Raw genomic sequence first — 100,049 nt, 5'->3', positions numbered from 1 at the left:
GGGCTGATGCTAAAATTGCCCCATACTGCGTTACAAATCTCGCTAAGGCATCTGCATTATCGTCGCTTTGTGCCTTGTCTGGAACAATTTTAGCGATCAGCAGTGCCTATTTGCGAATGTTCAACACGCCCTAGTTATATCGTCGAATCTTGATCGCTTATTTATAGCTTTATAGCGATTTGTCGATAGGACTATTTTTAATACTTCATTTAATATAGACAGCATATAACCATAACACAAGCGATAGCAATGACTCGAATGGCGCGATAATAGATAAAAGTTGACCTCATTTGTGATAAGTGCAACTATGATTCAGACTGGATAGGGTACAGAGGGTTTTATGGAGTTTTGGCATGGGTTTTTGCTAATCACGAGCGTTCACTTGCTGGCAGCCGCCTCACCAGGGCCTGATTTTGTGTTGGTCTCGCAGCAGACATTAGCCAAAGGTCGGCGTACTGGTTTGATTTGTAGTTTGGGTATTACCTTAGGATTATCGGTACACATTATCTATTCAGTGCTAGGATTGGCAACGGTGATTGCCCACTCGCAGCCGCTATTGACCGCGATCAAATGGCTGGGCGGCGGCTATTTGATCTATCTAGGGTGGCAAGGCATTCAGGCCAAACCTAAAAAGCCAGTAGAACTAACAGCGTCAGTAACGCAAGAGAACGCACCTATTGATCATTTACAAGCAAAGCAAGACGCCTCTACTCATACCAAATTTACAACGCCTAACGATACTTTTACCACATTGCGTCGCGGGTTTTTCTGCAATGTCTTCAACCCAAAAGCGCCTGTCTATTTTGTGGCGATTTTTACCCTTGTCCTATCGCCAGACATCCCACTTTGGCAATTGGCGATTTATGGCGTCTGGATGATGGTCTTGCAGATGGCCTGGTTTAGCACCGTGGTGATGCTACTCTCTATCCCTGCGATTCATCGACGATTTCAGCGTTTTGAGCATTGGATCGACCGTATGTTGGGGTCTGCGATGATCGTATTGGGGCTCAACCTGATCTTGCGTCATCGATAGGCCATCGATAACTCATTTGCGAGCGGTGAAATCTGCTACACTGCTGACTTATATCCATATATCGTAGCCTGACATTATGACAAGTAAGCCCATGACCCGTAATCCTGCCAATAGTAAACACAGAAACCGATCGCCTGCGACCGCCAAAAAACTCGGTCAATTGCATCCGCGCAATCCACATCAAGGTCGTTACGACTTTGCCGTATTGACTCGCGCATTGCCTGAGCTTGCTGAGCATACCATCACCAATCCCAAAGGCGAGCCCACGATTAATTTCTCGGATCATCAGTCGGTTCGTGTGCTGAACAAAGCATTACTGGCAAACTATTACGGCGTTAAGTTTTGGGATATTCCTGACGGCTATCTGTGTCCGCCAATTCCTGGGCGTGCCGATTATATTCACTATATTGCGGATTTACTCGCGCAAACCACGCACGTGAATGCCGACAACACACCGCCAACGGGTAAAGACATTCACGCCCTTGATATCGGTACTGGTGCCAGTGCGATCTATCCGATTGTCGGTAGCCAAAGCTACGGCTGGCGATTTACCGCAAGCGATATTGATCCGATTTCGGTCAATACTGCCGCCCTCATTTGTGACGCCAATCCCAAGCTAAAAAGCGCGGTCAAAGTAAAGCTACAGCCTGAGCCTAAGTTTATCTTTAAAAACATCATTGGTCGTCAAGATTACTTTGACGTCGTGGTGTGTAACCCGCCGTTTCATGCGTCATTAGAAGAAGCGATGGAAGCCAACAGCCGTAAGCAGCATAACCTGCAACGTCATCGTGGCAAAAATGAAAGCGAGCAAATCAGCCGTCATTCAACCAAGTCAGGTAACGCGGCGCAAAACCTAAACTTCGGTGGTCAGCATAAAGAATTGTGGAGTGAAGGTGGCGAGATTGCGTTTTTGACCAAGATGGCAAAAGAAAGCCAAAGCTTTGCAGAGCATGTTGGCTGGTTCACGACGTTAGTATCAAAATCTGAAAATGTGAAACCTTTACAACTACTATTAAAGCAGCTGGATGTCGCGCAGATGCGTATCATTGAGATGAGCCAAGGTCAAAAGAGCACTCGTATACTCGCGTGGCGCTTTGATACCGACGAAGAGTAGTCGTTGAATACATAATACGCCTAAGTTTCACGTGAAACAAAAAAAAGCACCACTTTGATATTCAAGGCGGTGCTTTTTGCATAAAGGCTAAGTGAAACTCTAAATAGATTAGACAAAGAACATGACTTTGATACCAATCGCAATCAGTACCACACCGCCCAATACTTCGGCTTTATCCTCTAACCATGTGCCTGAGCGACGTCCCAAATAGACCCCGAGCCAGCCAAACACAGCCGTTACGACCGCGATAATCAAGCAAGCTAACCACGCGTTCAAGGCCAATAAATTTAGCGTAAATCCAGCTGCCATGGCATCGATACTAGTGGCAATAGCAAGGGTAAACATGGTGCGATGATTAATGACACTACTACCCACGTCAATATCGTCTTCGTCATCCTCACCACTGAGCACTTCGTACAGCATCTTGCCACCCAGCGCAATTAAGATGATACCGCCGATCCAAGGCGCGGCCGCCGCCAACCATCCCAACAGCGCTGCACCCAATAAATACCCAATGAGCGGCATCACACCCTGCGCGATACCGAAATATAATGCGGCATAAATAGCGAGATGACGTACATATTGCTGGCTTTGTTTCTGTGATTTTGCGCCCAGTCCTATCGATACGGCAAACGCATCCATCGCGAGTGCAATCGCGAGCAGCACTACTTCAATCATGGTATTTTCTCTTAACTCGAATAGCAGGTATGATTAACTTTATAAAAAAGGTTTCATGTGAAACAAAAATACCGCTTCGATAGACGAAGCGGTATTTTTATACATTGTTACTGATTAGTTTCAAAATTAGATATCTAGATTTGAGACGGTTAACGCATTTTCTTCGATGAAGACACGACGCGGCTCGACATGATCACCCATCAAGCAGGTAAACATATGATCAGCGGCAATCGCATCTTCGATAGTGACACGTAGCATACGACGGTTTTCTGGATCCATCGTGGTATCCCATAGCTGGTCGGCGTTCATCTCACCTAGACCTTTGTAGCGCTGGATAGCCAGACCACGACGCGCGTCGAGCATCATTTGCTGCCAGAGATAATCGAAGTCACGTACTGGGATATCTTTAGTCGTGCCCGCACTTGCTTCACGGCGGATAAAGGCGTCTTCCTCAAGCAGGGTATTCCACTCGCTTGATAGACGTAACAATTTGCCATACTCACCTGAGTTGATGAAGCTAGCATCTAACAGATAATGGTGCGCCAGTTGATGCACATATACCGTGACGCGTGGTAGCCATTGCGCCTTAGTAGATATAGCCTCATTGTCTGATGCTTCGCCTTCTGCCGTGCTTGCGGCCTCAGTGCCAATTGCAGGTGTCATACCCAATAGATCGGCAGCAGCCGCATCCATATCTTGTGACTGCGGTGCATGAATATTGACCAACTCAATCTCAGGATTTAACTCACTACCAAAGACGTCAAGCTGAGCCTGCATGGCTTTTTGCCAGTCTTGCATCGCAGACTCATCATAAGTCATATCAACGGATAGCTTTGGCGTGTGCGTCAACGCATCCAAGATGACCGCTGGGAAGCGAATCTGCAAACGCGCTTTGATTAGCTGAGTTTGGTTATAATCATTAAGCAATGATTCAAGCGCTTGCCCAGTAATAGCGGGCGTATCAGCACTGATGTGTAGCTTGGTGTTGTCAATCGTTGACGACAATAGATACGCTTTTAGCGCCTCATCATCTTTGAGATACAGCTCTTGACGACCTTTTTTGACTTTATATAGCGGTGGCTGGGCGATATATACATAGCCACGCTCGATCAGCTCAGGCGTTTGACGGAAGAAGAAAGTCAGCAGCAGGGTACGAATGTGTGAGCCATCCACATCGGCATCGGTCATGATGATGATTTTATGGTAGCGTACTTTATCTGGATTATACTCATCAGGGCCAATACCACAGCCGAGTGCGGTAATCAGGTTACCCACTTCAGCAGATGACAGCATTTTGTCAAAGCGCGCACGCTCAACGTTCAAAATCTTACCTTTTAGTGGCAAAATCGCTTGAGTCTTACGGCTACGGCCTTGCTTTGCTGAGCCACCTGCAGAGTCACCCTCCACAATATATAGCTCAGATAATACAGGATCTTTTTCTTGGCAGTCAGCCAACTTACCCGGCAGACCTGCAATATCCAGAGTCGTCTTGCGGCGGGTCATCTCTCGCGCTTTACGGGCCGCATCACGCGCACGAGCAGCTTCCATGATTTTATTAGCAATGGCTTTACCGGCGCTTGGGTTTTCTAGCAGGTAGTCATTGAACTTATCATGCATCGCTGATTCGACAGCAGATTTCACTTCACTTGAGACCAGCTTGTCTTTGGTCTGGCTTGAGAATTTTGGATCAGGCACTTTCACCGAGACAATAGCCGTTAGACCTTCACGAGCATCATCACCAGTCGCCGCGACCTTTTCTTTTTTGAATAAATTCTCACGATCCATATAGCTGTTTAAGCCGCGTGTAAGTGCTGAGCGGAAACCCGATAGATGCGTACCGCCATCTTTTTGCGGAATATTATTGGTAAAGCACAGCACTTTTTCGTTATACGTATCGGTCCACTGGAGCGCAACTTCGACACTGATACCATCGTCTTGCTGACTGGTAAAATGGAATACTTCATTGATACCGTCTTTGCCTGCATTGATATAGCTGACAAACTCTAGTAAGCCGCCTTTGTGCTCAAACTCATGACGCTTATCAATACGCTCATCGGTAAGAACGATACGCACACCAGAGTTCAAAAATGACAGCTCACGTAGGCGTTTTGCCAAAATATCATATTCAAAGACTGTGCCGGTGAATACGTCGCTACTTGGATAAAAGCGGATTTGCGTACCGGTTTGATCGGTCGCTTCCATCTGCTGAATATCAGCGTCAGGTACGCCATCAGTATAGGTCTGATGGTAATGATAGCCTTCACGCCAGATATTCATCTCAAGCTTTTTAGACAACGCATTGACGACCGATACCCCAACACCATGCAGACCGCCTGAGACTTTATAGCTATTATCATCGAACTTACCGCCTGCATGCAGGACTGTCATGATGACCTGAGCTGCTGATACGCCTTCTTCTGGATGAATATCGACTGGTACACCGCGGCCATTATCCATCACACTGACAGACTCGTCTTCGTGAATGATGATATCAATCTGATCACAGTGACCGGCCAGCGCCTCATCGATAGAGTTATCCACGACCTCAAAGACCATGTGATGCAAGCCTGTGCCATCGTCAGTGTCACCAATATACATACCAGGGCGTACGCGTACAGCCTCTAGCCCACGTAGTACACGGATATCCTTAGAACTATAATCAGAAGGTAATACTTCTGAAACTACAGTAGACACAGCGGCTTCAGTAGCACTGTCGTCTATCAATTGCTCGTGGTCAATAGGTAATGAATCACTCATGTACATTCCTTAATCTAGCCATAATCAGCCGTTTTTATCAGCGCACTTATAAAAATGCACCTCATGATGGCATCTTAAAACCAACTTCTATTATTCATCACTTAGAGTACATATGAGCGGCTAAACCACTAACCACTGCTAACCTCAAAAAGGCTGCATAGAGATAAAATTGGCAAATTACTTATTAGTAATAGTCTTTGTTTTTCTAGCCATTGTTAAAACTATTGAAATAAATAAAATATTTAATTATCAATTACTTATAAAGAAATAAAAAATAGAAGTCTGTTATATGATGCTATCGAATAAATTGCTGAGAACAGGACAAAAATAAAGGGTTATTTTAGCATTTTTTTGTCTGTAAGTCACTGTTTACTGGGAGTTTTACGACTTATGAGTCGGTGTCTCTACCTAATAGCTAGTATAAGTAATAGTCGTGACTGTGATACTCAGTAAAGGACGCATAAAAGGCGTTATAAGTAGGCAGGAAAAGGCTTAAAGGGATGATAAGCGACTAAGAATTAATCAACAGGAATTAATCAACAGACAATATCTGGCCTTGTTTCACGTGAAACAATCTAGGTTTTGACCACAACTCATTAACCAGAGGTACGATATCATCCGTCAAGCTGGTCATGAACACCTGACAAGGCAGCTGCGCTAATGTTGATAAAAGAATACCTATCGCCCTATCGTCTAGCTCTGCGGTGATGTCATCTAGTAGCACGACAGGGGTCGCTCTCGATGTTGAGTTATTATCGAACGAAGCGCTATATTTATTATCATTGAGCAGTAATGGTAGTTGTGATAAGCGTAGCGCAGTAATAAGCAGCTTCTTTTCACCGCGGGACAATACATTTGCTGCCTGCTCTTTTAGAGTTGGTAATTTAGCATTTACCTCATGGTTTGAGGACGCTGTATTTGTATTTGTCGCCTGACTATCTATAACATCATCAGACCGTACAGTATTATCAGAGCGCCAATGTACGTGAATATCAGCCCGATGATTGCCTATACGGGTATATCCTAACTGTAAATCCTGCTCTAATCGCTCATTAAGCTGTACATCAAGCGCGACATTAGTGTCATAGCCAGCGTTATAACTTAGGCTCAATTGCTCAGCATAAGACGGCAACAATTGCAGAACACTTTTGGCAAAATAAGGCTGCCATTCAGTAAATACTTGCTCACGATAATGATGTATCAATGCCGCATGATTACTTAGTCCTTTATCCCAAGACTTTAGCTCAGCTAACTGGACTTGGGTCAATTGACGAGTCTTTTTTAGTAAACTATTGCGCTGTTTTAGAAGGCGTTGATAAGCGACCCATTGTGGATGAAAACCTTGTTTCATGTGAAACACTAACCAATCCAACAGCTGGCGCCGACTGGCACTACCCTGCTCTAACATATCCATCGTTGAGGGATCTATCAATAGCGTGGGTAGCTGCTCAGTCAATATACTTTGGTTGTAGACAGTAGCTTGATTAAGACGCAGAATGGTTGTCGCATCTGCTTGTTTTTGAATGGCTAGCGTACGACTATCATTGAGCCTAGCATATACGGTTGTATTATTCTGATGGTGCTGTATATAACGTTTTGGCTGGTGATGGCGAAAGCTCTTGCCTCTCGATAATAAGAATATCGCTTCAAGTAATGAGGTCTTGCCGCTACCATTTGCACCGATGACAACGTTGCAAACGGTCGACTGCAAATTAACTTGTGTGAGGTTGCGCAGATTTAATACTTTTAGACGTTCAATCATATTATCGATAGCCGCTCATGATTTTTAGCCTATTTAACAAGCAAAAGTTTATTTAAATTTAAGCTGTCCGCGTAAATACTTAAAAGATGCTAGCGCGGTTCAATGCTGTATGATGTGCAAAAAATCAGACTATATACGCATCGGCATGATGACGTATTGATGGAACTCATCATTAAGCTGATTGACCAACACTGAAGCATTCGATTGGCTCATATGCATCTGCAAATCACCTTGTATCACTCCAAGCACGTCTTGTAGATACGCAGCATTGAACGATAACTCCATTGGCTCGCCCTGATATTTAGCTTGTATCATCTCCACGGCTTCATCTTGTTCAGCATTGTTGGCACGTACTTCTACCATACCATCACTGGCAAAATTAAAGACCACACCGCGCGACTTCTCATTACTCAAAATCGCAACCCGGCGTAATACGTCAGTCATTTTTTCTTGACTAAATAACGCGAGCTTATCTGTATTGCTTGGCATGACGCGGCGATAATCAGGGAATTTGCCATCAATCAAACGGGCAGTAAACGTCACCATTAGGTTTTGGCTGACTTGCCCTGCACTATCTACATCGCCAAATGGTAAGCTCACTTGCAAAAACTCACGCCCAAAACTCAGCGTAACTGCATTGTCCTTATCCCCTAGCATTTTGCCAAGCTCAGTCGCCAAACGCTCAAGCTCGATCACGGCCTTACGTGGCAAGATAGCCTGCATACTCAGATCAGCACTCACATCTATAACGCTACGTGCCAAGGCCAATCTATGTCCGTCAGTCGCAACGGTCGTCAGCTGCTGCTGTGAAACATCAAACAGCATACCCGTCAAATAATAACGTACATCTTGAATTGCCATCGCAAACTGAGTTTTGTGAATCAAATCTGTCAATCGACTACGGCTGATGTTCAACGGCGTGATATTTTCAGGGTTGCCCAAGCTTGGATAGTCTTCACTTGGTAAGGTGCCTAGCGTGAAACGGCTCTTGCCACTGGTAAGCAAACAACGCTCATTCGCTTGAGTCGCTAGGTTAACTTGGGCTTGTGCAGGTAAAGACTTACAAATATCTTTTAGTTTTGTTGCAGGTAGCGTCGTTGTTCCTGCTTCAACACAAGCACCAGCAGGCAATTTCAAGGTCGATGTCAGCTCCACTTCTAAATCTGAGGCTGTCAAGATAAGCTCGGACTCTGATAACTGCAGCTTAATATTACCCAATATCACCATATTATGGCGTTTATCAGCGGCTTTGGCGATCAAGTTGATAGCTTTTAGTAACGATTCTCGATTGATCGATAATTGCATGCTTAGTTACTCTTATTTGAATGATTTTTTATAAAAATTTGACGTAATCGTCTAATAATACCTTGTCTACCGACTATAATCTACAGAGCATCTATCTGCTTATATTTTCAATATTATAAACGATATTTTCTCCCTAAAATACAGTGAAGACTTACTCTACTAACCTGCCTGTAACATCAACGCTAGCGTCTTATAATCCTTGTCAAACGCTGGATCTGCTGCTCGTAATTCATTTACTTTATCGCAAGCGTGCATCACTGTAGTATGGTCACGTCCACCAAATGATTGACCAATTTCAGGAAAACTATCACCTGTTAACTCACGCGATAAGGCCATCGCTATTTGGCGAGGTCTGGCGATGCTACGCGTACGTTTACGCCCCATAATGTCTTTCACCGTTACATCATAGTATTCAGCGACTATTTTTCGGATATTATCCATATTTACGGCTTGTACACGCATAGCGACGATGTCTTTGAGCGCGTATTGCACCATCTCAAGAGTAATCTGTGCACCTGTCAAATTAGCATTTGCAAAAACTTGATTGAGAGCACCCTCCAAACGTCTGACATTGGATACCACGTTTTGAGCGATAAACAATGCACACTCTTTAGGCAGCACCATGCTATAAGAAGCGGCTTTTTTCTGCAAAATTTGCACGCGAGTATCAATCTCAGGAGGATCAACCGCAACCGTCAATCCCCAAGAGAAACGCGATCTAAAGCGTTCATCAAACTCTGTCATTTGCGATGGATGACGATCAGAAGCCAAAATCAGTTGTTTGTCACCACTGGTAAAGTCTGCAAATAACGTCAAAAACTCATTACTGCTTTTGGTCTTTCCGGCTAGTACATGGATATCATCCACAATCAATAAATCTACTTTTTTTATTTTCTTTTTAAAATCTTCTATTTTATTATTTCTTAATGAATAAACTAATTGGTTTATAAATTTTTCAGAAGTAAAATAATAAAAACTTTGATTATTTTTTAGATATCGATGTGCTACAGAATGCATTAAATGCGTTTTTCCTAATCCAGAAGGTCCATATATAAATAAAGGATTGTGTCGATTTTTTGATTGTTTTTTACCAAGCTCGTAACAAGCTTTGTAGGCCAGATTGTTCGACTTACCAGTGACAAATGTCTCAAAAGTAAAGTCAGGGTTGAGATAGCTCAGTGATTTAGCATCAGCCGAGTCGTTTAGTTCTCCCTGACGCATATTAGCGTCGATATCTGCTTTTGAATTATTATGATGGATAGATTCAAATTTATGCTCAGATGGAGTAGGGGAGGGCTTATCCTCCAAAAATAATGAGCCTGATTTTGACTGCTGACTATCGTCTACCTCACGTCCAGCATTATCAACACGGACAACAACCTCCTCAATGCTACCTTGACTGTGCTTAGCAACCAATTGCTGAATATCTTGAAGATGGTTCTTTTTGATATACGTGACAAAATAATCATTAGGCGCAAGAATGATCAGAGTTTGTGCTTCTTGATAAGCTGACAGAGGCCTCAGCCACATGGTGAAAACGTTGTCTTTAACGTTATAGCGCAAATCGTTCAGACATTTATCCCAAATATTTGCTGTGTCTATCATGAAAAATACTAACCCTATAATTTGCCATAATAATTAACTTTAATAGCCTGACCTTCTACAGAAATACTTGGTATCAACAGTGATTAACTGTATTAAAAGTCACACTGGAAAGTTATGAGAAGCCACACACGAAGTAGGGGCTAATCTAACATAAATACCCTGTGGATAAAACCTTGTTTTTTGGGGATAAGACTGTGGATAGTTTTGTGGATAACTCAACAAGATAAGTTATCCATATTTAGCCCACAGGTTATCCACAACCTTACCCATAGCCTAGTGTTTTGATAAATAAGGATAAAGTGGAGTTAGCCACAGATAAGTAAGGTCCCAATAACAACAATACTATATATATTAATCAATTATTATTATAGATTTCATGCAAAACTGTGGATAACTTCAAAAATTATTTACTGTCAACTAAAAACACTGGTTAAACAAAACGGAAGTATTGAACAAATAATATCTAGCAATCTGATAGCAGAAACTAAATCTCTGAAAACAGGCTAAATTAGTTTATTGACCAAAACTATACTGGATGGTATAATCCTCCGTTATTACGAATTTAGTCCATTATTTTGATAGGTGAGTTATGAAACGTACATTCCAACCAAGCGTGATCAAGCGTAAACGTACTCACGGTTTCCGTGCTCGTATGGCAACTAAAAAAGGCCGTCAGGTCTTAGCTCGTCGCCGTGCTAAAGGACGTCATCGTCTAACTGTATAATCAGTAGATAGCGATAAGCATGGCTAATATTGCTTGTTGTGCTCCTATTGTTTATAGATTGCAATAGTCAATCATCACAACTGACACTTAGCCATATATTAAAAGCGCCCGCATCGGCGCTTTTTTTGTTTCTATATTTTGCTATTATCTTTAATATCGCCATTCCCTATCATATTAGGTCATACCATGCCCAAATCTCTTTTAGCTACACCTACAGCCAATTTTACTAAAGAGCAGCGCCTACTGACACCAGCAGCGTTTCGTGAAGTGTTTGACGCACCTGAGCGTAAGATACATCAGAGTCACTTGATGGCGTTTGTGAGACCCAGTGCCTGTGACAAGCCACGTATCGGTATGGCGATTACTAAGCGTAAAGTACCTACTGCTGTCGTTCGAAATTTGATTAAACGACATATCCGTGAGCAGTTCCGTACAAAAGCTTTTAAATTAGAAAATAAAGATATTGTTTTTATAGTAAAAAAATCGATAAAGGATATTGATAATAAAGAATTGAAAAATGAAATAAATAATATTTTTAAAAAAATAGAAAAAAAATAAAATGAAAAAATTATTAGTTTTAATAAATAAAAAAATTTTTAGTTTTATATTAAATATAATAAAGTTTTATCAAAAAGTAATTAGCCCTATCATACCTGCTCGCTGCCGTTACTATCCCACCTGTTCAAACTATGGTAAACAAGCTTTGGCGTGGCATGGCACTCGTGTAGGTAGTTGGTTGCTGTTAAAACGTCTTAGTAAATGTCATCCGCTTGGTGGACACGGCATTGATTTTGTCCCGCTCCCTTTATCTTCTTATCGGTATCAATACTTGTCCTTTACTGATATATCTAATAGTACCGCTCAAGGACTGGGCGTTTACCGAGATCGTCAGGGGTATGTGCCACGTCTTAACTACTTAATGAAGACAACATAAAAGTCATAACTTCGGGCTTTAGATATCATCTTCAATGACTTACCCACAAGTTATCCACACTCTTGGTATCATTTGAAGCAGATTTTTAGTAAAATGATGCACATTTTATGTAAATGACTCTCAACGCAGTTATCGATCATGAAGATAACTATGCAGTACAGTCATGACACGTGCCCTAAGCAGTACAGTCATGACACGTGCCCTAATTTTTCATTCCCTAATTTTTAATCTAGGAAAGGTTTATGCAAAAGATATTTCGGGTGATGATCATCATTGCGATGCTAATTACCGCTTATCTGCTGATTTTGGCATGGCGAGATGATTATGCCGATGCACCAGCTGTAGAAGCAGTGCCAGAAACTACAAGTTCAGTAGGTGCTGACATTCCTTCTACCACTGGTGCCGCAGGTGATATTCCGGTTCAGACCCTACCTGTGGATAACGCAGCTGTGACAGCGACCCCTGCAAAGGATACAGGATTAATCACGGTAACAACCGATCGCTATGAAATCAAAATCAACCCAGAAGGCGGTGATATTGTCTATGCTGCGCTCAAGCAGTATGACGCAACGCTCGATAGCGATAAGCCTTTCGTATTGCTAGAAAACAACAGCAACCGTGTATACGTGGCTCAGTCTGGCTTGATTGGTCAAAATGGTATTGATACGGCAGAAGGCCGTGCGATTTATAGCCACACCGCCAACAATTATGTAATGGAAGCAGGGCAACAGACATTGTCAGTACCGCTTACTTACAAAAAAGATGGCGTGACAATTACCAAGACATTCACCTTTACTGAAAACAAATATCCGATCGATATTAGCTACAAAATTCAAAACGCCTCTACCAATGCGTGGCAAGGTCAGATGTTTGCGCAGCTAAAACGCGACGATAGTAAAGATCCTGGTATGTCTGATAAAGGCGCGCTGAGCATGGCGACTTATCTAGGTGGTGCATGGGGTACGCCAGATGATCCATATAATAAACTGAAGTTTAAAGACTTCAGCGATGGCGAGTTGACGACGACCAGTGATAAAGGCTGGGTTGGCATCGTACAGCATTATTTTGTCTCTGCATGGACGCCTGAAAACTTCACGGGTAAATTCTTTACCCGCGAGACTGGTAACGACTACTTTATTGGCTTTAACAGTCAGCCAGTAAATGTCGCACCGAATAAGCAAGTGACGTTGGATGCCACACTATATGCAGGTCCAAAAGTACAGTCTGAGCTAAAAGATGTTGCAGTTGGTCTGAATAAGACGGTTGATTACGGTTTACTGTGGCCAATATCGAAAGTCTTGTTTGCTATCTTGGAAGGTGTGCATAAAGTTGTGGGTAACTGGGGTTGGTCAATCATTATCCTCACCATTCTAGTCAAAATTGCTTTGATGTGGTTCTCTAATAAGAGCTACTATTCAATGGCAAAAATGCGCGCTATTGCACCGAGACTAAAAACGCTAAAAGAAGAGCATGGCGACGATCGTATGAAAATGTCGCAAGAAATGATGGCCATCTACAAGGAAGAGAAAGTCAATCCGATGGCGGGTTGTCTACCTATCTTGATGCAGATGCCAATTTTCTTAGCTTTGTATTGGGTGCTCGTAGAGAGTGTCGAGCTGCGTCATGCGCCTTGGATTTTGTGGATTCGCGACCTTTCTGCAATGGATCCGTGGTTTATTTTGCCGCTATTGATGGGTGCATCAATGTTCATACAGCAGCAGTTGAATCCGCAGCCAGCAGATCCAATGCAAGCAAAAGTGATGAAGTTCCTGCCAATTATCTTTACCGCATTCATGCTGTTCTTCCCAGCAGGTTTGGTATTGTATTGGACAGTGAACAACTTGTTCAGTATGACTCAGCAATATATTGTAAATAAGAAAGTCGAAGAAGAGCAGAAACGTCGCACGGTAAAAATAGTTGACTAATTGACGCTCTATCAGAAGGATAAAAACAAAAACCATCGCGCAAGCGGTGGTTTTTTTATAAGTGTTAAAATGTTATCCACAGCTTATCAACATCAAAGAGAAAATATCAACGATTAGGACGCGTTTCAAAGTTTACTTTGTCACTATGAGCACAGACGTCTATAATGGGATTTTTAGTTATTGAGAGTTATTGTGGATTCCTTAGAGATGGCATTAGCCACACCTAATTCTTCTGAAAAATCTAATACATCGGGACTCGCCACGATTGCTGCGATTGCAACGCCACTCGGGCGAGGGGGTGTGGGAGTTATACGTCTGTCAGGTAGCCGTGCTTATGCCATGACCTGCGCGCTGACGGGTAAATCTGCTTTTACGCCGCGTATGGCTAGCTTCTGCCGCTTTTATCAGGCGGATGGCACCGTTATTGATGAAGGGCTCGTACTGTTCTTTAAAAGTCCGCACTCATTCACGGGTGAAGATGTGATTGAGCTGCAAGGGCATGGCGGCGTTATTTTGCAGAACCAGTTGCTTGCACGTGTATTTGAACTAGGCGCCAAACAAGCGAGTGCCGGAGAGTTTTCTTATCGCGCTTTTGATAACGATAAGTTGGATTTGGTGCAGGCAGAGGCGATCGCTGATGCGATTGATGCGACCAGTGCGGCGGCCGCGAGTAGTGCGATTCGTTCACTAAGTGGTGAGTTCTCCCAAAAAATAAACCAGCTATTAGAACAGTTGATTCATTTGCGCTTGCACGTTGAAGCTGCCATTGATTTCCCTGATGAAGAAGATGTCGATTTTTTATCTGACGGCGTGATACAGAGCAAACTTGAGCAAACGCAAGATAAGATACAGCAAGTCTTAGCCACAGCAAAGCAAGGTCAGCTCTTACGTGATGGTATCCATGTTGTCCTAGCAGGTAGGCCAAATGCTGGTAAATCAAGCCTGCTAAATCGTCTAGCAGGGCAAGAACGTGCTATCGTTACCGATGTCGCTGGCACCACGCGTGATACATTACAAGAGACGGTCGTGCTCAATGGTTTGACACTTCACCTTACCGATACGGCAGGCCTACGTGATACAGAGGATACCGTAGAGCGTATCGGCATTGAACGTGCCCGTACCGCCATTACTCAAGCTGATATGCTGCTGATGGTTTACGATGTGACTCGCGATGTTGAAGAAGAAAGCACACCGTTGCAATTGGCTGAGCAGTTATTCGGCGAGCTGCCAGATGCCAAACGATTACTCATCATTGCCAATAAAAGTGATCTACTGAGCGATGATAGTAGCGAAAAATCTGCCTCTACGATGCAAGCCGAAATCAAAGATAGAGGCTACGAACAAGTTAATGTTTCATGTGAAACAGGCGCTGGTATCGATAATTTAGTCGAAGCACTATGCGCTAAGGTAGGTTTTCATCCACCAGAAAATAGCTTAATCGCTCGTACTCGTCATATAGATGCTCTCAGACGGACAGCCAACTATTTAACAGAGGCGCATGAGCAGTTAACGGTATTCCAAGCAGGTGAGTTGGTTGCTGAAAGCTTGCGTCAGGCCCAGCAGAGTTTGGGTGAGATTACAGGTGAATTTAATGCTGATGATTTGCTTGGCAAGATATTTGGTAGTTTTTGTATTGGTAAATAACGGTTGAATAACTCTATCTATTACTCAATACATTTGTCTATCTCATAAGTTTTGCTTTTATTCTTAGTCGTAAAATAAGGAATTGCTATGCACTGCCCGTATTGTAATGCATCAGAGACAAAAGTGATTGACTCACGTCTTGCTGCAGAAGGTGCGCAAGTGCGTCGCCGCCGTTCATGCAATAGTTGCCAAGAGCGTTTTACAACGTTTGAGATGGTAGAAGTGGTGATGCCAAGGATTATCAAATCCAGCAACAAGATTGAACCTTACGACAATGAGAAGCTGCGTCGGTCTATCTTGTTGCCGCTGCAAAAGCGCCCCATCACTATCGATGAGCAAGAAGCAATGATCAGCCGAGTTGAAAAACGCGTCAGACAGATGGGTGAGCGTGAAATCAGTAGTAAAGTCTTGGGCGAAATCATCATGAGTGAGCTAAAAACTTTAGATGATGTTGCCTATGTGCGCTTTGCTAGCGTCTATCGCGACTTTCAAGACATTGATGCTTTTCATCAGGAAATTGCCAATATCCGTCCAAATGAAAAATAAGCTTATAAATCAATAAACGCATCTAACCATTGAACTGATTTTGAGTTCAAAACGCTTAAATTATTAAATAAAATTCTCCGTAATTATTACCAATCATTCATAAGCCTACTGTTATGCCAACTATAAATCACTCTCAAGATGCGCAAGATCGCTACTTTATGATGCTTGCTATCGAACAAGCTAAGCTCGGTTTATATACTACTAGGCCAAATCCAGTAGTAGGTTGTGTCATCGTCCAAGCTGAAGAAGTGGTCGGTCAAGGGTTCCATCCGAAAGCTGGTGAGCCACATGCAGAGGTATTTGCATTAAAAGAAGCAGGCGATCGAGCAGTGGGCGCAACGACTTATGTGACTCTAGAGCCATGCAGCCATATAGGGCGTACACCGCCGTGTGCGTTGGCACTTATTAAAGCTAATGTAAAGCGTGTTGTGATTGCCGGTCTAGACCCCAATCCACAAGTGGCAGGTCGCGGGGTAAAGCTACTTAAACAAGCTGGTATTGAGGTGACGGTTGGCATACTGACGGAGCAGGCAGAAGCATTAAATCGCGGGTTTTTAAAAGCCATGCGGACTCAGATGCCATATGTCAGATTAAAAATAGCGACTAGCCTAGACGGTCGCACAGCGATGGCATCTGGTGAGTCAAAATGGATTACATCAAACGCAGCCCGCGAAGATGTGCAAAAGATACGCGCACGAAGTGGGGCAATCATAACCGGTAGTGAGACAGTGATAGCTGATGATCCGCAGCTCAACGTGCGTTCAAATCAACTAGGCGTATTACCCGAAAAAATACCATCACCTCAGATTATAGTGCTTGATAGACGTCAGCGTTTAGAGCGCAGTGCTCAGTCTGATTATCAATTGTGCCGCCGTACAGATACGATTTATTGGCGCACAGATGATCTCACTGATTTACTAGCAACATTAGTCAGAGACCATCAGTGTTATGATGTCTTGGTAGAGGCGGGTGCTAGCGTTGCGGGAAGTTTTTTGAGTCAGCAGCTCGTCGATGAATTGATTGTTTATCAGGCGCCTTGTCTACTTGGTGATCAAGCGCGACCAATGGTCAATTTCAACCCTATCTCACTGGCTCAACAGTTGCGCTTCGATATTTATAATTATGAGAAACTTGGTTCTGACCTTAAATTAACGCTATTGCCTTTGTAGGTTTCTTATTTGTGATTTTGTTATCCGCAAAATGCTTATAATGTGAACTATATGTGGATAAGTACGTTACTATTTTAAATGTTCCACATGAAACTGTGTATAACTTTGTTCCACATGAAACATGAAAAGCTGATTATTTTTGAGTTTTTATGACAAATTATATATTAATCAATAACTTATGTTTTTTAAATCTTGCGTTGCGAGCGCTAAACTAAATTTAGCATCATTGTGGATAACTCTATAATTAATAAAGACTTTAAGAATATTCTATTGACTTATACTTACTTATCCACAATCTATCCTATGACCGCCTGCATTTCCCGTGTGTTTCACTGCGAAGTGTACTCAGAAAGACAGTACTAAGAAATTTGGTTAAGTATTTGATAAATAAAGTGATGTGTTTATAGCAGCATTATAATAACGAGATGAGGATGATATGTTTACTGGAATTATAGAAAGCGTTGGAACCGTAAAATCGATGCAACCAACGGGCGGTGATATACGCTTAACAATAGAGTCTAACGACCTAGATTTTAGCGACGTAAAGCTCGGTGATTCTATTGCATCGAACGGTATCTGTTTGACTGTTGTAGAGCTCGGTAATAACCATTACTCTGTTGATGTTTCACGTGAAACTATTGCTCGAACAGCGCTAGAAGCATTAAAAGCAGGTCATACGGTCAATTTAGAAAAAGCGATGCTACCAACGACTCGTTTTGGTGGCCATATTGTTGCCGGTCACGTGGATGGGGTAGGCGTCGTCAGTAAACTACAGCAAGACGCACGTTCTATTTATATTGAGATTGAGATACCACAAGAGTTGGCGCATTATACAGCGACCAAAGGTTCTATCACGGTAGATGGGATTAGTTTGACTACCAATCTGGTACGTGACAATATCGTTTCTTTAAATATTATCCCGCATACCGCTCAAGTGACCAATATCGCTAAGCATTGGTTGGTGGGTAACAAAGTCAATATCGAGGTGGATATCGTTGCACGCTATTTGGAGCGTTTGCTAAATAAATCACAATCTGGTGGTATGAATACGGCAAATCCTCAAAGCCAAATTACAGAAGCTTTTTTAGCAGATAATGGCTTTATGAAATAACGTTTGAGGCTGTACCTGCCTTGTCTATATATTTCACCCTGTCAGTATTATGAAATCAAAGTAATATCGACAGGGTGATTTTTTTTATTCTTTTATTGACGTTTAGGGTATAAAGCTTTGTAGAACGGTTTCTAGATCCTTTTTACGGATAGGCTTGGATAAAAACTCATCCATTCCCACTCGCATGCACGCCTTGCGATCCTCTTCTGTATTATTCGCCGTTAGCGCGACAATAGGTATATCGTCGCCTTGTGCGCGTATTGCCTGAGTAGCTTGTAGACCGTCCATGATTGGCATCCGGCAGTCCATCAAAATCAGGGAGATCTCCTCACGCTGGCTGGCTAATATATCAAGCGCTTGCTGACCATCTTCTGCAACGACACTGAGATAGCCAAGTTTGCTTAGCATTTTACACGCTATTTTTTGATTGGTTGGACTATCTTCCACCACTAAAACAAGGGGTGATAATGGCTGTGAACTTTCTTCTTGAGCAGTTGTCTCGCTAATGTTCTCTTTAATATCTTGTGTTTGTGTTAGCTTTTTTCTAGCTGGCATTGTCAAGCGCAGGATTTCAGACAGTAATAGCGCACTATCTAAAGGTTTGGCCAAAAAGCCATCACATTGATCGAGTAACATAGAGGGTATACGGCGCTCAGATTTCATACTAAATAGTATTTTAGGTAAGGATGTATTAGCGAGTAGGCTATTTAATACCTGCCGTCTATCGACGCTAGTGACTATGTGATTGCTGTGCGTTAAATGGGGTTTTGTGAGGTCAGCCTGCTCTTGTGATAATGAGTTTTGATATTTCGCTGAGCTGTCAGTATCGGGCTTATTACCAACTAAGATCGCGCTGGTATCATAGTACTCATAATCTAGTAGAAGTATGGGTGCCAAGCTTTGCTGATCTTGACTTAGGCGTTCTGTTAATTGCTCTATAGTCGCTAGATCTACAGCAGTATAAATAGTGCTAGATATCGCTAAGTGCTCACAAAGCCGCTGTAAATGTTGCGCGACAAGCGGCTGGTGGACGACCGCGATTAGGCAAATATGATTTAGGTGCTGACTAGGATGATATACTGGCTGATAGTTTGGGCATCGACAAGGCAGATACAGGTTGAACACGCTACCTTCATTAACGGTACTGGTTAGCTCTATAAACCCACCTAGCAATCGCGCAAAGCTATTGACGTTTTTTAGTCCCAACCCTGCATCGATAGCATTTTGCGCTACTGGGTTGATATCTTGGCTATGGGGTTTATTTAAGTACGACAAGAGCTGATGCTGTTTGGCAGATGTGATACCGATACCAGTGTCCTGCACACTAAAGCGCACCCAGCAACTCACTGCATCTGCGGTAAGGTTTTTATTGATAGACTGTAAGGTCTCTTTGTTAGCCTCTGACATTTGCTCGTAGTCAGTTTGTTCTATAATAAGTGCGACATGTCCGGAGGGGGTGAATTTTACGGCATTATGCAGTAGATTCAGCAAAATCTGCCGGAGACGCACGTCATCAGTACCAATAGAGCGTGGACAGTCTGGGGCAAAAAAGTAAATCAGCTCAAGCCCTCTTTGCCTCGTATCATTTATGATTAGCTCATTAACTTCCTGACCAAGCTTATAAATATCGACGGGCTCAATATTAAGGCGGGTTTTTCTAACCTCGATATTTCCTATATGTAGCGTCTCGTTGAGTGCGGTGAGCATGTTCTGACTGGTGGTAATCAAAGTATCTAATGTTTTGTTTTGTCTTGCATTCAATGTGTTCGGATCGATTGGCTCAAGGATATCGATCATAGCTTCTAGCGGTATGCGCAACTTATGACCGATGACAAACCTAAGTTTATTGAACTCATCAACCTTTTGCTGTAGCTGTTTATTTTGCTGTTGCAACTGCTCGTTCTGATTAACCAGCTCATTGATATCATTAAGCATTACCGTAAAACCATGAACTTGTCCATGCTCACCGAACCATGGAGTGGCATGCAACTGGTAGTTTTGTTTGTTTTGTATTCCATAGACGGTCAATGTACGCGAGACTTGTAAACCAGCTAGCGTTTGAAGTATGTGCTGAGTAGCCTCGTCTTTGCCCATGACGAAATCAGTGATTATATGCCGGTGTCCGTTTTTGGTAGAAGGTGTAAATATTGTTTCAAAGCGTTGATTATAGAAACTAATCTGACCATGACGTAAGCTCATCAGCATTGGCAGTGGTGCCTGATCAACCAAGCGCTCCAAACGATGATTTAATGTTTTGATACGTCGATAGTCGTTGTGTAGCTGATAACTGACACGGCTCAGTGCATGACCTAGCAGCAAAAACTCAGTGGTGGACTTTTCTTGTAAAAAGGGCGGCGGCGTATAAGACTCTTTTGCATGAACACTCAAATTATCAGTGTAAGCTATTAGCTGCTCCCAGTTGGTTCGACGGTGGAGCATGTAAAATAAAGCAATAAAAAATAGTATCAGAGCCACCGTTAATGGTAGCCAATAACGGTACGAGGTCCATTCGACAGTCAAAGGCTCATAGCGCAACACAATATAAACCTGATGACCACTTTCGAGCTTTATCGTTCCTGTTAAAGCACTACTACTGACTGTATAAGCACTTTGATTGTCCTTAGAAAAAGTGGCGGCATTGACTGTTGGAAACGTTACTGTCGTAAAAGCTGATTCATTAGGTCGAGTCTTACGATGGATATAGGTTTGCCCAGATGGCATCATCAAAATAAGCTGATAACTGATATGGTCAAAAGCAGGCTGTTTTAGGATTTTTTCTATTTCTACATCGATAGGCGCGGCATGCTCAGTAATACTGTACTGTAATGCATGAAAAGTATCTATACTGTGTTGTTCGCTATGGTGTCTCAACCCATCAAAAAACGTGACATAGTACAGCAATAGCATGACCAGCAAGGTCGATGCATAGAAGACCAATAATCGCTGTAAGGACTTAAACTGTTGCATGAGAGCATGGCCCTATATCGACACAAAAACATATAGTGAAATCATCATCGTTTCTTATAGTAATTGATTTATTCAAAACCTTGGTACTGATACCTTTTTATTATCTATAGCAGAATAATAGTGTGTTATTTATAAAGTATTGCTGAAGAAGTATTTTTATTCTATAAGAAGGTCGATAACTAGAGCAATGACACTTTTTATATTATAAAGGCAAAAAGCGTCATTAGTCATACTGGATTGAGACTACCACAATTATGGCACAACGTCGTAAACTCACCTATAATGGACAAATTAACCTTATATAATGCAAGACTATGACTACTGCCACTTTTGATCTGTCTAATACATCTATAAACAATAATAAACTATCTACCGAGCGACTAAGGGTGGTATTTGCAGGCACGCCTGAGTTTGCTGCCATTAGTCTAGAAGCGCTCATTCGCCAGCAAGACGCCCTTAATATCGATATTGTCGCGGTATATACCCAGCCAGATCGCAAAGCAGGACGCGGCCAAAAGCTATCAGCCTCTGCTGTCAAAGAAGTGGCATTAGCGAATGATATTGCGGTAGAGCAGCCAGTTACTTTTAAAAAATCCAGCACAGAGGGCATGGCAGCACGACAGACGTTGCGTACGTATCAGCCAGATCTTATGATTGTCGCCGCTTATGGTCTGATTTTGCCTATCGGTGTATTGACCACACCCACGCATGGTTGTCTAAATATTCATGCCTCATTGTTGCCACGTTGGCGCGGTGCCGCACCTATTCATCGTGCATTATTAGCAGGTGATGATGAGACAGGTATCACCATCATGCAGATGGATAAAGGGCTTGATACTGGTGATATGCTCTATAAGGTGAGCGCTAGTATAGAGCCTGATGAGACGACAGAGAGCCTACATGATAAGATGGCAGCGCTTGGTGCGACGGCTATCGCTACAGTATTAAAAGAGTTATCACATTACCAAGAACAGGCAATCATCCAAGATGACAGTCAGGCAAATTATGCCGAAAAGCTCGTAAAAACTGAAGGTGAGGTTGATTGGACGCAGCCCGCTGCTACCATCGAGCGTCAAATTCGTGGATTGACCCCGTGGCCAGGCGCTTATACCTTTCTAAATGGGCAACGCGTCAAAATACTCGCTGCACTACCCATCAATACCACACAAAAAACAGATAAGCCTGCGGGTACAGTCGTGAGTGTCGGGCGCAAGGCAATTTTGGTGGCTTGTGGTCAAGAGGCTGAACAACCAAATGATAATGCCGCTCATGACGTACAACTCAGCAACACATTGGCGATAACTAAATTACAGTTTGCTGGTGGTAAGCCAATGACGGCGGAACAGCTTTGTCATGGTAATCAGCTAAACGACGGTGATCAATTCAAAGCAGAATCAAAATAGTCATCTACATAGCTTTAACGACATTTAACCCTACTAGCACAAGACGCGATCAATCATACGTCAAGGAACTACAACTTCATGAGACAAACCAATAGCGCGTCTAAAAACAATGCACCTAGAAACAATGCACCTAGAAACAATGCACCTAGAAACAATGCACCTAGAAACAACAAGCTCAAGCCATCAAGCAATCTAATCATGAATGGTAGCGTTCGCGTTCGCGTGATTCGTACCTTGCTTGCTATTCAAAATGGTCAGTCGCTCTCAAGCGTGCTTGACCCATTATTAAACAGTCTGCACGATGGTGATAAAGGCTTTGCGCATGCGTTATTGCTCACGACACTGCGCCAATGGCATGCCCTTGCACGATTGCTCGACACGCTAGCGGACAACCCTATTGACGAAGTAGAAGTTCGTACCACAATTCAAGTGGGTTTGGTGCAGTTACTGTATTTGGAAGTGGCAGATCATGCCGCGATTCATGAAACGGTTGAAGCGGCAAAAGAGATTGAGTTTGCCCATGCAACTGGTTTAATCAATGCTATTTTGCGCAAAGTCGCCAAAAACCCGAGTAAATTCCGTAAGAAGTGTGATAAAAAACACAGCTTACCGAATTGGCTTGCCTATCAGCTTAAGCAAGATTGGAGTGAGCAGTACGATGCGCTGACCCAAGGCTTACGCCAGGTGGCACCGATGTTTTTGCGAGTCAACTCTGCAGTTACTTCAGTAGAGGATTATCAACAGTCGCTGTATGGCGCAGAAATTGATGCAGATATCGTTGAGCTAACGACTGGTTTTAACGTAGCAAACTCGTCAGAGACTACTACAATATTATCGACCAAAGGCTTAAGACTGCATCAGACTACCGCTGTCAATGCTTTGCCTCATTTTTCCGAAGGCATTGCCAGCGTGCAAGATATGCATGCTCAGCTTGCGGCACCTATCATCAATAAAGCGTTAATGGCAAAGCTCAACGCTGAAAAATCTGATACGGAAAATACCAATAACGAGATACATATTTTAGATGCTTGCGCGGCGCCTGGTGGCAAGCTTGCCCACTGGTTGGAGTTACTCAGCTCAAATGACTCTTCATCGTTGTTTCACGTGAAACAAGATGATGCGGAAGCAAAGCCTTTAGCTTCTAAACTCAAGCTGACGGCTATCGATCATGAAGCACCGCGCATCGAACGCATCTATGACAATCTACAGCGTCTTAATCTAAAGCAGCAAGATCTGGAGCAGACCGACAAAAATATTGCCCTTAATATTGTCTGTGCTGATGCCACCAGATGGCAGCTTAGCAAAAACAAAAAGGCGGCAACCAACGAGCCGGTATTTGATGCGATATTATTGGACTCACCCTGTACCGCGACGGGTGTGATTCGTCGTCATCCTGATATCAGTATCTTGCGTACCGAAGAAGACATCGAGCAAACGACACTGCTACAAGCAGATATCTTGCATAACTTATGGCCACAATTGAAAGCTGGTGGTTATTTGCTGTATGTCACGTGCTCTATCTTAAAGCAAGAAAACGTCGAGCAAATGCAGGACTTTATCGCTCATCATAATGATGCGGCAGTGATTGAGTTTACCGAGGCTTGCAATTGGGGTATCGCGCAAACGATTGGTCGCCAATGCTTGCCAATCGATAACGAGAGTGGCGATGGTTTTTATTATGCGTTATTGCAAAAGACTGCTGAATAAACCGTTTTTAACTATTGAATAACATTATTGTAGACAGGACAATCTAATGAAATATATTAGTACTCGTGGTCAGACAGCACCGATGGACTTTAGTGATGTGTTATTGATGGGACTTGCGCCAGATGGTGGCTTGATGCTGCCTGAGCATTACCCGACCGTTGACGGCGCTGTCCTTGATGAGTGGCGTACGCTGAGCTATCCAGAGCTGGCACTTGCGATTATGCAGCGCTTTGCTACAGACATTCCTTATGCGGATCTAAAAGACATTATTGATCGCACTTATACGGCTGATATATTTGGCTCTGATGACATTGTTCCTGTCCGCAAGCTCGAAGACAACTTATACATTTTAGGATTATCAAACGGCCCAACGCTGGCGTTTAAAGACGTGGCCATGCAGTTCTTAGGCAATGCCTTTGAATATGTGCTCAAGCAAAAAGGGGCGCGTATTACCATTATCGGCGCGACCAGTGGCGACACGGGTAGTGCAGCGGAATATGCATTGCGCGGTAAAGAAAACGTCGAAGTCTTTATGCTATCACCGCATGGCAAAATGAGTGAGTTTCAGCGCGCACAAATGTACAGCTTGACCGACGATAATATTCATAATATCGCGATCGATGGCATGTTCGATGATTGTCAGGATATCGTCAAAGCGCTGCAACAAAATGCTGATTTCAAAGCTCAGTATGACTTGGGCACGGTCAACTCTATCAACTGGGGACGCATCCTCGCGCAGATCGTTTATTACTTTAAAGCCTATTTTGCGGTGACGACAAGCAATGATGAAAAAGTCAGCTTTAGCGTGCCTTCAGGTAACTTTGGTAATATTTGTGCCGGTCACATCGCTCGTGAAATGGGTCTGCCCGTTGAGCGTTTGATCGTCGCCACCAACGAAAACGACGTACTCAATGACTTTTTCAATCAAGGAGCGTATCAGCCACGTCCCACTGAAAAAACCTATGTCACTTCAAGTCCATCAATGGATATCTCAAAAGCCTCAAACTTTGAACGTTTTGTTTACTTGTTGCTGGACAAAGACAGCGCACGCGTTCATGAGTTATTTGACGGTGTAAAATCAGGTCAAGGGTTTGACTTGTCTGATTTGATGGAGGCGGTCAATACGCGTTATGGCTTTGCTGCTGGCAAATCAACCCATAGCGATCGCTTAAACACGATCAAGGCATTGTATGAACAGCATGGCGAACTTGTCGATCCACATACGGCTGATGGGATAAAGGTTGCCAAAGAGCTACAGCGTGAAGGCGAAGTCATTATCTGTGCAGAGACGGCCTTGCCTGTTAAATTTGCTGACACTATTGTTGAAGCAGTAGGGCAAATCGACATCGAGCGTCCGGCTCACACTGAAGGTTTAGAAAGCCTGCCACAACATGTGACTGTACTAGAGAACAAAGCTGAATTGGTTGCTGAGCAAATTCGTCAACATGTTGAACCAAATCCAGCATAAGCGATAAACGTTTTGAGTTCATCTTCTATAGATAGAAGCGTTTGTATAAAAGTTACACCATTGTAATAAAGTGTTTATGATTGTGTTATGGTATAGATAATTGTAGTATTAGAAACAGCGTCGGCGAGTCATTATGTTGCTAGACGCTTTTTTTAGAATATTTCTAGCCAATTATACTGAACAGCTGCCCTATCGTTGTTATGATAAAATCACCTATAAACTACTGATAATCTAAGTTATTTTTATAAAATAAAATATAGATTTGGTAAAAAACGTGTGTGGTTTATTGTGACCGAAACAGTGGTACCTATTGTGGATATAACGATGAAGATGAGCTTAAAAAAGACAGCAAAAGCACTGGCAAAAGGATTATTAGTTACGACATTTAGCAGTGCCATGTTGATGACCACAGCCCACGCCAATAATCCACCACCTACCATAAAAGCAGATGCCCCCAATCGCTATATCGTCAAAAAAGGCGATACGCTATGGGACATCTCAGGGCGCTATCTGGACAGTCCATGGCGCTGGAAAGAGATCTGGGCCACTAATAAGCAAATCAAAAATCCAAACCTTATTTATCCTGATGATATTCTTATTCTGTGTGTCATTCAGGGCAAGACTTTGGTGGGGGTTGATACTGGTGAGGGCTGTGCAGGTATCGAAAAGCAGCTAACAGGTAATGTGGTTGCCAGCACCGTCGCGATCACCTCGACTGCTAATAGTATCCCGCCTGTACCATGGTCTGCTATTCAGCATTGGCTGGATAAAACCCTCATTGTAGATCCAGAAGATTTCAATACCACACCGTATATTTTGGCATCCAAAAACCGCAATCTAATCACCGCAAGCGGGGATAAAGTCTATGCCAAAGGTGTCCCGCTTATCGTGGGTCAGCGCTACGGGGTATACCGTGAGGGTGACCTATATGTGGATCCCAAAACTCAAGAGGTTATCGGCCTAGAAGTCACACAAGTCGCGACTGGCCTAGTAACATCCACAGAAACCAATGGCGTCACTAGCCTGCAGCTGACGGACAGCTACGACAAAGAAGTACGTGAAGGTGATCGCGTGTTTGTAGAGTTGGACAACGCTATTCCACCTGTCTTTTATCCAACGCCTGCCAGCGTCAGTCGTGGTGGTATGATTGTGCGGGTGATGGACTCAATCAGCTCTGCCGCTAAAGGCAGCGTGGTAGCGATCAATTTAGGCAGCTTGCATGGTGCCAAATCAGGTGATGTACTGACCGTTTATCAAAAAGGCCCGCTGGTCAGGGACGTAAGAGACAATGACATGCCGGTACGTTTGCCAAATGAGCCAAGCGGTATGGTGATGGTGTTTAATACCTTTGACAACATCAGCTATGCTTACGTACTTGACTCTGAACTACCACTCAATGTTGGCGATCAGCTATTGCCACCCCCTTATCTATAAGCACATAAGGCTTTGTGAAGCGATTTTACTAAGTTTGCCCAAACGAGACAGATGACAATGACCGCAGTCACCTCTTCTTTATCCGATGATCAGCGTGCGATATTGGCGCTGTGGTATGAGGTGAATGCATCATTGTCTGCTTATCATAAGCTCATAACGACTTATGGTGATGCGCAGCTTGCTTGGCAGGCTACAGTAGGCGCTTGGAAGCAGTTAGGACTTCATCATACCCATCTCAAACGCCATGAACAGCCAGAGCAAACACGTGCTGCTATTGATAAGATCCAGCAAGCACTTACAGACGGTCGCTATGGTTTATTGTTTGCCGGTCAGCCCGACTATCCTGCTCAGCTTCTTCATATTTATGATCCACCGCCATTATTGTTCTTTCGAGGAAATAGCGCGCGTCTGCATCAAGCTCAAATTGCTATCGTGGGCAGCCGAAAACCAACAGCCCATGCTCAAAAAATCACGTTCGATATGGCGCAATATCTGGCACAGGCAGGGTATGTCATCACCAGTGGTCTGGCGATAGGCGTGGACAAACGGGCTCATCTAGGAGCTTTGGCGCAGACTGAACTTGACTATCAAGGTCGTACTATCGGCGTGATGGGGACAGGGATTGATGTGAATTATCCCAATCATCGTGACCAGTTATTTGCTCAAATCATCGAGCAAGGTGGCTGCATTATTAGTGAGCTATTACCGCATACTCAGCCGCACAAACATACCTTTCCGCGCCGTAACCGTCTGGTTGCTGGGCTGAGTCTGGCCACTATTGTGACCGAAGCGACGATCAAAAGTGGCTCGCTCATTACCGCCCGTTTAACCTCTGAGCAAGGCAAACAAGTCTTTGCCATTCCAAGTCATATTGATAATAGCAATGCCGAGGGTTGTCATCATCTGATACGTGAAGGCGCAACGCTGATTTATCATCCTCAGCAGGTGTTAGAGGACGTCAATGGTCAGCTTGATTATGGCAAGCGCTCGTATAGACCAACAGATATTATAAGCGCTGATAGCCACCAAGTGGAGGTCACTCAGTCATCTGTCGCATCAAATGTAAAGAGAAACTCTGTCACAATGGTCAGTCAGCCAGAACCTTCTCATATAAAATCCCCTCGTAGCGCGATCGTTGTTCCTGATCACTTAACACAGATTTATGAGCAGCTCGATTGGCATGGACAGGATTTAGATGCGCTTGTTATTGCTACTCAGCTTGCGCCGTCACAACTGATTGGACAGCTGATGGAACTTGAACTAATGGGCGTCATCAGTGTGCAAGGCGGACGCTATTTACGTGTATAGCGTATCGATACTCCTAACTGCCACATAAGAATAAGTAGAATGGATTCTAAATATCGCTACCTTAGTCAGACTGTCTCTTGTGCTATTATTAGTGTCTCTATTCCAGCATGAAACATGTAAGCTATGAGCCAATCTATACCTTTTATCACTGACTCTGCCACACAAGCTGCAAACTGGCTTAAAGAAGCAAAGCTACTTGCATACCCAACAGAAAGCGTTTGGGGTATTGGTTGCGACCCTTATAACAAAGCCGCTGTGCAGCGTATCTTGGATATTAAACAACGTCCGCAAGCCAAAGGCATGATCGTCATTACCGATAGCGTAGAGCGTTTGTCACCTCTACTAGCGTCTTTAAATAATGCCCAGCGCCAGCAAATTATCGATAGCTGGCAGTCAGATGTTAATGACGGCGAGTTACAAAATCGCCAAGCGCACACTTGGTTATTACCTATTCCTCAGACATTCTCGACCATGATGCCCTCATGGATAATGGGTGAGCATCAGACTATTGCAGTCAGGGTCATCGCCCATCCTATCATACGAGAACTGTGCCAACAGATGGTCAGCGCAAATAATCCATTTGGCTTCATTGTTTCGACTAGTTGCAACCCATCAGGTCAATCGCCTGCCAGCACCTTTGATACTGCCTATGGTTACTTTGGTGAGCAGGTTGGCTATTTTCAGGCTGATACTCTAGGCTATACCTTACCCAGCCAAATCCGTGATGCAACGACAGGCTCAATCATTCGTTAGTAGCCAATAAACGATCTTTCATACCATTATAGCCTAGTATCTTGTACTGCCTTCTTTGTGCTGTCGCCATCGATGAACCATATTTCACTAGCTGAAGATTGCTATGGTGATCGTTCTGTAGCCATAATAAAAATATACCGTCTCAGCACTAGCTATCGAAGCCCGTTTCCTTTGTTCCCCTTGCTTTACTAAAAGTATGTAAAAGTTATTTTGATAAAAACGACAAAAAAGTAGACGATAGTTAAAAGGGGCTGATTTTTATTGAACGATGAGTCTTTCAACGATAGGTCATCGTTACGATATTTGATACACATAGGGAGTAGGGTATGAAGGTTTTAATTAGTGGCGGTTCAGGGTTTTTGGGTAGTGCATTTAGCCAAGAGTTAATCGAACGGTATCGCACACAAGGTAAAGAGGTAATGATTACTTGGCTGACCAGAAATAGCAATCAAGCTCATCCTGATGACATCAATATGATGACTTATGACGAGCTTGAAAAGTCTGACATGAGCTTTGATGTCATAATGAACTTAGCTGGCGCAGGTATTGCTGACGCGCGTTGGAGTGATGAGCGCAAAGAGCAATTAATAGCCAGTCGTATTAAGCCTACTCAATCGATATTAAGCTTCATCGAACGTACTGCAACAAAGCCAAAACTACTAGTAAGCGGCTCAGCAATCGGTTGGTACGGCACGCAAGGTGATAAGCCATTGACTGAACACAGCAGTTTTGAGACAGACTTTGCCCATCGCTTATGTGAGGAGTGGGAGAGCTTGGCGCTCAAAGCGACTGATTACGATGTCCCTGTCGCTATTGTACGAACAGGCGTTGTGATACATCCTGAAGGTGGTATGGTGGCAAAATTACTATTGCCATTTAAGTTTGGCGTTGGCGGGCAGTTGGGTGATGGTCAGCAAATCATGAGCTGGATTAGCCGTGACGATTGGGTGGGGGCGGTGATTTTTATTATTGAGCAGCATCTTGCTAGTCAATTTGGCCATAAACAAAGAGTTTCACATAGTGATAATGTCATAGAGACAAGAAGTGATACGCCAGCCTTTGTCTATAATCTCACGGCATCCAATCCTGTGAGTAACCATACTTTTACTAAAACGCTTGGCTCATGGTTACATCGGCCGACACTTTTTACCTTGCCAGAATTTTTGCTGAAGCTGATGTTTGGTGAGATGTCGACGCTACTAATAGATGGTCAAAAGGTGCTGCCACAAGCGCTATCAGATGCAGGTTACACATTCAAGCACGTGACACTCAAACAAGCATTAGAGGATCAGAAGTAGTTACATCATGATTGTTTCATGTGAAACATAAGAAGGTCGGCTTATATTAAATATTCACTAGATTGTATTTCTGTCTAAGGGCAATCCATGCGTTACGCATTTTTCATCACCATTTTTTTGCTCTTGCAGCTGTTTAGTGCGGGCGCTGCTCTAAGCTTACAGTGGTGGTTACAGCCTTGGATCACGCCAACGCTTCAGATCGCTATATGGTCTGCTATATTTATTATTACTAATGGATTGTTGATATTAAGTGTCAAAAGAGTATTTGCCAATAGCTACCGCTGGGTTAGCGGTTGGATGTTGGTTATGCATTTTATGCTGCTCACGGCATTGCTGATAAGCCTATTCTATGGTGGATACTGGCTAGTAACATCACTCTTAGGCGCCTCGTCATATGAATTTAATATGATTTTTATTGGCCTACGAGCGCTTGCATTGGTGATATTCTTAGGGTTGTTCGGTTTCGCATTATATAGTGCTTATGTGCCAGTCGTACGTAAGCTTTCCATTAGTATCAACAAACCGCTCGCTAAACCACTGCGCATTGCGGTCGCGAGTGACCTGCATCTAGGACGACTATTTGGCGTAGCAGCGATAGATAGGTTGAACCGTCTAATGATTGACTCGCAGGCTGATATGCTGCTTATGCCAGGCGATATCATGGATGACAATACAGACGCATTTAATAGCTATAATATGGCAAAAAACTTAGCTGAGCTATGCAGCAGCCTGCCATACGGCGTCTATGCAACATTGGGTAATCATGATTTGTATGGGCACGAACAGCCAATCAGCCAAGCGTTAGTCGATGCAGGCGTACATTTATTAAATGATGACGTGTTTGGTATCGAACATGAGGGTCAGCCTATATGGCTGGTTGGACGCTTTGATAATCATAAACGCCAGCGTGTCGCGACAACTGACCTGCTCGCGAACGTTGATACTTCACAGCCAGTGATACTGCTGGATCATAGACCAAGCGATATTGATGAGCACAGCCAGTTACCAATCGATCTACAGGTATCAGGACACACTCACAATGGACAAGTATTCCCCGCCAACTTTATCGTGAGCGCCATCAACCGATTAGGCTATGGGTATGAGGCCATTGGCAGAGGACATTTTGTGGTGTCCTCGGGTTATGGCTTTTGGGGTATTCCGTTTCGATTGGGCTCACGCTCAGAGATTTGGTTAATTACCGTTTCTGGTCATACTAATAAATAGCTAGTTCCAGCTAACCGCTATGCCGCGAGCCGCGATTTTGTACTAATGACCTCACGGACGAAGCCGCCAAAACCATGAATAATATTTTTTGTTTCCTGCCCAAGTCCTTGATGCACGCTCATAAAATGAATAAAGCCATGTGGTGCGCCCAACACAGTATGGGTTTCAACAGGGACTTTATAACTCTCTAGCTGTTTGGCATAAGCAAATGCCTCATCGCGCAATACATCGAGTTCAGCGGCGACGATATAGGTGGGACATACTTTGCTATTATCACCAAGCATTGGCGAATTTAGTATATGTATGCGTGGCAACGGACTATTCTCAAGACAAGCAGCGTCAAATACTGCCACATCAGCATGATCCAATAGCAGGCCTTCACCATACAGCTCCCAACTCGGATAATCTGTCTCGATATCAGTCACAGGATACAGCGGCATCTGTGCTAGCGGCGCAGGTAGCTTCTTTAATAGATCAAACATTTTCTGACCATCTGCACCCAAATCTAACCAAGCGTTTTCGTTTGGTGCGGTGAGTTGCTGTGCAATCAAGGTAGAAAGGCCACCACCTGCGCTATCGCCTGCAAGAACGATGCGTGACGGTAAGGCACCTAAGGTATGGCAATGCTCAGCCAACCAAGCATAAGCGGTGATACAGTCTTTTAACGCTGCAGGTGCAGGACACTCAGGAGCCAAGCGATAATCCACACTGACCACAGGCCAACCAGTCTGCTCACAGACTGCGTGACAGAACTCGTGATGTGTATCGACATTACCGATACAAAACCCACCACCATGAAAAAACAACATGGCTGTTTGGTCAGTGTTATGAGCACGTCTTTTTTTAGCGCCAATACTCTTGGTACCTGCCTGATAGCAGCGAATGGTCATATCGCCATCATCCGCGTTGGCTATGGTTTTATCTTCCCAATTGACAGGTGTTTCACCCTTTTTGATAAAAGGTTTGATGTTACTTAGCATACTGTCACCTGCTTGGTGCCATACGCTTGGTGCTTGCATCGCCACCGCATCCGCAGCAAACCTTTCACGGAGCTCATGCATGGGCGTCAGCTCTAATGGCGTCTTAAGATGACTATTCACCGCGAGGATCAGGCGCAAATGAGCATTGGCGTGCAGATATTGTTTTGAGTGAGGCCCTTTTAAGTAACCAATCAAACCTTCTAATACTGGTGTTGGTAGATAGCCAAGACCTTTCATCGCATAGTGCAGAGTGTGTGGTTGGCAATGTGCCATTGGGTTATAACTGAGCATTTTTTCTTTCACGCTCAAACGCTTTTTTTGTACACCGTTGTCTTTCACTTCACTAACCATCTCATCGTTCGACGCCAAATGCAGCGCCATCAATGTTTTGTTCAGTAAGGTATTGATTGATGATACTGTTGAATTAGACATAATATCTCTCATAACTGTTTTTGAGTGTTTACTGTTACATTAGCGTACACTTTAAGATAAGGAATAATATTTGTAGCAATAATAAGGCAGTAGTACGTAAAACAGGGTGTTATTTAGTAATAGCGTGGGTAGCAACGGTAACCTATTTAGAGTAATTGACGGTTTTTTGTACGTTTTGTTAACGTATATTGAGAGCAGTTGACACAGTGGAGAAATGCTGAGTACTTGTTTTAAAGAAAGATCTAACCATATTTGTCGTAAATGCGAAAAATTCCTTTACTTTAGGCTTGAAATTTATACTTACTACCTTTATCAAGCAGCTATTAGAGCGTATTAATAAAAAAATGAATGATAACCGTTAAGTATCTGATAAAGGCATGATACAGCCAGCGATTGGCTGATTTATTGTGTCTTATCTCAATTATTATTGACATTCCAAGGAGCTATCATGAGCGAGCAAAATACCAACCAAGAAAAGTTTGATCAAACAGTGGCACATGACAATGTTGATCACAAAGATAGTATCTTAGAAGAAACCATGAACGAGTTTGATCCACAGAACAACTCAGGTGAAGAAGCCACCATCGAAAACGAGATCGATCTTGATACGTTCAAAGCGCGTATCGCTGAGTTAGAAGGTGAAGTGAAGCAAGCCAAAGAAAGCACTGCTCGCGCCAACGCTGAAGCTTACAATGCACAAAAGCGCGCTGAGCAAGAAGCGGATAAGAGCAAAAAATTCGCTCTTCAAAAATTTGCAAAAGAGCTACTCGATATCGTTGATAACTTAGAGCGTGCTATCGAAAACGCAGACGCAAATGATCCAGTCGCTGAAGGGGTTCAACTAACTCACAAAGCATTGGTCTCTGTACTCACACGTCATGGCGTAGAAGTGGTCGATCCAGAAGGTGAGAAATTCAACGCGGACTTCCATGAAGCAGTGGGTATCGATCCAGAAGCAGAAGCTGACACCGTCGGTACAGTCCTACAAAAAGGCTATAGCTTAAACGGTCGTCTACTACGTCCAGCCATGGTACGTGTTGGTCAATAATATTTTTTGGGGTTAAACCCTACTAATATGAAGGTTTTTCACAAAAAATCACATGAAAGACTGTTTTTGCTTGATTATCGCCTTGAAAAATACAACAAGCAAACCGATATATAGCAACAAGTGACCGACTACGGTCTGGATAAATAAGTATTTATAGTTAAAAATAAATTAGGAGCAATTGATTATGGGTAAAGTAATTGGTATTGATTTAGGTACGACTAACTCGTGTGTAGCAGTAATGGAAGGTGACAAGGTTAAAGTCATCGAAAATGCTGAAGGTACGCGTACTACACCATCAATCGTCGCTTATAAAGATGACGAAACATTGGTTGGTCAGTCAGCTAAGCGTCAAGCGGTCACCAATCCAAGCAACACTTTGTTTGCGATTAAGCGTTTGATCGGTCGTCGTTTTGATGACAAAGTCGTGCAAAAAGACATCGGTATGGTACCTTACAAAATCGCTAAAGCAGACAACGGCGATGCGTGGGTAGAAATCAACGGTAAAAAGCTTGCACCACCACAGGTTTCTGCTGAAATCTTGAAAAAAATGAAAAAAACAGCAGAAGACTATCTTGGTGAGAGCGTGACTGAGGCAGTTGTAACCGTACCTGCTTACTTCAATGACTCACAGCGTCAAGCAACCAAAGATGCGGGTAAAATCGCTGGTCTTGATGTAAAACGTATCATTAATGAGCCAACTGCTGCTGCACTTGCTTATGGTATGGACAAAAAGCAAGGCGATAGCACTGTTGCTGTATATGACTTGGGCGGTGGTACTTTCGATATCTCAATCATCGAAATCGCAGACGTAGACGGTGAGCAACAGTTCGAAGTACTAGCGACCAACGGTGATACTTTCCTAGGTGGTGAAGACTTTGACTCAGCATTGATTGATTTCTTAGTGGCTGAATTCAAAAAAGAGCAAGACGTTAACCTAAAAGGTGACTCTCTTGCGATGCAGCGTCTAAAAGAAGCGGCAGAAAAAGCGAAGATTGAGCTATCAAGTGCCCAAAGCACTGAAGTGAACTTGCCATATATCACTGCTGATAGCAGTGGTCCTAAGCATTTGGTTGTAACTATCAGCCGCTCAAAACTAGAGAGCTTAACGGAAGAATTAGTACAGCGCACCATGGGCCCTTGTAAGATCGCCCTTGAAGATGCTGGCCTAAAAATCGGCGATATCAACGATGTAATCTTGGTTGGTGGTCAGACGCGTATGCCACTAGTACAACAAAAAGTACAAGAGTTCTTTGGTCAAGAGCCACGCAAAGATGTGAACCCTGACGAAGCTGTAGCAGCTGGTGCAGCCATCCAAGGCGCGGTATTGTCTGGTGATAAAACTGACGTATTGCTACTTGATGTAACGCCATTGACGTTAGGTATCGAAACGATGGGCGGTGTCATGACGCCAGTTATCGAGAAAAACACCATGATTCCTACCAAGAAATCACAGGTATTCTCAACTGCTGAAGACAACCAGCCAGCAGTAACGATTCAGGTATATCAAGGTGAGCGTAAAATCGCTAACCAAAACAAACTGCTTGGTCGTTTTGACTTGACGGATATCCCACCAGCACCACGTGGCTTACCACAAATCGAAGTGTCTTTTGACATCAACGCTGATGGTATCATGAACATCTCAGCAACTGATAAAGGTACTGGTAAAGCACAAAGCATCCAGATTAAAGCGGATTCTGGCTTGTCGGACGAAGAAGTCGAACAAATGGTTCGTGATGCAGAGGCTAATGCTGCTGAAGATGAGAAATTCGCTAATCTAGCGCAAGTTCGTAATGAAGCAGATGGTCGTATCCATGCCGTACAAAAAGCGCTGAAAGAAGCAGAAGATAAAGTCACTGATGAAGAAAAATCAACAGTAGAGTCTGCGATCACTGAGCTTGAAGCGGCGGCGAAAGAAGATGACCATGACGAAATCAAAGCCAAGCTTGAAGCGCTAGACAATGCATTCTTGCCAGTTAGCCAGAAGATTTATGCTGACAGCGGCGCAGGTAGCGAGGGTATGGATCCAAGCCAGTTCCAACAAGGTGCTGACGCTACTGGTAGCAATCAAGCAGATGACGATGTCGTTGATGCTGAGTTTACTGAAGTAGACGAAGACAAAAAGTAAGCAATTACTTGATGTTCAAGGCTGATTTAATCGTTAATTAGATTAAATTAGCTAGATCAAAAAAACGCATCTTTCGAGATGCGTTTTTTTATGCCTGATATTTAAGTATATATTTTCAAGCGTGCCATTATGGCAAACGCGCATCAATCATTAGTACGTCATAAGTCAGATACACGCAAGGTTGCCCATGCTCATCTACTCCCGCAAACTGCTGCCAATAGTCGCGCTCGAATGCTTGCAAGCGGGTTTTGGTCCAGACAAAAGGCTGTGTGTTAGATGTTTGTTCACCAATCGTTTGCTTGCCACAGGTTTGATTGCTATGTGTTTGATTGGTAGACACACCAGTCATCTTCATATGTTTAAGCACATCATAAGGCTGGGCAAATGGCACATTGAAACGCTGTGTTGATAGCTTTATGTGTTGAAATCCCGCTTGATCTAGCGCTGATTGCCATTCACTAATATCTGGATAATGCAGTCCTTGTCCCGTTAGGGTTTTTATTTGCAAGAAATTATCTGGGGTAAAGGTGCTTAGTAATAATTGTCCATTAGGTTTTAGCCGTGAGGCTGACTGTGCAATGAAATGCAGTGGGTTATCGAACCACTGAATCGCATTAGCGCTAATAATTAAGCTATGCTCACCGCCTAAATCCATGGTTTCCGCATCGCCAATAAGGATTTGTGCTTGTGGCAACAAGTCTTGTAAATGCGTTGCTTGCTGCTCACATAACTCGTTGATAGACCATCGCTCACTTTGTACATATGTTGCCAGTAGCTGCGTTAGTTGTCCCGTGCCTGCACCGACCTCAAGCACACTGTCTTGATTGGTATTATCGATAGCCATTAATAAGTGCTGACAAACCTGCTGCTGAATGTGAGCATGTTTATCGTACTGACTGGCTTGAGAAAAATGCCGCGCAATAGTCTGCTTGCGGGCACTTAGCTCGGAAGTAGTGAGGGGATGTTCCATAATCGTTCTTTCGTATAAAAGTTTATAATGAGCATCAAAAACTGCTGTCGTCATATGGATAATTGCATGATTAGGCGCTCGCACTCAGCATGGGTAATGGCTGCGTTGAGTACCAAGCGAATACGTGACGTATTGGCAGGGACGGTCGGTGGCCTGATAGGCAGGGCATAAAATCCAGCGGCTTGGAGCTGTTTTGCCTTTGTCATCGTACGAGCATTATCACCCAAAATATAAGGCACAATGGGTGATTCGTAAATAGGATCTTTTGCTGCTGATGCTACACGATATTCAGGGCTAATGGCTTGGTTCAGTCGTAATGAAATCTGCGCCAAATGCTGTCGCCGCGTCTGTAGCTGCGGCATTTTTGCCAAAATAAGTCGTGTCCAAGCATGGTTTATCGGTGGCAACGCGGTACTAAAAATCAGCGGACGCATCTGATTAATCAGCCATGATTTGACCACCTCATCACACAGTATATAAGCGCCAAACGAAGCAAACGCTTTACCAAACGTACCCACTAGGTAGTCAATCTCAGTGAGCGTATCTGTTTCTTCGGCTAACCCTAATCCTTGCGTTCCCAGAACACCGACGGCATGGGCTTCGTCGACATATAGCTCGATACGACTGTCAGTGGCTTTTAGCTTAACTAAAGCGGGTAGATCAGCACGATCCCCGTCCATGCTAAAAATACTTTCGGTGACGATGATGATACGCTCCACGTCCTCTTCAACCTGTGCGAGTAGCGCTGCCAGATGCTCATAATCATTGTGCCGATAACGGCGATACAGGCAGCGCTTGCTTTCGCTGAGTCTAATACCATCAATCATACTGGCGTGTACCAATTTGTCTGCCAAAATAACCGTCTTCACTGGTAGTGCAGTCAATGCAGGTAAGATCCCGATATTGGCGTGGTAGCCACTATTTAATACCAACGCAGATTTCGTCGCGGTTTGATTTATTCCAGCTGCGGTTTCATACCACGCTTGTAGCTCATCCTCTAACGCCTGTAGCTGTGTATCATTGCCAGTTAATAGACGCGATGATGTTGCGCTCATTTTGGGCAAACAGTCCATTGATTGCTGAATAAATTCAAAAAACTCACGCTGCAACTCAGCATCACTGCCCAAACCTAGATAATCGTTGCTAGCAATATTTAATAGGGTATTGTCATCAGCGATTACATACCGTCCGTGGTGTTCGATATCTGGTAATTTGCGATACTGCTGTTTATCTTTGAGTTGTAAGAGCGCAGTTTGTAGCTGCGCGTCGATAAAAGCTGACATGCAGAGCCGTCCTTTTTCTTTATTCGTCAGTATATGCGGAACACAATGAGTAGGGATTATTGCACAAAAACGGGATGTGTAACAAAAAGTTTCATATATCAGCCTTTGTAACCCGAGCACTGACAAATGCTTTCAAATCTTAACTCTCATACCATTAAACACTGACAGAGTGTCTGAAATAGTTTGTTACTATGTACCCATCGTTAGCAAACAAGGCGATACGGCCAAATGGTCAATACAACTAAATAACTTGTTTGTCCAAATTTACTTAAAGGAGCTAATAATGAAAACTCTACAAAAAACTATACTTGCACTAGCAACTGGTTCTTTACTTACTGTAGGTGCAAACGCCGCTGTTAACTATGGTAACGGCTATACAGGCCAACCTTATGTTGGTGCTAAGATTGGTCAATTTGACAATGATGTAAGCGGTGACGATCCAACTGCATACGGTGTATATGCTGGTTATAACTTCGATCCTAACTTTGGTATGGAAGTTGAATATGTTGGTTCAGATGATGCTGACCTAGATAACAATGCTGGCGACTATGATACCAAAACTTATGGCGCGTACGGTACTTACCGTTATATGTTCCCAAATACTGCACTATATGCCAAAGGTAAACTTGGTATCGCTAAGACAGAGTTAGAAGCTGATTTTGATAATGGCAGCAGCGATTCAGTGAGTGATACTGGTATTGCTGGTGGTATCGGTCTTGGTTACGCAGTGAATCCTAACTTCAATGTCGAAACAGAATATGCCATGATGGATAGTGATGCAGATACTAAGCTGCTTACTGTAGGCGCTAACTTAAAGTTCTAAGATAATATAGCGTACTTGTACCTATAGTCAAAAACAAAGAAACGACCATTTTATATGGTCGTTTTTTTATGCTTGTAAAATATTTTTGCAACACATGTTTACTTTGACAAATAATTTGGTATGATACCGCCACTACTAATAACAAGTAGAAAATAGTTGAGTAGTATTTGATATTAAACAAATTATTTGTTTATTTAATCCAAGGTTGAAAATACTTTATGAAAAATCTACAAAAAGCGTTGCTTGCAGTAATCGCAGGCTCAGTAATGACCATGAGCGCACAAGCAGCCATTTCTTATGGTGCTGGCCAATCATACGTTGGTATTAAAGCTGGTCAATTCATGGTAGATGCTGATGATTTAGATGATCCAACCGCATATGGCGTTTATGCTGGTTATAACTTCGATCCTAACTTTGGTGCTGAGATTGAGTATGTAGGTTCTAATGACGCTGATGTTGATACAGGTAACAGTGGCATTGACGCTGAATTTGATCTAAAAACTTATGGTGCTTATGGTACTTACCGTTATGCATTCCCAAATACTGGCTTATATGCAAAAGGTAAACTAGGCTTTGCTAAAGCTGAGATTGAAGTTTCTGCTGAGGACTTTCTTGGAAACTCTGGAAGTGACAGCGATAGCGACAGTGGTGTAGCTGGCGGTATTGGCTTGGGTTATAACTTCAATCCTAATATGAGTGTTGAAGCTGAATATGACTATGTTGCTGAAGACCTTACGCTATTAACTCTTGGTGCATATTACAAATTCTAAGCTTTGATTTGTGTGGATGACTAAAAGCGATCACTCTAAGTGGTCGTTTTTTTTGTGCTAGTTTTAATATTCGTTATGCTTGTTTTATCAAAATACCACACCATAAATAATAATAGGTAATTGATTTTTAAGATAATATTATCTACAAAACTGTGCTACATTGGAAGGTAGGCAGATACAGGAGTAGACAGCGATGATTGAGACTATCTGGATGATTGAACCTTGGCATTGGTTGGTGTTAGGCTTCTCTTTGATGATTGCTGAGATATTTATTCCAACTTTTGCAAGTCTTTGGTTTGGCGCGGCGGCTGTGATCATTGCCGCTTTAGCGTGGTTGCTCCCCATTCCATTATTATTTCAGGTACTGATCTGGCTTACGCTATCGGTTTTGTTTATGTTTGCTTGGGTCAAATACATCAAGCCGCTGTCAATGAGCCGTAAAAAGATGGGGCAAAGTAGCGATCTGATTATTGGTGAGACGGGCATGATCGTGGTCAAACCGCAAAAAGGCATTTCAGGTATAGTGCGCTTTAACGTGCCTATTTGGGGTGCAGATGAGTGGCCATGTCGCACAGCAGGCGTGAATGTCGAGACAGGTGATCGTGTGGTGGTCATAAAGGTGGTCGGCGATGAGATGGTGGTTGCACCCACGCAGCGCCTCCAAGCACCCAAAACCATACGGCCAAACATTACTCCGACGATTAACAGTCAAGTGCCTGCCAAACAATCTAAAGCGGGTAGACTGAGTTTGCACAAACCCGATCTCAAAGAGACAGGTACTAGCAAATAAACGTTATCAGGTACTAAAGATTTTTAAATTAAGAAAAAAAGGACATAAATCACGTCGCTGGCAAATAAAGCAAGGATCAAGGAGAATCACATGGGTAGTATCTTGAGTAGTTTAAATGGCGTCGGTATCGTGATGCTGGTGTTGGCAGCATTGGTGATTTTTACCGTTTTTAAAGGCGTTTGTATTGTCCCGCAAGGGTACAAGTGGGTCGTGCAACGGCTGGGTAAATATCAGCAAACTCTAGAGCCTGGCTTTAGTATCATCATTCCTTTTGTGGATAGAGTCGCTTATAAAGTCACCACAAAGGACATCGTACTAGATATCCCATCTCAAGAAGTCATCACCCGTGATAACGTGGTCATCATCGCTAATGCTGTGGCTTATATCAACATCTTGCGTCCAGACAAAGCGGTCTACGGTATTGAAGATTATGAACATGGTATCCGCAATTTGGTACAAACATCCTTGCGCTCTATTATTGGTGAGATGGATTTGGATAATGCCTTATCGAGTCGTGATGAGATTAAAGCCTTGCTCAAACATGCGATCTCAGAAGACATCGCCGATTGGGGTATTACGCTTAAAACCGTAGAGATTCAAGACATTAATCCCTCGCAAACCATGCAAGCCTCTATGGAAGAGCAGGCAGCGGCAGAGCGTCTACGCCGAGCGACCGTTACTCGTGCCGATGGTCAAAAACAAGCTGCTATTTTGGAAGCAGATGGACGTCTGGAAGCCTCACGCCGCGATGCCGAAGCGCAAGTGGTACTGGCTAAAGGCTCAGAGGAATCAATTCGTCTTATCACAGCGGCGATGGGTGATGAAGAGATGCCGATTGTCTACTTACTTGGCGAGCAGTACATCAAGTCTATTCGCCAACTAGCGGAGTCTGACAATTCAAAAATGGTGGTGTTGCCCGCAGATATTTTGAGCACTGTTAAAGGCATGGTTGGTGATAAATTAAAACTGTAAGCACTTCAAAAAATATCGAAAAAAGACCTCAAGCGAGGTCTTTTTAATGGCTAATAGTTGGCTGCCAAATCGTTATATCAGATAACTTTTGAGAAACGGTTTTTATGTTTTTTTTCTAAATATTCATCAAATACCATGGCGACATTGCGACCAAGCAAGCGGCCCCTAGGTAAGACACGAATGCCTGCTGCATCCATATCAATCAGTCTATCTGCTTGCATCTCGCCCAGCTGTTGAATCCCATCAATAAAATAGGTAATCGCATCGATACCGAATTTTTGATTCACATCTTTAAAATCAAGATAGTCGTGGCAGAGCAGGTTCATGATGACATATTCACGTAAGCGATCTTTGATGGACGTTTTAATATATTTCACCGCAGGCATGACCATAGGATTGATTTTCGCCATATCAATCTTAGCTTGGTAGTTCTGTAGATTAGTGTCATTTTGCAAGATGTAGCGCGTATTGCTATTGGCAATTTGACTGATGGATGAGACACCAAAGCCCAATAAATCACAATCGCCCATGATGGTGTAGCCCTGAAAATTACGATGTAATTTTCCTTCGCGCTGTGCAATCGCTAGCTCATCGTCAGGCTTAGCAAAGTGATCGATACCGATATATTGATAGCCCGCTTCGGTTAGCGTGTTGACGGTGTTGCCGAGCATAGCGAGCTTAGCTGCTGGGCTAGGTAGGTCTTCATCTTTGATCTGACGTTGGGCTTTGAAACGCTCAGGTAGATGCGCATAGTTAAAGACAGACAGACGATCTGGTGACATCTCAATGATACGTTGTACCGTTTTGTCTAACGTGTCAGGCGTTTGATGCGGCAAACCATAAATCAGATCGATATTGATAGAATGAAAACCAAGCCCTCGCGCCTCTGTTAATACATTCTCAATAAGCTCTACTGAGTGCACACGATTGACCGCGATTTGTACCGTTTCATCTAAGTCTTGCACGCCTAAGCTGATACGATTAAAACCAAGGTTGCGTAATATCTTTAGCGTATTATCACTCAGCTCACGCGGGTCGATTTCGATAGAGTAGTCGCCTTCATCATCACTCAAAAACTCAAACTGAGTCTGTAAAAACTCCCACAGTTGTACCATTTCTTCATCACGCAAAAACGTTGGCGTACCACCGCCCAAATGCAGCTGCTTGACTAAAGGTTTATCGCGGCCTTCTTGTACAGAGAGCAAGCGGCGCTTAAGGGCAATCTCAGCCATCAAATACTGCAGATAATCACCAGAGTCACTATTTTTTTTGGTAATAATCTTATTGCAGGCGCAGTAATAGCAAAGGTGACGGCAAAACGGAATGTGAAAGTATAAAGACAACGGCGCGCGTGACTCACGATTCTGCAAGATTTTCGTCTCAAGACTAACTGCCTCAAAACCATTTACTCCAATATTCTCAGGTATCGGCGTGAACTCTAGAGCAGTTGGATAAGAGGTATAACGTGGTCCTGAACGATTGTACTTATTGATGATGGCCTCATCAAATGCTGGTAGCTGCTTATTGGTGATACTGCCGCGGGTACTGGCATAAGGGTTGTCTGGTCGCATAACAGGACGTACAGTGGTTGGCGGCTCGTCCGCACGATTGTAAGGCTGCTGAGTGTTCTGTTCTGAATAGTCTGTCATGCGGTATTCCTCGTTTTGACCCATAGTGGCTATAGCATCGCTTTTTTGTGCTGCCAGATGATAACGTTTGCAGTAACAGCTTGGCTATTATAGCAACTGTCTTAAAATATGGTCATTATTATACCAAATCCCTACTTTTAGTATGGTATATCGTGATGGTTTTTAGCATTAATATTGACGGCTTTGGTTTGAGATGATTGTTTTAATGTCCTACCTATATTTTTTATAAAACACGACATTTGCACGCTGATAAATAATACTTTATCATCGATTAATCTCTAATATTAGGAAACGCTGATGTCGTTTGCCCAAGTCTATACCCGCTCAGTCGTCGGCCTGCACGCCCCCAAGGTCATCATTGAGGTACATCTATCACAAGGACTACCTGCATTGACCATTGTTGGTCTACCTGAAGCCGCTGTACGCGAGAGTAAAGACAGGGTACGCTCTGCCATTCTTAATTCAGGTTTTCAGTTTCCTAATCGGCGTCTAACGATTAATTTAGCACCCGCTGATTTACCCAAAGATGGCGCGCGTCTGGACTTGCCGATAGCCATTGGTATATTGGCGGCAAGCGGACAACTTGAGCCAGAAGTATTATCGGGATTTGAATTCATTGGCGAGTTGGCACTCAACGGTGAGCTGCGGCAGGTAACTGGTAGCTTGGCTGTCGCTCGCGCGATTAAGGCAGAAGGATTGGCATCAACGTTGTCGAAAACGTTGTCAAAGGCGAGTGACTCTGCAAAAAATGAGCAACGTGTTACCTTACAGAGCGCACCACAATTAATTGTACCGATTGACAATGGTCGTGAGGCCAGTCGCGTTGATGGTGTGACGATATTGGCAGCGAAGAGTCTAAAAGCAGTATGTAACCACTTGCAGTCACTGGCGGATCCAAGCGGATCTTATGACTGCTTGGAGGTGGTAACGCCCAGTCCAGCACCGCAGCATGTAGGCTATCAAGTGGATTTAGCCGATGTCAAAGGACAGCACCATGCCCGCCGCGCGCTAGAGATAGCAGCAGCTGGCGGTCATTCGTTATTGTTTACAGGGCCACCGGGTTCTGGCAAAACGCTCATGGCCTCACGTTTGCCGACGATATTGCCTGATCTCAGTGATGAGGATGCGCTCGAGGTAGCTAGTACGTATTCAGTGGCAGACAGTGATTACGATTACGGCACACGTCCCTTTAGGCAAGTGCATCACACCATATCAGCAGTGGCGTTGGTTGGCGGCGGTTCACGGCCCAAACCGGGCGAGATTACGCTTGCTAATAAAGGGGTGTTATTCCTTGATGAGTTACCAGAATTTGATCGGAGCGTGCTTGAAGTATTACGCCAGCCGTTAGAAGCCAAACAAATCACTATTAGCCGTGCTAACTCTCAAATGACCTTTCCAGCCAACTTTCAATTAGTCGCTGCTATGAATCCGTGCCCGTGTTGTAATGATGCGAAATTGATGGCAAAAGTGCGAAATTGATGGCAAGCTATAACATAGCTATGAAAATAGGAAAACAGCGTGAATCAATTTTTCAAAATAAATAATCCTAGAGAAAAACATAAGAATTTTTTTAGACTCAACTATTACATCGAACGTTCTCGCAACTCAACGATACAGCATTTTAAAAACAATTTTGAGTATGTTGTCGTATGGTATGAAAAAGAATTTATTACACTCTCTAACGCTGATGATGCCATAATTTATGTTAACGTAATATTTGCTAATTTAACTCAACCAACCTATCTAAAAGAAACAAAAGGTGGAACTAAAGAGTCCACTAGCTATCTGACTGTAAGCATTCCTGTCAACTACATTCACAAACTACCTTTTGGAAGTATATGGAAAAATGGCAAATCAAAAGAGCGTTTTTCTTTAGATACTTATGAAGTTCTAGTAGATAACAACTACGAAATTTATTCCTATTCTAAAGCAAATCGCGATATGAAATATAGCCACGAAGAAGATAGAATTCGTGAGCTACCATTTGATACTGAACAGTATTTCGATAAAATTATTTCGTACGATAAAAGTCAATTGATAAATATTAAAGGGACTGATCAAGATTTTGTTATTCATCCTCTATCGCTGTTCATAATACATTACGGGTATTCTACAGATATTAAACGTATAATTACTAAATATAGTCTTGAAGATATATTTAAAAGATTGATTATTGAAGATAAAGACGTTGATGTGAGAATGAAAGCAAGGGGGATCGAGGAGTATGTGATTTTACCCTTAAATTTTACTCAAAGAGACTCTGTATTTTTACATGAATTAAAATATAACAACGATGTGAAAGAAAAGGTTAGAGCAATACATAATGCTGTCCAGTTAGATAAAACTAGCGGTGAAGCTACTATAAAGATTGATTTTTGGCATAAACCACTAACTATTCGGTTAAAAGGTATACGTATAGGGGGCAAAGTCTTGTGTGCAAACATTATTAATATTGATGAACCAGATATTGCTCCTGTTAATTTTGTCGTTAAGCCTAAGCGTAAATTGAGTATTGGTAATTCAAAAGAAAGTCAGGATGTTTTGAATGTTAGACAACATACAGTGCCAGACAATGTTGAAGATATAGACTTTACTGACAATCAAGTAAATAATTTGGGAACCTTGCTAATAGTTGAAAAAATAGAGCATCAAGGCAGACTCGTAACAATTAATAGAATTATAGACATAGGTGACACAAAAATTAGGTCTATTGATCGTAACACTAAATTTGTTAAGGCTGAGTCTCCTCAATCATTTAGTTTGGGAGACAAGCATGGGAACGGTTTCACTGGCCTCGCGAATACTCGTTTTGAAGTCGAAGGAAGCCCTAAATCTCAGTCTCGATTTGCTAGAATCTGGGAAAATGCCAAAGCATATGCAGAAGAACATCAAGGTAACGCTCAATGGTTTACTTTCGATCAAGGGTTCAAGTCGATAGATGAGCTTAGCATGATGTCACTAACTAGTTTTCATGAACCCTCTGAAAAAAATCCTTTGCCTCATAGAGTTCTAGTTATAGAAATAAAGATGAATGAAGACAAGTACTACTTACTAGAGTTTGGTCAGGTGAAATTTAAGAATAGTGATAAACTAAAGGGTTTCAATGGAATAGTGTATAAGGCTGATATTGATGAAGATTTTACCAGTAGGCAAGGTCTTTTGCTAAATATACTTATGAGAGTTGCTCTTTTAAATGGAACCTTAACTTATGAATTCCCAGACCTTTATGAAGGTAAATTAGCTTTGTTTAAACATCATGAGAAAGATACTAGTGATTGGGTCAAGAATGGGATAGAAAATCTTTTGTAGGTTAGTATACGTTTACGCTATTAAGACGATATAACAATGTGTTTATGGGATAGTTTATAGTTCTTTTTGGAGCAATTTAACAATAGGTATGTCTGCATCTGCCCAGTCCAACTCATGTAATTCACTCTTAAGCAGCCATGACAAACAGTGATGATCAATCTTCTTTAAAAATTGATTTTCGAGGATGCGACATTCGTAAAAAGTGATGTGAACACTAAAATCTGGGTATTGATGCTCTACTTTTTCTAGGATTGAAAGAACCTCAATTTTCGTATCTAATTCTTCTATTATTTCACGATGAAGAGCCTCTTCTGGAGTCTCATTAGATTCGACTTTCCCACCTGGAAATTCAAACTTATAGGATAGGTAGTCAAACTTGCTTTTTGTTCTCTGAGCGCACAGATACTTACTATCATGCTTGATGACTGCGGCAACAACATTGATTACGCTCATAAAGTACCTCTTACTGGATAACAAATGATTATTTCGTATCAATCAAGAGAGTTAAGGGACAGCTCGTTAGATGACTTCCTTAGTTTTTGGAAATTCACAGAAGATTCTAGAAATAGGCTAAAATTTATCTTGACAACTTTGGCGTCAGGGAACACTTTACAAGATATCCCTCTCCAGGAAATTTTTCATTTCAAAGAAGATACTTTGCAAGTTTATTTGTCTAGTGATATTGTAGCGCACTTTACTATTGCCAATAAGTCTCATTTAGTTACACGTGATAACTATGACTGGGAAACAGTTAGTAGGTTAAAACTCAAATATATAGGAGAAAATAGAGATGATTCATGATTTTCAGCCTAATTGGGCCTATAACCCGTCCAAAACTATTCTTGAGTTTTTAAGTATAAAGGATATTGATCCATGTCACCTGAACGATAGTTTTACTAAAAAACTTAACAATCAAGAGTTGAGTATCGATTCTGATATAGCCGTTTACTTAGTCGAACTTTTAGGCGGTAGTAAAGATTTTTGGTTAAATATCCAGTTCAACTATGAGAAAAACGTTAGAAGATTTCAAAGTAGCGATGTTGATGATAACTTTGATAGCTATCAAAAATTAATTAAAGAAATGAAGAAGAAGTCTTGGCTTCCAAGCTCAGAATACAAATATCTTGATCAATTAAATTTGAAAAGCTTTTTCGGACTTCCAGATTTCAGTCCGATGGACGAAGAAAGTATATATACCAACTCTTTGGGGACAAAGTATAAGAAGATTGGGAGATATGAGTTTTCAACCCTAAATCTTGCTGCGTTTATGCGCAAAGCAGAGCTAGAAGTTAGGATGAAAAATATCAAAAATGACTTTAATAAGTCGCTTTTTCTGAGCAAATTACAAGAAATAAAAGTATTGTCTAAGAGAAAAGGATTGAAGAATTTTGAGCAAGAGTTATCGGAAATCTGTGCTGAATGTGGTGTCGCCATAGTATTCTTAAGCGCCCTAGAGAAGTGCCCTATCCGTGGCGTATCAAAATTTGTAGATAATAGAGGAATGATAGTTATTACAGATAAATATAATAAAGATTATATTTTCTGGCAAACTTTTTTCCATGAAGCTGCACACCTGATTTTACATCAAGATGAAATGACACATTACGACTTTGGTGAACCTAACGATTACGAAGAGGATAGCAAATGTGAGCAAGAAGCTGATGATTTCATGATTTCACAGCTTCTGTATCCCCTTTCATTCGATGAAGTTAAGCATAAAATAGATTTTAAACTGGTTTATAAATCGAAGCGCTCAAGCTGGAAAAACTTGTGTACAGTAGCTAATGAGTTAAATATTTCGACAAGCGTCCTTGTGGGAGTCTTTAAATTCTCTAAAGACATAGAGTATCGATTTTTTAACAACGGACATAAACCTATATTTGATTAATTACCCAGTATAAGCATGGAAGATGCTAGGTGACTTTTGCCAATTGCATAAAGCATCCTCCATCTCCTGATAACCGATTCCAATATAATCTGCTAACCCCATTGCGTATGAATCTAATTGGACATCCGAAAAGCTACCAAAGAGAAGTTTAGCACCATCTTTAGGGCCTGTTGACCCAACAATATAGCAACAGTCAGCCTCAATATTAGCTAAACCAGTTTTGTACATCATAGAAAGATAATCAAATGTAGATAAGCGCCCGAAACTACAGATATTGCTTTCAACTATAGAAAAAAGCCATTTAAAATACTCTTTCTTATTACCAAAGTCAGTATGTCTAAATAAATTTTTGTGCCCACCATAAGCTTTAACTAAGTTTATGTAACTATCAAAAACTTGGGGTAGACGACGCAATGATTCGTACTTCCTATGATTTCCAAATTTAGGTCTGCGCTGAGAAGTACTAAGCATATCAGCTAAATGAGGAAACATCTGTGGATTGTTACGGGCTAATTCCCATGTCAGTGTCTCATTTACACCTCCATATAACTGTCTCATGAAATTCCAGTTTGTTTGATAGTTTTCTGCTGTGTAGACCAAGAGGAAAGTCAGCCAACAAGCTTCATCATAATCTATATCTTTTAGATATAAAATTGCTCTTACTGGATCAAAAATAGGGTCTTGAGGGTCTGTTCTACGAGGGCTAATATCCCGATTAGATAGAACTTGGAAATAACTTATCCTTTTCATACTTTCGATAAGCTGCATGGCTAAAATTTCACATGAAATTCTAGTGTTGAAGAAAGAAAGGTTTTCAGTACCAAAATACTCATAGATTTTGTCGGCTAGTAAGGCTGACGGATCTGCTTCTTGTTGATATCTCATAAAAGTCCTATATAAAGTTTTCTCTATCAATTTTATTAATTCTTTTGTTCAAGAAATAGAGTACAGGTTTGCTTGAACATACATCTTTAAGGTTCTTCAGTTTAATATATTCTTCTTGTTTGATATAAGAGTAAGCCAATAAAATAATCGCTATTTCTTGCCAAAATATATCTTTGATACTCTCGAGATCGAATTCGCCTCTCAATGAATCCGTTCTTAATTCTTGCTCTAATCGCATTACGATGTTGAGATCATCTTCCAGATAATCTGGGTTTATTTGCTCCATTGATACTTTACTTTGCCACCCTTCCATATTTAAAAAGCTATCAACCGTCTTCATATCTTTATGATAAATATGTAAACTACCTACAATATGCGTATATGTACCTAGTTTCAAACTTGCATTGTCTCTAGCTAACTTCGCCCACATTATCTCTTGAATAAGCGTGAAACTGAATAGATCATGAACTAGACCTGTAGCAGCATCATTAGATCTCATTATTGTAGTCAAGTGAAGCGTATTATCTCTAATAAAAAATTGTAATGAGCAGGTACAAGGAATATCTCTATTGTCTTCTCTAAAAACGTCATTTTTATCATATATAGATATTACAGCTCTTCTAGAATCAGGCTTTTCTCTGAGCAAACGCTCAATCGCTTTGAATTGGTTTTGTTCTCCAAATACTCTAGGTCCATAAGCTCCCAATGCGGGAGTTTCTTCGTCTTCCTTGTAATCGATGAAGGTTTTGTAATTTGATATATAGTATTCTATGAATTCAATACTATCGCTTCCACTTAAGTACCAAAAAAACTCACCAACACAGCTTATTAACCTGCTTCTAGACTCTGAAATACTTAGTCTTGCTCTTGGGTTATTCAGAACAAGCTGAGCATTCCTAATTTCGCTATTCTTTCCTTTTGAAGACGCAATTTCTTCTCCATCTCTCATTATCTTTGAAAAAGTTGAATTTAATAGATCGTCTAAGGAGTCTTCTTCAATGATCATGACAGCGCCTTTATTAAAATAATTCTAATTGTTTTAGGTTTTTTGCTAAAGGGTACTCGTTATTTAATTCAAACTTTAGCTTTTTTGCACATTCAATAATTTTTTTTCTATCAGAAGGTATTGCACCATAACTGATAGCAATCTCTCTAGTGCGTATCGTAATATCATAATGAGGATAACTTGCATTACGATGAAACCAGCATCTACTTACACCGATAAGAGCAGTAAATTCATGCAGTTCTTCTAAGGAATCCGCCAAGAGGTGACACCATCTGTCACCTCTAAAGCTTATGTTAGCAAAATCCACATACACTGCCATTTTTATATTCCTTTTTAAGAGTTTAGCTATGATTTTCTAGAACTCTTAAGTGACAAAACCTATTTTTTATTCAATATGACTTTAAAGTTATTTAAAGGTGGTGATGGTAACTGTTAGGTTTTTTATGGTCCATATTTATGTCAGCTCTCTCAATCATAACCTGTAGTTAACGCTAAGTATAATGCGAAACAAAAATAGCTCATAACGTTAACTATACTAGCTGAGACATGGTCTGCGCTCAACTTTCTTGTCTTTTATATAAACTAAATTGACTATATCTAAAGTTTGTAAAAATAAAACTTGGATGTATATTCGACTAAAGCGTGTTGTACATTGGGTATAAAAAAATAGCAAAAAAAGAATCTTTGAGTTCTCACACCAAAAGACACCGTTCGCTATATAGCCAAATCCATATAAACCCGCTACATTGTTAGCCTCGCTAACCATACTAATATATATCTTGTACTCGGTTTCTTTGTATCGAAATTATTTGAATTCACCTATACCTCGTATAATGCATCACGGATGCGCATTGGACTAGACTAATATCCATATTACTAGACCCTAACCTCTATAACAAAGCTAAATCTTAGACGTACCATATAGAAGTTTGTAGATATTAACGCCACTCTCAACTTATTTTCCTAAGTAGCTGATTTTTAATGGCATTGCAAATTAGACATTTCTGTTACGCTAATTTGAAGCTAATAAAACCAAGGTCTTGTTTAAGTTGAGAGTGGGGTAGATATTATAAAAAATCAATAGTTTGAGAGCTGATTTAAAGTAAAGTCAAGCAATATGTTGACTCTATAATTTTATTTTTCCACAACCTAAGAGCGCCTCATTAATCGATTAGCTGCCATCACAAATAAAGTTACGGTTACTAATATCAGGCAGTAGGCTATCAACGGCCACGCACTATCGCCTGGAAGCGTGACGATCACTATAGTACCAACGATTCCAACGATTAGGCTTTGCACACTGTAGTAGAGCGCCACAGCTGTACCAGCAGCGTTGCTAAAATCGTGTAATGCACCATTAGCCGTAACCGATACCACTAACACCATTCCGACAGCGATCAGCCACATCGGTAGTACGAACGTCAGAATGGAGGGCTCGGTCAGAAGAGTGCATCCGGTTAGGATACAGGCACCCATCAAAATAACGAATAACCCTCGTATAAGACTGCCTTCAACTCCCCAGCGCGACACAAAAAATCTTGCGAAACGCGTTGTTATTATCATCACAAAAGCAACCGTGGCGAAGATTGCGCTGAATATTATTTGGGAGAGGCCTAGGCGTTCGATCAAAACTCGCGGGGAAGTGGAGAAAAAGACGAAGAACGCTCCCATTGCCGTACTAAAACCCAGTGTATAGATCCAGAAAGATGAACTTCCAAGGATTGACCAAAAGACAGGGCTTTGTCTACTCTGTCGGCTTGGACGTGTTTCATGCCACCTGAGCAGCGCGTGGCAGAAGGCGAATAATCCAAAGATACCAAGCATCACGAAGATCGCACGCCACCCAAAATTCATTGCAATAACTGCACCTAATATGGGTCCGAGCGCAGGTACGAAGGCTAGCATTGAACCGAAAAGACTATATATCACGCTACTTTCGGGACTATTTGCGTAGACATCCCGGACAGTTGCGAAAGTTGCAACGAGCATAGCCGAAGCACCAAGCGCCTGCAGGACGCGTAGTGTGACGAATAGCGGTCCATTACTGGTCATCGCTAAAGCAAAAGAAGAAACGGTAAAAAAGAATGCTCCACCTAAAACAATTGGTCGTCGACCGATGCGATCAGACATAGGCCCGAAGACAACCTGTCCTAAACCGAGCACAATCATGTAAACGCTCAACGTGAGCTGAACAATGGCAGGTGAAGTATTAAGAGCCGTTGGCATCTCCGGAATGATCGGTAGATAAACGTCCATGGCTAGTGAGGAGAGAATATCAAAGGGTGCCATCAAAAAGAGGGCTGATGGCAGAGAGTAAGCCCACAGGGGGTTTGATTTATCAGACATGGTAAAATATCCGCACAGATGAAGAATTCTGGCGGCAATCTGCTTTCTTAGTGAATTACTGACTCACCATAGATCGCCGCAACAATGAAAAAGGTTGTTGCGGCCTAGCGGTCTGCTGACTTACTGTCTCCCACGATCTTACCTTTGAGATTAAGTTTAATACTTAACTATAGCATGTCGTAACCAATTGCACTAGGGCGTGCCATCAGTTAAGCCTGACAACTAAATTAACCAGATGAATAGCGCTTGAGAAATGACTCACCAACTTATCAGCTCGCGTTGCAATAGCACGGTACTGCTTAATCTTCTCGAGAAAAATCTCTATCAAATGCTGTGCCTTCAAGCATGGACGGGCGATATGATTTATATCTTCATCAAAAGCGGCTGGGGCTATTATCAGACCATCAGACCATCAGACCACATACCTTCAACAACTACCTGACACCTGTAGAAAAAGAGAAACGATACTTTAATCGAAACTTCTTAGCAGTTGTCCAAAATTAGTTGACCACCATAGTCTCCTAATAATCATATGGACTGGGCCTTGCATAAAGCACGACACTTGGTTGAGAATGCTTTTGCTAAGTTAGAACAGTTTCGAACAGTGGCCACTAGATTTGACAAGCTCAAGCAGAGTTATGAAAATACGGTCGCTTTAGCTTGTGCTTATCTCTGGCTGAAGTTATCAATGCTTAACAGGCCTAATAATGTATGAACTAAATTAATTTCTAGAAACTCATATTTCATTGTAAAAATTAGAAGGAGTAACACCAAAATGTCGCTTGAAAACTGCGGTATAGGCGCTTTGGCTACCATACCCATGTTCCAGTGCGACCTGAATTATTGGCGTACCTTGAGCTAAACTCTCAAGTGATAGAAGTAGCCGTGCTAGTTGACGCCACTGTCCAAATGTAATTCCGGTATGACTTTTAAACCGTCGTTGAAAAGTCTTTGTGCTCATAGCTAGCAAATCAGCCCACTGATTTGCGGTAGTGAGGTCGGCAGGCTGTCGTGTTATCTGAATACAAACTTGTTCTAAACGTTCATCAGCAGGCCACGGCAAATGAAATGGCTGAATAGAAAGTATCGGAATTCTACTAAACTCCCCCAGAAGCAGTTTCATGAGTTGTCCATCACGGCTTCTAATATCATAGTCTAAAGGTAGTCTTGATGCCTCAAGCACTAACTCTCGTAGTAATGGTGATACCTCAAGAACGCAGTCTTTCTCAGGTAGTCCCAATATTGCATCTGGATCTATAAACAGCGTTCTCATACTAACTTTTCCTCGCATGCTTACGGTATGCTCTACATGCGCCTGTAACCAAACCCCTTTGGTTGGTGGCACCACCCATCGTCCTTCTTTAGTTTCAACGACCATCACACCTTGAGTCGCGTACAAAAACTGCGAGCGAAGATGCTTATGTTTAGCAATGTTATAACCATGAGGATAGTTTGCTGCCATACCCGTTATTGGCCTTGAGGCCGACTCAAAAGGGATATGTGCCAAAGAATCAATAATCATTAGCATGTCCTATTTAAGACAATTAATGTCTTTTTATCTTAAGACAGTATAACGAGCTTTAATCTAAGATGTTTATTCTTTAGGTTTTTTATAAGAATGAATATGAAATTTTGGTTGTTTCCGTTCCTTGCAATAGCCCTTTGGTCAGGGAATGTTATTGTCTCTAAGTTAGCAGCTAGTAGCATTTCTCCTTTCGCAATTACTTTTTATCGACTTTTATTAGCCGTTGCGATTATGAGTTTGTTTTTAATCGTTCCTATTTGGCGTAACCGTGATATTGCAAAAAGCTATTGGTTAAAACTTGGTTTTCTTGGTTTTTTAAGTATGGCATTCTATCAATGCCTGTCCTATTGGGCTGCGGACACATCAACGGCCACCAATATGGCAGTCATTACCGCCTTGACTCCCTTATTAACGATGATCATTAGCGCAATAATACTGCGAGCTTATCCATCTAAAAGAATTGCGATTGGCGGAATCATTGCTTTATTTGGAACAATTTACCTTATTAGCACGGGTAAACCAATTGAACTTATTAGAGGACATTATCAAATTGGCGATCTTTTAATGCTAGTAGCCGCAGGATGCTATGCCTTATATAGTGTATTGCTTCAAAAATGGCGCATACCACTTCCTGCATGGCAATCAACCTATTTACAAGCTATATCTGCATTAATAGTCATGCTGCCTGTATTTTTGTTTATACCTAAAGGTCAGGCAGAGTTAAATCAATCTACTATCCCACTTATTCTCTACGCGGGAATTCTTGCTTCTGTCGTATTACCTTTCTTTTGGATCAAAGGTGTGGAGCATTTAGGGCCAAATAGATGCAGCGTTTTCATGAACTTATTACCAGTAATGACTGCTGGAGAAGCTATTCTTTTACTAGATGAGCATTTGATGAGTTATCACCTAATAGGAGGAGGAGTGGCTTTGTTAGGTGTATTTATTGCACAGTTGGCCAAACAAAAAGCAGAGAAAAATAGAATTGTTAACTTAGAGGTAAACTGATATGAAATTATCAAATCGAATAGCAGAATTAACTCATGCACTAGATCGTGTTTCCACCATATTTCAAGGTTTTCAGCCTCAGAATCAGGTGGAAATAGAAACGCTTTTAATAGAAAATATTGCATTCCGTTGGCAACGTGGACAAGGTGTTTTTTCTCAAGGGCATCTAATTGCTATAAGTTCGCCACAACTTATTACTTTTGAAGAGCTATCTGGTATTGATCGACAAATTGAAAAGTTATATCAAAATACAAATCAATTCCTTAAAGGCTATCCCGCAAATAATGTATTAATGACGGGTGCTCGAGGAACGGGGAAGTCATCATTAGTGAGAGCCTGTCTATCGTCTTTTCACAATGAAGGATTAAAGCTCATAGAAGTGGACAAAAAACACCTTGATGATCTCCCTGATATAGTAGAAATAATTAAGGGAAAAGACGAAAAATTTTTGATATTTTGTGATGATCTTTCATTTGAAGAAGGTGATGATGGTTATAAAGGACTTAAAACTGTGCTTGACGGTTCAGTAGCTGGCCCATCTTCTAATGTTCTTATTTATGCTACATCAAATAGAAGACACTTAGTTACTGAACGTATGAACGATAATCATGATCTTAGAAAGGATGACAAAGGCGAGATCCATCCAGGTGACTCAATAGAAGAGAAGATATCGTTATCTGATCGTTTTGGACTTCAGCTTCATTTCTATAGCTCTACCCAGAATGAGTATCTAGATATAGTAGCTAAATTGTTAAATCAATACGAACTAGAATTAAACGAAAAGATTCAGTTACTAGCACTACAATGGGCAACACAGCGTGGAAGTCGCTCAGGACGTATTGCTGTACATTTTGTTAAGGACTATGTAGGTAAAAAATTAATGGAGAACTCAAGGAAGTAGGTTAAAAATACTGTCCATTTAGGTTTCATGAATTCAAAATACACTTAAAGAGAAGAACAAGGCATTACCATTAGTTGTATTAAACAGGGCAAGCTTCAACAGAATGCTTATGTTGAATGCTTATGTTGAATGCTTATGTTGAATGCTTATGTTGAATGCTATAACAGAACCACGCCTTGTGATTGGACAACCAAGAGGTGTTTACTAGTTTAGATCAAGTCATTGAGCAAGTTAAAGCTTAGTTGTATCACTACAATAACTAGCGCCCGAACATGGGCAATGGTGCCTTTACACCTATACAAAAACTGAATTACGCAGCTTAATTCTATTTGTTAGGTGTCTTATGGTTGGGATGATTACTCTTTCTCTCGGAGCCATCCATATCAAAAAGTTGATATCCAATTAAAATTTAGGCAATGCAAATAGTTTGTCACCGTATTGAACTATCATCAAGCCTTCATAATATTCACATGGCCTGATATGAACATCGGATAAAGCTTTTACATCAATGAAAAACCGATGGAAATATTTAATACCATTGTTAATCCATTGAATTTTTTGCTTATCACTCAGTGGTTTTTCTAACATAGCAAGAAAGATGAACTGCCTCTCAAATTTTTTACGATCTTTGTCTCCAACAACTCTATAAGTTGATTTATCTAATATTCGTTTTGTTGCTCTTTTACAGATAAGACTAAATTGGTGATGAGTGTTTAAGTAGTGGGTAAAAGAAACAATAGCAGTTATATGCCCTTTATTCTTAACCAAATATCTATCTATTTGAGCCTGTGATGGTGTTTGATTATCTTTTAAGCCATAGTGGTAGTACAAACCTATTATTGGTTGAAAAACCGTTCTAACGGAGCTTGGCTTGCTCTTACGCTGCTCCTGTCTTTTATTCAAAAAAAGCAAATATTCTTGTAAGATGCTTGGAGGATTATCACCGAATGCTACAAACATTTCTTGAATAGCTGCCTGTGAAATAAGAATTTGTTCAGTCATATCATCGTCACGGATTTGATGAGTCTTAACCATCCACCCAAGTACAGGCATGTTTCTTTGAACAAACTGATCATCAAATGTGTGAATTATTATTTCATAGGATGGTATTTTGCCCCATTGCACGTCGCACTCTTCAAAGAACTTAAGAAACCTATGCGCAGGCGCAACAAACTTTCTTTTGCCCGTCCTTCTACGAAGAAACTCACTAAAATCTACGTAACTTTGAGAAATCTTATAACTTAGTAACTCTTCTGGTTCGTTTATTGGGTTTAGTTTGGTCATATATTCTCAACTTCTCAATTCGTAGCTGCATTCTTTCCCAAGAGGTGTTCACAGCTTTTGATGACTTAGGTTTTAAAATTGTTCTTTGTCCTTCTAATTGGCTTCTTGTGACTGATGGAAGCTCCTCGTAGACAGGCAAAAAGGCTTTGGGTATTACAGGTCGTTTGCCCAATCGAAAGCTGTTTTGCGTTAAGTTGTTTTTCTCACAAGCCGACAGCCAATTATCAAATGTGATTTTATGCATCTGATTGGCGTAAGCCATAAGCATTACCCTCTCATCATAAGATAAATAGTCAAATTTCAGACCCGTTCTAGTTTTGCTTAGCTTAAGATTGTCAACGCTTATACCAAAGGTTTTTATCAGATTGTAATAAATTAAATTCTTCTCTAAAGTACTCTTTCTTATCAGGTTGATGAAAAATAGCATCAACTCAAACCAATCAGCAGAAGTTATTTGGCGCTCTAAAGCTGTAGCTTGGTTAGTAAATAAAGCTTGTTCAGCCATTGTCTGAAACTGATAAGTATCAAGACATATTGGCCCTTTTTCTATATGGGCACATAGCTTTTCTCGGCAATGAGGACATTTATTGATAAACTGGTGATCGGCTTTAATTAAATGAGGTTGATACGGTAAGCCGCAGCTAGCACAGGTGTTTTGTAGTGAAATTAAATGTTGCTTACAGTACACAAACCAGCTAAACCGCCATTTTATTTTCAAATATGCATTTTTATCTTCATGCATACACTGATAGCAATATTGATGGCCTACCATCGTTTTAGAATGGAATTTGGGTATAGGTAATATCCAAGTTAAGCTACTGTTTGGTTGATACTCTAGCCCAATATCACTGTTGAGCTTTATTAAGCTTCTATTATCAAAGGAGCTGACATTAGTTTTAGCAAGCATAGCCATGTCTTGATGAATCTGTTTATCAATATGATTGAAGCCTTTGTCAAAATCGTGATGACGCAAATTGTGCTTAGACCAGTGGTAAAAAAGTATCGTAGAAAGGTTGCAGCCTTGATTTAAAGACGCTCGTAACAACCACGAGTTTATGCTTTCATTATCTAAAAGACGTGTAGCAACAGGTAATGATTTTACGCTAAACATCACCTCAACCCTTCGGTTGGGCGAACACTTTTATTTTTGGTCAAAATATCCTCTGTAATTTGTTCCGTTCCGCTGAGAATCGCATCTTTTGCACAAACAGATAAAAGCCTATGAATATTGCCTAAATTGCCTTGTGAGATGGTGTGAATTAGGGAAGCTGATTTTGGAAGGTGTAATTGTGACGGCTTTTTCAGAGGAAAAACTCCTTCAAGTCGAAAAAGTAATTCTTGAAATCTTTTATCTAATTTCCAAAGAGGGACTTCTACAATATCGAATCGACTAGCGTGCTGAGGATCAGTGTGTAGTACACGTTTCGCATCCTGCGTTCCAATACCGACAATCGGTATCTGTAATTCATTGCATAATGTCTTCAAAGCATTCATTACCTGACGTTGCTGTCTTGGTGTACCTGTAAGTAATGAATGAAGCTCATCAACAATGATCATTTTGACTTGATACTCGCGGCATAAATGAAGTACTTGATAGAGCAATGAAGATGCTGAATCTTTCGTTCTATAGGGCATATGAAGTGCCTCTAGAATAGACATGTAAAGGTCTTTTTCATTAGTACTCGCAGGCGCATTCGCAAAAATGACCGGCTTAATTAGAACACCATTTTCTTCAATTGGCATCCCATGCTTTCTGAAAAATCGATGAGCGATAGTGGTTTTGCCGTTATTTGAATCCCCAACTATTAGGAGATTAGGCATTCTTAATCTTTTCGGAAACTTCAACAGTCCATTCAGCTCTAAAATTATATTGTCTGCTATTTCGTAATTGACCCAACGAGCTTCATTAATAAAATCCAATCGATCTTCATCAGAATATTCTACAAGATGACGAAAGTCTTTATACACATGAGTGTATGCTGCTGCTTCATCAGTGGTAACATCGTTCATTATTCAATATCTCCAAAGTCAAAGTCATCCGTATCTAGCAGTAGACCATTTTGCTCAACTATATTTTTTGCTGGTTTTTTAGACGCCTGTGTTGATGACTGCAAGCTTGCTTCAATTTCATCAGCATCGTTCAGTTCTACGCTTTCATTATTAGGAAGCTGGCTCTTTTTACTAGCCATCATTGTTCTAGCTACAATAGTCTGACTTTTAGCATGTGTTTTTTGAAGTTGCGCTTGTCTACGAGCAGACTTTGTTTTTTTAGATGAGTTTGCAACTAAATCTCGCATTTCAGTCAAGGCTTCGTAGATTTGATGTTCATTTATATACTCATTTCCTTTATCAGCGATTTGCTTCCGAATTTTTTTGTATTCCCACAGACTCATGTTTGGTAGCTGCTGATTGGCAAAAGGAACCGTAAAGTACTGATGTAAATTTGGGTCATAGAACCAAATTTTACTAATATCTCTTGGGTCGCGTCTAAATAAGAAATGTCGCTTACTACCGTCTTTATTCGTTGAGTTAATAAAAATATTTAAGCAAGGGTCGTAGTAACGTAAGGAGTCAACAGTCACACCAAAATGCTGGATGGTTCTTTTAAAACTAGGCATGAAATCTAATAATAAGGTTTTTGAATCTTCTGGTAATGAGGGTAAACCAGTACCAATATTTTCGCCATCACCGTAGATACCCAAGCTCCATTGTTCTGTAGGGCTGCGCCCTAGAGTGCTATGGATACGCTTATGATAGACCTTGGTAATAAAGGTAAGTAGCCAAACCTCAAACTCATCTAAAGTAAGCGCTGCTTCTTTTTCAGAGTCGTAGTTGTCTTTTTCTTTAATGTTAGAGAATGTTGTGCCACTTATGCCATGAATCTCTTTCATAAACGTGCCAATTAGACGTTCGATATGCCCACCGAATTGTGGCCTTGCTACTGGCCTAAACTCAAGGTTAATCCCATGAACTTCACATGAACGAGCTAAAGTGTTTGACCGAAAGTCAGCACCATTATCAACATGAATTTTTTGTGGATAACCGTAAACCTGCCACTCTGTATGATCAATTCCATGCTCAAGTAGTAAGCTCTCTTTTGGTAAGATGCTTCTTGCAACACACATTGCAACTGAGGTGGCTGATGGTGGGTCTAATGATAGGTAATACCCAGTAATCATTCGACTATAGACATCAATAGCTAACGTTAAATACGGTCTACCAATAGACTTTCGATGTTCATTATCAACCAACATTAAATCAACTGGTGTATGGTCTATTTGTATAACGCTTAATGGATAATCTGCGTTAGGGAAGGAATGGGGCGTAGGCTTAAATTTCTTTCTAGCTTGCTCTATTTGACCACGCTTTTTAAGCTGCTCATACTCTGAAATTTGGTCAATACGTAGTCTGATTGCCTTTTTACTCGGCTTGTCGATCCTCTCCATTGAACAAATACGAAAAACCTCACGATAGGTCTGCTCTAAACTGGCTCTCTGCTTGGTTAAATAAAACGCTTTTATTGCTCTTTGTATAACACCATCCTGCTCTTTAGTCAGGCGCGAACCACCTTCTTTCCAGCCTCGTTTCTTCTCTACTAACCCTGCAATTGAACCAACAGATTGATACTGTTTAGTCCAGCGATACAATGAACGAATTGAGACATTGGTTTCCTTAGAGCGTTTTATGATTAATTTTCGATGATTATATTTATGTTCAGTGTTGATAATTGGTTTGATTGCTTCAAACTTTACTTGTGCTTTCTGCCACTCTTCATCACCAATAGCACTGATATCAACATTGATATGATCATTATTTTGATCTTCAATGTTTGACAAACTTCTTATATGAACAATACTAGTTTTACCCGTTTCTACACTACGGACAACAACCTCTATACTCTCATTTAAATACTCGACTAGCTCATAGTGCTTATTATCAGCCTTATTCAGATAGGTTTTGCCTTTACGTAGATCGATACGTCCACGCTTGATATCAAACTTATTTAAACCTTCTTCATCGTGGTCAACCATAAAACCATAACCTTCTATTGTTGGCATTGATTCATTTATTATATCTACCTCAACACCTATTTTTTGAAAATCATCTAAATGTCTGTTAAAGATAGATGAATTAGATTCTAGAACTTTATTATTATTCATCATCCACCCATACCTCTGTTAAGTCATTAATTTTAATGAATAAATCAAATTTAAGTTGTTTGGTAGCCAATAAATGATAAATTACTCGTAAACCATGATTGCGTAGTAAAGAGCCTGTATAAAAACGAGTTAACAGATAATCTATGGTAGTTGTACCCATAAGTCTAACCTGCTCTAAAACCGCTTCTTGATCTTCTCTCTCGATTGCAGAGTTTTTAAATGTCATTAGAAAGTTGATATTATTCAGAGCTGTATTTCTAATGCGACTTTCATCGTAGATACGGAATATATAGCCGTTATCTTTACAATAGCGTTGCATCGTTTTCCATTTATCTGACCAGTCTCTCCAGTTTTCCTGCCATAGATCATACGGTTTGACTTCAATAATCATATTTGGCTTATCAATATCCTCCACAAACTTTATAAAAAAGTCAGGTGTGTACTTATAAGTAATGCCGTTTTTAACGAAGGGTATGGTGATGGGCTGAGCAACTATGTCTTCTACATCTTCTCGGAAGGCATGAACTATAATTAAATCACGCTCTAAAGTTGACTCATAGGGTACAGAGCTACCTTTATACGGAACTCTCCCTGATACACTCATTCTAGTCGGTTTTATTTTACGCATTTGTTTCATAATAATTTGTCACTTATTTAGCATTTATTGTATTTTATGACAGCTATTTGGTATATGTTTGCCATCTAATTGGTGGTACCTTGAATAGAAAAGGGATGATATTGAAGGGTATTGTGCCAGTAATTGGGAGTTATTACACGTGTGGTTATGATGGTGATACTTCAGGTCGCTGCCGCTGTCGACCTGAGCAAATCAAACGCTATCAAGACAAACTCTCAGGGCCACTATTAGATCGTATTGATTTGCATATTACCGTACCAGCATTGCCGATTGCTGATTTGCAAAGCGCGCAGGCAGGGGAAACATCCAAACAAGTACGCGAGCGAGTAGCAGCCGCGCATCAGCATCAATTAAAACGACAACAAAAAGTCAATAATGAGCTAAGCCCGAGCGAAATCGATGAATATATCGAATTAGGCGACAGCGAAAAACAACTATTGCAACTTGCTCAGCAGCGCTTGAATTTATCCGCACGCGGCTACCATCGAGTGTTACGAGTCGCGCGTACTATCGCGGACTTGGCCAACAGTACAGATATTAACAGCGCCCATGTGTCAGAGGCGCTCAGCTATCGTAGTAAGGAGTAGTCTTCGTTTAAGCCAACTATCACATCCGTTTGATAGATGCTTTTATGGGTTAGATGTTATCTTTCATAATCCAAGCAACCAAATCCGCAAAATTATCAAACGCCTCGGTTGGGCCGAGCTCACGAATGTCTTGCCCGTAGTTATAGCCATAGGATAGTCCAAGCGTGTCCATATTGGTGTTTTGACCCGCCAAGATGTCGTTTCTAGAATCGCCAATCATCACTGACTGCGCGACACTAACATTGAGAGCGTCGCAAACGTGCAATAGAGGCGCTGGATCTGGCTTTTTGGTGGATAGACTGTCACCGCCCATCACTTCACTAAATAAATCCTGCCAGCCAAATGATTCTAATATTTTTGGCACAAAACGAATGGGTTTGTTAGTTACTAAGGCTAGTGTGTAGCCAGCCGCGTGAAGTTGTTTAAGGCCACTATCGACATCGGGATAGGCGACAGTTTTACTACCACTGAGGTTCTTATAAGCTTCAAAAAATATTTGCTCTGCGTGATCGGCTTCGGCTTGGGTCAATGCGCCCTCTGGGACAGTCACATCACCGATTAAAGCACGCTCTACGAGCATTCGTGAACCATTGCCTATCCAATTGCGTATCGTCTCGATTGGATAGGTGTCTTTACCAAGCGTGGTCAGCATCGCATTGGTGGCGTCGGCCAAATCAGGCACGCTATCAATGAGTGTGCCATCAAAGTCAAAAATTAAAAGTTGCTTATTCATTGTTCCTCACTATTAAAAATAATTATATTTATTGTGTTAGATATTCCGTGTTATACCTTGGCACGGTAGTATTTTAAGACTGGTCAATTTAGTGTTGTTATATTCTCAAGTTTATGAGCATTAGCAGTTACTCGACATCTTTATATAGTCAATCCACTAAAAAAGCTTTACAGCGTTAACCTCGCTTGAAGTATGACGTATACATCTGCACTCGGTTGCCTTGTACCACTCTTAAATTGGATCAACTATAACGCGCGCGGTGTTCTTTCTTCATTCTTAGATAATCTTCGTTCTCACGGCACTCGTCCCATTTAATCTTAAAAATACGCGCCGATTCTGCCTTGATGGGGTCTTCGGTTTGTCGTGGTAACTCTTCGCGGCCATGGGCGCCGCTTTGGCCTTTTTTGTCATCAGGTACTGGCCCTTTATATTTTTTACCGCCCTTGTGATTGGCATAGCGACGCGCGCGGGTATAGCCCATTTGAATAAATTTGCGCGCCATATCTGCACCGACAAAATCATCGTCAGCTAGATAATCCAAAAACATCTGGTAAATCGTCTCACTACTCTCTTTTGCAATATCAGGCGTGGCAAAACGCCAATGCGGGAGTATTTCAGACTTGTAAGGCTCTACCAGTAATACGCCTTGCTCACCGCGCCCGACGCGATATAGCTCAGGATGCTCACGTAGATCAAGATTTTTATAATCCAAGTCGTAATCGAATTCTCTCATATCTGCCACCTAGGCTCTGTACTATGATGGGTATCTATTCATTCATAGTTACTGAGTATACTGAGCCAAGCGGTGTAGAAAAAAGCACAAAAATGTTATGCAACCGTGAGTAAAGCGAGCGATGAGTATAAATAACAGACATAAAAAAAGCCCCAAACATTGCTGTTCGGGGCTTTTTAGAATCTATTAACGAATGGTGGCTCGAGGCAGGATCGAACTGCCGACACACGGATTTTCAATCCGTTGCTCTACCTACTGAGCTATCGAGCCGTCTTCGTTGAGGCGCTATTAAACTAAATATGAGCACGACTGTCAAGTGATTTTTGCATTATATCGAATAAAAGACAATAAATAATCAGATATTAGCAAAATGAGACGTTTTGATCGCCGTTTTAGTCTTTTACTCGCAGTAATTCATACTCGCTCATAATACGGTGAATATCCGCATCTGCAGGGACGAATTCACGCACGCCTTTTTTGACTTCGGCATCATAGACCAGTTTAATAAATTTGGCATCGATGGCACGTTTACGATTCTCTGGATGTACCGTCAGATATTGCAAACGCTTGGCATCGGTCTGCCCATCATCAAAACAAGCAACCGCAGCGATAGGCTTATCATTGAACATACCAACATAGAGATATTGTCCACGTTTGAATCCTTGCGCCACTATGTTTAACACCTCAGCACCATCAGGCTGCGCATCATCACTATCGTACAATGCCTGCAAGCGTTCTGCTAGCTCATTATCGCGAGCAGGTTTTTTGATAAGTGGCGCATCCAAGCTATTAATAGCGATCGCTTCTAAAGGCATAGCAGTTCCTATAAACAGAGGGTTTTTATAGTATAAAGTCAGTGTGACACCGCACTATGTCATGGAGAGTAGTGCCATAAGGTAGACATTGTCAATGTTCGAGCGAGTCATGATTGATATTACTGAACACACTATTTTAGCAGAATGACGTAAATTTGTGCGTGGTTTAGCGCTTGGTCGTGGCAGTAAATGTTAGGGTTTGCTATGATGATGCTAAATCATATGTGATACACATCAACCCTAATATATTGATATCTTTTGTATATATAGTCGGTTCAATATAAAATCGATACAATAAGATTAAACGCTATTTTTCGCAGCCTCTGGAGACGTAGTCACAGCAAGCAAGAAAAATAGCGTTTAATCAAATGAATTTATTATCCTGTATCGTTTTTATTTAGACTTAACTATATCACTTTTTCATACATTTTTTGCTGACGCTGATGGCAGCGTTAGCGGTGATGTAACAGACAGCAATGGACGATGTTTTACCCTATTTATAATTGACCGCTTTTCACTGATAAAAAACCGATAGAGAATAGCCATGACAGCCAATGCAACTGAGCAAAATCAAGCAACAAACCTAAATTTATATGGTCGCCCTGAGCGCATCGCGACCGTTGAGCGCATCACTGCTGAAACGCAAATCACTTGTACCGTCAACCTCGATGGGACGGGTAAAGGTGTGGTAGACACGGGCGTACCGTTTTTGGATCATATGATCGATCAGATTAAGCGTCATGGTTTGTTTGACTTGGATATCAAGTGCAACGGTGACACCTTTATTGATGACCATCATAGCGTCGAAGACACCGGTATCACCCTTGGTCAAGCGTTTAACAAAGCGTTGGGCGATAAAAAAGGCATCCGTCGTTATGGGCACTTTTATGCGCCATTAGATGAGTCGTTGACACGCGCTGTGGTGGATTTGTCAGGTCGTCCAGGGCTGCATATGGATATTCCATTTACGCGCTCGCACGTTGGCCGTTTCGATGTTGACCTATTCAGTGAGTTCTTTTATGGCTTCGTCAATCACTCGTGGATGACCGTGCATTTGGACAATCTCAAAGGCAAAAACAGCCATCATCAGATCGAATCAACCTTTAAAGCTTTTGCTCGCGCGCTGCGTATGGCCTGCGAATATGATGAGCGTGCGCTGAATACCTTGCCATCGACCAAAGAGGCTTTCTAAGGCGCATATAAGGCTGTTCTACAAGGTTACTCAAGAGGGTCAGTTAAGCTTGGCGTACTGGTTGTACAGCCTGCGCTTAACTTCCTTGTAGCAAAACCTTATCTACACCTTAGTAACAGAAAATAGTATACATAGTATAGTAGTCAAAATATTTAAAAACGAGAACCAATTGATGACCAAAGTAGCGCTATTAGATTATGGCATGGGCAATTTGCATTCAGCTGGCAAAGCCTTGTCGGTAGTCGGGGCAGACGTCTCTATCACCAATGATCCAAAAGTTGTCGCGGCAGCAGATAAAATTGTCTTCCCTGGTGTCGGTGCGATGCGTGATTGTATCGCTGGTATGCATGAGGCAGGCATTGATGACGTGGTACGCGATGCAGTGTTTAACAAGCCCGTGATGGCCATCTGTGTGGGGATGCAAGCGTTATTTGAGCAATCGGCTGAAAATGGTGGTACAGATTGCCTTGGCATCTTAAACGGTACGGTAGAAGCATTTGACCCTACGTGGAAAGACAAACAAGGCGCAACGATAAAAGTACCACATATGGGCTGGAATACCATCAGCAGTATGGATTTTGACCATCCGCTTTGGCACGGTATCGAGGACAATGCGCATTTTTATTTTGTGCACAGCTACTACTGCGAGCCTGCCGATAGCGCGCAAGTGGCGGCGGTATGTGACTATGGTCAACCGTTCTGTGCCAGTGTCATCCAAGACAATCTATTTGCCACCCAGTTCCATCCAGAAAAGAGCCATACCGCTGGCTTGCAACTGCTAAAGAATTTTGTCGAGTGGAATGTGTAGATAAGCAGTAAACGTAAATTGCACATTTGCTTCAGAATAGGGTAGATTATCGCTTGTATAATCTACCTTTTTTATTCTCCACTATTGTCATTCTTAACTATCAATTTTTAGTTATTATTGTTTAGTGATACGCTCAATCATTTTCTGCTCGCTTATATTTGGAATACTCTAGTGGACTTTACCGCCTTTAAAATAAACGTTGTTGAAACAACTGGCCTTGCCAAAGATGCGTTACACATTTACGTCGGCGTCGGCGTCTATCTGCTCAGCATGTTTATCTTACGCCCTATCATTAAGAATCAGACTATCAGAGCCTTTTTAGCATTATTAGTCGTCATTAGCGTAGCACTGCTAGGTGAATATTTCGACAATCGTCACATCATTGTGCCAAAAGGCCTTCTGGCTCTAAAAGGTACAGATATCAAAGCAAGTATTCATGATCTCATTAATACCTGCCTGCTGCCTTTCGTGCTATTTGCTTTAAATAAGTGGACAAGGATTTTTCAAGCGAGCAGCTCACCAAGTAAGCTACTAAAGAAAACCCGTTAAAACAGTTTTTCAATCCTGCTTTACAAAACTTACGAAACATAAAAACTCTCATCTATTTAATGATGTCTTCATTTGTTACCTTAGATTTATCATTTCTAGCTACTTAATAAATAGCTACTCAATAAATATAAATCATAAAAAAGGAAGCCATTATGAATATGCAAGATCTATTAGATAAAGCCAAAGACACCTTAGACAACGCCAAAAATACTCTAGGCTTAGAGCCGCAAGAAACTGAAGCAGGCATTTATATTCCCTCAACATCATCGCTAAAGATAGCTGCGCCGAATAAAACCAACTACGATCATACTAGTTACGATAATCTCTATACGGGCGATAAGAAAATCATGATGGTCTGTACCGAAGAGCAGTACATGACTATGGAGAACGGCAATAAATTTGATACCGGTAATCATCCGGTGGAGATGATGGTGCCGTTATTACATTTTAAAAAAGCAGGCTTTGATGTCGATGTGTTTACGCCAACAGGCGAGGCGGTCAAGGTCGAGCAGTGGGCGATGCCAGAAGACGATGACGACGTTAAACAAATTTATAGTGAGTACGAGTCCAAGTTTAACAACCCCAATAGTATCGCTGACTTTGTCAAAAACGATATGGCAGACAGCACTGATTACGCGGCGATCTTTATTCCCGGTGGTCACGGCGCTATGCTAGGCTTGCCTGAGGACAAGAACCTCGGTGCATTGCTACGCTGGGGTCATGAAAAGGATCTCTTTACCTTAGCGATTTGTCATGGGCCTGCAGCGTTATTGGCGGCTGACCTTAATAGTCCTGACAGTTCTGATGAAGCCAATTCCGAGCGTGACTTTATCTTTAAAGGTTATGAGATGGTAGCCTTCCCGACGGTTATGGATAAGCAAATGCCAAAAATCGGTTATCTGCCGGGACCTATGCCGTGGTACTTTGCTGAAAAGTTAGAAGATTTAGGCGTTACTATTGATAATAAACTGGCCTCAGGACAAACGCATCAAGATAGAAAGCTGATCTCAGGCGATGGGCCACTCGCGGCAAATGAGTTTGGTAAAATGAGTGCTAAAGCTTTACTAAAAGAGTTTGGTTAGATTGTTTTCATAAAGTCATTATATAAAAAAACGGACTATTTATTAGTCCGTTTTTCGTTTTGCTATTTGACTTGATGATTACTTGCTTTGAGCCTCATCATATAACTCACGTACCACTTCACCAATCACTCTAATACCATCCGTCAGTGTTTGCTCATCAGCAGCGATACTCATGCGGATACACTCGTGTGCGTGCTGGTAATCGCTGACATCCACACCGGGGAAGAAGTACTCGCTTGGTACAATAAGCGTACCTTTTTCTTTAAGGCGCTCGTATAGATCAAGGGTGCTAATCGGCAAGTCTTTAAACCATAACCAAAAGAATATCGCGCCTTCAGGCTTGTGAATTCTCAATGGATAATCGCCCAGCTCTTGTTTAAGCAGCGCAATGGCCTTTTTTGATTGCTGCTGATAAAACGGCTTAATCTCGTTATCGGACAAGTCTTTAATGGCATCGTTTTCGACCAGAGGCGTGGCGATAGACGCACCAAAGCGCGTGGGCGAGAGATTGACCACCGCATTTATCGCGCTGACTGCGGCGATGACCTCAGGCGCGGCCACGATAACTCCCGTACGCACCCCCGGCAAGCCGATCTTGGACAGGCTAAAACACAGTATCGTATTCTCATCCCAGCTTAATTGTACATCTGAGTAAATAATATTAGGGAAAGGCATACCGTAGGCGTTATCGATAATCAGCGGAATGTCATAACGCTTAGCAATCTCGGACAAATGCGCCATTTCGTCATCGGTCAGCACGTTGCCAGTCGGGTTGGTCGGGCGTGAGCAGCAAATCGCGCCGATACGACCTTCCTTTAACGCTGGCAAGTTCTCTAACGCGTCAAAATCGACACGATATTTAAAGAAGCCTGCTTCGCCATCATGCGTCACTTCATCGATATGCGGCAATACGGCAGTGAAATGCTGACCTTCGACATGCACATCGCTATAGCCGATATACTCAGGGGTCAATGGCAGTAGAATGGACTTATCGATAGATTGGTTCTTTTTATCAACGAACGCCCCACCAAACAGATTAAACAGATAAAAAAACGCATTCTGTGAGCCATTGGTCAGAGCGATGTTGTCTGCCGTGAGATTCCAGTCATAATGACGGTTAAAGAAGCCAACCAACGCATCGATAAAGGCGGCATCGCCTTGCGGATTGGAGTAGTTCGCCATGCTGATAATCGCGCTACTGTTGGGTACGCCTGCGTCGTTATCAACACCCAGCGCCTTATAGGTCTCTAAAAACAGCTCATTGACGGCATCAATTTTGGCAGGGTTACCACCGCCCAGCATGTTGACTGGCTGATCGCTTTTTAGCGCATCGCCCAGATCATCCATCAATTGTGAGATGCCAGTGGGCTGGGTAAATTTTTGACCGAACTTTGAGAATTTCATAAGGCTACCATGCTGTTTGGGAGGGTGTTATAAGTGGGTATTTAACCGATAAAGTTGGGCTAGTATAGCAAATGAGGGCTATAAAATAAGCAAAGTGCGCGGCAGATATTGACTTATATGTATATACAGTTTACGAAGTAAAAAATGCCTTCTAGGTGAGTAGAGGGCGTTTTGGTTTGACGTAGGATGGGTCAAATTTGTCAAGTTCTCATGGATCATAAAGTCAATACGTAACTCATCTTGTCTTTTTAAATATAATCTTGAATAAACAACAAGTTTCATATAACCTGACTATTCCCTTCTGGGAAGATCCTTGGGATGCGTATCGCAACCTGTTCTGACAATGTAAGAGCTTCTGTCTGAGTCCTATAAGGCTTTGGAGGGTTCGACTGGTATTAATGTTATTTGTACTGTGACCACATGAGTTCCCAGAAGGAACCAAACAAGATGATGTGAAACATGAGTAGTTTAATAGCACTAAAGAAATGTGATGATAGAAAAGATTTAGCTACTATTTTAGGCTATTCCCTTAAACAATTTACAGCAATAATCTATGCCCAAAGCCCACAAAATAAATATCATAGCTTTACTATCCCGAAGAAGACAGGAGGAAGCAGAGATATATTAGCTCCTAAAGCTGATTTAAAGCAGTTACAGCAAAAACTTGCAACGCTTTTAAGTGATTGTTACGAAGAAATAGAGTGCAACAGAATATCAAAGTTAACGAAACCTGTCTCAATTTTAAGTTTTTCTTCTCATGGCTTTAGAGGCGCTATAGATAATGAGCATTATTTAAATAAGTTTAGTTTTGATATCTACAGCAATGCAAAAAATCATACAAATAAGAAGTACGTATTTAATTTAGATATTAAAGATTTCTGAGAGTTTCCCAAACTCTGTGTAACTGCTTATAATCCACTAACCGGAGAATAAGCAATGACGACTCAATCTGACATTAAAAAACTGGCCGAGCAAATGGCTGGTAGCATGAACAGCTTTGATGACATCAAAGACTTTCAAAAGCAGCTCATGCAATCCTTTATCGATACTGCTTTAGAGGCTGAGATGGAAGATCATCTCGGCTATCCTAAGCATGAGAAAGCAGACAAGCCAAACAAACGCAACGGTCACACTAAAAAGACCGTCCGTAGCGACACAGGCGAGCTTGAGATATCTACCCCAAGAGACCGTGATAGCAGCTTTGAGCCTGTACTCGTTAGTAAGCATCAAACCCGTATCTCAGGTCTCGATGATAAAATCATATTCCTTTACGCCAAGGGCCAAACCACCACTGAGATCGTCGAAACCATTAAAGAGCTTTATGACGTCGACATCTCAAGCACACTGGTTTCAAGAGTCACCGACAACATCTTAGAGGACATTACTGCATGGCAGAACCGGCCATTGAGCAGTATCTATCCTATCGTCTATTTGGACTGCATTGTCGTCAAAGTACGTCAAGACAAGCAGATCATCAACAAAGCCATTTACCTAGCTCTAGGCGTCAATCTTAGTGGTAAAAAAGAGCTGCTTGGTATGTGGCTCTCAGAGAATGAAGGCGCTAAGTTCTGGCTAGGTGTTCTTACCGAGCTTCAAAACCGTGGCGTACAAGACATCTTAATCGCTTGTGTTGACGGTCTAAAGGGCTTTCCTGATGCCATTAACACCGTTTATCCAAATGCTCAGGTCCAGCTGTGTATCGTACATATGGTGCGCTATTCGATGAAGTTCGTACCGTGGACAGATAAAAAGGCCGTAGCGGCTGATTTAAAGGCCATCTACGGCGCTGATACTATAGAGATAGCAGAGGCCAATCTTGAGCACTTTGATGAGGTATGGGGCAAGGAATATCCGCATGTCATCAAGTCTTGGCGCAATAACTGGGAGGGCTTAACGGTGTTCTTTGAGTATCCGAAAGACATCAGAAAAGTGATTTATACCACCAATGCGATAGAGTCGCTAAACAGTGTGATTCGGACGGCAGTGAATAAGCGTAAGGTATTTCCCTCTGATCAGGCAGCATTCAAAGTGGTGTACTTAGCAACCCAGCAGGCCTCTAAAAAGTGGTCGATGCCAATCCGTAACTGGACGTCTGCTTTAAATCGCTTTATGATTATGTTTGATGACCGTATCAGCAAGCATTTAATCTAAACGGCAGTTACACAGAATTCGGGATGGTCTCAGATTTCTTCAAAAGTATAGATTTTCCCCGTATTGTAGGTTACTTCGTCAAAAATAACGACTTTCTTTTAGACGTGGACGTTGCAGTTACCATAGCTCAAATTGCAACTTACAGAGAGTCAGGTAATACGAAAGGGTATCTACCACAAGGAAGTCCTTTATCACCTATTATTAGTAATCTAATAGGCAGTATCCTTGATATTAGGATTCTACGTTTAGCTAAAAAGTATAAGCTTGATTATACGAGATATGCGGATGATATTACACTTTCTACGAATCTCAAAGACTTCCCATATCAAATTGCTGTACATCGACAAGATCGCTGGATTGTAGGTATTCAATTAGAAAAAATTATTAAATCCTCAGGATTTGAAGTAAATAAGTCTAAAACACGTCTGTATACTAATAATGAAAGACAAGAAGTAAATTCTTTATCCGTAAACAAAAAAGTAAATATAAGAAAAGAATACTATAGATATACTAGGTCTATGGTAAATCAGTATTGTATGACAGGTATGTATTTCAAATCTTCTGAGCATAGGAGAGCTAACATAGCGAATGATAACTCATTGAATGGAATACTTAGTTTTATTTATTATATTAAACGTGATAGAAACCTGGTGGTAGATGACGGCCATATTAAATATTGCGATATGAAAGGTCTTCAAAAATTATATACAAAATTTTTATTCCATTACAATTTTATTTATCAATCCAGAACAACAGTGATAGGTGAAGGTTTTACTGACCCTCGTCATTTGAGAATTGCTTACAAAGCCATCTATAATGCTCATAATAGCAGTATAAAGTTTACCTACTTAGGTAATACTAAACGTTTTTCGCATTTCACTGGTATGAAAGGTGGAACAGGTCTGATAAACAAATTTCTAAGTGAATATCAGCTCATAGATAAATCAATAGCTATCAGCAAGTTCCCTTGCATTATTCTTCTAGATGGTGATAAAGCAGGTAACGATGTCATCAAAATGGCTGAGAAATTATTCGATAAAACTATTAAAAAAATAAATATTCCGACAGTAGGAATAATGTTGTTTTATCACGTTTACAATAACCTTTATATTCTGCAGTTGGATAAAGATGTTGATGTAGAAAAGCTATATGATTCAAATGTACTTCAAACTAAAGTTGATCAGCGAACATTTAATCCTTCTAATAAAAAAACCGATCAAACAAAATTTTATGGTAAAAAAGAGTTTTTAGAGAAAGTAATAGAGCCTAATAGAAGTAAAATCAATTTTTCTAATTTTGAAATTGTTTTCAAAACGTTAAATTACATTCAATTATATCATCTTATAGCTTATCGATCTGAAGCAGGATTAGCTGTAAAAACTAACCTTTCATTAATCTCTGCTAAGTCTTCAAATACAACTTCTAAATCATCGCCCTTACCCGTGCCATAATCCCGCGACCAATCACCAACCTCACATAGATAATGGCAATGGCAAACAGCAATACGACTAACGCCGTACCACCAATAGCCAAGCTCACCCACGGCACACTAAACTGTAGATTAAACCATTGCGTGATGGCCGCCCATGCGCCGACGCTGGCGATAACGACGGCAAATGTCGCCGCGCTAATACCAAGCACACCCAACTCTAGAATATTGAGCATATATAAGTCACGCTTTTGCATACCGAGCAGTCTAAACGATGCGCTGTCCTTCATACGATCTTGTGAGGTAGACAGCAGCGAGCTGATCAGCACCATGACCCCAGTGAGTAGGGCAAGCAAAGTAAACACATAGACCAAGCGGCTCATTTGTACCACCAGCTCTTGAATTTGCTTGGCAATAGCCGTGCCATCGATGGTCGTGACCGCAGGGAACTGGCGTACCAGTTTGCCTTGTAGCTCTGGAATGGTATCTTCTGATACATGCGCGGTGGCAAACTGAATCTGCGGGGCAGCGGACAGCACCGACGGCTCAAATAAGAAGTAAAAATACGGACTTGGGCCACGCTCATAGCGCGTGCGAATACTGGTGATCTGCCCGACGATTTCGATACCCTGAATATTAAAGCGCACCTGATCGCCCATGCCGACATTGAGCATACTGGCGGCAGTGTCCAAGATAGATAGGGGTTTGACTTGCTGATCGGCATCATCGATAGGCGTATACAGCGCATCGTCTGTGAGCGAGTCAACGATGTATTCGGTATCCATCACCGTATCTGCATAGCTCAAGTTAAACACCCGCGTGGGATCATCAAACCCATCCTCAGGCTCGATATCTTTTGCCGGTACATCGTTCGCCGTCTCCACACGCGCACGAATGACGGGGTAATAAGTGACAGGCGCCTCAATGATCGCATCAATATCGTCATGTTGCTCGCTCTGCACATCGAGCAAAAACAGATTGGGCGCGTCTTCAGGATAGGCATTGATAAACTGCGCGTTGATACTGTGATTGAGTGTGGTGATGAGCGTCAGCACCGCAACCGATAGCGATAAGGTGACAAAGAATAATGCGGATTGATTGCCCTTGCGCGCCAGATTATGAATAGCGATACGCTGCATCCAACTGACCTTGGCATTGCTCGCCAACTTATTAAGCAGCCATAGCCACCCACGCGCCAGTAGCCAAAATATCGCCACAAAGCCGATCAAGCCGCCCAATAATTGCGCGCCTAATGACAATGAGCCAACTTCATAAGCAAAGAAGGCATACAGCCCTGTCATCACCAAGCCATACCACAGTAATGGCACGCGTCGATACCACGGCAGGTTTTGCGACTGCTGGCTTGCTCCTTGATTAAGTAGGGTCGCGGGTTTGGTGGTGTTAAGCGCGCTTAAACCACGCTGCGCAATCAGTAGGGTCAGGGCTAAGGCAATGAATATGGTTTTGATCGCGCTAATTGGATTGATAGATAGACCCACGTCAGCAGGTAAGATAGCCGCGAGGTACGGCTGACCAATTTTAAGCAAGCCCAGACTAAGTACAACTGCTGCGATACAAGCAATGGCGGTAGTGACGATAAGCAATTGATAATAGCTACGTTTGAGTGAACCAAGCGGCTCGCCTAACGCCAAACGAATGGCATTATTGGACTGCTGCTTACTGACGAACGCGCTAATGACGCCGTACATGGCGACTGCAGAGAGTAGCAACACTGCGATGACCAGTAACTTTAAAAACATCAATACATTATCAGAGATACGCGAGACCGAAGTGTCCGCCGAATCAGCATCAGAGAGCTCAATATTAGGATAACTGGTCAGTATGCCTGTGAGCTTTTTGCGCTGCGTGCTTATCAGCTCAGGATCACCGGCTATCTCGATACGGTAATTGATGCGGCTGCGCTGACCGAGTAGATTGGTGGCCTCTAACGCATCTTGTTTCATTAAGACCCGCCCACCAAAACCAAAGGCGGTCAAAGGTCTGTCAGGTTCTTTGGTCAGCACATCACTGATCGTAAACTGCGCATCGCCAATATCGATACGGTCGCCGACACTAGCGTTTAGGCTACTGAGCACTTCTGGGGCGACGACGATATTGTCAGCGGTTAGTTGCTCCCACAGCGGCTTTCCTGAGGCAAGCTCAGCGGTACCGTACAAAGGGTAAGACGGTGTGACGGCTTTGACGCTGGCAAGCAAAGTTTGCTCATCGGTGACGAGCATGGCACTAAACTGATAATCATATACGATCTGCGTATCGGGGATGGTTTCTACTTGCGCCAATACCTCGCTTGGCCAGTCTTGCTTGCTGTTCAAAATCAAGTCGCCACCAACGAGCGCACGCTGATTGTCATTGATATAGCGATCAACAGATTGCTGCACCGAGTCGAGGGTCAGGTAGGTTGCAAGTGACAATGTCAATGTGAGTAGAAACAACACTGGATACACCCAGCGCTGCCACCAACTACGGCTGAGTGCTTGCGAGCCTAGTGTTTTGGTGAAAAGTTGATTGAGGATACCGCTAGAATAACTGGTCTCTTGACGCATACTGGTATCAGTCTTTTTTATATCAGTCGATGTGTTGTCTGTCAGCTTTTCATTCATGTCGGTACAATCCGTCCGTCATGCATGGTAATGACGCGATCTGCCATCTCGGCAAGCGCAGGATCGTGAGTCACGACTACTAGTGCAGAGCCAACTTGCTGGCGTAGATTTAATAGCAGCTGCATCACTTGATCGGCATTTTGCTCATCGAGGTTCCCTGTCGGCTCATCCGCAAAGACAATTTTAGGATGCGATACTAGCGCTCGTGCCACAGCCGTACGCTGCTGCTCACCACCAGATAACTGATTGGGTAAGCTGTGACGGCGATGACCCAAATCGACCGCATCAATCAGCTCGTCTACGCGTGATGGGTTTGGACGTCTGGCAATATCAAGAGGAAAGGCGATATTTTCAGCGACAGTTAGGGTCGGCAGTAGATGAAATGACTGAAAGACAAAACCCATGTCCTGTTGACGAATGACCGCAAGTGCGTCTTCATCCAAGCTGCTGAGCGTTTGATCTGCCAGCGACACCGTACCACTATCGGGATAGTCTAATGCTGCGAGCAATCCTAGTAAGGTCGATTTACCCGAGCCTGATTTGCCCATAATGACCACAAACTCGCCAGCGTTGACGTATATATCGACGTCCTTGATGATAGACAATTTTTGCTCACCGACTTGCACGGTTTTGTTTAGCTGTGAGGCGGTCAGTAGGGCTGGTGTCTTAGCGTCTGCTTGTGGCGTGGATGCGGTAACCGAAGGTGATGATGTCATTACATAGTCTCGTTAAATGGTCTCGTTAAGTAGTCTCATTTGGCGTACTTTTTGCCGTTTCGGCTTGAACGGTTTCAGCCGTATTCTCTGTATCGGTTGTTTTTAGCTCTTTTAACTCATCTAATTTCGGCTCTAGAATAGGCAAGATATTGTCATTGACGATGATGGTGTAGCCCTCTTTGGTTGGATGAATGGCATCGGCTTGGTTGAGCGCGCGGTCACCTCCCACACCCTCTAAGAAGAACGGAATAAGCGTTACGTTCATGTCTTTCGCGACGCGAGGATAAATGTCTGAGAACGCGGCAACGTAGTCATCGCCCAAGTTATCATAGATTGACATACCACCCAAAATAACGACACTACCATTGTCTTGTAGACGTTTAACAGCCGTACGGATATTGGCTTCAATCGTCGCCACGTCGATACCGCGTATAGCATCGTTAGCCCCAATGGTCAAAATCGTCACATCAGGTTTGGTTTGTAATACCCAATCTAAGCGATTGACCAGACCCGTACTGGTTTCACCGCTCAGCCCTGAGTTGATCACTTCGGTATTCTTATAACCCATTGCTTGCAGACGATCTTCTAACTGCGCAGGGTAGTTATCATTTTTATCCACCCCAAGACCTTCCGTCAATGAATCACCTAGGGCCAAAATAGTGATTGGGGCGTCGTTGACTTGCATATCGGTGGGTGCATCAGCATTGGCGTCTACGGACGTTGTATTGGCTTGGTTGGCTGTCATTTCAGTATCTGAGCGTTGGGCGTCAGTCGGTTGATTCGGTGTGGTCGGCTCAGTCTCTTTTTGACAACCACTGATCGCCATGACAGCAGCGAGCATGGCAATAGCAGGCAGGCGCTGAGCGAGCCGAGAAGGGGTATTTAGCATGGGTGTTATGTCCTATAAGCAATCAAGCTGATGTAGAGTCAGCTCAAGATTTAAATCATCTTGCACTGACTATAGCAAAATAAGACAGCCACCAATATTGCCCTAAGGTTAATTTCAAGACAGCTTTATTGCGCTTTAGAAATCAAGAACTTATAGACAGCAGCATGTAGAAATTTTAATAGGATAATATCAAATGTATTTGCCATCGACCATCACTGGACGACTGACGAGCCAAGCAATCACAACGTTTGCAATCATCAGTATCAGAATAATAAAAAGCGGCAGACTCCAGCTATCAGTCGCTTCATGGAGCCAGCCTGTACCGAGTGGGCCAAAAAATGCAATTAAATAACCCACCGCTTGTGCCATACCAGACAGCTCGCTTGATTGATTGGTGGTATACGTCCGCAATGAGAATAGCATCATACTCAAGGTAAAAATCGCTGAACAACCAATCCCCATCATGGCTGACCATAGCCACGCCAACTCAGTGGACAGATAGCTGATACCTAATACGCCAATGACATTGAGCACAGCGGCAAACACGGCGAGTGCTTGAATAGGACGACCACGATTAATCAGCCATGTCAGACTCAAAATAGAGATGGGTGCCATAAACTGAAACACAGAACCCATTTGGCCAGCGCTCACGGCAGATAGCCCTTTACTAACCAAAATAGAAGGCAAAAAACTGGCAACGGTATAAAACAGTAATGATTGTAGCCCCATAAAGACAGCAATTTGCCAAGCAAACGTCGTTCTCCAAATAGAGATATCAGAGGCATCTTTATCTGTAGATATGACGGGTTGGTGGTTGGATGAGCCCAAACGCACACGCAAAAATAACCAAATCAATAACGCAAAAATACCTAAAATCGTCCATCCACCCAACGCCCATTGCCAGCCTACTTGCTCAGACAAAGGGAGGACGATGCCTGAGACTATCCCAGCGGTCACCGTCATTGTTAAACTAAACAAACCCGTAATCAGCGGAATATGTTGCGGAGTACGTTGCTTGATGACAGGCGCGGCCAGTGTATTAGCAAAGCCAATGGCTAGAGTCAGCAATAAAGTACCGATTAAAAACCCAGTCCACGTCGGGATAACGGTACGCAGAATCATGCCAGTGGTTAATAGCGCGATCATGGCAATCAGCGTATTTTCAAGTCCGAAGCGCTTGCCAATGGCTGGTGAGATCAGCGCACCAAGGGCAAAACCCAGCATCGGCACAGCGCCCAACCAGCCAATCTGTATCTCCGAGATATTGAGTGCTTCTTTCACCACTGGCGCGATAGCGCCCAGCGCAACGATAGGGGCACGCATATTGGTCGCTAGCAGAATCATGGCGCATAATACTAACCAAAAGGTGAAACGTGATGAAGGCAGATTGGATGAGGTAGACATAGCAGCACAACGATAACAGGGAAAAAGGACACGTTATAAAACAGCGCCGAAAAATCGTCGCTTGTAAAACAACACCAAAGATCATTTACTCAGACACGTACCTAAACGGTAATCAATAACGTCAAACAGAACTAAAAATTTGCAGAGGGCAAAACAGATATGTTTGCTAGCCAATTTTTCAAATAGAAAGTATCTAAATAGAGAGTTTCTAAATAGGCATAATAAGAGATGGCAACATGAAAATAACGCCAAGTCACTTTGAATGACTTGACGCTATTATACGAACAGATGTTAGGTAAATACTACCTGCGTATGGTAACCAATGAGTTTTTACACAGATTTGCCGAGTTGGGCAGCTCTTAACGCGTTTTCTTGTTGTTCTGCCATCAATGAGTCGCACTTGTTGGGATCATCGCCACAAAATGAGCACTGCTCATCCCCCATCAATTTGGCAACACCACCACAAGAGCCTTTGAGCGGCTTTTTTTTGACCATATAACCGATGCCCATAAAAACGAAAAATAGGATAAACACTGTAAAGGTAATGGCAAGCATAGGAAGCAATTGGCTAAGCATAGAGGAAACCTCATTGTCAAAAGTGGGGCAGTTGCTGTTAATGATGTACTTTTAATGGCAACTAACTAATAGTATAGCAAATTTTGGTGTTGCTCGTTGCGCGTTATCGTATTCTCTTGTTTCAATGCCAAAAACTTACTAGGGCTTTTTGTCAGCGCGTAATGCTTGCATTGCTGGTGTCTGAACCACTTGCCAGTCATCGATATTATCATCAGACACGTTATCAGAAACATTACTCTCAGACCCGTCTGTTTTTATATCGTCAGCCAATACTACAAACATAGCAGCCAAGTTTTGAGCTTTAGCGACATCTAGTGCTTTATGATAGGGCATCGCTGTCAGCGCTGTCGCCCATGCATCAGCTAATGCAACTGAATCAGCCGCGACAGTGACGGAGGGCGCACCGCCCGCGATAGGTTTGCCAGTGGTCGGATCGATGGTATGGCTATAGCGTTTGCCATCAAATATGACGGAGTTGCGATAATTTCCAGAGGTTGCCAGATGCATTTGGCTAGCCGTATTTTTTGGTTGACGGATGGCAGATATCGTTTGGCGCTCGCTGACAGTGCTGCCTTCAATAGGGGCGTCAATCGCAATTTGCCATGGCTGCTGTTGGTTGTTAACGCCAGATGTCGAAATTTCACCGCCAATCTCAACCATATAATTGCGAATTTGATAATCCTCTCTCAGCACGTCAGCGATGACATCAACCCCATACCCTTTGGCAACGGCAGAAAAATCAAGCTCGACGCCGTCTTTAGTTTTAGACACCGTTTGGTCTTTTTTTATAATACTCTCAAAGTCTACCAGTGCTTTTGCTTGGGCAATCTCGAGCGCTGTAGGCGGACTTTGTAGACGCTCGACTGTCATGGTGCTTCCAAAACCCCAGGTCTCGACAAGCGGCATCACTGTAGGATCGAATGCGCCGCCAGACTGCTCATAGACAATCTTTGACACATCCAGTACCCGACTAAAATCAGCGTCGATGGTAATCGGTGTATTCTTATTCAACCGATTAAATTTAGAGATGGTCGAGTCGCTCTGATAGGTCGACATGCTGTCGTTAATCTGTTTCAAGCGTTCATCGATTGACGCTTGTATGGCAGCTTCATCTGCATTATCAGGGAGCTGATAACTGATATGGTAGCTTGTCCCCATCGTTTCACCAGTCAGATAGTTATAATCTGGTGTTTGCTGGCAGGCGCTGAGACTCACCATACTAGCGAGACCAGCGATGCCAAGCAAAGAAGCATTTATGGGTTTTGAGGAGGCGGAGCAGTATCGGGTATTTTTCATAGGATCTTCGGTATAACGCAGAAATGAGTTGGGGTATAAAATAAGTCAGGCCTATTTTACACCCCTTAACCCTACAAATACCAATGATGGCAATGTTCGGTGACAATCTAATGCATACCAAGCCACTGCATACTAATCTAATGCATACCAAGCTATTTTACTTGCGACTCGCGTATGAGCTTATAAAGTTTGGGCGGTGAGACACGATTGACCCGTGTTGCCAGCTTTTCTTTACTGCCAGCGACCACGATATATTCTTCACCTTTTGAGAGTGCCTTCACCACTTGCTTTGCAAAATCAGTTGCCGTGAGACCGTTACTGGTTGCTTCATCCATGGTGCCCTGAGCGCTGCCATCACCTGTCAAGGCATTGATAGAGATGTTGGTCTGAATAAATCCTGGGAATATCGTCGCCACTTCTATACCTTTGTCATGCAACTCTGCCCGTAAACTGTTTGCCCACATATGCAATGCGGCTTTGGCTGCGCCATAAGCACCGCGATATTGTGTCCCTAGTAATCCTGCCACACTCGATACCATGACGATTTTGCCGCTACCTTGTGCGATCATATCAGGCAGTATCAGTCTGGTTAGTCGCGTCTGAGCAAAGTAATCTACCTCCATAATCTGACGCTCGACGTCTTCGTCAGTTTCCATGATGAGTGAGCGCTGGCTAATACCGGCGTTATTGATGAGCCAATCAATGTTTCCAGCCTGAGCTTTGGCATTGTCATAGGCGGCTTTTGCTTGAGCAGCGTCACTGATATCGAACGGAATGACAATATGCCTATTCGCACGCTTGCAGCTTTTCTTGACGGATTCTAGTTTTTGGTTATCACGGCCACTGAGAATAATTCTAGCACCACGCTTGGCAAAGGCAATCGCCAATGCTTGCCCAATACCACTAGAAGCACCCGTGATCCAAATGGTCAGATCTTTGTATTTCGTTTTCATAAGCGTCCTTTCTTAATATTTAGAGCGTTCATGATATAGGATAGCAATGCTGATCTACCAGTTAGATTTGTAGTCTCAACAACTACAATGATTGCTAAAAATCACACAAAAAAAGAGCCTCAATTGAGACTCTTTTTACATACACTTTTAATTTTATCTGGCGGGGTTATTTAACCACCGAAATCATCAAGCATGATGTTTTCGTCTTCTACGCCCAAGCTGTGTAGCATATCGATCACAGCAGCGTTCATCATTGGTGGCCCACACATGTAGTATTCACAGTCTTCTGGGTTTGGATGATCTTTCAGATAGTTTTCGAGCAACACGTTATGGATAAAGCCTGTTGGACCTTCCCAGTTATCTTCTGGTAATGGGTCAGACAGAGCTACATGCCATTCAAAATTGTCAAACTCTTCTTCTAGCTGATCGTAATCTTCAACATAGAACATTTCACGGATCGAGCGAGCACCATACCAGAAACTGATCTTGCGATCTGTTTTCAAGCGCTTGAGCTGATCAAAGATATGCGAGCGCATGGGAGCCATACCAGCACCACCACCGACAAAGATCATCTCAGCTTCAGTCTTCTTGGCAAAGAATTCACCATAAGGACCTGAAACCGTCACTTTGTCGCCAGGGACCAGACTAAACACCCATGAAGACATTTTGCCCGGTGGAATGCCGTCAGGACCACGTGGCGGTGGACTTGCGATACGGATGTTGAATTTGATGAGGCCTTTTTCTTCAGGGTAGTTGGCCATTGAGTAAGCACGGATAACGGGCTCATCAACTTTCGAGACATAGTTGAAGATACCGAATTTTTCCCAGTCTTCTCTATACTCTTCGTCAATCACAAAGTCTTTATAATGTACTTCATGCGGTGGCGCTTCAAGCTGCACATAACCACCAGCGCGGAAGTTTACTTCTTCGCCTTCTGGGATTTTTAGCACCAGCTCTTTAATGAAAGTCGCAACGTTATCGTTTGAGATAACCTCACATTCCCATTTTTGTACATCAAAGAATTCAGGATCAATCTCAATTTTCATGTCTTGCTTAACAGCTACCTGACAAGCCAAGCGCATGTGATTGCGGATCTCGCCTTGAGTAAAATAGCCTTCTTCGGTGGGCAAAATAGAACCACCACCTTCAATAACGCGGCAACGACACTGCGCACAGGTACCACCGCCACCACACGCTGAAGACAAAAAGATGCCTTCGCCCGCTAGCGTTTGCAGTAGTTTACCGCCTGCTGGTGTCACCACGTCATTATCGGGATTATCATTAATATGGATAGTGACATCGCCTGAACTGACCAGTCTTGAGCGCGCCGCCAAAATAATAGCGACGAGGCCCATGATGATCAAGGTAAACATAGCAACGCCACCAATCGCCGTAGCGTAATCCATGGTAGGTATCCTTAATCTATGGGGTAGGGGTGCGAAGACATTTTTTATGCTGTGTCCGAACCCTTACCGAATAAATGAATTAAATAGATCAAATAGCTAATAGAAGCTTTGAGCTTAGTAGTTTAGATGGACATACCACCGAACGACATAAAGCCGAGCGACATAAGACCAACCGTGAGAAAGGTAATACCAAGACCGCGCAATGGCGCTGGAATGTCTGAGTATTTGAGCTTTTCACGAATACCTGCCAATGCAGTAATAGCAAGTGCCCAACCGAAGCCTGCGCCCACACCATAGACGACAGATTCACCAAAGTTATAATCACGCTCGACCATAAATAGTACACCACCTAAGATGGCACAGTTTACAGTGATCAGTGGTAAGAATACCCCAAGCGCGTTATAAAGACTTGGTACAAACTTGTCTAAGAACATCTCTAGAATCTGTACGGTGGCAGCAATCAAACCGATATAACTGAGCAATCCTAAAAAGCTAAGGTCAATATCAGGAAAGCCTGCCCATGCCAGCGCACCATCTTTTAGGATGAACTGGAATAGCAAATTGTTTAGCGGAACGGTGATGGCCATCACGACAATCACAGCAACCCCTAGACCAATAGCCGTTGAGACTTTTTTGGATACGGCCAAAAAAGTACACATGCCTAAGAAGTAGGCAAGTGCCATGTTCTCGATAAAGACTGAGGTTATAAATAAACTAATATAATGTCCCATTAGTGACCGCCTCCATGTGCCATGCCTTTAGACTGCGGCTTCATTACAAACTCAGCTTCTTCCACTTGTTCTGGTTTCCAGGTACGGACGATTGCGATAAACAAAGCAATAATGAAGAACGCTGATGGTGGCAACAGTAATAGACCGTTTGGTATATACCAACCGCCATCAGTAACTGGCTGTAGGATAGTGATACCAAACCATGTGCCAGCACCCAATAGCTCACGAATGGTGGCAACGAATAGCAAGACTGCCGAGTAACCAAGACCGTTACCGATACCATCTAAAAAGCTTGGGATTGGCGGGTTGCTCATCGCAAATGCTTCAGCACGGCCCATAACGATACAGTTAGTGATAATCAGACCAACAAAGACCGACAGACCTTTACTCACATCATAAGCGACCGCTTTTAGTACCTGATCTACCAAGATAACCAATGAAGCAATAATGGTCATCTGTACGATGATACGAATGCTCGATGGAATCTTTTTACGAATGACAGAAATAAAGAAGCTTGAGAACGCCGTTACCAATGTCAATGCCACACACATAACCATGGCATTTGCCATACTTGTTGTGACCGCCAGTGCCGAACAGATACCGAGAATCTGTAGACCAATGGGATTATTGTCAAAAATAGGCGTGGTTAAAATACTTTTAGTATCAGCCATGTTATGCCTCCTTGCCGTTTGCTACTGGTAGCGTGGCTGCCAATTCGGTGTTAGGTTGAGCTGCTGGCTTTGATTGATTTGCTTGTGTGTCTGCATTATCAAGTGTCTGGCCGCTTTGTTCACGTAGCATATCGAGATAAGGCTTATAGCCTTGCTCGCCCAACCAAAACTGAATCATATTACTGACGCCGCGGCTAGTCAGAGTTGCACCACTGATGCCATCAACCCAGTTTTCTTTTGAATTGCCGGCTTTGGTTACACCCGTGGCAACTTCGCCACTGTCATCATAAGAGTGGATGCCGTTCCACTTTGCGCGCCATTCTGGCTCTTCGATACGAGCGCCCAGACCTGGAGTTTCTTTATGCTCATAAAAACTGATACCTTTAATAGTATTCATGTCGCTTTCAAGCGTTAAGAAACCATAGATCGTACCCCAAAGTCCATAGCCTTGAATTGGTAAGACGATCAACTCAGGCTTACCCGCATCATCTTCTTTGACATAGACTTTAGCATATTTTGGCTTACGGCCAATACCAGCAGGATCATTGTCACCCAAGTCTTCACTTAAGGCTTGGTTTTTGGTCGCTTGACTGGCGTCATAAGCATTACGATCAGGAATACCAGCCGTTTTTAACTCATCGTCATCAAGGTAGTTGCCTTTATTTAGATCAATGATTTTGACATCAAAGTCTTTAAAACGTTCGGCAACATCATCTGCTGTATCAGATTCAGCATCGTACATGTCAGCCGCAACTAAAATGTTTTTGTTACGATCTAAGCGCGCATTTTCAACTTGTGCTGGCTTTAGACCAACAGCAGCTGCCGAGACCAATACTGAACACACCAAGCACAGCATCAGAGCCACGCTAATGGTTTTTGCGTTATTACTTTTGGGCTTGGACATAACGAACCCTCCGAGCGGTTTGGCGTTTGATGTTTGCTTGGGTCACAAAATAATCAAACAGTGGAGCAAATAAGTTGGCAAACAAGATAGCCAGCATGATGCCTTCTGGGAAGGCTGGGTTAATGACACGAATCAGAACGGTCATAAAACCGATCAAAATACCATAAGCCCAGCGGCCCTTATTAGTGTGGGCAGCAGAAACTGGGTCGGTCGCCATAAACACAGCACCGAACGCAAAACCACCGATAACCAAATGCCAGTAGAATGGCAAGCTCATCATCATATTATCGTCAGAGCCAACCATATTGAACACGAGAGACGTGGCAATCAAACCAACCACACAACCTGCCATGATGCGCCAAGAAGCAATACGCGTCCAAAGCAACACCGCAGCACCCATTAGGATAGCTAGCGTCGATACTTCACCGATACTGCCCTGCATGTTGCCTAAGAATGCATCACTCCACGTGATCGCATTACCATAGACATCAACAAAGTCCTGAGGAACCACACCGAGGGCTGCAAGGCCAAGCGGGGTTGCACCTGAGAATCCATCTACTGCCGTCCATACTGAGTCGCCAGACATATAGGCTGGATAAGCAAAATATAGGAACGCACGACCCGATAGGGCAGGGTTCAAGAAGTTTTTACCAGTACCACCGAACACTTCTTTTGCGACCACCACACCAAAGATAATACCGAGGGCAACTTGCCATAGAGGAATATCAGGTGGTAAACATAGTGCAAACAGGACTGACGTCACAAAGAAACCTTCGTTAACTTCGTGTCCGCGGACAACGGCAAAGATAATCTCACAGAGAATACCGACGGCAAACGTCACGATATAAATCGGCAAAAACTGCATGGCCCCATAAACAAAGCTTGCCCAGATACTGTCTGGGTTGTAGCCTGCCATACTAGTGATGACGGTACGCCAGCCTTCAGGTTGCAGACCGAGCTGAGCGATAGCGGTTAGTGCTTGATGACCGATGTTGTACATACCCCAAAACATTGCTGGGAAAGTACATAGCCATACCGTAATCATAATACGCTTTAAGTCGATACCGTCACGAACGTGTGATGAAGCGTACGTTGTGGTGCCTGGCTGACGAAGAAACGTATCAAACATCTCAAAAATAGCGTAGTACTTTTCGTGTTTGCCGCCTTTGGTAAAAGATGGCTCCATACGATCGAACATATTGTGTAAAAATTTCATCGTGGTTAGCCCTCTAGCTCAATGCGCGTTAAGTTATCACGCAAAATATCACCGAACTCATATTTGCCAGGAGATACAAAGGTGCATAGTGCCAAGTCTTCTTCGTCCAACTCAAGTGCACCCAAATCAGTGGCACTGATGATGTCTTCGACAATCAAAGCACGTAACAATTGAGTGGGTAGATAATCTTGAGGCATGACTTCTTCATAGACACCAATCGGTACCATGGCGCGAGGTGAGCCATTACTTGTTGTGGTGAAATTGTACTTTTTGCCACCAAAAAACTGCGAAATATAGATAGGCAGTTTTGAGAAGCGGTTTTTACCGAGGCTAAAGAAGTGAAACGCAGGACGCTCACGACCTTCAGGCAGTGCACTGATCTGATTATGAAAACGACCAAGATAAGCGATATTGTCAAATACTCTGCGACCAGACAATACTGAACCTGATATGATACGGTTCTCGCCTGCCGCCAGTTGACCTTTAGTCAATGCCGTAATATCAGCACCACGCTCGGTTGCAATCAGATGCGGATTGGTAACCGCAGGGCCAGCTAAGCTCAGCATACGGCGTGTATACAGATGTCCAGTTGTGAACAGCTTACCAATCGCAATCACGTCTTGATATCCAATCGTCCATACGGACACACCGCGCATGATTGGGTGCAAAAAGTGAATGTGCGTACCAGCAAGACCTGCTGGATGTTTACCCGCAAAAGCATGATACTCAGTGACATTATTAGCCGCAGTTTTTGCAACTGGCGTCAACTGGGCGTCGCCATGATGGCAGACAAAGGTCTTGGGCGTGAGTGTTGAGAGTACTGCTAGGCCATCATTGAACGATTGTAGCTGCTCATTGATTACCAGCATTGGATCAAGGGCTAATGGATTGGTGTCCATTGCTGTCACAAAGATAGCATGTGGACGAGCGCCGATTTCGGGCGCACGGCTATAGGGACGTGTGCGAAACGCAGTCCATTCGCCAGAGGCAATCAGTTGGGTTTCAACGACTTCAGAGTCTAGGTCAGCAAGCTGCTGTGAGTCATAGCGCTCAAAGTCTACTTCTTCACCATTCGGGTCGACCTCAATCACAAGACTCTCAAACACTCGACGTTCGCCACGTTTAACAGCGACGACCTTACCAGCAGCAGGGGCAGTATAGATGACGCCAACACGCTTTTTGTCTTCAAAAACGGGCTGACCTTTGGCTACAATGTCACCTTCTTTGACATTCATCGTAGGCTTCATGCCCACGTAATCATAGCCAATAAGTGCTACATGTGTCGGTTGGTGCTCAGATATCTCGCGGGAGGGTTCACCGGTGATGGGCAAATCCAAACCTTTTTTGATGGTAATCATAAGCGAAAACTTAGTCCATAGTCTAAAACGATACCAGACATCCTGTTTGGTACATCGGTAGCTTGAACATTTATCTCACTCAATAAAGCCTTCAATCATCTATTTCTATACTGAAATAAGGATGAAAGCTCTCTGAAGATAATACATGATCATAACTACTATTAAGAGTATTAACGCTGACCTTAGACTCCTTAACAACACGTTAATGTCTTATTCGAATTACCAAAGTGGCGACTGGCTACCAAGGTGTATGTTAAAACTATTGAATCAAAATCAATCGCCAAAAGCACATTGCCAACAGAGATTACTTTGAAAATAACAGCCTTATCATACGTTTCATTGAAATTAAAAACTTGTAATACCAGTATGATGGGCCACTTTTATCCAATCAGCATCATTCAAAAATACGCAATTTTTTAGAGGTGTGACTAAAAACGATCTATTGAAGTAGATGATCAACTGGCTAAAAGACAACCTAGATAAGCAAGCATCACATCATTTTTGTGAGCTGCCAAACTCTAGTCATAACTGTTTTATATTGTTAGCTAGTAATAGGGTTTTAAACGGCATCCAATGGGGCTTTATACTGCAGAATCGGTGGTATACAGACTACCAGATTAGATTTCTATTATAACCCTTTTTGGCAATATATCAGTTAATATCATACGGATATATTTAGCCATTGCTCGTTGTATCTGAATCGTCTCAATATGCTACTAAGCAATAACGACTCAACAAAAAGCGTAACGCATGGTTACTATCACATAGAAACAAATAAAAATTTACCTAGGATTATACGCTAAATTGACCTAAAATTGCCAGTCAGTAATAGAATTTAACGAATGTTGGTGGTGATTCTACGTATTACAACTTATGGTTATGATTGTTTGGTTTTGGTTGTATTCCATCTTTGTTTGAATAGACTTTCACCCTATTTTGCCTGATTGGTGACGCTGTCTGTACGCCATGCCACGTTTGCGTGGTGTTTTCTATCGTTGTTTGATTCTCTAATATCGTTTCATTCTCAACAATATAATTGTCTAAATTTATTGCCAATATTGTGCTTTATAAGGAATGCTATATGTGTGCTGTGCCTGTCATTATCCCGGCTATTGATTTAAAAGATGGTAAATGTGTACGTTTAAAACAAGGCCGTATGGAAGATGATACGGTGTTTTCTGATGACCCAGTCGCTATGGCTGCACGTTGGGTAGATGAGGGCGCGCGTCGCTTACATTTGGTCGATTTGAATGGTGCTTTTGATGGCGTGCCAGTACACAGACAAGTGGTCAATGATATCACCAAAGCATATCCGAACCTGCCTATTCAGTTGGGCGGCGGCGTGCGTAATATGAATACTATTGAGCAATACATTACTGCCGGTCTGACCTACATTATTATTGGTACAAAAGCGGTTGAAGATCCGGATTTTGTTGCTAAAGCTTGCCGTGAATTTGCAGGACACATTATCGTTGGTATCGATGCCAAAGACGGTATGGTAGCCACTCATGGTTGGGCCAATGTTACCGATACCAAGGCAACCGAGCTTGCCAAGCGCTTCGCTGATGTGGGTGTTTCTTCTATTGTGTATACTGATATTGCCCGCGATGGCATGATGCAAGGCGTGAATGTTGAACAAACCGTTAATTTGGCGCGTGAAGGCGGATTACCTGTGATTGCATCAGGCGGCGTTACTGATATGAAAGACATCGAGCTGTTAAAGCCTTATGGTGATTGTATCGAAGGTATTATTACTGGTCGTGCTATCTATGAAGGCACGTTGAATTTGAGCGAAGCGCAGCTTTACTTAGATAGCTAAATAAATCAAAAATTAGTCGGTTAAAATCAGACAGCTAATTATCAGCAATCAGCTAAGCGAGAAAAATCCGTAAAAAATAAAGGATGCTTATGGCCAGTTATTTTGACCGTCCAATGATACGCCGTTTTATAAAAGCGTGGGGTCAAATGCTGTTGCTGTTAAGCATCGTTTGTACGTGGCCCACCTATGCTGCTGGTGAAGAACTCTCTGGCATTGCAACCGTACTTGGCGTGGAGAGTGCAGAAGAGGCAACACCTGATAGTGATCCTGCGCCAGACGAGGAAGCATCAGACCCTGCCACCTCATCATCGACACCTGCCCAGCCCCCCGTCATCAGCGGCGAGAGCACCAATAACGGTCAAATTGAAACCACACCCAATCCGCAAAAAGACAATGACATACGTCAGCGTATCAATGGTATTTTCTCTGAAATCGAAGGGTTACAAGCCGTTACTGTCAGTGTGAGCCAAGGCGTGGTCACCTTGGCAGGAGAGACTGCCAACGAAAAAAAAGCGCAGCAGGCCATCAATCTGACCAACCGTTTGACTGATGTAGTCACCGTTGATGACAATATCAATCGCACATTAGATGTCCAAGAAAATGTCTCGACAGTTTATCAAGGACTAAAAGCGCAACTGGAAAATTTAGTGAAGGCGCTGCCTTTACTGTTAGTCGGCATCGTTATCTTTGCATTGGTAACATGGTTTGGCAGTTGGTTATCTAATCGCAAAAGAATGTGGCAGCGCTTAACGCCAAATCCGTTTGTCGCTGAGCTATTATCACAAACAGTCAAAGTCATTTTTATCATCTTTGGTCTGATCTTGGGACTGAGCCTTATCGGGGCAGAAACCATCTTAGGTACTTTGCTTGGCGGCGCAGGTGTCATCGGTATTGCTGTTGGTTTTGCAGTCAAAGACACCATCGAAAACTATATTGCCTCACTAATGCTCAGTATCCGCCAGCCATTTCGCGCCCGTGATCAAGTGGTCATTAATGGGCAAGAGGGTATTGTCGTTCGTCTGACCTCACGTGCGACGATACTGATGACATTGGATGGCAATCAGTTGCGTATTCCGAATGCTGAAGTCTTTAAAGGTACCATTCTAAACTATACCAAAAATCCCGAGCGCCGCTTTACTTTTGAGTTGGGAGTGGATGCCAATGATGATCCGCTAGCAGCCATCAAAGTGGGACTGGATGCGATCGATACGCTCGCATTTGTGTTGGAGGAGCCCAAAGCCATCGCGGTGATTACCAATGTGGGTGATTCCAATATTGTGCTAGAGTTTCAGGTATGGGTAGATCAATCAGAGACGGACTTTGCTAAAGCGCGTAGTATTGCCATCAGAGAGACCAAACATGCACTAGAAAACGAAGGCTTTAGCTTGCCTGAACCCATTTATCGTTTGCGGTTTAACGACAAATTAGAGAAAGCCATTGAACATATGCAGAACAGTACGAGCAGCGCTAAATCTGACATGACGATTACCTCAACCACGCCTGAGCCTACTCTTACCCATCAAGATAATGAGAATCCTGTTGATGATAAAGATAAAAAGCAAGCGAAGGCGCGAGCCAAAGTTATTTTGCAAGGCCGTAATGCTGATGAGGTCCTCGATGCCCGCCCTGATGACAAGCTGATGGAAAAGGTCGAGCAAGAGATTGCTCAAAGCTCAGATGAAACGGATTTACTCAATAATAATAGTCCGCAAGAATAGTAAGAGATAGTAGGTTTAAAAGTAGGCACAAAAAGTGCAATGGAACTCGTATTTGGTAATTAATCAAAGTAGAGATTTTTTATGGAAATGAAGCATGTAATCATATTTGCCGTAATCGGAATCGTGGCACTATTGGGCTTTAATATCGTTAATGGTAACAGTCATGAGAAAAACAGAGAGGTTGCCGTTAGCAGTACTGTTTCTGAACAGCCTACAGCAGCTGTATCTGATGCAGATAGCTCTAAGAATAGCTCTGCAAATATCGCCAGCAAACCACTTGGCGAACAGCCCAAAGCCATTTTAGATGATGCAACCAATAAAATCGATCAAGCACAGCAATCTGAGCAAGATCGTTTGGAGCAGATGGATGATACCCAGTAAAGAGAATTGCGAACTGGTCTTGATTGATGATAGAGCATAAAAAAGGCCAACGTTATCGTTAGCCCTTTTTATTTATGGTACTACAGTTTCAGATTAGCTTTTTTTGCTAGATCCTCTACGGTTATTACTTCTCTTCGCAGGGCTTTTCTTAGGCTGATCTTTTTTTGCGGGCTGCTTTTTTGTCTGATTCATGGCACTAGACTGCAGTTTTTCTTTTAAATCAAAGTCAATTTGCAGTAAGTCCATGTTGACGCCAGCAACCTGTACTTTGACCAAGTCACCAAGTCCAAAGAGCGTGCCTTTGTCTTTACCGATAAGCTGCTGTTGCTGCTCATCGTAAACAAAGAAATCATCGCCCACATTGGAGATATGTACCAAGCCATCGATGTATAGATCAGTCAACGTAACGAATAGGCCGAAGTTAGTCACGGTCGTCACAATCCCTTCGAACTCTTCACCGACATGATCCGTCATATAATGACACTTGAGCCAAGACTCTACAAAGCGAGATGCTTTTTCTGCACGGCGCTCTGTATCAGACGTCTGTGTACCCGCGCCGTCAAGTGAAAAATCCATGACAGGTTGCTTGCTGTTTGTTACTTTTGCTTTGATCGCACGATGCAGCATTAGATCTGGATAACGGCGAATCGGCGAGGTAAAGTGGCTATATTCATCATAAGCCAAGCCGAAGTGACCAATATTGTCAGGGGCATAATTTGCCTGCATCATCGAGCGCAGCAACATGCTATGAATGCTAATCGCATCTGGTCTGTCTTTGGTTGCTTCAATAATACGCTGATAATCGGCTTGCGTTGGATTCTCTTCTGGGAAGGGTAGGCCAAAGTTTTTTGCATATTCGTGAATACGCATTGATTTTTCATTATCAGGCTTATCGTGGTTACGATATAAGACTGGCAGCTCATGTTTGAGTGCAAAGTTTGCCGCGCAGGTATTAGCGAGGAGCATACACTCTTCAATCAGCTTCTGAGAGTCACCGCGAGTACGCGGTAATATAGCGTCAATCCCGCCTTTTTCATTAAATTTGATGTAGGTTTCAACCGTCTCAAACTCCATGGCATGACGTTCTTCACGTTTTTTGAGCAGTAACTCATAAAGCTGATGCAATGTATCAATGGATTTTTTGACGTCTTTATTGCCCGTTAATGATTTAGGAAGTCTTTTATCAGTCGGATTGACAAAATAGTCGTTTACTTGGTTATACGTGAGACGCGCTTGTGAGTGCATCACTGATGGATAAAACTCATATCCTGTGACCTTACCTGCACGTGATATTTTAATATCAGCCACCATGCATAGACGATCAAGGTTAGGGTTCAATGAACACAGACCATTAGAGAGGACTTCAGGGAGCATCGGAATCACACGATGCGGGAAGTATACAGACGTACCGCGCTCGTAAGCATCTTGATCTAGTGGTGAGTTTGGCGTGACATAGTAGCTGACATCCGCAATTGCGACCACGACGCGGTAGTTGCCGCCTGAGCGCTTCTCAGCAAATACGGCATCATCAAAGTCACGAGCATCTTCACCATCGATAGTAACGAGTGGCAGATGACGCAAATCTGTGCGACCTTTTATGTCTTTCTCAGTTGGTTCTTGATATTCAGCAGCTTGTTTGAGCGCCGCTTCACTGAAATCTGATGGGATATCATAGTTGAGTAAAGTGGTCTCAATAATCAGCTCTCGATCGTTATCATCAGACAATACCTCAGTGATTTTGCCAGTGGCAAATTCATGTTGGTTCGGCCAGTCGATGATATCGACTTTGACAGGCGCGCCTTGTTTGATATTGAGGGCTTGGACATTATCATCAGTGACAGTGATTGGTTGATGACTGTTTGGACTACCAAGCTCAACACAAAAGCCCTCTTCATCACGCGCAAGTGTACCGATAAAGTTGTTCTGGCGGCGCTCAATCACATCGACAATACGGCCTTCGGTACGACCGCGATTGTCTATTGACGTGCCAACTGCTGCTACTGTATCGCCATTGAATACCCAGCGCATTTGTTTTTCGTGCAAAAACAAATCTGGCATGTCACTTAGCACCACAAAACCAAAGCCTTTTGGATGTGCAGATACGGTGCCTGTGACGATATCTTGTTTGGTGACCGTGCGATAGCGATAGGGACGGCCTTCGCGGTTCACTTGACCATCACGTGCCATTGCTTTTAGGCGATTGCCCAAAGCATCAAACTGATCAGGATCATCAATATTAAAGGCTTTTGCCAGTTGTTGATGAGTGACTTCCCCATGCTCACCAATCGTACTGAGTATCAACTCACGACTAGGGATTGGGTTGTCGTATTTTTGTGCCTCACTTGAGGCGTTTGGATCATTCCAACTCATAAATTACCGTATCTATTTTTTAAATTATTAATAGTGACTATCTTAACACGAACGGCAGCGCAATATCTTGCGTCAATTGCCTTATGTGCCTTCAATAGCAGAAAGCGTTGCATTTTTAAATGAACGCTATTGGGATCAATCAAATATCGATATCAACACTGCTTGATTGATTGGTGATCTTTTTGCTATCTAGCTCTTTTGATACTTCTAGCACCGTCGTTTGATTTGATTTATCCAAGTATTTTTGTGCTTTATCGACTTCAGTGGTCAAAGTATTGACCGTTTGTTTCATATTCTCTAATGCTTCGATTTTATAATTACTAATCATATCCATGGTGTCATAGACATTATTGAAGGCATTTTGCAGTTTATCAAGCTCAATGCTACTACTGGTTGCTTGTTCATGAATCTCACCTGACTGACGCTTAAGCATGGCAGAGGTTGATTCAATCAAGCTACTCGTGGTTTTATTCAATGCCGTAATCTGATCAAGTACCAGTTTTTGATTGGTCATGGCTTGAGCAACTACCACCGCCGTACGTAGTGCTGAAACAGTGGTCGTCGTTGCTCGATCAACCCCTTTAATCAGCTCTAGATTGTTTTTACGAATGGTGTCGAGCGCTAGATAACCTTGTACGTTGACGGCCAACTGAGTTAAAAAGTCAGTGTTTTTTTGACGCACATAAAACAGCATCTCTTCTTTGATAATACGCGCTTTTTCAGGATCAGTCGCTTCTATGGCGTAGACTTTTTGCTCTAGTTGCTCATCTATCTTTTTGCCAACATAGATATACTGGCGTATAGACTGCATCAGCTCCCACATATTGACTTTTTCTTGCTCAATCATTGCATTGTCTTTGAGCAATTCATCTTTACCGTTATATAAACTGGTTACTACTGCATTGATATGCGATTGCGCTGACTCATACTGACGGAAATAGTCTTGCACTTTATTACCAAATGGAATCAGACCGAATAGCTTACGTGAATTGGTCAGCTCTTTTTTGCTCGGATCTAAGTCCTCGACGATCCCTCGTAATTCAGTTAAAGATTTGGCGATAGGGGAGTTATCAAACAAACTGTCATTGAGGCTTTTGGCTGGTAGCTCAAGCATCCGATTAGAGACTTGAGCGGATTCACGAATCTCTTTGGTGCCCAGATTATGAATGGACTGGACGTTTTGCTGAAATTCTGGGCTGTGCACGGAGTTAGTAATCACGTGATCGACGAACGCATCCACTTTGGCATCCAGCTCCGGAATTTGGCTTTCATCTAACTTAACCATTTGATCGGCTTCACTTTTTTGTATTTCTTTGACAGGTTCAGGCGCTGTAAGAGAGATACTAGGAGTTGTGGCGTTTTCTGGTGGTGTTAATTCTTGCATGAAATTTCCTTTGATGTCGGCTAAAAGTAGTGTGTTTTATCCGTGACTCTAGCGGTCGCGATATACGTTATTGTTATACACTGACTAAAAATTTTGATAAATGCTGATTAGCAAATATAAAACAGACCTTTAGACTACCGCGTAATCAAATAGTTGAGAAGGTAGATTTTGTAAAATAGCGTCAGCCAATTATATCTGGCTAAATACATTTAAAAGAGACAGTAGGCAGTCCAAATAATAAAAAACCATCAATATCCCGTAGCATATTGATGGTTAGAGTTATAAATATCTATATGGACTAACAGCCACTACTTAAGGTAATCCAATGAACAGATTACTTTTTCTTTGTAGGTCCGAGCAACATACCCATTTGACGACCTTCCATCTTAGGATATTGTTCGACGTTTGAGATATCAGCAGTATCTTCAATGATACGATCAAGTTGTTTGCGACCGATGTCTTGGTGCGCCATTTCGCGTCCGCGGAAACGGATACTAATTTTAACCTTGTCTTGATCTTCCAAGAAGCTCACAATTTTTCTCAGTTTGACCTGATAATCGGCCTCTTCGGTACTAGGACGTAGCTTCATCTCTTTGAGCTGAGTCTGCTTTTGGTTTTTCTTAGCTTCTTTAGCCTTTTGCTTTTGATCATAGAGGAAATGTTTATAATCCATGATCTTACATACTGGTGGCTTAGCTTCAGGAACTAATTCAACCAAATCTAGGTTTTCATCACGTGCCGCTTTCATCGCGGTTGCGATATCAACCACACCCATTTGCTCGCCATCTTCTTTGACGAGACGGACTTCTTTGACGTTGATATCTTCGTTGATGTTCAAACGGTTGGACTGTTTAATAGGTATTACTCCTCATCTGTTTTTGGGGTCTGTCGGCCTTTTTTACTGACAGCGGTCTGTACTAATGTAATAAATTCAGAAACACTCATTACGCCAAGGTTCTCACCTTCGCGAGTTCGGACGTTGACACTGCCCGATTCCACTTCTTTATCCCCTAATACTAGCATATAGGGAATACGTTCTAATGTTTTCTCTCGTATCTTAAATCCAATCTTTTCGTTACGCAAGTCGCTAATAGCGCGCAAACCTGCATTTTTGAGCTCGCTAACTACGTTTTCACATGCATCAGCTTGTTTATCAGTGATATTCATGACCACAACTTGCTGCGGTGCTAGCCATACTGGCATCCAACCGGCATAGTTTTCGATCAAAATACCAATGAAGCGCTCAAATGACCCTAAGATGGCACGGTGCAACATAATAGGCACTTCGCGATCGTTTTGCTCATTGACGAATTCAGCATCGAGGCGCTCAGGCATATTGGGATCAACCTGAATGGTACCGCACTGCCAAATACGACCTAATGAATCCTTTAGACTAAACTCAATCTTTGGACCGTAGAAAGCACCTTCACCAGGTAGATAATCCCAGTCTAGGCCTGAGCTATCAAGCGCATCTGCGAGAGCCTTTTCTGCAAAATCCCAAGACTCGTCACTACCTACACGTTTTTCAGGACGAGTAGACAACTTCATAATAATGTTGTCGAAACCAAAATCTTCATAGACAGCAAGCGTTAGCTTGATAAATTCTGCTACTTCTTGCTGAATCTGTGCTTGCGTACAGAAGATATGCGCATCATCTTGCGTAAAACCACGTACGCGCATCAAACCATGCAGTGAACCTGATGGCTCGTTACGATGACAAGAACCAAATTCAGCCATACGTAGTGGCAAGTCACGGTAAGACTTTAGGCCTTGATTGAACACTTGCACATGGCAAGGGCAGTTCATCGGCTTTACCGCATAATCACGGTTTTCACTAGAGGTCGTGAACATATTGGTTGCATAATTGCCCCAATGTCCTGAGCGCTCCCACAAGCTACGATCCACGATTTGCGGTGTCTTAATCTCTTGATAGCCATTGTCGTATTGTACTTTGCGCATGTATTGCTCAAGTACTTGATAAATTGTCCAACCATTAGCATGCCAGAACACCATACCTGGCGCTTGCTCTTGCATATGAAATAGGTTTAACGCTTTACCAATTTTACGATGGTCACGTTTTTCTGCTTCTTCAATACGCTGGATATAAGCTTTTAACTGTTTTTTATCAGCCCACGCAGTACCATAGATACGCTGTAACTGTTCATTTTTCGCATCGCCGCGCCAATAAGCACCTGACATTTTGGTCAGTTTAAATACTTTCAAAAAGCGAGTGTTTGGTACGTGCGGGCCACGACACATATCAACATATTCTTGATGATGATACAGACCAAAGGCTTCTTCACCTGGCATATCATTAATCAGTTTTAGCTTATAATCTTCGTTACGTGATTCAAAGATCTCGATCGCTTCGGCACGTGGTGTCATTTTTTTGATAACGTCATAATCTTGCTTGATCAGCTCCATCATGCGTTTTTCAATAGCTTCCATATGCTCAGGCGTAAATGGCGTTTCACTAAAGATATCGTAATAAAAACCATCATCAATAACAGGACCAATGACCATTTTCACATCAGGGTAGAGCTGTTTAACCGCATGACCTAATAGGTGAGCGCATGAGTGACGGATAATATCGACACCATCGTCGTCTTTTGGCGTTACGATTTCAACATTGGCATCAGCGACGATAGGATCGTGCGCATCTACTAGGTGACCATTGACACGTCCAGCAACCGTCGCTTTAGCGAGTCCTGTCCCAATACTTTGTGCCACTTCCATGACTGTTGTATGACCTTCGAAGTTTTTCACGCTACCATCGGGTAAAGTAATCGCTACCATAATCTATTCGCCTATTATTGGGTCCGTTGGCAGTGATGATTGCAACCATCAATCATATAACCGTGAGACCGCATCAATTATATCTAATCGTTGTGATATATAGTGAGAGTGATACATTACTTGCAATACTTTGTACTGCTATATATTGTGGATTTTATTGGTTATTCAAGAGTGTCAAACCAATACCGACATCATAGACAGAACCTTGTCATCTATCTAATATAGATAATCAGCAAAAATAAGTAATGTAATAAAAGGGTGATTATAGCAAAAACCGTCTACCAACACTAGATATCAAGGGATAGAGCCTTAAGTTCAATAAGAGATAAACTGCGAAAGTTATTTTCCAACATTTCAAAATAGAATGTTGGCAAAACTATATATAGCTTGGCGATTAACCTTCTATATAGTGATGTTTGTAGTAATCTCAATATTGGATGTATGAGTAGGAGTGCCTTAAAAGAGGTAGAAGATAATCCAAAGATAATAAACGGCAATACATATCTGATGAAACTATCAACCAGAGCACACTTTTATTGTTTTTTTAAAGAAGCTTATTTCAACCCATTGAAAGAATTACCATTTTTATATTCTGCTAAAATAAGTCCAAAAACATCACCAAAACAGGTTGACACAAAAGTTAAACCGTATATAATACGCCCTCATCAGACGGACTGGCAGTGAGAGATGTGTCAAT

The 100,049-nt window shown here is 42.4% G+C and carries 80 protein-coding genes, 1 tRNA gene and 4 pseudogenes; 42 read left to right on the top strand and 43 right to left on the bottom strand.

The window, feature by feature from the left end; all coding sequences use genetic code 11:
* The first annotated feature begins 340 nt into the window (after nt 1-340).
* Together BTW00_RS09990 and rlmF are read left to right on the top strand one after the other, a co-directional pair.
* On the top strand, nt 341-1,033 hold the full coding sequence (locus tag BTW00_RS09990; RefSeq protein ID WP_075107289.1) for a LysE family translocator: 693 nt from the start codon (nt 341-343) through the stop codon (nt 1,031-1,033).
* Nucleotides 1,034-1,109: 76 nt separating this feature from the next.
* Nucleotides 1,110-2,147, top strand: coding sequence for a 23S rRNA (adenine(1618)-N(6))-methyltransferase RlmF (gene rlmF / locus BTW00_RS09985; RefSeq protein ID WP_075107288.1), 1,038 nt, complete (start codon nt 1,110-1,112; stop codon nt 2,145-2,147).
* A 108-nt stretch (nt 2,148-2,255) separates the two neighbouring features.
* On the opposite strand, the gene BTW00_RS09980 is transcribed toward rlmF, so the two are convergent.
* The 5 genes from BTW00_RS09980 to dnaA form a co-directional block, all read right to left on the bottom strand.
* On the bottom strand, nt 2,256-2,825 hold the full coding sequence (locus BTW00_RS09980; protein ID WP_075107287.1) for a manganese efflux pump MntP family protein: 570 nt from the start codon (nt 2,823-2,825) through the stop codon (nt 2,256-2,258).
* Nucleotides 2,826-2,951: 126 nt separating this feature from the next.
* Nucleotides 2,952-5,582: a DNA topoisomerase (ATP-hydrolyzing) subunit B gene (gene gyrB / locus BTW00_RS09975; protein ID WP_075107286.1), complete on the bottom strand. Its 2,631-nt coding sequence runs from the start codon at nt 5,580-5,582 to the stop codon at nt 2,952-2,954.
* 532 nt (nt 5,583-6,114) lie between these two features.
* Nucleotides 6,115-7,344 (bottom strand): DNA replication/repair protein RecF, encoded by a 1,230-nt coding sequence (locus tag BTW00_RS09970; RefSeq protein WP_075107285.1) that lies wholly within the window; start codon nt 7,342-7,344, stop codon nt 6,115-6,117.
* A gap of 129 nt (nt 7,345-7,473) precedes the next feature.
* Nucleotides 7,474-8,649, bottom strand: a complete 1,176-nt coding sequence (dnaN, locus tag BTW00_RS09965; RefSeq protein WP_075107284.1) for a DNA polymerase III subunit beta — start codon at nt 8,647-8,649, stop codon at nt 7,474-7,476.
* Between the two features lie 159 nt (nt 8,650-8,808).
* Nucleotides 8,809-10,254 carry a chromosomal replication initiator protein DnaA gene (gene dnaA / locus BTW00_RS09960; RefSeq protein WP_075107283.1) on the bottom strand — a complete coding sequence of 482 codons (1,446 nt, stop codon included), beginning with the start codon at nt 10,252-10,254 and terminating at the stop codon, nt 8,809-8,811.
* 589 nt (nt 10,255-10,843) lie between these two features.
* Here dnaA and rpmH point away from each other — a divergent pair.
* From rpmH to BTW00_RS09920, 8 genes are all read left to right on the top strand, one after another.
* On the top strand, nt 10,844-10,978 hold the full coding sequence (gene rpmH / locus BTW00_RS09955; protein WP_007394757.1) for a 50S ribosomal protein L34: 135 nt from the start codon (nt 10,844-10,846) through the stop codon (nt 10,976-10,978).
* Nucleotides 10,979-11,164: 186 nt separating this feature from the next.
* Nucleotides 11,165-11,536, top strand: coding sequence for a ribonuclease P protein component (rnpA, locus tag BTW00_RS09950; protein WP_075107282.1), 372 nt, complete (start codon nt 11,165-11,167; stop codon nt 11,534-11,536).
* Nucleotide 11,537: 1 nt separating this feature from the next.
* Nucleotides 11,538-11,912 (top strand): membrane protein insertion efficiency factor YidD, encoded by a 375-nt coding sequence (yidD, locus tag BTW00_RS09945; protein ID WP_075107281.1) that lies wholly within the window; start codon nt 11,538-11,540, stop codon nt 11,910-11,912.
* Between the two features lie 242 nt (nt 11,913-12,154).
* Entirely contained in the window at nt 12,155-13,837 is a 1,683-nt protein-coding gene (gene yidC / locus BTW00_RS09940) for a membrane protein insertase YidC (RefSeq protein ID WP_075107280.1), read from the top strand.
* Between the two features lie 207 nt (nt 13,838-14,044).
* Complete coding sequence (mnmE, locus tag BTW00_RS09935; protein ID WP_075107279.1) at nt 14,045-15,481, top strand: tRNA uridine-5-carboxymethylaminomethyl(34) synthesis GTPase MnmE; 1,437 nt, start codon at nt 14,045-14,047, stop codon at nt 15,479-15,481.
* Nucleotides 15,482-15,568: 87 nt separating this feature from the next.
* A complete protein-coding gene (gene nrdR / locus BTW00_RS09930; RefSeq protein WP_075107278.1) occupies nt 15,569-16,027 on the top strand; it encodes a transcriptional regulator NrdR in 459 nt (152 codons plus the stop codon).
* 113 nt (nt 16,028-16,140) lie between these two features.
* Complete coding sequence (gene ribD, locus BTW00_RS09925) at nt 16,141-17,196, top strand: bifunctional diaminohydroxyphosphoribosylaminopyrimidine deaminase/5-amino-6-(5-phosphoribosylamino)uracil reductase RibD (RefSeq protein ID WP_075107277.1); 1,056 nt, start codon at nt 16,141-16,143, stop codon at nt 17,194-17,196.
* A 436-nt stretch (nt 17,197-17,632) separates the two neighbouring features.
* Entirely contained in the window at nt 17,633-18,307 is a 675-nt protein-coding gene (locus BTW00_RS09920; RefSeq protein ID WP_058025226.1) for a riboflavin synthase, read from the top strand.
* Nucleotides 18,308-18,409: 102 nt separating this feature from the next.
* On the opposite strand, the gene BTW00_RS09915 is transcribed toward BTW00_RS09920, so the two are convergent.
* Nucleotides 18,410-21,274 carry a response regulator gene (locus BTW00_RS09915; RefSeq protein WP_075107276.1) on the bottom strand — a complete coding sequence of 955 codons (2,865 nt, stop codon included), beginning with the start codon at nt 21,272-21,274 and terminating at the stop codon, nt 18,410-18,412.
* 314 nt (nt 21,275-21,588) lie between these two features.
* On the opposite strand from BTW00_RS09915, the gene fmt reads away from it, so the two are divergent.
* The 8 genes from fmt (at nt 21,589) to BTW00_RS09875 (ending at nt 31,869) form a co-directional block, all read left to right on the top strand.
* Entirely contained in the window at nt 21,589-22,677 is a 1,089-nt protein-coding gene (fmt, locus tag BTW00_RS09910) for a methionyl-tRNA formyltransferase (RefSeq protein ID WP_075107275.1), read from the top strand.
* Nucleotides 22,678-22,875: 198 nt separating this feature from the next.
* On the top strand, nt 22,876-24,384 hold the full coding sequence (locus BTW00_RS09905) for a transcription antitermination factor NusB (protein WP_075107292.1): 1,509 nt from the start codon (nt 22,876-22,878) through the stop codon (nt 24,382-24,384).
* Between the two features lie 46 nt (nt 24,385-24,430).
* On the top strand, nt 24,431-25,852 hold the full coding sequence (gene thrC / locus BTW00_RS09900; protein ID WP_075107274.1) for a threonine synthase: 1,422 nt from the start codon (nt 24,431-24,433) through the stop codon (nt 25,850-25,852).
* Between the two features lie 324 nt (nt 25,853-26,176).
* Complete coding sequence (locus tag BTW00_RS09895) at nt 26,177-27,286, top strand: LysM peptidoglycan-binding domain-containing protein (protein WP_075107273.1); 1,110 nt, start codon at nt 26,177-26,179, stop codon at nt 27,284-27,286.
* Between the two features lie 57 nt (nt 27,287-27,343).
* A complete protein-coding gene (dprA, locus tag BTW00_RS09890; RefSeq protein ID WP_075107291.1) occupies nt 27,344-28,594 on the top strand; it encodes a DNA-processing protein DprA in 1,251 nt (416 codons plus the stop codon).
* A 123-nt stretch (nt 28,595-28,717) separates the two neighbouring features.
* Entirely contained in the window at nt 28,718-29,347 is a 630-nt protein-coding gene (locus tag BTW00_RS09885) for an L-threonylcarbamoyladenylate synthase (RefSeq protein ID WP_075107272.1), read from the top strand.
* A gap of 326 nt (nt 29,348-29,673) precedes the next feature.
* Nucleotides 29,674-30,645 carry a TIGR01777 family oxidoreductase gene (locus tag BTW00_RS09880; protein ID WP_075107271.1) on the top strand — a complete coding sequence of 324 codons (972 nt, stop codon included), beginning with the start codon at nt 29,674-29,676 and terminating at the stop codon, nt 30,643-30,645.
* A gap of 87 nt (nt 30,646-30,732) precedes the next feature.
* Nucleotides 30,733-31,869, top strand: a complete 1,137-nt coding sequence (locus BTW00_RS09875; protein WP_075107270.1) for a metallophosphoesterase — start codon at nt 30,733-30,735, stop codon at nt 31,867-31,869.
* Between the two features lie 17 nt (nt 31,870-31,886).
* Here the strand turns inward: BTW00_RS09875 and BTW00_RS09870 are convergent, their stop codons facing one another.
* Nucleotides 31,887-33,281: an alpha/beta hydrolase gene (locus BTW00_RS09870; RefSeq protein WP_075107269.1), complete on the bottom strand. Its 1,395-nt coding sequence runs from the start codon at nt 33,279-33,281 to the stop codon at nt 31,887-31,889.
* A 448-nt stretch (nt 33,282-33,729) separates the two neighbouring features.
* Here BTW00_RS09870 and grpE point away from each other — a divergent pair, with 448 nt between their 5' ends.
* Entirely contained in the window at nt 33,730-34,329 is a 600-nt protein-coding gene (gene grpE, locus BTW00_RS09865; protein ID WP_075107268.1) for a nucleotide exchange factor GrpE, read from the top strand.
* 184 nt (nt 34,330-34,513) lie between these two features.
* On the top strand, nt 34,514-36,454 hold the full coding sequence (dnaK, locus tag BTW00_RS09860) for a molecular chaperone DnaK (protein WP_075107267.1): 1,941 nt from the start codon (nt 34,514-34,516) through the stop codon (nt 36,452-36,454).
* A 127-nt stretch (nt 36,455-36,581) separates the two neighbouring features.
* Here dnaK and BTW00_RS09855 read toward each other — a convergent pair whose 3' ends face one another.
* Both BTW00_RS09855 and BTW00_RS09850 read right to left on the bottom strand, forming a co-directional pair.
* Nucleotides 36,582-37,424, bottom strand: coding sequence for a methyltransferase domain-containing protein (locus BTW00_RS09855; RefSeq protein WP_075107266.1), 843 nt, complete (start codon nt 37,422-37,424; stop codon nt 36,582-36,584).
* Between the two features lie 50 nt (nt 37,425-37,474).
* Nucleotides 37,475-38,707, bottom strand: a complete 1,233-nt coding sequence (locus BTW00_RS09850; RefSeq protein WP_075107265.1) for an 8-amino-7-oxononanoate synthase — start codon at nt 38,705-38,707, stop codon at nt 37,475-37,477.
* 283 nt (nt 38,708-38,990) lie between these two features.
* Between BTW00_RS09850 and BTW00_RS09845 the strand changes: the two genes are divergently transcribed.
* From BTW00_RS09845 to BTW00_RS09830, 4 genes are all read left to right on the top strand, one after another.
* Nucleotides 38,991-39,530, top strand: coding sequence for a porin family protein (locus BTW00_RS09845; RefSeq protein ID WP_075107264.1), 540 nt, complete (start codon nt 38,991-38,993; stop codon nt 39,528-39,530).
* A gap of 218 nt (nt 39,531-39,748) precedes the next feature.
* The gene (locus tag BTW00_RS09840) at nt 39,749-40,300 is read left to right on the top strand and encodes a porin family protein (RefSeq protein WP_075107263.1); all 552 of its coding nucleotides are present in this window, start codon (nt 39,749-39,751) and stop codon (nt 40,298-40,300) included.
* Between the two features lie 193 nt (nt 40,301-40,493).
* Entirely contained in the window at nt 40,494-41,090 is a 597-nt protein-coding gene (locus BTW00_RS09835) for an NfeD family protein (protein ID WP_075107262.1), read from the top strand.
* A 90-nt stretch (nt 41,091-41,180) separates the two neighbouring features.
* On the top strand, nt 41,181-42,062 hold the full coding sequence (locus BTW00_RS09830) for an SPFH domain-containing protein (protein WP_071002686.1): 882 nt from the start codon (nt 41,181-41,183) through the stop codon (nt 42,060-42,062).
* Between the two features lie 77 nt (nt 42,063-42,139).
* On the opposite strand, the gene hemN is transcribed toward BTW00_RS09830, so the two are convergent.
* Nucleotides 42,140-43,633 (bottom strand): oxygen-independent coproporphyrinogen III oxidase, encoded by a 1,494-nt coding sequence (gene hemN / locus BTW00_RS09825; RefSeq protein WP_371915068.1) that lies wholly within the window; start codon nt 43,631-43,633, stop codon nt 42,140-42,142.
* 375 nt (nt 43,634-44,008) lie between these two features.
* Between hemN and BTW00_RS09820 the strand changes: the two are divergent.
* Together BTW00_RS09820 and BTW00_RS09815 are read left to right on the top strand one after the other, a co-directional pair.
* Nucleotides 44,009-45,151 (top strand): annotated as a pseudogene (locus BTW00_RS09820) (YifB family Mg chelatase-like AAA ATPase); the annotation flags it as partial.
* Nucleotides 45,152-45,229: 78 nt separating this feature from the next.
* Nucleotides 45,230-47,020: a hypothetical protein gene (locus BTW00_RS09815; RefSeq protein ID WP_075107260.1), complete on the top strand. Its 1,791-nt coding sequence runs from the start codon at nt 45,230-45,232 to the stop codon at nt 47,018-47,020.
* Nucleotides 47,021-47,074: 54 nt separating this feature from the next.
* On the opposite strand, the gene BTW00_RS09810 is transcribed toward BTW00_RS09815, so the two are convergent.
* Nucleotides 47,075-47,473 (bottom strand): (deoxy)nucleoside triphosphate pyrophosphohydrolase, encoded by a 399-nt coding sequence (locus BTW00_RS09810; protein WP_075107259.1) that lies wholly within the window; start codon nt 47,471-47,473, stop codon nt 47,075-47,077.
* Nucleotides 47,474-47,810: 337 nt separating this feature from the next.
* On the opposite strand from BTW00_RS09810, the gene BTW00_RS09800 reads away from it, so the two are divergent.
* Complete coding sequence (locus BTW00_RS09800; RefSeq protein WP_075107257.1) at nt 47,811-48,908, top strand: XRE family transcriptional regulator; 1,098 nt, start codon at nt 47,811-47,813, stop codon at nt 48,906-48,908.
* On the opposite strand, the gene BTW00_RS09795 is transcribed toward BTW00_RS09800, so the two are convergent.
* The 4 genes from BTW00_RS09795 to cml all read right to left on the bottom strand — a co-directional run bounded on the left by BTW00_RS09795 (nt 48,909) and on the right by cml (nt 53,145).
* Nucleotides 48,909-49,793, bottom strand: a complete 885-nt coding sequence (locus tag BTW00_RS09795; protein ID WP_075107256.1) for a hypothetical protein — start codon at nt 49,791-49,793, stop codon at nt 48,909-48,911.
* A 7-nt stretch (nt 49,794-49,800) separates the two neighbouring features.
* Nucleotides 49,801-50,799 (bottom strand): thymidylate synthase, encoded by a 999-nt coding sequence (locus tag BTW00_RS09790; protein ID WP_075107255.1) that lies wholly within the window; start codon nt 50,797-50,799, stop codon nt 49,801-49,803.
* Nucleotides 50,800-50,812: 13 nt separating this feature from the next.
* Complete coding sequence (locus BTW00_RS09785; RefSeq protein ID WP_075107254.1) at nt 50,813-51,118, bottom strand: DUF4031 domain-containing protein; 306 nt, start codon at nt 51,116-51,118, stop codon at nt 50,813-50,815.
* Nucleotides 51,119-51,948: 830 nt separating this feature from the next.
* The gene (cml, locus tag BTW00_RS09780) at nt 51,949-53,145 is read right to left on the bottom strand and encodes a CmlA/FloR family chloramphenicol efflux MFS transporter (protein WP_075107253.1); all 1,197 of its coding nucleotides are present in this window, start codon (nt 53,143-53,145) and stop codon (nt 51,949-51,951) included.
* A 517-nt stretch (nt 53,146-53,662) separates the two neighbouring features.
* Between cml and BTW00_RS09775 the strand changes: the two are divergent.
* Nucleotides 53,663-53,860: pseudogene (locus tag BTW00_RS09775) on the top strand (hypothetical protein); the annotation flags it as partial.
* A gap of 21 nt (nt 53,861-53,881) precedes the next feature.
* On the opposite strand, the gene BTW00_RS09770 reads toward BTW00_RS09775, so the two are convergent.
* The gene (locus BTW00_RS09770; protein ID WP_075107252.1) at nt 53,882-54,667 is read right to left on the bottom strand and encodes a helix-turn-helix transcriptional regulator; all 786 of its coding nucleotides are present in this window, start codon (nt 54,665-54,667) and stop codon (nt 53,882-53,884) included.
* Between the two features lie 96 nt (nt 54,668-54,763).
* On the opposite strand from BTW00_RS09770, the gene BTW00_RS09765 reads away from it, so the two are divergent.
* The 3 genes and pseudogenes from BTW00_RS09765 to BTW00_RS14300 all read left to right on the top strand — a co-directional run.
* A complete protein-coding gene (locus tag BTW00_RS09765) occupies nt 54,764-55,678 on the top strand; it encodes a DMT family transporter (RefSeq protein WP_075107251.1) in 915 nt (304 codons plus the stop codon).
* A 1-nt stretch (nt 55,679) separates the two neighbouring features.
* A complete protein-coding gene (locus tag BTW00_RS09760) occupies nt 55,680-56,579 on the top strand; it encodes an ATP-binding protein (protein ID WP_075107250.1) in 900 nt (299 codons plus the stop codon).
* 141 nt (nt 56,580-56,720) lie between these two features.
* A pseudogene (locus BTW00_RS14300) lies at nt 56,721-56,842 on the top strand (IS3 family transposase); the annotation flags it as partial.
* Between the two features lie 139 nt (nt 56,843-56,981).
* Here the strand turns inward: BTW00_RS14300 and BTW00_RS09755 are convergent.
* From BTW00_RS09755 to BTW00_RS09735, 5 genes are read right to left on the bottom strand one after another with little or no spacing between them, the layout of a single operon-like run.
* Nucleotides 56,982-57,863, bottom strand: a complete 882-nt coding sequence (locus BTW00_RS09755; RefSeq protein WP_075107249.1) for a hypothetical protein — start codon at nt 57,861-57,863, stop codon at nt 56,982-56,984.
* Entirely contained in the window at nt 57,814-58,974 is a 1,161-nt protein-coding gene (locus BTW00_RS09750) for a TniQ family protein (RefSeq protein WP_075107248.1), read from the bottom strand. Before BTW00_RS09750 ends, BTW00_RS09755 begins: the two co-directional genes overlap by 50 nt.
* Nucleotides 58,974-59,873: a TniB family NTP-binding protein gene (locus BTW00_RS09745; protein WP_075107247.1), complete on the bottom strand. Its 900-nt coding sequence runs from the start codon at nt 59,871-59,873 to the stop codon at nt 58,974-58,976. The genes BTW00_RS09750 and BTW00_RS09745 overlap by 1 nt, the downstream gene beginning before the upstream one ends.
* Nucleotides 59,873-62,026 carry a Mu transposase C-terminal domain-containing protein gene (locus BTW00_RS09740; RefSeq protein ID WP_075107246.1) on the bottom strand — a complete coding sequence of 718 codons (2,154 nt, stop codon included), beginning with the start codon at nt 62,024-62,026 and terminating at the stop codon, nt 59,873-59,875. The genes BTW00_RS09745 and BTW00_RS09740 overlap by 1 nt, the downstream gene beginning before the upstream one ends.
* A complete protein-coding gene (locus tag BTW00_RS09735) occupies nt 62,016-62,660 on the bottom strand; it encodes a heteromeric transposase endonuclease subunit TnsA (protein ID WP_075107245.1) in 645 nt (214 codons plus the stop codon). The genes BTW00_RS09740 and BTW00_RS09735 overlap by 11 nt, the downstream gene beginning before the upstream one ends.
* A 140-nt stretch (nt 62,661-62,800) precedes the next feature.
* Between BTW00_RS09735 and BTW00_RS09730 the strand changes: the two are divergent.
* Nucleotides 62,801-63,247, top strand: a pseudogene (locus BTW00_RS09730) (ATP-binding protein); the annotation flags it as partial.
* A gap of 49 nt (nt 63,248-63,296) precedes the next feature.
* Here BTW00_RS09730 and BTW00_RS09725 read toward each other — a convergent pair.
* The 4 genes from BTW00_RS09725 to BTW00_RS09710 all read right to left on the bottom strand — a co-directional run bounded on the left by BTW00_RS09725 (nt 63,297) and on the right by BTW00_RS09710 (nt 65,528).
* Entirely contained in the window at nt 63,297-63,980 is a 684-nt protein-coding gene (locus BTW00_RS09725; protein ID WP_075107243.1) for a phosphoglycolate phosphatase, read from the bottom strand.
* A 241-nt stretch (nt 63,981-64,221) separates the two neighbouring features.
* A complete protein-coding gene (locus BTW00_RS09720) occupies nt 64,222-64,713 on the bottom strand; it encodes a DUF4385 domain-containing protein (protein ID WP_075107242.1) in 492 nt (163 codons plus the stop codon).
* 194 nt (nt 64,714-64,907) lie between these two features.
* Nucleotides 64,908-64,983, bottom strand: a tRNA-Phe gene (locus BTW00_RS09715).
* A 122-nt stretch (nt 64,984-65,105) separates the two neighbouring features.
* Nucleotides 65,106-65,528, bottom strand: a complete 423-nt coding sequence (locus tag BTW00_RS09710) for a hypothetical protein (protein ID WP_075107241.1) — start codon at nt 65,526-65,528, stop codon at nt 65,106-65,108.
* Between the two features lie 544 nt (nt 65,529-66,072).
* Between BTW00_RS09710 and hisB the strand changes: the two genes are divergently transcribed.
* The 4 genes from hisB (at nt 66,073) to BTW00_RS09690 (ending at nt 69,159) form a co-directional block, all read left to right on the top strand.
* Entirely contained in the window at nt 66,073-66,720 is a 648-nt protein-coding gene (gene hisB, locus BTW00_RS09705) for an imidazoleglycerol-phosphate dehydratase HisB (RefSeq protein ID WP_058025247.1), read from the top strand.
* Between the two features lie 172 nt (nt 66,721-66,892).
* The gene (gene hisH, locus BTW00_RS09700) at nt 66,893-67,528 is read left to right on the top strand and encodes an imidazole glycerol phosphate synthase subunit HisH (protein WP_075107240.1); all 636 of its coding nucleotides are present in this window, start codon (nt 66,893-66,895) and stop codon (nt 67,526-67,528) included.
* Nucleotides 67,529-67,699: 171 nt separating this feature from the next.
* Nucleotides 67,700-68,077: a hypothetical protein gene (locus BTW00_RS09695; RefSeq protein WP_075107239.1), complete on the top strand. Its 378-nt coding sequence runs from the start codon at nt 67,700-67,702 to the stop codon at nt 68,075-68,077.
* Between the two features lie 152 nt (nt 68,078-68,229).
* The gene (locus BTW00_RS09690) at nt 68,230-69,159 is read left to right on the top strand and encodes a DJ-1/PfpI family protein (protein WP_075107238.1); all 930 of its coding nucleotides are present in this window, start codon (nt 68,230-68,232) and stop codon (nt 69,157-69,159) included.
* A 78-nt stretch (nt 69,160-69,237) separates the two neighbouring features.
* On the opposite strand, the gene BTW00_RS09685 is transcribed toward BTW00_RS09690, so the two are convergent.
* Complete coding sequence (locus BTW00_RS09685) at nt 69,238-70,563, bottom strand: valine--pyruvate transaminase (protein ID WP_075107237.1); 1,326 nt, start codon at nt 70,561-70,563, stop codon at nt 69,238-69,240.
* Between the two features lie 459 nt (nt 70,564-71,022).
* Here BTW00_RS09685 and BTW00_RS09680 point away from each other — a divergent pair, with 459 nt between their 5' ends.
* Genes BTW00_RS09680 through BTW00_RS09670 form a run of 3 tightly spaced genes read left to right on the top strand, consistent with a single transcriptional unit; the run spans nt 71,023 to nt 74,165 of the window.
* Nucleotides 71,023-71,445, top strand: coding sequence for a hypothetical protein (locus BTW00_RS09680; RefSeq protein WP_075107236.1), 423 nt, complete (start codon nt 71,023-71,025; stop codon nt 71,443-71,445).
* Nucleotides 71,446-71,499: 54 nt separating this feature from the next.
* Nucleotides 71,500-72,714: an IS256 family transposase gene (locus BTW00_RS09675; protein ID WP_075107235.1), complete on the top strand. Its 1,215-nt coding sequence runs from the start codon at nt 71,500-71,502 to the stop codon at nt 72,712-72,714.
* Between the two features lie 23 nt (nt 72,715-72,737).
* On the top strand, nt 72,738-74,165 hold the full coding sequence (locus BTW00_RS09670) for a reverse transcriptase domain-containing protein (RefSeq protein ID WP_075107234.1): 1,428 nt from the start codon (nt 72,738-72,740) through the stop codon (nt 74,163-74,165).
* On the opposite strand, the gene BTW00_RS09665 is transcribed toward BTW00_RS09670, so the two are convergent.
* From BTW00_RS09665 to BTW00_RS09605, 13 genes are all read right to left on the bottom strand, one after another.
* A complete protein-coding gene (locus BTW00_RS09665; RefSeq protein ID WP_083603622.1) occupies nt 74,137-76,764 on the bottom strand; it encodes an ABC transporter permease in 2,628 nt (875 codons plus the stop codon). The two genes, BTW00_RS09670 and BTW00_RS09665, sit on opposite strands and share 29 nt — an antisense overlap.
* Nucleotides 76,761-77,480 (bottom strand): ABC transporter ATP-binding protein, encoded by a 720-nt coding sequence (locus tag BTW00_RS09660; RefSeq protein WP_075107233.1) that lies wholly within the window; start codon nt 77,478-77,480, stop codon nt 76,761-76,763. Before BTW00_RS09660 ends, BTW00_RS09665 begins: the two co-directional genes overlap by 4 nt.
* Nucleotides 77,481-77,505: 25 nt before the next feature.
* A complete protein-coding gene (locus BTW00_RS09655) occupies nt 77,506-78,369 on the bottom strand; it encodes an arylesterase (protein ID WP_075107232.1) in 864 nt (287 codons plus the stop codon).
* 189 nt (nt 78,370-78,558) lie between these two features.
* Nucleotides 78,559-79,773, bottom strand: a complete 1,215-nt coding sequence (locus BTW00_RS09650; protein ID WP_075107231.1) for a CynX/NimT family MFS transporter — start codon at nt 79,771-79,773, stop codon at nt 78,559-78,561.
* A gap of 330 nt (nt 79,774-80,103) precedes the next feature.
* Entirely contained in the window at nt 80,104-80,349 is a 246-nt protein-coding gene (gene nqrM / locus BTW00_RS09645) for a (Na+)-NQR maturation NqrM (RefSeq protein WP_058025258.1), read from the bottom strand.
* 138 nt (nt 80,350-80,487) lie between these two features.
* Nucleotides 80,488-81,567 carry an FAD:protein FMN transferase gene (locus BTW00_RS09640; protein ID WP_371915067.1) on the bottom strand — a complete coding sequence of 360 codons (1,080 nt, stop codon included), beginning with the start codon at nt 81,565-81,567 and terminating at the stop codon, nt 80,488-80,490.
* A 230-nt stretch (nt 81,568-81,797) separates the two neighbouring features.
* Complete coding sequence (locus tag BTW00_RS09635) at nt 81,798-82,598, bottom strand: SDR family oxidoreductase (RefSeq protein ID WP_075107229.1); 801 nt, start codon at nt 82,596-82,598, stop codon at nt 81,798-81,800.
* Nucleotides 82,599-82,768: 170 nt separating this feature from the next.
* The gene (gene nqrF, locus BTW00_RS09630) at nt 82,769-84,004 is read right to left on the bottom strand and encodes an NADH:ubiquinone reductase (Na(+)-transporting) subunit F (protein WP_058025261.1); all 1,236 of its coding nucleotides are present in this window, start codon (nt 84,002-84,004) and stop codon (nt 82,769-82,771) included.
* A 122-nt stretch (nt 84,005-84,126) separates the two neighbouring features.
* Nucleotides 84,127-84,735, bottom strand: a complete 609-nt coding sequence (nqrE, locus tag BTW00_RS09625) for an NADH:ubiquinone reductase (Na(+)-transporting) subunit E (protein ID WP_075107228.1) — start codon at nt 84,733-84,735, stop codon at nt 84,127-84,129.
* On the bottom strand, nt 84,735-85,406 hold the full coding sequence (locus tag BTW00_RS09620) for an NADH:ubiquinone reductase (Na(+)-transporting) subunit D (protein ID WP_058025263.1): 672 nt from the start codon (nt 85,404-85,406) through the stop codon (nt 84,735-84,737). Before BTW00_RS09620 ends, nqrE begins: the two co-directional genes overlap by 1 nt.
* 1 nt (nt 85,407) lies before the next feature.
* Entirely contained in the window at nt 85,408-86,310 is a 903-nt protein-coding gene (locus tag BTW00_RS09615) for a Na(+)-translocating NADH-quinone reductase subunit C (RefSeq protein ID WP_075107227.1), read from the bottom strand.
* Nucleotides 86,291-87,526 carry an NADH:ubiquinone reductase (Na(+)-transporting) subunit B gene (locus BTW00_RS09610; protein ID WP_058025265.1) on the bottom strand — a complete coding sequence of 412 codons (1,236 nt, stop codon included), beginning with the start codon at nt 87,524-87,526 and terminating at the stop codon, nt 86,291-86,293. Before BTW00_RS09610 ends, BTW00_RS09615 begins: the two co-directional genes overlap by 20 nt.
* A 5-nt stretch (nt 87,527-87,531) precedes the next feature.
* The gene (locus BTW00_RS09605) at nt 87,532-88,884 is read right to left on the bottom strand and encodes a Na(+)-translocating NADH-quinone reductase subunit A (RefSeq protein WP_075107226.1); all 1,353 of its coding nucleotides are present in this window, start codon (nt 88,882-88,884) and stop codon (nt 87,532-87,534) included.
* Nucleotides 88,885-89,965: 1,081 nt separating this feature from the next.
* Here BTW00_RS09605 and hisA point away from each other — a divergent pair.
* The 3 genes from hisA to BTW00_RS09590 all read left to right on the top strand — a co-directional run bounded on the left by hisA (nt 89,966) and on the right by BTW00_RS09590 (nt 92,802).
* Nucleotides 89,966-90,703: a 1-(5-phosphoribosyl)-5-[(5-phosphoribosylamino)methylideneamino]imidazole-4-carboxamide isomerase gene (gene hisA / locus BTW00_RS09600; RefSeq protein WP_075107225.1), complete on the top strand. Its 738-nt coding sequence runs from the start codon at nt 89,966-89,968 to the stop codon at nt 90,701-90,703.
* A gap of 89 nt (nt 90,704-90,792) precedes the next feature.
* The gene (locus BTW00_RS09595) at nt 90,793-92,421 is read left to right on the top strand and encodes a mechanosensitive ion channel family protein (protein WP_075107224.1); all 1,629 of its coding nucleotides are present in this window, start codon (nt 90,793-90,795) and stop codon (nt 92,419-92,421) included.
* Nucleotides 92,422-92,502: 81 nt separating this feature from the next.
* On the top strand, nt 92,503-92,802 hold the full coding sequence (locus BTW00_RS09590; protein ID WP_075107223.1) for a hypothetical protein: 300 nt from the start codon (nt 92,503-92,505) through the stop codon (nt 92,800-92,802).
* Between the two features lie 93 nt (nt 92,803-92,895).
* On the opposite strand, the gene rnr is transcribed toward BTW00_RS09590, so the two are convergent.
* From rnr to thrS, 4 genes are all read right to left on the bottom strand, one after another.
* Nucleotides 92,896-95,172 (bottom strand): ribonuclease R, encoded by a 2,277-nt coding sequence (rnr, locus tag BTW00_RS09585; protein ID WP_075107222.1) that lies wholly within the window; start codon nt 95,170-95,172, stop codon nt 92,896-92,898.
* A gap of 139 nt (nt 95,173-95,311) precedes the next feature.
* Nucleotides 95,312-96,556, bottom strand: a complete 1,245-nt coding sequence (locus BTW00_RS09580; protein ID WP_075107221.1) for a toxic anion resistance protein — start codon at nt 96,554-96,556, stop codon at nt 95,312-95,314.
* 334 nt (nt 96,557-96,890) lie between these two features.
* Nucleotides 96,891-97,394: a translation initiation factor IF-3 gene (gene infC, locus BTW00_RS09575; protein WP_057762155.1), complete on the bottom strand. Its 504-nt coding sequence runs from the start codon at nt 97,392-97,394 to the stop codon at nt 96,891-96,893.
* A gap of 23 nt (nt 97,395-97,417) precedes the next feature.
* Nucleotides 97,418-99,352, bottom strand: coding sequence for a threonine--tRNA ligase (thrS, locus tag BTW00_RS09570; RefSeq protein WP_075107220.1), 1,935 nt, complete (start codon nt 99,350-99,352; stop codon nt 97,418-97,420).
* Between the last annotated feature and the right edge of the window lie 697 nt (nt 99,353-100,049).

The sequence above is a fragment of the Psychrobacter sp. C 20.9 genome (assembly GCF_001921765.1).
In the GTDB taxonomy this organism is placed as follows: Bacteria; Pseudomonadota; Gammaproteobacteria; order Pseudomonadales; family Moraxellaceae; genus Psychrobacter; species Psychrobacter piscatorii_B.
This window is presented reverse-complemented; position numbering and strand designations above follow the sequence as displayed.

Excerpts from the sequence above, each read along its gene's own strand:
- BTW00_RS09990 (WP_075107289.1), top strand. The coding sequence starts at position 341 with ATGGAGTTTTGGCATGGGTTTTTGCTAATCACGAGCGTTCACTTGCTG.
- rlmF (WP_075107288.1), top strand. The coding sequence starts at position 1,110 with ATGACAAGTAAGCCCATGACCCGTAATCCTGCCAATAGTAAACACAGA.
- BTW00_RS09980 (WP_075107287.1), bottom strand. The coding sequence starts at position 2,825 with ATGATTGAAGTAGTGCTGCTCGCGATTGCACTCGCGATGGATGCGTTT.
- gyrB (WP_075107286.1), bottom strand. The coding sequence starts at position 5,582 with ATGAGTGATTCATTACCTATTGACCACGAGCAATTGATAGACGACAGT.
- BTW00_RS09970 (WP_075107285.1), bottom strand. The coding sequence starts at position 7,344 with ATGATTGAACGTCTAAAAGTATTAAATCTGCGCAACCTCACACAAGTT.
- dnaN (WP_075107284.1), bottom strand. The coding sequence starts at position 8,649 with ATGCAATTATCGATCAATCGAGAATCGTTACTAAAAGCTATCAACTTG.
- dnaA (WP_075107283.1), bottom strand. The coding sequence starts at position 10,254 with ATGATAGACACAGCAAATATTTGGGATAAATGTCTGAACGATTTGCGC.
- rpmH (WP_007394757.1), top strand. The coding sequence starts at position 10,844 with ATGAAACGTACATTCCAACCAAGCGTGATCAAGCGTAAACGTACTCAC.
- rnpA (WP_075107282.1), top strand. The coding sequence starts at position 11,165 with ATGCCCAAATCTCTTTTAGCTACACCTACAGCCAATTTTACTAAAGAG.
- yidD (WP_075107281.1), top strand. The coding sequence starts at position 11,538 with ATGAAAAAATTATTAGTTTTAATAAATAAAAAAATTTTTAGTTTTATA.
- yidC (WP_075107280.1), top strand. The coding sequence starts at position 12,155 with ATGCAAAAGATATTTCGGGTGATGATCATCATTGCGATGCTAATTACC.
- mnmE (WP_075107279.1), top strand. The coding sequence starts at position 14,045 with ATGGCATTAGCCACACCTAATTCTTCTGAAAAATCTAATACATCGGGA.
- nrdR (WP_075107278.1), top strand. The coding sequence starts at position 15,569 with ATGCACTGCCCGTATTGTAATGCATCAGAGACAAAAGTGATTGACTCA.
- ribD (WP_075107277.1), top strand. The coding sequence starts at position 16,141 with ATGCCAACTATAAATCACTCTCAAGATGCGCAAGATCGCTACTTTATG.
- BTW00_RS09920 (WP_058025226.1), top strand. The coding sequence starts at position 17,633 with ATGTTTACTGGAATTATAGAAAGCGTTGGAACCGTAAAATCGATGCAA.
- BTW00_RS09915 (WP_075107276.1), bottom strand. The coding sequence starts at position 21,274 with ATGCAACAGTTTAAGTCCTTACAGCGATTATTGGTCTTCTATGCATCG.
- fmt (WP_075107275.1), top strand. The coding sequence starts at position 21,589 with ATGACTACTGCCACTTTTGATCTGTCTAATACATCTATAAACAATAAT.
- BTW00_RS09905 (WP_075107292.1), top strand. The coding sequence starts at position 22,876 with ATGAATGGTAGCGTTCGCGTTCGCGTGATTCGTACCTTGCTTGCTATT.
- thrC (WP_075107274.1), top strand. The coding sequence starts at position 24,431 with ATGAAATATATTAGTACTCGTGGTCAGACAGCACCGATGGACTTTAGT.
- BTW00_RS09895 (WP_075107273.1), top strand. The coding sequence starts at position 26,177 with ATGAAGATGAGCTTAAAAAAGACAGCAAAAGCACTGGCAAAAGGATTA.
- dprA (WP_075107291.1), top strand. The coding sequence starts at position 27,344 with ATGACCGCAGTCACCTCTTCTTTATCCGATGATCAGCGTGCGATATTG.
- BTW00_RS09885 (WP_075107272.1), top strand. The coding sequence starts at position 28,718 with ATGAGCCAATCTATACCTTTTATCACTGACTCTGCCACACAAGCTGCA.
- BTW00_RS09880 (WP_075107271.1), top strand. The coding sequence starts at position 29,674 with ATGAAGGTTTTAATTAGTGGCGGTTCAGGGTTTTTGGGTAGTGCATTT.
- BTW00_RS09875 (WP_075107270.1), top strand. The coding sequence starts at position 30,733 with ATGCGTTACGCATTTTTCATCACCATTTTTTTGCTCTTGCAGCTGTTT.
- BTW00_RS09870 (WP_075107269.1), bottom strand. The coding sequence starts at position 33,281 with ATGTCTAATTCAACAGTATCATCAATCAATACCTTACTGAACAAAACA.
- grpE (WP_075107268.1), top strand. The coding sequence starts at position 33,730 with ATGAGCGAGCAAAATACCAACCAAGAAAAGTTTGATCAAACAGTGGCA.
- dnaK (WP_075107267.1), top strand. The coding sequence starts at position 34,514 with ATGGGTAAAGTAATTGGTATTGATTTAGGTACGACTAACTCGTGTGTA.
- BTW00_RS09855 (WP_075107266.1), bottom strand. The coding sequence starts at position 37,424 with ATGGAACATCCCCTCACTACTTCCGAGCTAAGTGCCCGCAAGCAGACT.
- BTW00_RS09850 (WP_075107265.1), bottom strand. The coding sequence starts at position 38,707 with ATGTCAGCTTTTATCGACGCGCAGCTACAAACTGCGCTCTTACAACTC.
- BTW00_RS09845 (WP_075107264.1), top strand. The coding sequence starts at position 38,991 with ATGAAAACTCTACAAAAAACTATACTTGCACTAGCAACTGGTTCTTTA.
- BTW00_RS09840 (WP_075107263.1), top strand. The coding sequence starts at position 39,749 with ATGAAAAATCTACAAAAAGCGTTGCTTGCAGTAATCGCAGGCTCAGTA.
- BTW00_RS09835 (WP_075107262.1), top strand. The coding sequence starts at position 40,494 with ATGATTGAGACTATCTGGATGATTGAACCTTGGCATTGGTTGGTGTTA.
- BTW00_RS09830 (WP_071002686.1), top strand. The coding sequence starts at position 41,181 with ATGGGTAGTATCTTGAGTAGTTTAAATGGCGTCGGTATCGTGATGCTG.
- hemN (WP_371915068.1), bottom strand. The coding sequence starts at position 43,633 with ATGCGACCAGACAACCCTTATGCCAGTACCCGCGGCAGTATCACCAAT.
- BTW00_RS09810 (WP_075107259.1), bottom strand. The coding sequence starts at position 47,473 with ATGAGCGTAATCAATGTTGTTGCCGCAGTCATCAAGCATGATAGTAAG.
- BTW00_RS09800 (WP_075107257.1), top strand. The coding sequence starts at position 47,811 with ATGATTCATGATTTTCAGCCTAATTGGGCCTATAACCCGTCCAAAACT.
- BTW00_RS09795 (WP_075107256.1), bottom strand. The coding sequence starts at position 49,793 with ATGAGATATCAACAAGAAGCAGATCCGTCAGCCTTACTAGCCGACAAA.
- BTW00_RS09790 (WP_075107255.1), bottom strand. The coding sequence starts at position 50,799 with ATGATCATTGAAGAAGACTCCTTAGACGATCTATTAAATTCAACTTTT.
- BTW00_RS09785 (WP_075107254.1), bottom strand. The coding sequence starts at position 51,118 with ATGGCAGTGTATGTGGATTTTGCTAACATAAGCTTTAGAGGTGACAGA.
- cml (WP_075107253.1), bottom strand. The coding sequence starts at position 53,145 with ATGTCTGATAAATCAAACCCCCTGTGGGCTTACTCTCTGCCATCAGCC.
- BTW00_RS09770 (WP_075107252.1), bottom strand. The coding sequence starts at position 54,667 with ATGATTATTGATTCTTTGGCACATATCCCTTTTGAGTCGGCCTCAAGG.
- BTW00_RS09765 (WP_075107251.1), top strand. The coding sequence starts at position 54,764 with ATGAATATGAAATTTTGGTTGTTTCCGTTCCTTGCAATAGCCCTTTGG.
- BTW00_RS09760 (WP_075107250.1), top strand. The coding sequence starts at position 55,680 with ATGAAATTATCAAATCGAATAGCAGAATTAACTCATGCACTAGATCGT.
- BTW00_RS09755 (WP_075107249.1), bottom strand. The coding sequence starts at position 57,863 with ATGACCAAACTAAACCCAATAAACGAACCAGAAGAGTTACTAAGTTAT.
- BTW00_RS09750 (WP_075107248.1), bottom strand. The coding sequence starts at position 58,974 with ATGTTTAGCGTAAAATCATTACCTGTTGCTACACGTCTTTTAGATAAT.
- BTW00_RS09745 (WP_075107247.1), bottom strand. The coding sequence starts at position 59,873 with ATGAACGATGTTACCACTGATGAAGCAGCAGCATACACTCATGTGTAT.
- BTW00_RS09740 (WP_075107246.1), bottom strand. The coding sequence starts at position 62,026 with ATGATGAATAATAATAAAGTTCTAGAATCTAATTCATCTATCTTTAAC.
- BTW00_RS09735 (WP_075107245.1), bottom strand. The coding sequence starts at position 62,660 with ATGAAACAAATGCGTAAAATAAAACCGACTAGAATGAGTGTATCAGGG.
- BTW00_RS09725 (WP_075107243.1), bottom strand. The coding sequence starts at position 63,980 with ATGAATAAGCAACTTTTAATTTTTGACTTTGATGGCACACTCATTGAT.
- BTW00_RS09720 (WP_075107242.1), bottom strand. The coding sequence starts at position 64,713 with ATGAGAGAATTCGATTACGACTTGGATTATAAAAATCTTGATCTACGT.
- BTW00_RS09710 (WP_075107241.1), bottom strand. The coding sequence starts at position 65,528 with ATGCCTTTAGAAGCGATCGCTATTAATAGCTTGGATGCGCCACTTATC.
- hisB (WP_058025247.1), top strand. The coding sequence starts at position 66,073 with ATGACAGCCAATGCAACTGAGCAAAATCAAGCAACAAACCTAAATTTA.
- hisH (WP_075107240.1), top strand. The coding sequence starts at position 66,893 with ATGACCAAAGTAGCGCTATTAGATTATGGCATGGGCAATTTGCATTCA.
- BTW00_RS09690 (WP_075107238.1), top strand. The coding sequence starts at position 68,230 with ATGAATATGCAAGATCTATTAGATAAAGCCAAAGACACCTTAGACAAC.
- BTW00_RS09685 (WP_075107237.1), bottom strand. The coding sequence starts at position 70,563 with ATGAAATTCTCAAAGTTCGGTCAAAAATTTACCCAGCCCACTGGCATC.
- BTW00_RS09680 (WP_075107236.1), top strand. The coding sequence starts at position 71,023 with ATGAGTAGTTTAATAGCACTAAAGAAATGTGATGATAGAAAAGATTTA.
- BTW00_RS09675 (WP_075107235.1), top strand. The coding sequence starts at position 71,500 with ATGACGACTCAATCTGACATTAAAAAACTGGCCGAGCAAATGGCTGGT.
- BTW00_RS09670 (WP_075107234.1), top strand. The coding sequence starts at position 72,738 with ATGGTCTCAGATTTCTTCAAAAGTATAGATTTTCCCCGTATTGTAGGT.
- BTW00_RS09665 (WP_083603622.1), bottom strand. The coding sequence starts at position 76,764 with ATGAATGAAAAGCTGACAGACAACACATCGACTGATATAAAAAAGACT.
- BTW00_RS09660 (WP_075107233.1), bottom strand. The coding sequence starts at position 77,480 with ATGACATCATCACCTTCGGTTACCGCATCCACGCCACAAGCAGACGCT.
- BTW00_RS09655 (WP_075107232.1), bottom strand. The coding sequence starts at position 78,369 with ATGCTAAATACCCCTTCTCGGCTCGCTCAGCGCCTGCCTGCTATTGCC.
- BTW00_RS09650 (WP_075107231.1), bottom strand. The coding sequence starts at position 79,773 with ATGTCTACCTCATCCAATCTGCCTTCATCACGTTTCACCTTTTGGTTA.
- nqrM (WP_058025258.1), bottom strand. The coding sequence starts at position 80,349 with ATGCTTAGCCAATTGCTTCCTATGCTTGCCATTACCTTTACAGTGTTT.
- BTW00_RS09640 (WP_371915067.1), bottom strand. The coding sequence starts at position 81,567 with ATGGTGAGTCTCAGCGCCTGCCAGCAAACACCAGATTATAACTATCTG.
- BTW00_RS09635 (WP_075107229.1), bottom strand. The coding sequence starts at position 82,598 with ATGAAAACGAAATACAAAGATCTGACCATTTGGATCACGGGTGCTTCT.
- nqrF (WP_058025261.1), bottom strand. The coding sequence starts at position 84,004 with ATGGATTACGCTACGGCGATTGGTGGCGTTGCTATGTTTACCTTGATC.
- nqrE (WP_075107228.1), bottom strand. The coding sequence starts at position 84,735 with ATGGGACATTATATTAGTTTATTTATAACCTCAGTCTTTATCGAGAAC.
- BTW00_RS09620 (WP_058025263.1), bottom strand. The coding sequence starts at position 85,406 with ATGGCTGATACTAAAAGTATTTTAACCACGCCTATTTTTGACAATAAT.
- BTW00_RS09615 (WP_075107227.1), bottom strand. The coding sequence starts at position 86,310 with ATGTCCAAGCCCAAAAGTAATAACGCAAAAACCATTAGCGTGGCTCTG.
- BTW00_RS09610 (WP_058025265.1), bottom strand. The coding sequence starts at position 87,526 with ATGAAATTTTTACACAATATGTTCGATCGTATGGAGCCATCTTTTACC.
- BTW00_RS09605 (WP_075107226.1), bottom strand. The coding sequence starts at position 88,884 with ATGATTACCATCAAAAAAGGTTTGGATTTGCCCATCACCGGTGAACCC.
- hisA (WP_075107225.1), top strand. The coding sequence starts at position 89,966 with ATGTGTGCTGTGCCTGTCATTATCCCGGCTATTGATTTAAAAGATGGT.
- BTW00_RS09595 (WP_075107224.1), top strand. The coding sequence starts at position 90,793 with ATGGCCAGTTATTTTGACCGTCCAATGATACGCCGTTTTATAAAAGCG.
- BTW00_RS09590 (WP_075107223.1), top strand. The coding sequence starts at position 92,503 with ATGGAAATGAAGCATGTAATCATATTTGCCGTAATCGGAATCGTGGCA.
- rnr (WP_075107222.1), bottom strand. The coding sequence starts at position 95,172 with ATGAGTTGGAATGATCCAAACGCCTCAAGTGAGGCACAAAAATACGAC.
- BTW00_RS09580 (WP_075107221.1), bottom strand. The coding sequence starts at position 96,556 with ATGCAAGAATTAACACCACCAGAAAACGCCACAACTCCTAGTATCTCT.
- thrS (WP_075107220.1), bottom strand. The coding sequence starts at position 99,352 with ATGGTAGCGATTACTTTACCCGATGGTAGCGTGAAAAACTTCGAAGGT.